Annotated in this window: 76 protein-coding genes and 6 pseudogenes (1 of these 82 running past the window's edge); 47 read left to right on the top strand and 35 right to left on the bottom strand. The window is 69.8% G+C overall.

Annotated elements, in window-relative coordinates:
• Window positions 1-55 precede the first annotated feature (55 nt).
• The gene (locus GR130_RS21530; RefSeq protein WP_236573323.1) at window positions 56-1,273 is read left to right on the top strand and encodes a PP2C family protein-serine/threonine phosphatase; all 1,218 of its coding nucleotides are present in this window, start codon (window positions 56-58) and stop codon (window positions 1,271-1,273) included.
• A gap of 337 nt (window positions 1,274-1,610) precedes the next feature.
• On the opposite strand, the gene GR130_RS21525 is transcribed toward GR130_RS21530, so the two are convergent.
• The 3 genes and pseudogenes from GR130_RS21525 to GR130_RS21520 form a co-directional block, all read right to left on the bottom strand.
• Window positions 1,611-2,174, bottom strand: coding sequence for a DUF4142 domain-containing protein (locus GR130_RS21525; protein ID WP_159506210.1), 564 nt, complete (start codon window positions 2,172-2,174; stop codon window positions 1,611-1,613).
• A 256-nt stretch (window positions 2,175-2,430) separates the two neighbouring features.
• Window positions 2,431-2,526, bottom strand: a pseudogene (locus GR130_RS41995) (transposase); the annotation flags it as partial.
• Window positions 2,527-2,866: 340 nt separating this feature from the next.
• Window positions 2,867-10,432, bottom strand: a complete 7,566-nt coding sequence (locus GR130_RS21520; protein ID WP_159506209.1) for a type I polyketide synthase — start codon at window positions 10,430-10,432, stop codon at window positions 2,867-2,869.
• Between the two features lie 256 nt (window positions 10,433-10,688).
• Between GR130_RS21520 and GR130_RS21515 the strand changes: the two genes are divergently transcribed.
• Window positions 10,689-11,831, top strand: coding sequence for an SDR family oxidoreductase (locus GR130_RS21515; RefSeq protein ID WP_159506208.1), 1,143 nt, complete (start codon window positions 10,689-10,691; stop codon window positions 11,829-11,831).
• 2,406 nt (window positions 11,832-14,237) lie between these two features.
• Here the strand turns inward: GR130_RS21515 and GR130_RS21510 are convergent.
• Complete coding sequence (locus GR130_RS21510; RefSeq protein WP_159506207.1) at window positions 14,238-14,375, bottom strand: hypothetical protein; 138 nt, start codon at window positions 14,373-14,375, stop codon at window positions 14,238-14,240.
• Between the two features lie 350 nt (window positions 14,376-14,725).
• On the opposite strand from GR130_RS21510, the gene GR130_RS21505 reads away from it, so the two are divergent.
• The 4 genes from GR130_RS21505 (at window position 14,726) to GR130_RS21490 (ending at window position 19,245) form a co-directional block, all read left to right on the top strand.
• On the top strand, window positions 14,726-16,672 hold the full coding sequence (locus tag GR130_RS21505; protein ID WP_236574009.1) for an asparagine synthase-related protein: 1,947 nt from the start codon (window positions 14,726-14,728) through the stop codon (window positions 16,670-16,672).
• Window positions 16,669-17,106: a lasso peptide biosynthesis B2 protein gene (locus GR130_RS21500; protein WP_159506205.1), complete on the top strand. Its 438-nt coding sequence runs from the start codon at window positions 16,669-16,671 to the stop codon at window positions 17,104-17,106. Before GR130_RS21505 ends, GR130_RS21500 begins: the two co-directional genes overlap by 4 nt.
• A gap of 62 nt (window positions 17,107-17,168) precedes the next feature.
• Window positions 17,169-17,429, top strand: a complete 261-nt coding sequence (locus GR130_RS21495) for a lasso peptide biosynthesis PqqD family chaperone (RefSeq protein ID WP_159506204.1) — start codon at window positions 17,169-17,171, stop codon at window positions 17,427-17,429.
• 34 nt (window positions 17,430-17,463) lie between these two features.
• Window positions 17,464-19,245 (top strand): ABC transporter ATP-binding protein, encoded by a 1,782-nt coding sequence (locus GR130_RS21490; protein WP_159506203.1) that lies wholly within the window; start codon window positions 17,464-17,466, stop codon window positions 19,243-19,245.
• Window positions 19,246-19,472: 227 nt separating this feature from the next.
• On the opposite strand, the gene GR130_RS21485 is transcribed toward GR130_RS21490, so the two are convergent.
• A complete protein-coding gene (locus tag GR130_RS21485) occupies window positions 19,473-20,228 on the bottom strand; it encodes a class I SAM-dependent methyltransferase (RefSeq protein ID WP_159506202.1) in 756 nt (251 codons plus the stop codon).
• Between the two features lie 85 nt (window positions 20,229-20,313).
• Between GR130_RS21485 and GR130_RS21480 the strand changes: the two genes are divergently transcribed.
• The 9 genes and pseudogenes from GR130_RS21480 (at window position 20,314) to GR130_RS21440 (ending at window position 37,215) form a co-directional block, all read left to right on the top strand.
• Complete coding sequence (locus GR130_RS21480) at window positions 20,314-20,895, top strand: TetR/AcrR family transcriptional regulator (RefSeq protein WP_159506201.1); 582 nt, start codon at window positions 20,314-20,316, stop codon at window positions 20,893-20,895.
• A gap of 487 nt (window positions 20,896-21,382) precedes the next feature.
• On the top strand, window positions 21,383-22,162 hold the full coding sequence (locus tag GR130_RS21475; RefSeq protein WP_159506200.1) for a phosphotransferase: 780 nt from the start codon (window positions 21,383-21,385) through the stop codon (window positions 22,160-22,162).
• A 128-nt stretch (window positions 22,163-22,290) separates the two neighbouring features.
• Window positions 22,291-22,576 (top strand): annotated as a pseudogene (locus tag GR130_RS21470) (transposase family protein); the annotation flags it as partial.
• A 76-nt stretch (window positions 22,577-22,652) separates the two neighbouring features.
• Window positions 22,653-23,774, top strand: a complete 1,122-nt coding sequence (locus GR130_RS21465) for a lipid II:glycine glycyltransferase FemX (RefSeq protein WP_159506199.1) — start codon at window positions 22,653-22,655, stop codon at window positions 23,772-23,774.
• Between the two features lie 348 nt (window positions 23,775-24,122).
• Window positions 24,123-25,019: a hypothetical protein gene (locus GR130_RS21460; protein WP_159506198.1), complete on the top strand. Its 897-nt coding sequence runs from the start codon at window positions 24,123-24,125 to the stop codon at window positions 25,017-25,019.
• A gap of 458 nt (window positions 25,020-25,477) precedes the next feature.
• Complete coding sequence (locus tag GR130_RS21455) at window positions 25,478-32,725, top strand: amino acid adenylation domain-containing protein (RefSeq protein ID WP_159506197.1); 7,248 nt, start codon at window positions 25,478-25,480, stop codon at window positions 32,723-32,725.
• Window positions 32,726-32,729: 4 nt separating this feature from the next.
• Window positions 32,730-35,291 carry an FAD-dependent monooxygenase gene (locus tag GR130_RS21450; RefSeq protein ID WP_159506196.1) on the top strand — a complete coding sequence of 854 codons (2,562 nt, stop codon included), beginning with the start codon at window positions 32,730-32,732 and terminating at the stop codon, window positions 35,289-35,291.
• Window positions 35,292-35,334: 43 nt separating this feature from the next.
• Window positions 35,335-36,234, top strand: a complete 900-nt coding sequence (locus tag GR130_RS21445; RefSeq protein ID WP_236573321.1) for an SDR family oxidoreductase — start codon at window positions 35,335-35,337, stop codon at window positions 36,232-36,234.
• Between the two features lie 351 nt (window positions 36,235-36,585).
• Window positions 36,586-37,215, top strand: coding sequence for a Pr6Pr family membrane protein (locus tag GR130_RS21440; protein WP_236573319.1), 630 nt, complete (start codon window positions 36,586-36,588; stop codon window positions 37,213-37,215).
• Between the two features lie 329 nt (window positions 37,216-37,544).
• On the opposite strand, the gene GR130_RS21435 is transcribed toward GR130_RS21440, so the two are convergent.
• The 3 genes from GR130_RS21435 to GR130_RS21425 all read right to left on the bottom strand — a co-directional run bounded on the left by GR130_RS21435 (window position 37,545) and on the right by GR130_RS21425 (window position 40,321).
• Window positions 37,545-38,102, bottom strand: coding sequence for a hypothetical protein (locus GR130_RS21435; RefSeq protein WP_159506194.1), 558 nt, complete (start codon window positions 38,100-38,102; stop codon window positions 37,545-37,547).
• A gap of 571 nt (window positions 38,103-38,673) precedes the next feature.
• Complete coding sequence (locus tag GR130_RS21430; RefSeq protein WP_159506193.1) at window positions 38,674-38,979, bottom strand: hypothetical protein; 306 nt, start codon at window positions 38,977-38,979, stop codon at window positions 38,674-38,676.
• Between the two features lie 643 nt (window positions 38,980-39,622).
• Window positions 39,623-40,321, bottom strand: a complete 699-nt coding sequence (locus GR130_RS21425) for an SDR family NAD(P)-dependent oxidoreductase (protein ID WP_236573317.1) — start codon at window positions 40,319-40,321, stop codon at window positions 39,623-39,625.
• An 82-nt stretch (window positions 40,322-40,403) separates the two neighbouring features.
• On the opposite strand from GR130_RS21425, the gene GR130_RS21420 reads away from it, so the two are divergent.
• The 9 genes from GR130_RS21420 (at window position 40,404) to GR130_RS21380 (ending at window position 51,690) form a co-directional block, all read left to right on the top strand.
• Window positions 40,404-40,949: a MarR family winged helix-turn-helix transcriptional regulator gene (locus GR130_RS21420; protein WP_236573315.1), complete on the top strand. Its 546-nt coding sequence runs from the start codon at window positions 40,404-40,406 to the stop codon at window positions 40,947-40,949.
• A gap of 298 nt (window positions 40,950-41,247) precedes the next feature.
• Window positions 41,248-41,394, top strand: a complete 147-nt coding sequence (locus GR130_RS21415; protein ID WP_159506191.1) for a hypothetical protein — start codon at window positions 41,248-41,250, stop codon at window positions 41,392-41,394.
• Window positions 41,395-41,644: 250 nt separating this feature from the next.
• Window positions 41,645-42,163, top strand: a complete 519-nt coding sequence (locus GR130_RS21410) for a CGNR zinc finger domain-containing protein (protein WP_159506190.1) — start codon at window positions 41,645-41,647, stop codon at window positions 42,161-42,163.
• Window positions 42,164-42,789: 626 nt separating this feature from the next.
• Complete coding sequence (locus tag GR130_RS21405; protein ID WP_236573309.1) at window positions 42,790-44,169, top strand: M64 family metallopeptidase; 1,380 nt, start codon at window positions 42,790-42,792, stop codon at window positions 44,167-44,169.
• 307 nt (window positions 44,170-44,476) lie between these two features.
• The gene (locus GR130_RS21400; RefSeq protein ID WP_159506189.1) at window positions 44,477-46,192 is read left to right on the top strand and encodes a sensor histidine kinase; all 1,716 of its coding nucleotides are present in this window, start codon (window positions 44,477-44,479) and stop codon (window positions 46,190-46,192) included.
• The gene (locus GR130_RS21395; RefSeq protein WP_159506188.1) at window positions 46,185-46,871 is read left to right on the top strand and encodes a response regulator; all 687 of its coding nucleotides are present in this window, start codon (window positions 46,185-46,187) and stop codon (window positions 46,869-46,871) included. The genes GR130_RS21400 and GR130_RS21395 overlap by 8 nt, the downstream gene beginning before the upstream one ends.
• Window positions 46,872-47,101: 230 nt before the next feature.
• Window positions 47,102-47,881 carry an ABC transporter ATP-binding protein gene (locus tag GR130_RS21390; RefSeq protein ID WP_159506187.1) on the top strand — a complete coding sequence of 260 codons (780 nt, stop codon included), beginning with the start codon at window positions 47,102-47,104 and terminating at the stop codon, window positions 47,879-47,881.
• Between the two features lie 78 nt (window positions 47,882-47,959).
• Window positions 47,960-50,548: an ABC transporter permease gene (locus GR130_RS21385; RefSeq protein WP_159506186.1), complete on the top strand. Its 2,589-nt coding sequence runs from the start codon at window positions 47,960-47,962 to the stop codon at window positions 50,546-50,548.
• A 248-nt stretch (window positions 50,549-50,796) separates the two neighbouring features.
• Entirely contained in the window at window positions 50,797-51,690 is an 894-nt protein-coding gene (locus GR130_RS21380) for a hypothetical protein (protein ID WP_159506185.1), read from the top strand.
• A 92-nt stretch (window positions 51,691-51,782) separates the two neighbouring features.
• Here GR130_RS21380 and GR130_RS21375 read toward each other — a convergent pair whose 3' ends face one another.
• Window positions 51,783-53,102 (bottom strand): MFS transporter, encoded by a 1,320-nt coding sequence (locus GR130_RS21375; protein WP_159506184.1) that lies wholly within the window; start codon window positions 53,100-53,102, stop codon window positions 51,783-51,785.
• A 100-nt stretch (window positions 53,103-53,202) separates the two neighbouring features.
• Entirely contained in the window at window positions 53,203-54,663 is a 1,461-nt protein-coding gene (locus tag GR130_RS21370; RefSeq protein ID WP_159506183.1) for a M20 family metallopeptidase, read from the bottom strand.
• Window positions 54,664-54,830: 167 nt separating this feature from the next.
• On the opposite strand from GR130_RS21370, the gene GR130_RS21365 reads away from it, so the two are divergent.
• Window positions 54,831-55,739 carry a LysR family transcriptional regulator gene (locus tag GR130_RS21365; protein WP_159506182.1) on the top strand — a complete coding sequence of 303 codons (909 nt, stop codon included), beginning with the start codon at window positions 54,831-54,833 and terminating at the stop codon, window positions 55,737-55,739.
• A 348-nt stretch (window positions 55,740-56,087) separates the two neighbouring features.
• Here the strand turns inward: GR130_RS21365 and GR130_RS21355 are convergent, their stop codons facing one another.
• Window positions 56,088-57,260, bottom strand: coding sequence for an epoxide hydrolase family protein (locus GR130_RS21355; RefSeq protein ID WP_159506180.1), 1,173 nt, complete (start codon window positions 57,258-57,260; stop codon window positions 56,088-56,090).
• Between the two features lie 103 nt (window positions 57,261-57,363).
• On the opposite strand from GR130_RS21355, the gene GR130_RS21350 reads away from it, so the two are divergent.
• From GR130_RS21350 to GR130_RS21335, 3 genes are all read left to right on the top strand, one after another.
• Entirely contained in the window at window positions 57,364-57,939 is a 576-nt protein-coding gene (locus GR130_RS21350) for a CGNR zinc finger domain-containing protein (protein WP_159506179.1), read from the top strand.
• A 594-nt stretch (window positions 57,940-58,533) separates the two neighbouring features.
• Entirely contained in the window at window positions 58,534-58,776 is a 243-nt protein-coding gene (locus tag GR130_RS40825) for a hypothetical protein (RefSeq protein ID WP_159506178.1), read from the top strand.
• Window positions 58,777-58,790: 14 nt separating this feature from the next.
• The gene (locus tag GR130_RS21335; protein ID WP_159506177.1) at window positions 58,791-59,933 is read left to right on the top strand and encodes an SPFH domain-containing protein; all 1,143 of its coding nucleotides are present in this window, start codon (window positions 58,791-58,793) and stop codon (window positions 59,931-59,933) included.
• Window positions 59,934-60,346: 413 nt separating this feature from the next.
• On the opposite strand, the pseudogene GR130_RS40820 reads toward GR130_RS21335, so the two are convergent.
• The 5 genes and pseudogenes from GR130_RS40820 to GR130_RS21310 all read right to left on the bottom strand — a co-directional run.
• Window positions 60,347-60,563, bottom strand: a pseudogene (locus GR130_RS40820) (RNA-guided endonuclease TnpB family protein); the annotation flags it as partial.
• A gap of 183 nt (window positions 60,564-60,746) precedes the next feature.
• Entirely contained in the window at window positions 60,747-61,223 is a 477-nt protein-coding gene (locus tag GR130_RS21325; RefSeq protein ID WP_201304962.1) for an SRPBCC family protein, read from the bottom strand.
• Window positions 61,224-61,458: 235 nt separating this feature from the next.
• The gene (locus GR130_RS21320; RefSeq protein ID WP_159506175.1) at window positions 61,459-61,767 is read right to left on the bottom strand and encodes a hypothetical protein; all 309 of its coding nucleotides are present in this window, start codon (window positions 61,765-61,767) and stop codon (window positions 61,459-61,461) included.
• A gap of 36 nt (window positions 61,768-61,803) precedes the next feature.
• Complete coding sequence (locus GR130_RS21315; protein WP_159506174.1) at window positions 61,804-62,496, bottom strand: DJ-1/PfpI family protein; 693 nt, start codon at window positions 62,494-62,496, stop codon at window positions 61,804-61,806.
• A gap of 308 nt (window positions 62,497-62,804) precedes the next feature.
• The gene (locus tag GR130_RS21310; protein ID WP_159506173.1) at window positions 62,805-63,758 is read right to left on the bottom strand and encodes a GlxA family transcriptional regulator; all 954 of its coding nucleotides are present in this window, start codon (window positions 63,756-63,758) and stop codon (window positions 62,805-62,807) included.
• A gap of 282 nt (window positions 63,759-64,040) precedes the next feature.
• On the opposite strand from GR130_RS21310, the gene GR130_RS21305 reads away from it, so the two are divergent.
• From GR130_RS21305 to GR130_RS21290, 4 genes are all read left to right on the top strand, one after another.
• Window positions 64,041-64,511, top strand: a complete 471-nt coding sequence (locus GR130_RS21305) for a hypothetical protein (RefSeq protein ID WP_159506172.1) — start codon at window positions 64,041-64,043, stop codon at window positions 64,509-64,511.
• Between the two features lie 5 nt (window positions 64,512-64,516).
• Entirely contained in the window at window positions 64,517-64,792 is a 276-nt protein-coding gene (locus tag GR130_RS21300) for a DUF3817 domain-containing protein (protein ID WP_236573308.1), read from the top strand.
• Window positions 64,793-66,293: 1,501 nt separating this feature from the next.
• Window positions 66,294-66,749: a hypothetical protein gene (locus GR130_RS21295; protein ID WP_159506171.1), complete on the top strand. Its 456-nt coding sequence runs from the start codon at window positions 66,294-66,296 to the stop codon at window positions 66,747-66,749.
• A gap of 195 nt (window positions 66,750-66,944) precedes the next feature.
• Complete coding sequence (locus GR130_RS21290) at window positions 66,945-68,852, top strand: YncE family protein (RefSeq protein ID WP_159506170.1); 1,908 nt, start codon at window positions 66,945-66,947, stop codon at window positions 68,850-68,852.
• 224 nt (window positions 68,853-69,076) lie between these two features.
• Here the strand turns inward: GR130_RS21290 and GR130_RS21285 are convergent, their stop codons facing one another.
• The 6 genes and pseudogenes from GR130_RS21285 to GR130_RS21260 form a co-directional block, all read right to left on the bottom strand.
• Complete coding sequence (locus tag GR130_RS21285) at window positions 69,077-70,525, bottom strand: NAD(P)/FAD-dependent oxidoreductase (protein ID WP_159506169.1); 1,449 nt, start codon at window positions 70,523-70,525, stop codon at window positions 69,077-69,079.
• A 437-nt stretch (window positions 70,526-70,962) separates the two neighbouring features.
• Entirely contained in the window at window positions 70,963-71,151 is a 189-nt protein-coding gene (locus GR130_RS21280; RefSeq protein ID WP_159506168.1) for a hypothetical protein, read from the bottom strand.
• Window positions 71,152-71,530: 379 nt separating this feature from the next.
• On the bottom strand, window positions 71,531-72,544 hold the full coding sequence (locus GR130_RS21275; RefSeq protein ID WP_159506167.1) for a carbohydrate-binding protein: 1,014 nt from the start codon (window positions 72,542-72,544) through the stop codon (window positions 71,531-71,533).
• Between the two features lie 818 nt (window positions 72,545-73,362).
• A pseudogene (locus tag GR130_RS21270) lies at window positions 73,363-74,021 on the bottom strand (UDP-N-acetylglucosamine--N-acetylmuramyl-(pentapeptide) pyrophosphoryl-undecaprenol N-acetylglucosamine transferase); the annotation flags it as partial.
• Window positions 74,022-74,117: 96 nt separating this feature from the next.
• A complete protein-coding gene (locus GR130_RS21265; protein WP_159506166.1) occupies window positions 74,118-74,720 on the bottom strand; it encodes a hypothetical protein in 603 nt (200 codons plus the stop codon).
• On the bottom strand, window positions 74,717-76,972 hold the full coding sequence (locus GR130_RS21260) for an MMPL family transporter (RefSeq protein WP_159506165.1): 2,256 nt from the start codon (window positions 76,970-76,972) through the stop codon (window positions 74,717-74,719). Before GR130_RS21260 ends, GR130_RS21265 begins: the two co-directional genes overlap by 4 nt.
• A 267-nt stretch (window positions 76,973-77,239) precedes the next feature.
• On the opposite strand from GR130_RS21260, the gene GR130_RS21255 reads away from it, so the two are divergent.
• Window positions 77,240-84,568 carry a type I polyketide synthase gene (locus tag GR130_RS21255; protein ID WP_159506164.1) on the top strand — a complete coding sequence of 2,443 codons (7,329 nt, stop codon included), beginning with the start codon at window positions 77,240-77,242 and terminating at the stop codon, window positions 84,566-84,568.
• A 22-nt stretch (window positions 84,569-84,590) separates the two neighbouring features.
• On the top strand, window positions 84,591-86,294 hold the full coding sequence (locus tag GR130_RS21250; RefSeq protein ID WP_201304961.1) for a CocE/NonD family hydrolase: 1,704 nt from the start codon (window positions 84,591-84,593) through the stop codon (window positions 86,292-86,294).
• 29 nt (window positions 86,295-86,323) lie between these two features.
• Here the strand turns inward: GR130_RS21250 and GR130_RS21245 are convergent, their stop codons facing one another.
• Window positions 86,324-93,814: a type I polyketide synthase gene (locus GR130_RS21245; RefSeq protein WP_159506163.1), complete on the bottom strand. Its 7,491-nt coding sequence runs from the start codon at window positions 93,812-93,814 to the stop codon at window positions 86,324-86,326.
• Window positions 93,815-94,049: 235 nt separating this feature from the next.
• Window positions 94,050-94,363: pseudogene (locus GR130_RS40815) on the bottom strand (transposase family protein); the annotation flags it as partial.
• Window positions 94,364-94,391: 28 nt separating this feature from the next.
• Between GR130_RS40815 and GR130_RS41990 the strand changes: the two are divergent.
• Window positions 94,392-94,607 (top strand): annotated as a pseudogene (locus GR130_RS41990) (IS256 family transposase); the annotation flags it as partial.
• A 784-nt stretch (window positions 94,608-95,391) separates the two neighbouring features.
• The gene (locus GR130_RS21230) at window positions 95,392-96,645 is read left to right on the top strand and encodes an MFS transporter (RefSeq protein WP_159506162.1); all 1,254 of its coding nucleotides are present in this window, start codon (window positions 95,392-95,394) and stop codon (window positions 96,643-96,645) included.
• Window positions 96,646-97,622: 977 nt separating this feature from the next.
• Here GR130_RS21230 and GR130_RS21225 read toward each other — a convergent pair.
• Entirely contained in the window at window positions 97,623-98,267 is a 645-nt protein-coding gene (locus tag GR130_RS21225) for a TetR/AcrR family transcriptional regulator (RefSeq protein ID WP_159506161.1), read from the bottom strand.
• A gap of 71 nt (window positions 98,268-98,338) precedes the next feature.
• Between GR130_RS21225 and GR130_RS21220 the strand changes: the two genes are divergently transcribed.
• The 7 genes from GR130_RS21220 to GR130_RS21195 all read left to right on the top strand — a co-directional run bounded on the left by GR130_RS21220 (window position 98,339) and on the right by GR130_RS21195 (window position 101,955).
• Window positions 98,339-98,575 carry a hypothetical protein gene (locus GR130_RS21220; RefSeq protein WP_201304960.1) on the top strand — a complete coding sequence of 79 codons (237 nt, stop codon included), beginning with the start codon at window positions 98,339-98,341 and terminating at the stop codon, window positions 98,573-98,575.
• Window positions 98,576-98,586: 11 nt separating this feature from the next.
• Window positions 98,587-98,730, top strand: coding sequence for a hypothetical protein (locus GR130_RS39950; protein ID WP_201305278.1), 144 nt, complete (start codon window positions 98,587-98,589; stop codon window positions 98,728-98,730).
• 607 nt (window positions 98,731-99,337) lie between these two features.
• Complete coding sequence (locus GR130_RS21215) at window positions 99,338-99,652, top strand: YciI family protein (protein WP_159506159.1); 315 nt, start codon at window positions 99,338-99,340, stop codon at window positions 99,650-99,652.
• Window positions 99,653-99,858: 206 nt separating this feature from the next.
• Window positions 99,859-100,482: a TetR/AcrR family transcriptional regulator gene (locus GR130_RS21210; protein WP_159506158.1), complete on the top strand. Its 624-nt coding sequence runs from the start codon at window positions 99,859-99,861 to the stop codon at window positions 100,480-100,482.
• Window positions 100,479-100,742 (top strand): hypothetical protein, encoded by a 264-nt coding sequence (locus GR130_RS21205; protein ID WP_159506157.1) that lies wholly within the window; start codon window positions 100,479-100,481, stop codon window positions 100,740-100,742. Before GR130_RS21210 ends, GR130_RS21205 begins: the two co-directional genes overlap by 4 nt.
• Complete coding sequence (locus tag GR130_RS21200) at window positions 100,739-101,230, top strand: MaoC family dehydratase (protein ID WP_159506156.1); 492 nt, start codon at window positions 100,739-100,741, stop codon at window positions 101,228-101,230. The genes GR130_RS21205 and GR130_RS21200 overlap by 4 nt, the downstream gene beginning before the upstream one ends.
• Window positions 101,227-101,955, top strand: a complete 729-nt coding sequence (locus GR130_RS21195) for a sulfite exporter TauE/SafE family protein (RefSeq protein WP_159506155.1) — start codon at window positions 101,227-101,229, stop codon at window positions 101,953-101,955. Before GR130_RS21200 ends, GR130_RS21195 begins: the two co-directional genes overlap by 4 nt.
• Before the next feature lie 72 nt (window positions 101,956-102,027).
• On the opposite strand, the gene GR130_RS21190 is transcribed toward GR130_RS21195, so the two are convergent.
• Window positions 102,028-102,630 carry an O-methyltransferase gene (locus GR130_RS21190; RefSeq protein WP_159506154.1) on the bottom strand — a complete coding sequence of 201 codons (603 nt, stop codon included), beginning with the start codon at window positions 102,628-102,630 and terminating at the stop codon, window positions 102,028-102,030.
• A 176-nt stretch (window positions 102,631-102,806) separates the two neighbouring features.
• Here GR130_RS21190 and GR130_RS21185 point away from each other — a divergent pair, with 176 nt between their 5' ends.
• The gene (locus GR130_RS21185; RefSeq protein ID WP_159506153.1) at window positions 102,807-103,505 is read left to right on the top strand and encodes a TetR/AcrR family transcriptional regulator; all 699 of its coding nucleotides are present in this window, start codon (window positions 102,807-102,809) and stop codon (window positions 103,503-103,505) included.
• 308 nt (window positions 103,506-103,813) lie between these two features.
• On the opposite strand, the gene GR130_RS21180 is transcribed toward GR130_RS21185, so the two are convergent.
• From GR130_RS21180 to GR130_RS21155, 6 genes are all read right to left on the bottom strand, one after another.
• Entirely contained in the window at window positions 103,814-104,320 is a 507-nt protein-coding gene (locus GR130_RS21180) for a DUF302 domain-containing protein (RefSeq protein WP_159506152.1), read from the bottom strand.
• Window positions 104,317-105,075: a hypothetical protein gene (locus GR130_RS21175; protein ID WP_159506151.1), complete on the bottom strand. Its 759-nt coding sequence runs from the start codon at window positions 105,073-105,075 to the stop codon at window positions 104,317-104,319. Before GR130_RS21175 ends, GR130_RS21180 begins: the two co-directional genes overlap by 4 nt.
• Window positions 105,076-105,109: 34 nt before the next feature.
• The gene (locus GR130_RS21170) at window positions 105,110-105,247 is read right to left on the bottom strand and encodes a hypothetical protein (RefSeq protein WP_443043641.1); all 138 of its coding nucleotides are present in this window, start codon (window positions 105,245-105,247) and stop codon (window positions 105,110-105,112) included.
• Window positions 105,248-105,326: 79 nt separating this feature from the next.
• Window positions 105,327-105,761, bottom strand: a complete 435-nt coding sequence (locus GR130_RS21165; RefSeq protein WP_236573307.1) for a hypothetical protein — start codon at window positions 105,759-105,761, stop codon at window positions 105,327-105,329.
• 15 nt (window positions 105,762-105,776) lie between these two features.
• Window positions 105,777-106,706 (bottom strand): NAD(P)H-binding protein, encoded by a 930-nt coding sequence (locus GR130_RS21160; protein WP_159506150.1) that lies wholly within the window; start codon window positions 106,704-106,706, stop codon window positions 105,777-105,779.
• Window positions 106,707-107,151: 445 nt separating this feature from the next.
• A complete protein-coding gene (locus tag GR130_RS21155) occupies window positions 107,152-107,715 on the bottom strand; it encodes a histidine phosphatase family protein (RefSeq protein ID WP_159506149.1) in 564 nt (187 codons plus the stop codon).
• A 228-nt stretch (window positions 107,716-107,943) separates the two neighbouring features.
• Here GR130_RS21155 and GR130_RS39945 point away from each other — a divergent pair, with 228 nt between their 5' ends.
• Together GR130_RS39945 and GR130_RS39940 are read left to right on the top strand one after the other, a co-directional pair.
• Window positions 107,944-108,411 carry an AsnC family transcriptional regulator gene (locus tag GR130_RS39945; protein WP_201304959.1) on the top strand — a complete coding sequence of 156 codons (468 nt, stop codon included), beginning with the start codon at window positions 107,944-107,946 and terminating at the stop codon, window positions 108,409-108,411.
• Window positions 108,412-108,692: 281 nt separating this feature from the next.
• Window positions 108,693-109,808 (top strand): LPXTG cell wall anchor domain-containing protein, encoded by a 1,116-nt coding sequence (locus GR130_RS39940; RefSeq protein ID WP_201304958.1) that lies wholly within the window; start codon window positions 108,693-108,695, stop codon window positions 109,806-109,808.
• A gap of 487 nt (window positions 109,809-110,295) precedes the next feature.
• Here the strand turns inward: GR130_RS39940 and GR130_RS21145 are convergent, their stop codons facing one another.
• Both GR130_RS21145 and GR130_RS21140 read right to left on the bottom strand, forming a co-directional pair.
• Window positions 110,296-110,952 carry a hypothetical protein gene (locus tag GR130_RS21145; RefSeq protein ID WP_159506148.1) on the bottom strand — a complete coding sequence of 219 codons (657 nt, stop codon included), beginning with the start codon at window positions 110,950-110,952 and terminating at the stop codon, window positions 110,296-110,298.
• Window positions 110,953-112,591: 1,639 nt separating this feature from the next.
• The gene (locus GR130_RS21140) at window positions 112,592-113,086 is read right to left on the bottom strand and encodes a DUF1269 domain-containing protein (protein ID WP_159506147.1); all 495 of its coding nucleotides are present in this window, start codon (window positions 113,084-113,086) and stop codon (window positions 112,592-112,594) included.
• Window positions 113,087-113,498: 412 nt separating this feature from the next.
• Between GR130_RS21140 and GR130_RS21135 the strand changes: the two genes are divergently transcribed.
• Entirely contained in the window at window positions 113,499-114,911 is a 1,413-nt protein-coding gene (locus GR130_RS21135) for a DEAD/DEAH box helicase (protein WP_159506146.1), read from the top strand.
• 184 nt (window positions 114,912-115,095) lie between these two features.
• On the opposite strand, the gene GR130_RS21130 is transcribed toward GR130_RS21135, so the two are convergent.
• Window positions 115,096-115,343, bottom strand: partial view of an Lrp/AsnC family transcriptional regulator gene (locus GR130_RS21130; protein ID WP_159506145.1) — the end only. It continues 250 nt past the right edge of the window; the window shows 248 of its 498 coding nt (coding positions 251-498); its start codon lies off the right edge, out of view; it ends in the stop codon at window positions 115,096-115,098.

Below are 115,343 nucleotides of genomic sequence, written 5' to 3'. Positions count from 1 at the left end.
GATCATGCCTGACGAGAGAGTGGTTGGGATCGGTGTGAGACTGGGCACGGAAGGGGTGATCCCCGTGTCGGACCTACCGCCCGCGTCCGCCGGCCGCGGCACTGCCGTCGATGAGAATCGGCTGGACGAGCTGATCATCGAGGCACAGACGGCCCTGCCGTTCGAACTGCCCCCCCTGGCGAACCGGTGCGCCGCGGCCCTCGGCCTGGACGCCGCGCTGATCTACCTCGTCGACCTGCAACAACGGCTGCTCATCCCGCTCGACGAGGTATCGGAGCCGCTGCGGGTGGACCGCTCGACGGCCGGCTGGGCGTACCGCACGCTCGCCCCGCGGGTGGCCGAGGCCGACGGCGGCGTGGTCGTCTGGCTGCCGTTGGTCGACGGTGCGGAGCGGCTGGGCGTGCTGGCGGTGCGGACCGCCTCGCTCGACGGGGTGCGGATGCGCCGCAGCAGGATGCTGGCCTATCTGTTCGCCATGCTGATCACCTCCAAGCGCGCCTACAGCGACTGGCTCGCCGGCCTCGCCCGCACCGCCACCATGCGGTTGCCCACCGAGATGCTGCGGGCCTTCCTGCCGCCCCACAGCGTCGGCAGCAGCAGGTGCGTCTCGACCGCGGTCCTGGAACCGGCGTACGACGTCGCCGGCGACGCCTACGACCACTCGGTGGTCAAGGACGTGCTGCACACCATGATCCTCGACTCCATGGGGCACGATCTGGTCTCCGGCCTGACCACCTCGGTCGCCATGGCGGCGGCACGGAACGCCCGCCGCAGCGGTGGCGAACTGACCGACGTCGTCGGCTCCGTCGACCAGGCGCTCGCCCAGTGGCTGCCCGACCACTTCTGCACCGGCGTGCTGTGCCGGCTCGACGCGGTCACCGGGGTGCTGCAATGGGTCAACTGCGGTCACCCGCCGCCGCTGCTGATCCGTGCCGAGCGGGTGCTCAACGGCGTGCTGGACAGCCCCCCGCAGCCGCCGATCGGCCTGGCCGGCCAACTCGCCCCGGCAGCCCGGCAGGTCCACGAGACAACACTGGAACCGGGTGACTGCGTCCTGCTCTACACCGACGGTGTCGTGGAGGCACGCGACGAAGACGGTGCGGAGTTCGGCCTCGACCGGTTCACCGACTTCATCATCCGTTCCTCCGCCGCCGGCCAGCTCCCGGCCGAGGTGCTGCGGCTGCTCATCCACGCCATCCTCGATTATCAGCGCAACCAACTGCGGGACGACGCGACCATCCTGCTCTTCGAATGGCGCCCGCAGTACCGGTGACGCGGTATCGCGCCGAGCCTCGCTCTGCTCGTACGCCGTCTTCGGCCGGGTCGGGTACCGGGCCGGCACGGTGTGCACGACTCCAGGCCCTCCGTGCGGGCGCGCATTGCCTTGAGGATGATCTGCAGCGCTGCCTCCAGCAACGCGGAGGCTCACATCCGACAAAAAGCGTTCGCGCGTTCGATTCTGGCCGGCGTGAACGCCGACGTGGTGACCAGGCGCGTTGTCCTGTCGCACCGGAGGTTGTGCGTTCTCGCCGGGGTGTGGCTGCCTGGCCTGAGAGCGGCGGCAGGCGATGCTGCCGCCGCTCTCCGACTGCCGCCTGCGGTACCGGCGGTCAGGATCGGGTGCCTGTCGTTGCCTTGCCGGTGTGGCAGATTCCGCCACTGACCGCCTGGAGGTGCTTGGCCACCGTGGGACGGGCGGCCCGGGCGGTCGCGCGGATCTTGGTGTCCTTGCCGGAGGACACTTCCTTGTCGATCAGCGCGAGGACCTGCTGGTGGCTCGTGTACTGGCCCTGCAACCACACCCGGTTGTAGTCCCGCTTACCGTGCAGGGACTTCAGCGTGGTGAGCTGTTTCTGCTGGGCGGCTGGTGTCGCGGAGGGTAGGGTGATGCCCTTGCTGTGGGCCAGCGCCACAACCTGCGCATCGAACTTGGTGTGGTCGCGCACGAACATGGCCGCCACCAGTTTCACACAGGTGCTGGTGGTGTGCTTCTGGGCATCCTTGGAGGTGGCGATCTCGGCGAGGTTGCCCTGGTGGATCGTCTTGAGGAAGGTGGCGTCGGGTCCGGTGACCGGGGCTGCCGCCGTGGCTGGAACGGTGAGTCCGGCCATGGCGAGTGCCATGGTTGCGACGGCTGTGCCGCACGGGCGGTTCATTCGCATGGTGTCCTCCACGTGTCCGTGGAACCGGATGATGAGCCGGCCGATGGACCGGGCGCCCCGTGCAGCGGACGCGCCGGACCCGCCGTCTCCCGGGCCATGCTGACTGGCTTCGCCACCCGCCCGCTCGCCGAGCCACCCGACGGAAGTGACACGTCTTCCGTGGAATCCGGGCCTGGCCTGAGCAACGTGACCGTGCGCGGTCGCACGACCAGGTACGCCCGAACGGGTGAAGCGGGAGTCGCCGCCACCGTCAGGCCACTGCCCCAAGCCGCTGCTGCTGCCGCAGCCTGCCCTGCCCCGTGTTCTTCGGCAGGTACGGCTCAAGACGAGCCCACTCCCGATCCGACAGATCACCTTGCCCCACACAGCCCACCGACGTCGGCGAGCCTTGAGGGTGCCCCGGGCCCGGCAGAGGTTCCGCCTTACCGCGTCCTCGCCTGTCCGTGGTTCATCGGCGATCTCCGGCACTACTGGGTAGCGGTCGTAGGACCAGACGTCAGCCGGTGGGTGGGGATCCGCGGTCACTACAGCGAAGGCGGACCGGCAGGGGCGGCGGGCAGTGTGCCGCAGTTGCCCGAGTGCGCATGAGCGTGCTCCCTCTGGGCAGCGGCGCGGTCATCCGGGTGGGGGCGGTTGCCGTCATGCCTTGTGCGGCAGGGGGTGTGGGAAACCGGTCGGCTGCCGGCCAAGGTGCGGGTGTCCGGTCAGGTGGCGACCGGAGGGCTGTCCGTCTTGGGGACTGGCTGGTCGGGGTGCGGAGCCGGGAGCTGCGCCTGGGCATCGGCCGCTCGGGGTGGCGGCAGTGCGGGGGCCTCGGTGCTGCGGGCCAGTCCCAGCCGGAGGTACACCATCTGCGCGATGTCGGCGATGGAGCTGTTGGCGTTGCGCAGCAACTCCATCGGCGGGATCTGCACTTCGTAGTGCTGCTGGAGCTGGACCAGGAGTTCGGCACCCATGAGCGAGTCCAGGCCGTAGGCGTCGACCCTGTGGTGCGGGTCGATCTGGGTGGCGTCCATCTGCAGGACGCCGGCGAGCATCCTGGCCAAGGTGTCGGTGATGTACTCCAGCGCCTCTGCCTGTGTCATCTGGCCGAGCTTGCGGAGCAGGTCCTCCCTGCTGGGCGCACCGCTCGCGGTCCCGGGCGGTACGAGTCCCGCCAGTCGGGGGCTCGCCATCATCGGGAGCAGGACGGCGGCGCGCCCGCAGTCGAAGCGGCCGACACCCGCCACGTCGGCGTCGGCCTGCAGCAGGTGTTCAGCCTGGGCGAACGCCTCGGCCGGGCGGATCGTCTGCAGGCCGACGCTCGCCAGGGAGGAGACCAGCTCGTTGCGCGCGACATAGCCGGTCTCGGCGAGTGCACCCCATGCGATCGCAAGGCCGGGCAGGCCCTTTCTGCGGCGGCTGCGGACGAGGGCTTGCAGGTAGAGGTTCCCGGCGGCATAGGGGGCCTGCTTGACGTTGCCGATCACGGCCGTGCCGGAGGAGTACAGCAGGAACAGGTCGCAACTCCGGTCCCGTGTGAGAGCGTCGAGCACCGCTGCTCCGCCGATCTTCGGGGCCATGACCGCGGTCATCCGCTCGGCATCGAGGTCGACGAGCAGTTCGTCGTCAAGGTGCATCGCGCTGTGGACGACACCGCGCAGCGGGTGTCCGGTGGCGTCGAGCCTCGCCACCACTTCCTCCATGGCTGCCAGGTCGGTGACATCAGCCGCGTATGCCGTGGCGCTGATCCCGCGCTCCCGTAGCGCCGCGAGGCAGGCTTCGCACTCCGGTGCGTCCCTACCGCGGCGGCTGACGAGTGTCAGGTGCCGGGCTCCGAGGTCGGCGAGCCAGTGTGCGGTCGCCGCTCCGAAGCCGCCCGTGCCGCCGCTGATGAGGTAGGTGCCGTCCGGATCCAGGCGCGGGGCACGGGGCCGGCGTTCGACGAGCGGTGGCTCGTCGAGCGGGTCGAAGGCGACGACCACCTTGCCGATGTGACGGGAGTGCTGCAGGAGCGCGAAGGCGTCGGCGACCCGTGCGGCGGGGAAGACGCTGTGCGGCAGTGGCCGCCATGCCTCGCGCAGGGTCGCGGACTTCAGGTCACGGCGGAGACTCTCCAGGTGGGCGGGGCTGTCGAGGGCCTTGGTGAGGTCCACTCCGAAGAAGGCGATGTTGTTGCGGAAGGGGCGCAGCAACAGCGGCTTGTTTTCGTAGATGTCCCGTTTGCCGAGTTCCAGGAACCGGCCGCCGGGCCGGAGCAGTTCGAGGCTGCGGGTGATGGCCTCGCCCGCCAGGGAGTTGAGCACGACGTCGACCCCCCGACCGTGCGTGATCTCCTCGACCTGCTCGACGAAGTCGAGGGAGCGGGAGTCGAGGACGTGGGGGATGCCGAGCTGGCGCAGGAAGTCCCGCTTGAGGCTGCTGCCGGCGGTGGCGATGACGTGCGCTCCACATGCGGTGGCGTACTGCAGGGCCGCCAGTCCGACGCCACCGGCCGCCCCGTGTACGAGGAGCGTTTCGCCTGCTTGGATCCGTGCCAGGGTGACGAGGCTGTAGTGGACGGTGGCGAACGCCACCGGCATGGTGGCCGCCTCGGTACAGGTCATGTCGTCCGGTACCGGCCACAGGGCGTCGGCGCGCGCCACGGTGTGCGAGGCGAGGGACGCGGCTGCCAGGCCGGCGACGCGGTCTCCGGCCTTCAGGGCCGTCACGCCCGGGCCACACGCCACGACGGTGCCGGCGCACTCCAGTCCGGGGCCGTCCTCGGAGGTCGTTTCTTCCGTGGCTTCGGCCGGTAGCAGGCCGACACTCTGCATGATGTCGCGGTAGTTGAGGGCGGCGGCCCGCACCTCGACGAGCACCTCACCGGGACCGGGCTCGCGGGGCTCGATCTCCTGCCAGGCGAGGCGGTAGGACAGCCCGGCGTCGCGGACCTTCAAGGCGAAGGCAAGGTCTTCCCTGGTGGGTACAGCTGCCGGCCGGTTCTGCTCGCGCAGGACGAACCCGCCCTGTGGGGTGAGGACGACCTCGTCCTCATCGGAGGGACGGAAAAGCTCCTGTGCCAGGCGTCTTGCGTCGTCACCGGTGACGCCGGTGCGGTGGAGGGCCAGCCGTCGGCAGTGGAGGCCGGGCAGCTCGTTGGCCAGGCAGCGGCCCAGACCCCACAGCACCGCGTCCGCGGGCTGGGGGACTTCCGCCTTCAGGGGGGCGACGCCGCTGGGGTGGGTCACCAGCCACAGTTCAGGCCGGAGGCCCTCGCGCAGGCGGTCGCACACCACGGCGCAGGTGCGTATCGTCTCCGCCCGCCGGGCGGCACGTGCCAGCACGGCGTCCGGGGCGTCTTCGGCCGCCTCACCGAAGACGAGCACCACGGCGAGGGTTCCCGAGCCCTCGCTCTGGCGGGCTGTGGCCAGGTGGGCATCCCAGCCGGCTGCGGTCTCGGTCATGGGGAACGGTTCCGTGGCCGTAGCGCCGGCGGCGGTGACAGTGCTGACGAGAGCATCGGCCAGCGCCTGGGCGTCCGGTGACTCCGCGGCGACCAGGAACGTCGTGTTCGACCGGTCCTCGGGCAGGCGCAGCGTGAGGGGAGCGGTGTTCGGGTCGGAGCCGGTGGCGGCGACCCGGGCGAGCAGGACGGAACCGTAGTCCCGGGCGGGCACCTGGTCGTAGCCTGCCTGGACGACGTCCTCGAAGCCGCACTCTTCCAGCAGCGCGGGCCACTGATCGCGCGGCAGCAGGAGCGAGTGCGGCCGCAGCTCCGTGTCACGGTGACTGTAGAAGCTCTCCAACGTACCGAAGAACGGGGCCAGTACCTCGGGGTCGTGCACCTCGACGGCGAGCAGGGCGCCGCGCGGTGCCAGAAGGTTGGCGACCCGGTGGAGGGCGGCGCCGAGGTCCCTGGCCGTGTGGAGGGAGTTGGCCGCGATCACGATGTCGAAGCCCTGCAGGGTGAATGCCTGTTCTGCGGGGTCCGCGTCCAGGTCGAGGGTGCGGTAGTCGACGAAGTCGTAGGCGCCGAACCGGGCTTTCGCGCGGGGGAAGAAGCCCGGCGAGACGTCGGTGAAGCAGTAGTGGGTGCGGTCCGCGGGCAGCAGCGGCAGCAGGGCCGCGGTGGTGCCGCCGGTGCCCGCTCCGACTTCCAGGACGCGCAGCGGCCGGTCGGCCGGCCAGGCTTGGACGATTTCGCGCAGCAGGGCCTGGGCGAGCCGGTTGTGGAACCGGCAGTACGGCGCGGTGTCGTAGAACTGCTCCAGGGTCCGGACCGCGGCGTCGTCGGCCAGCAGTTCCATCGGATCCTGGTGCCCTAGCAGCACCTCCGGCAGGCGCTGGATCTGCTGCGAGGCGAGCGCCTGCTCGACGACGCAGGCGGGGGCGGGCTCCCCGGCCCCGCGAGAGGAAGGGACCGCCGTGTCGAGCGGTGCCGCGAGGCGGTGGCGCCCGTCCTCGTCGGTGACAAGGATGCCGCGGCGCCGCAGCGACGGCTTCAGCAGCGCCCACAGGTGCCGGTGTCGGTCATCCAGGCCCCAGGACACCAGGTCGTGTTCGGTGAAGGCAGCCATCGGATCGGGCAGGAGATCGCAGACGGTGCGGGCCAGCGCCGCGAGGAATCTCTCGGTGAGGAGGGGCACGGACTTCTCGTAGCCCAAGGCCCGCATGTCCGTGCACAGTTCGGCCATGGTGCCTGCGCAGGCGGAGGCGATCCGTTGCGGCGAGGGCAGGGGCACCGGGGCGCAGGGCTGGTCGTCGTGCGGGGCCGCGCGGAGCACCGTGTGCTGCACGGTGAGCGGGGTGCGGTGCGCGGCGGTGAACCGCCGCAGGCGGCAGCCCTGCATCTGCACCGTGACGGTGCCGTCGGGATCCGTGACGGTGATGTCCCAGCACACCTCGTCGGCGGTGCGGGACCGTTCCTTCACCACGAAGGTGCCGGACGGGGCGGGCGTGGCCCACACGCGTACGGAGCCGATCACGGCCGGCAGGTATGCCTGTCCCTCCGCCAGCCGCTCGGCCAGTAGGGGAACGCCCGCCTGCAGCGCGCCGTCGAGGAGCGCGGGATGGACGGTCCACGGAGCTCCCGGGGTGTCGTGGGTGTAGTGGGCCAGGACTTCGCGGTCGCCGACGGCCAGGTCGGTCAGGACCTGGAAAGCCGGACCGTATCCGAGGCCGGCGTCCGCGCAGCGGGTGTAGTGCTGCTCAGCTGTCACGGGCTGCCGGCACCGGCCGCGAGTGGCGTCCAGATCGACGGGGGCCGGGCGGGACGCGACGAGTCGCCGGACGCGGGCGCGGGCGTGGCGGCGTGGTTCGCCGTCGTGCTCGTCGCTGCTGGAGACCGACAGCGTGCCGTCGTCGAGGTTCAGCGACACCTGTACATGAGTGCGGGAGGGGTTGTCCCAAGGGATCACCAGCGCGCTGGTGATGTCCAAGTGCTCCGTCTCGACCGGTGCGTCGAGCGCGAGACGGCCGGCCGCGAGGGCCATCTCCACGTAGCCGGTGGCGGGCATGACGACGGAGCCGGCCACCCGGTGATCGGTGAGCCACGGCACCAGGACCGGTTCGACGGCCCCGGACCACAGGGGCATGGGGGCGGCAACCTTGGCACCGAGCAGCGGGTGATCCAACGGCCCGTTGCGGGTCCACAGGTCTTTGCCGCCGCCCCAGTGCCGTTCCCGTTGCCATGGATAGGCGGGCAGGCCGACGACCCGGCCCGGGCGGGGGAAGTACCGGTTCCAGTCGGTGGCCGCCCCGGCGGCGAGCAGGGTGGCGCGGGTGGTCGCCAGGTCTCCCGGCCCGTCGGCTTCGCGGTGCAGCGTCGGCAGTACGGCGGTGGTCGTCCGCGGCCGGCCGGCCGCGATGCGGCGTAGAGAGGAACGCAGGACGGGGTGTGGGCCGATCTCCACGAAGATGTCCGCGCCGTCGTCCAGGGCATCCTCGACGGCCGCGGCGAACAGGACCGGCTCGCGGACGTTGCGCCACCAGTAGGCGGCGTCCAGGTCCATGCCGGCGATGCGTGCGCCGGTCACCGTGGAGTACAACGGCACCGCGGCGAGGCCGGGTTCCAGTGCGGTGAGGGCGTCGGTGATGGCCGCGCGCCGGTTGTCCATGGCCCGGCTGTGGAAGGCGTAGTCGAGTCCGAGGTCGCGGCAGAAGACCTCGCGCCTGGCCAGGTCGTCGCCGAGTTCTGCGATGGCCTCGGCCGATCCGGCGACCGTCACGTCCCTGCCGCTGTTGATGCCTGCGATCTCAAGCCTGCCCGCGTAAGGCCTCAGCGCCTCCTCCGCCTGCTCGGCGCCCAGGCCCAATGCCGCCATCCGGCCGGATCCCGCGGTGGCCGCCTGGGCGCGGCTGCGCACCGCGATGACCTCGGCGGCCTGGGCCAGGGTGAGGGCGCCGGCCGTGTGGGCGGCTGCCACCTCACCCACGCTGTGGCCGAGCACCATCGCCGGTTCCACCCCCTGGGACCGCAGCACGGCGACGACGCCCAACTGCACGGCGAGCAACAGCGGTTGTGCCACCTCGGTCGCCGCAAGCCGCCAGTCTTCGCGCGGTCGGGCCATTTCCTCGGCCACCGACCAGCCCAGCCGGGGCACCAGTTCGTCGTCCACCGACGCGACGGCCGCGCGGAAGACCGGGTCGTCGGTGAGCAGATCCGCGCCCATGCCGGGCCACTGCGAACCGTTGCCGGAGAACACGAACACCACCCGGCCGCTGTGCACCGCCTCGGCGGTCGGACCGGAGCCGTGCTCGGCGATCCGGGTGAGCCTGTTCGCGGCCTCCTGCGGAGTGTGAGCGAGGACGGCCGTGCGGTGCTCGTGCCTGCCCCGGCGCAGGCAGGATGTGTAGGCGAGGTCGTAGAGGCCCTCCGGATCCACCGTCCTGAGGTGATGCGCCATGCGGGAAGTCGCCTCGGCCAGCGCCTGAGGGGTGCGGGCCGTCACCAGGATGGGCAAGCCTTCGGGGGGTGGCGCGCACGGTCGTGGAACGGCCGGGGGAGGGGCATCGGTCAGGATGGTGTGCGCGTTGGCGCCCCCGAAGCCGAAGGAGTTGACGCCGACGACCGGACGTGCCGCCTCCTTGAGGGCACGGTTCTCGGTGACCAGCTCGATGCCCAGTCCCGTGAAGTCGATGTGCGGATTCGGAACGGGGGCGTGCAGGGAGGCGGGGATGGTGCGGTGCTGCAGAACCAGCAGGGCTTTGCACAGCCCCGCCATACCGGAGGCGGGTTCGAGGTGGCCCACGTTCGTCTTGACCGAACCGATCGGCAGCGGGCCGGTGATGCGCCGGATGCCGAGGGCCTGGCCGATGGCCTGGGCCTCCATCGGGTCGCCCGCGAGGGTTCCGGTGCCGTGTGCTTCGAAGTAGACCAGTTCGTCCGGGTGCACCCCGAAGTCCGCGTACACCCGGCGCAGCAGGTCCTCCTGTGCCTGCGGGTTGGGCAGCGACAGGCCCAGCGTGCGTCCGTCGCTGTTGCTGCCGCTGCCCAGGACCACTCCGTGCACGCGGTCTCCGTCGGCCAGCGCGTCGGCCAGGCGCTTGAGCAGCACCATGCCGCCGCCCTCCGCGCGGACGAAACCGTCGGAGTCCGCGGAGAACGCGGCGCATCTGCCGCGTTCGGAGAGCATCGACGCCTGGGAGAAGCCGACGTAGTGGTACGGCGAGAGCAGGATGTTCGCTCCGCCGCACAGCGCCATGCGGCTCGTTCCCTCCCACAGCGTGTGGCAGGCACGGTCCAGAGCCACCAGCGACGACGAGCACGCGGTGTCCACCGCCATGCTCGGGCCGTGCAGGTCGAAGGCGTGGGAGAGCCGGTTGGCCGCGATGGAGGAAGCCGCCCCCGACATCGTGTACGGGCTGATGGCCCATGGTTGGAGCATCTGCAGGGCGCCGTAGGAGGCGTCGGAGATGCCGATGTAGACGGCTGTGTCGGAGCCTGCCAGCAGCGCCGGGGCGATCGCCGCGTCGTCCAGCGCCTCCGCGGTCAGCTCCAGCAGCAGTCGGTGCTGCGGGTCCATGTGCGCCGCTTCCTTCGGGGAGATCCCGAAGTACCCGGCGTCGAAGCCCGCGATGTCGTCCAGGAAGCCTCCGGCGGCGGTGTAGCTCTTGCCGGCCCGCGGCATCGAGGTGTCCACGAAGCGGTCCGCGTCGAACCGGTCCGCGGGCATCTCGGTGACGAGATCCTTCCCCTCGCACAGAGCGGCCCACAGGCTCGCCATTCCTGCGATACCACCAGGTAGACGACAGGACACGCCGACGATCGCGAGGGCACCTTCGAGGTAGGGGCCTGGGCGCTGGCTCATGGGTACGGCCTTCCTGGAAAGGCGGTTCACCGAGCACGACGATCCGCCACGACGATCCGCACGGAAAGCGATGCGCCCCAATTTACTGCGAATATCCACGCGCCCTCCCCCTGATCACCATTAGGCATATTTACCTACAACGGTGGCCCTCTCGGTTGATGAGTACGTTGGCGCTTCCATCGGGCACAGCTGCGGTAAGTACCCGTCATGCCCCAGTCGTTGGCCGCCCTGTCACCCTCCCAGCGAAGGAGACGCCGTGCCCGTCCTGTTCACCGGAGCCACCGGATTCCTCGGCTGCCGCATCGTGCGTGAACTCCTTTCCGAGGGCGGTGACGAACCGATCACCGTCATCGGCCGCCACAGTGGGCCGGAGCTTCGGGCCCGGATGACAGCGGCCCTGACCTGGCTCCAGGGTCCGCCGCTGCCGGTCGGCGCGCTGGACCGGCTGCACTACCTGAGCGGGGACATCACACTGCCGGGACTCGGCCTGACGACCGAGGAGCGCGCACGGGCAACGGACGGTCTCCACCAGTTGTGGCACAACGCCGCCCAGATCAGGCTGGAGGGTGATCCGGCCCCCCTTCACCTCTCCAACGTCGTGGGAACCCGGCACGTCCTGGAACTCGCGGACCACGCCCCCGATGCCCATCTGATGCACGTCAGCACGGCGTACGTCGCGGGACGCCGACTCACCGGCCACGTCCTCGAAGAGGACCTTCGTGAGGAGCACGGCTTCCAGACCTATTACGAGGAGAGCAAGTACACCGCCGAACGCCTGGTCCGCGCCTGGGCGTCCCGCACCGGCCGTCCGGTGACCGTGTTCCGCCCCGGCCTTCTCGTCACGGACCGGCCCGTCCCTGACGGGCTTCCCGACCAACCGCTGGGCACCCTGCTGCGGCTCGTCGACGCGGGCATGCGCAACAGGGCCGTACGCAACGCAAGCCTGATCGCATACGTCAAGGGGGGTTGGCACGGCGGGGAGGCCGTGCGCGTCCGCGTCGCCGCGGATGCTGAAGGAACAGCGAACCTGGTGCAGGTGGAGTATGCCGCCCGGGCCATGGCCCGGGTGGCGAAGGCACACACCGGCCGGCGCGCGGCCGTACGCACCGTGCATGTCACCCACCCGCACAACGCGTCGGTCGACATCGTGCCGAAGGCAATGAAGATCCGGTACCCCCGCCTTGCCTTGAGCGTCGTGCCACACATCCCCGACCCCACGCCGCTGGAGACGCTGATCGCCCAACAGGGCGCGCGAATGATCGAGTTCAGCGCTCACCGCCGCACCTATGACCGGACCGGCCTGTTGGAGGCCGTCGGAGACCTGCCCGATCCCGAACCCATCGACGAGACCTACCTCACCCGGGCATGCGGCGACCCGGATGCCCCCGCCTCCGTATGACACCCACCCGTCACAGACCGGCACCGGGCCGAGCAGGCCGCGAGCCCCCGCGACAGCCCCGACCGGCCTTGGCCGCAGGCTGCCGCCGACGTCATCTCGTGACGCGCCGGACAGCCTCCTGGCGCCGTGGCGCCAGGAGGCAAGAGGTCTCGGCTGGAACTGGGCACCGTCGCTCAGCTTGTTGGCAACGGCCGACCGGGGCCAGGGAGACCGCCAGGGGCGGCGCCCGCTACGGCTCTTGCGGGCATGCCCTTGGCGGCATCGCTCGCCACCTGCAGCCCGCCGAGCAGGCCACCGCCCTAGCCCTCACCACCGGCAGCCATGGCGGCGAGGGTCGTGTCGACTGTTACGGGCGCTGTGGCCAGGCCGGACCTCAGCGCGTTCTGACCCACGGCCAAGGATTCGGGGCCACCTGTCGGAAGTCCTCTCCCCGCGGCTTCCAGAGGAAGGCTTGACACTTCGCCGGCAACCGTCTCCGTAGCCCTGCCGAGTGGCGAGTCAGCAGCGGCCACCCCTGCTGTGCCCAGCACGGCAGTACCGGCCAGCAGCGTGGCGGCAATGGTCTTGGAGTACATCGTCCCACCTTCCAAAGTCCCCGTGTGCAAAGGGTGTTCAGTGAACCTCCGCCAAGCTTGACCGACCACCCCTCGAAAAATCCCCTCCCCACAGCTTGAGGACCCTTCCTTCACTCCATCGGCGGAGTGGCGCGCCCCCACCGACCCACAAGCCCCGAACGATTAGCAGCCCGGCTCGTCGCCGCCGACCTCCAGGAAGCCGACGGCACCCCCCAAGCCGAGTCCGCATCCGGATGACTTGGTGACGGCCGAGGAAGCCGACCTTCATCACCGGCTCCAGGCCCGGCCCACCCGAACTCGCAGGCCCCACAACCAGCGAGAGCAACCGCAGTGACAACGGCCGCACCGATGCCCTTATGACATCGGTCTCCCGTCGGGGGTATCGCCGTCACGACATGGGACGTCGACTCTGCCTCTCCCCTCATGGGACGCAGCTCAGCCCTCCCTGTGGTCATGTCGCTTCGAGGCCCGCACACCCCGCACTGTCGTGGCTGCTCGGGCCGAAGCATGCAGCGCGCACGCCGTTGGCGGCCTCCTGGGGGAGTTCGGATCGTCAGGCGCCATCTCGTCAGCCGTAGGCGTGACTTGTCCTTCGACGGTCAGCGCCGTGCGAACGGGGCGGTGTCGGCTCGGCTGTGGCGGTGCAAGGACGAGGCTCGGACTCTGCTCGGCGGTTGCCAGGGACGTTTACGGCACGCCGTCCACTCCGAACGCACCCTCCATCGCCTCGGCGACGTCCAACCGTTCGAGCGCGTCGAAAACGTCGGCGCGGTCATGCGGTCGGGCCAGGTAGATCCTCGCCGCCGGAGCGATTTAGGTGAATCGATCGAGCGGTAATATTCAGTTCCGAAATGACCGTTCGCGCTTGTGTGCGATCCGAGGGGTGGGATAACGGTCGAGCGTCAGGGGAAATTCGTGTCGCGTAGTGCCACGTCTTGGTGAACTCCCGGCCAGATCCGGACCTTTTGATGTGGGCGCCGCTGAGCGAGGTTGAGGGGATGGTTGGTCGCCCACGGGGTTGTTCAAGTGGCCCTTGGTCCAGGAGATCGTTGCGTTTCGGTGAATTCTGCGCGCCGTTCAGGGGATCGCGAACTGCCCTTGACCGAGGCGGGTCGGGCGGAGCAGTGGAAAGAAATCCGACCTGTCGGTTCAGGTGACGCTTCGATGATGGTATTTGGCCCTGGAGGTCGAACCGTGAGGCCAGCTGTAGAAGTTGACGAAGACCCGGGCGGATGGCCAACCGATACGGGGAGCCCGAAAGTCGAAATGGTCCAGGAGTTCGGTGTGCGGGGCGCTCCCGTTGACGAGGCTCTCTTGTTGCGGCCGGCAGTTGACGGTCGGCACCGAGGCGGTGGGGGCGGAGCCGTCATGTACGTGGATCGTGACGACGGGGAGAGCGGGCGCGACGAGCCGGTTAATGCGCCGTTGGGCGGCCGGATGGGGTCCATGGCTCACGGGTCGGTGCGCTCTGGTCCTGAGCCGGCGCCGGCGGTGCCGTTTTGCGTCACGGTTGGGCGGTGACGTGGGCCGGGTCGCGGGATTCGGGGCGGACGGTGGCGTATGGGGCTCACGCTGTCCGCGCACGGAAAGGCGGCCTCCAACTCCCTGGTGTGGCAGGGGTCGTCACCCGTGCCGTCCATGTTCGGGAGTTGAAGGCCGCTTTTACTTCCGCCCCATGGGAATCAGGGGGAAGGAGTTGCCGAGCGATCCCCGGCCCTGCGCCGGAAGGTTCGGATGTCCTGTGCAGTCGCACAAGAATGCGAGGGCATGGTCTGGTGCAGGGGCGGGTATGGTTTGTTCTCCGTTAGTTAGCCGGAGCTCGCTGTCGGGACTACTGGGACTTCTTGAAGCCGATGGTCGTGGCGTCCTTCTTGGTGTGGATGGTGCCGTCGGTGTCCTTGTTGAAGTGACCGACCTTGGCGGCGGTCGGCGGCATGTAACGCTCCGGAAGCTGCTTGGTCTTGGGCATGGCCTTCTCCTGTCCCTCTCGGTGGAAGCTGAAGTGGCGCCGATTCATGTAATCGGCTTCCGCCCCGGGTGTCTACTCGGGTATCGCAACTCCAGCCAATTCCAGCTGCTTACTTACCTGCGGTAAGGATCAACCGGGGGTCGCTGGTGACCCGTTCGTGTGGGCGTGGATCGCGGTCGAAGGCGCGGCCCGGCAAATCCCAGCGCGTGGTGCGGACTTGACTTGTAAGTATGCGTTGTCGCCGCCGACGGGCCTTTGCGTGGGTATCGAGGCGACCGTCCGCCGATTCGCTCTGCCGTGCGGTGGTGGCGCGATATCAACTGTGTGCAGTTGCACGATCTTCTCCGGTGATGGACGGTTCTGCCGGCCGTGCCAACGGTGCGGATGTCGCCCTGATATCTGGTGGTGAGGCATTGCAGTCCCTGAACGACAACAACCTCATGGTCTTCCCGGACTCCCCGGGCGGCGCTCGGGTCCACCGCCAAGTCGGGGCAATGGCACCACAGATGGTGCCGCACGCCTCCGGTCGGCCGTGGCTGGCCGGCTCGTGGGATCCGGAGGATCTGGTGGTGGCCGACGCCGGGCCCGTGCGCGTCGTGGTCTACGGCTCGGTCTCCCTCACGCAGGAACGTCTGTCAGCGCTGGTTCCCACGGTGCGCGCCCTGCCTGACCTGGACCGGCTGGTCCGCCGGCTTCCCGGCAGTGCGCATGTGCTGGCGTCGGCCCATGGCCAGGTGCGGTTCCAGGGCACCGTCACCGGAACCCGTTGCGTGTTCACCGCATGCGTGGACGATGTGCCGATCGCCGGCGACAGGGCCGACGTACTGGCCGGGATCACCGGTGCGGAGGTGGACGAGGAGCTGCTCGCGGCGAGCGTGACGTCCGGCATGTTCTTCGCGCCGCTGAGCGAACGCAGTTGGTGGCGAGGCGTTCAGCAGGTACCCGCGGACTCCTACGCGGTCCTCCCCGGCAACGGTGCGGCGCGCATGGTGCGTTGGTGGTTGCCGCCGGAGCCGCACCTTTCCGTGGCGGAGGGGGCGGGCCAGGTGCGCGAGAGACTGCGGGAGGCCGTGGCCCTGCGGCAGCCCCGGCAGGGCAGGCTGTCGGCGGACCTGTCGGGCGGCATGGACTCCACCTCGCTGTGCTTCCTGGCTGCCGAGCACCGCCCCGACCTGCTGACCTTTCGGTGGACCGGCGGCAGCGTCATCAACGACGACCCGCAGTACGCGGAACAGGCCGCGCGCTCGCTGCGGCGCGCCGAGCATCTGACCATGCCGGAGAGCAGCGCGCCGCCGGTGTTCTCCCCACCGTACTGGGCCTCGGACACGGAAGCCCCCAGGGCCACCACCCGCGGGATGAACGCGATCCGCACCGGTATCCGGCTGCTGGTCGAACACGGTGCCACGTGGCACCTGGCCGGGCACGGAGCCGACGAGTTGTTCACCGGCAGCGCCGCCTATCTGCACACGCTGCTACGTCGCCGCCCGGTGACCGCCCTGCGTCAGCTGCAGGCCCACCGGGCGCTGTCCCGCTGGCCGTTGGCGACCAGCCTGTCGGAGCTGTTGCGCGGGGAAGACCTCGGCACGTGGTGGCGACGGTGCGCCGACGCACTCGTCCGTCCCGCGCCGGCCGGCCCGGCACCCGCCCTGGGCTGGGGGGCACTGCTGCCCGCGACGCCGTGGGCCACCGGAGAGGCGGTGCAGACCACGCGGCGGCTCTTCCACGGCCTGGCGGAGGAGATCGCCCCCCTGGCGCCGGACCGCGGGCAGCACGAGGCTCTCACCGCACTGCGCAGCGCAGGACCCGTGTTGCGGTTGCTCCGTCGTGAGTTCGCGGTCGAGGGGCTGCGCCTGGAGCTGCCTTACCTGGACGACCGTGTGGTGGAGGCGGTGCTGGCGATCCATCCCCACGAGCGCTGCACCCCTTGGCGGTACAAGCCGGTGCTGGCCGCGGCGATGCGTGGTCTGGTGCCCGATGTGATCCTCGACCGGTCCACCAAGGGTGACTGCGAGGAGTCCGTCGACCGTGCGTTGCAGCAGCACGTTCCGGACCTGCTGGAGCTGTTCGCGGACTCGCTGCTGGCGCACCGCGGCCTGATCGACGTGGCGAAGTTGCGGACCACCTTGCGCACGCCGCCGCGCAGCGCCGACGTCTGGTCCGCGCAGCTGGAGGCGACGCTGGGCGCCGAGCTGTGGTTGCGGGAGATCGCTGCCCGCCCCGGCGGCCCGCCGACCGCATCCGCCGGCCTCGCCGCCGCCCACCCACACCGCATGCCCGATCCCGAGGAGGCCCTGTGACCAGTCCCCCGTGTGCCCTGCCGCCGCGCGTCCGGCTGCCCCTGCGCCGGCGCGTGGTGCCGCTGGCCGCCGTGGCCCTTGCCCGGCCGCTGGCCGCGCTGCCGCCCCGGTATCTGCGTGCCGTACTCCAGGTGCTGCGTGTCGGGGCCCGTCCGAGTACCGCCGCGCAGGCTTCCGCGGCCCGGACCGCGGTGGTCGCGGTGAGTCTGCGCTGTGCCGTGCACCACTGCCTGCAGCGGTCGGTCGCCGCGGCCGTGGTGTGCCGGCTCAAGGGGACGTGGCCCACCTGGCAGACCGGCGTGCGCACCACTCCGTTCGCCGCCCATGCCTGGATCGAGGCCGACGGCCAGGTGATCGACGAGCCGTATCCCGACGGCTACTACCGGCCGCTGCTCACCGTCGCCCCCGTACCACCCAGGCAAGGGGCCCGTTAGGGCCTGACCCCTCGGACAGGTCCCAGCCGCCCCGCGCCGCACCCACGCCCGGAGGAACCCCCATGAAGCTCAGCCTGACCGCCCACACGCTCACCACCGACACCGACGACGGTGCGGTACTGCTGAGCCAGCGCACCGGGCACTACTGGCAGCTCAATTCGACCGGCGCCTACGCGCTGCAGCGACTGCTCGCCGGCCGCACCACGGACCAAGTGGCCAAGGAGTTCGCGGAGCGGTTCGGCATCGCACTGGACCAGGCGCGCGAGGACCTCGCGGCGATGACCGATCAACTCCGGGCGTCCGGAATGGTGGAGGCGTGCTGAGACCGGTCGGGCCTGAGAGCGAGCGGCGTACGCGATGCTTCGACAGCTATGGACGCTGACCCGGGGGCAGCGCCGCTCCTTGAGCGCCGCCCTGCTCCTCACCTTGGTCGCGGCTGCTGTCGGGGTCGCCCAGCCCCTGGCCGCCAAGGAGGTGGTCGACGCCCTCACCGCGCGCCGGCCGTTGTTCCTGCCCGTGGCGGCCCTGGTCCTGCTGCTGCTGACCCAGGCACTGATCGGTTCCTGCGCCGCCTTCCTGCTGGAGCGCGCGGGCGAACGGTTCGTGCTGGACACGCGCACCAGGCTGTTCTCGCACCTGTTGCGGATCCGGATGCATGCCTTCGACCGCCTGCGCGTGGGCGACCTCATGGCGCGCGCCTCAACGGACGTGGCCGTCCTGCGTGAAGCGCTGACGCATCTCTCCGTCCAGCTCGCCACCAACCTGTGCATCGCGCTGGGCAGTGTCAGTGCCATGTTCGTGATCGACCCGGTCCTGATGCTGCTCATCCTGAGCGTGCTGCTCGTCGGCAGCGTCGTGATCAAGGTCCTGTCGGTGCGCATCGGTCGCGTGTCGATGCGGCTGCAGACCGCCGTCGGAGCGATCTCGGCAGGGCTGGAGCGCGCCCTGTCGGGCTTGCGCACCGTCCGTGCCAACCGTGCCGAACAGCGGGAGTTCGACCACCTCACCACGCTGGCCCACCGCGCCTACGAGGCCGCGGTGCGCAGTGCCAGGCTCACCGCGACGATCGCCCCCGTGGCCCAGATGGCCATCAACGCCGCCTTCGTCCTGGTCCTGTTGGTCGGTGCGTTCCGCGTGGACCAGGGGGCGCTCTCGCTCGGTGCCTTGGTGGCGATCCTGCTGTACGCCAATCAACTCGGCGGACCCATCACCGAGTTGATCGAGGGCCTCGCCTCGATGAGCAGAGCCAAGGGCGCCACCGAACGCATCCAGGAGGTCTACTCGCTCCCCACCGAAGAGCGCACCACCGCCACGCCGGGCCGCGGCACACCGCAACGGCGACCGGCCCGTCGCGGGGCGGATACGGCGGCGCTGGAGGTCCGTGATCTGCGGTTCGGGTACGTCCCCGACACCCCGGTGCTCCGGGGACTGTCGCTGACGGTCCCTCCCCACGCGCTTGTCGCCCTGGTCGGCCCGTCCGGGGCCGGCAAGTCCACGGCCTTCGCGTTGATCAACCGCTTCTACGAGCCGTGGAGCGGCAGCATCCGCATCGACGGACGCTCCACCACGGATCTGGGCCTCGACGCATGGCGTTCGCACATCGGCTGGGTCGAGCAGGACTGCCCGATGCTGCACGGCACGTTGCGGGAGAACCTCCGCTACGCCGCCCCGGACGCCGACGACGACAGCCTGTGGCGGATCCTCGACCTGGTCAACCTCACCCAGAAGGTCCGCAGCCTCTCCGCCGGGCTGGACACCGAGGTGGGCGAGCGGGGCGCGCACCTGTCGAGCGGCGAACGGCAGAGGCTCGCGATCGGCCGGGCGATCCTGGCCCGTCCCCGACTGCTGCTGATGGACGAGCCCACCGCCCACCTCGACCCCGCCAACGAGGCCGCCCTGACGGTCACCCTGCACAACCTGCGGAAGGAATGTGCCCTGCTCGTCATCGCCCATCGGATGACCACCATCGAGGCGGCGGACTCCGTGGTCATGCTCGACAACGGAACGGCTCACGCCACCGGAACGTACGCCGAACTCCTCCGCACCGACTCGGGGTTCCAACGGCACGTCGCCGCACGGGCGTACGCATCCCCAACACCCACCCAGGAACCGGTAGTTGTCACCGACCCTACCGCCTGAGAAGCGCCTCCGAGGCGGCCGCCCTCCGCCGGTGGCGACCGGGCCGTCCCGCACCGCGGCGGTGAGCGCCCGGTCGCGCGTACCGACTTCCGGGCTGCCTGGGCGTGCAGGGCAGCACGATCATCCGCTGGCAGCCGGCCCGGACATCGACGGCGCCGCGGAGGACTGCCCCCCGGGAGGCTTCCGCGGGCGTGCCGGGAAAGCCCCCTGAGCCCGGCCGTGGTCGATCACGTAAGTTCTGCGGTGACCTGCCAGAACGGCAGGAGAACCCTGTCGTTCTCGTCGACGGCCACGAGGTCGTCCTGCTCCGAGGCGCCCGGGACGGCGGGCGCCAACTTCCGCCATTCCTGGTGGGTCAAACCGGTGGTGTAGTGGCGGGGCTCCATGCGCCGGATCGTCCAGTCGTCGCGGAGAGCCTCGCGCAGGCTGCGCTCGTCCGTGGCGGCCGGCATCTGGAGGTGAGCGGCCAACTCGCCGCTGAAGCACAGGACATGAAGCCTTGCGCCGGGTGCACACACCTGACGCAGTCCAGCCAGGTACGCCCGTCGTTGATCGGCATCCAGGCAGTGCAGCATGGCACTGTCGACAACCGTGCGGAAGCCACCAGGGACACCACTGGCGTGCAGTTCCGTCGCGTCGGCGACCATGAAGGTCACCGGACTGCCGGCGGCGACCGCCTTGGCCCGGCTGCGCTCGATCGCTGAGGGGGCGGCGTCGAAGGCGGTCACCTCATGGCCGCGGCCGGCCAGGAACAAGGCGTTGTCCCCAAGACCGCAGCCGCATTCCAGAACCGGCCCGGTGATTTCGCCCGCCGCCTCCAGCTCGACGACCAGCGGCTGGGGGGCGTCCAGTTGCCACGGGATCAGGTCCGCCCGGCGATCGTCCGCTCCGAAGGCGACCTCACGCCCCTGGTACATCGCCTCGAAGTCCCATGCCGGCTCCTGGCCGCCTTGGCGGTCATCAGCGGTGTGCGGATCGGTCATTCAACCCTCACCTCTTCTAGTAGACGAGGTTGTTCACTAAAGCGAGTGTAGGCAGAAGGGAACGCCAGCGTCTACTGTCGAACCCATGGCAGAGAGTGCGACACCCGGCCGCCGCCGGGGTACGGAACTGGAGCACGCGATATACGTCGCGACGCTCGACGAGCTGGCCGCGAACGGCTACGGCCGACTCACCATGGACGGCATCGCCACCCGCGCCGGCACAGGCAAGGCCGCGCTCTACCGGCGCTGGCCCGGCAAACAGCCCCTGGTTCTGGACGCCCTGCACTACGCCCTGCCCCCGCTGCCCGAACCGAACCCGGGGCACTCCGCCCGGGACAACCTCGCCGGCGCGCTGGGCGCCTTCAACGACGTACTGTCGGGCAGAACCCTCGTGCCAGGCATCGAGTTCATCGTCGACATGCTGCACGAGCCGGAACTGCGTGCCATGTTCGCCGAAAGGATCATCACGCCACGCCTGGAGCGCATCGAAGCCATCCTGCGCGCGGGCGTGCACAGCGGCGAGTTCGGCCCCGAGGCGGTGCACCCACTGGCCGCCCGCACCGGTCCCGCTCTGATACTGCAGACCTTTCTGCTCACCGGCGAGCCACCGAGCCCCCGGGAGATCGACCTCGTCATCGACACCGTGCTCCGCCGGACGGCCATGTGACGGGGAGGCGGTATCTGCTCCCTCGTGTGTGATTTCGGTGCCGGGGGACGGTCATGACCATGGGACGGCCGCGACCGCGGGACCCCAGCGGACCAACCGACCACCTCGCCACCGGGAGCGGCGCGGCCATGGGGGCCACCACGAAAACCGGTCCGCTCCGGGACCGGCGGCTCCGGGACCGGCGGCTCATTGCGGTACTCAGCAGGCTCCGCATGGTTGTCGTTCACCTCCCAACCCCGCGGCAACGACCCCACGAACTCCGGAAGATGCCGCACCTGGCTGGACTCCTTCCAGCTCGGACAACCCGGCGCCATGAACTCGCCCGGATTGGAGGAAGCCCTGCCGAAGGCTGCTCCGTGACTGGCAGCACCCACGGTGAGATCACAGCCCAGAAGGTCTGGTTGGTGGTGGCGTTGGGCGCGTCGCGCCGACCGTACTGGAGTTGATATCAGGGACACTGACGTCGGGGCAGGGCTACGCTGACCCGGTGATCGAGGACGGCGCCACTGATACAGGCAGCGTTACCACGGTGCGGCGGATCGGCGAGACGATCCGCCGGCCGGTCGGCGAATGGACACCTGCGGTGCACGCCTTGTTGACCCACCTGGAATCGGTGGGCTTCACGCGGGCTCCGCGAGTCCTCGGCACCGACGGCACCGATGAGGTGCTGTCACTGCTGCACGGCGAACCGGCGTTCACACCCTGGCCGTCGACCCTGCGGTCGACCGTCGGAATCAGCGAACTGGGGGCCTGGCTCCGCGGCTACCACGACGCTGTCCGCGAATTCCAGCCGCCGGCCGACGCCCGATGGCAGGGCCAAGAGAGCGAGTGGAGACCCGGCATGGTCATTCGGCACGGCGACCTCGGCCCGTGGAACTCCATCTGGAGCGGCGACCGACTGGCCGGCTTCATCGACTGGGACTTCGCGGCGCCCGGCCATGCCCTCGACGACCTCGCGCAGCTCGCCTGGTACGCCGTGCCGCTGCGTCCCATCGAGCAGCAGCGAAGAGCACCGATCGCCGGGGAGCACACCCTGCGGAGCCGCCTCAACGCCCTCTGCGCCGCCTACGGGGCACGCCCGGTAGCAGTTCTCGATGCGCTGGATGCCGTCCAGTCCCGCGAGGCCGAACGCATCCAACGGCTCGGCCAGCGAGGCCACGAGCCATGGGTGACGTTTCTCGCCCGCGGCGATGTGGCCGAGATGGTGGCCGAGCGATCCTGGCTCCGATCGGAACGCGCGGTTCTCCTCGGAGGTTCGGGCGGCTGAGCACGGCCCGTCCCGGCTGCCCCCCGCTGGAACCATCTGGCAATGGCTGTCGTCGTCTCGGTGTCCGAGCCGTGTTGAAGTCGAAGGGGGTGTCCCGTGCTGCTGCTCGCAGGCGAGATGATTTCGGTGTGGCTGGTGAAATCAAGGCGTCGGAGTCGTCATGGACGGCCCCGTTCACCGGGTTGAGCCCGCGCTGTTCCGGGAAGCCGGTGACCCTGCTGCGGCGCGAGCGTGGAGGCGGTTCGCAAGGACCGGCCATGGAGTCTTTCTTTGGATGACCCGGCCTTGCTGGTCGCGGCGTACAGGTGCGCTGACTTGACGCTACGCCAGCTCGCCCCGCTGTTCGGAGTGTCGAAAACGGCAGCGGATCGCGTCATCGACCACCTCGCGCCGTTGCTCTCGCTCCAACCCCGCGACAGCGTGGGTACGAAGCGCCTCGACGCGCGGCACGCATGAGTAGGCTTGCGCGTCGAACAAAGGAGTTCCGCATATGAGTTGTCGCCTGAAGGCGATCACCCGCGAGGAACATCTCGCTTTCGTCGGCGCCCGGCCCTCGGTGAGTCACATGCAGGTTCCGTCGTGGGGGGACGTGAAGCCGGACTGGCGGGCGGAGAGCTTGGGCTGGTTCAACAAGGACGGCTGCCTCGTCGGGGCCGGGCTGGTGCTGATGCGGCCCTTGCCGAAGCTGAAGCGGTATCTCGCCTATCTGCCTGAGGGGCCAGTCATCGACTGGGGCGCCCCGGACCTGGACCGGTGGTTGAAGCCGATGCTCGCGTACCTCAAGGAGCGGGGCGCGTTCTCGGTGAAGATGGGGCCGCCCGTCGTCGCCCGCCGCTGGAGTGCCGAGGCGGTCAAGGCCGCGATCGCCGCCCCACAGGCCAGGCGGCTGCGGGATGTGGAGGCCACCGCGCACGAGCCGGGAGCCTGCGACATCGCCGACCGGCTGCGCCGAATGGGCTGGCGGCAGACCGAGCCGGGCGTCGAGGAGGGTTTCGCTGCGGGGCAGCCACGCCACGTGTTCCAGGTTCCCTTCGCCGGGCGGTCGTTGGAGGAGGTCCAGCGGGGTTTCAACCAGCAGTGGCGGCGCAACATCAAGAAGGCCGAGAAGGCCGGCGTCAAGGTTCTCCAGGGCAGCTACGAGGACTTGCCCGACTTCTACAAGCTCTATGTCGAGACCGCTGAGCGGGACCGGTTCATCGCGCGCCCGCTGTCCTACTTCCAGCGGATGTGGACCGCGCTGAGGGCCGAGGACCCGGATCGCATGCGCCTCTATCTCGCCCACCACGAGGGCGAGGCGCTCGCGGCGGCCACGATGCTGACCGTCGGCGACCACGTCTGGTACTCCTACGGCGCCTCGACCATCCGCAAGCGTGAGGTCCAGCCGAACAACGCCATCCAGTGGCGGATGATGTCCGACGCCCACCAACTCGGGGCGCGCGTCTACGATCTGCGCGGCATCACCGACACCTTGGAGGAGAGCAACCACCTGCTGGGACTGCTCCGGTTCAAGGCCGGCACCGGCGGCGAGGCCGTCGAATACCTCGGCGAGTGGGACTACCCGCTCAACAAGATCCTCCACAAGGCCCTCGGCTTCTACATGTCACGGCGCTGAGGCCGCGGCCGCCTCGTACTGATCATCGACGCCGATGTGGTGCGTGTGGAACGCCTATTACCCATGGCAGGACGGAGAGTTGACGTGTCCGTCATGCGGGACCGTTCTCGCGCCTTGCGGGCACGGGCTGCACTACGGGCGAGAGCCTCGACGCCGGGGGCCTGGGCAGGCGGTTCCCCGTCCGGCTCAACGCCGCCGGGGGAGGGGGGAGGTGGCGCCCGATCCCATGCGGCGCCGCGTCTGTGTCACACCGTCATGACCGTCGACACCCGGGCTTCGGGCTCATATGGGTTTGATCCGTTGGGTTTGATCCGTGTCCATGTCAGAGGTGCCTGCAAGAATGCAGGCGTGACCGGCACCACGCAGACTCCCGACGAGGGCGAGGACGACCTGGCCCGTCTTCTGGCCGCCATGCCTGGACTGGCCTCGCTCGCCCGCACGGTCGTCGGGCTCCGCCCGCGCCGCGGCGAGCCCGGCATCCGGGACAGCCATGTCGGCGGGCCGATGCTCTGGCCGTTGGGTGAGCCCTGGCCGCACTGCGCGGACGCGGACCACGGAAGCGGACGATCGGCGCCTATGGTGTCCGTGGCCCAGTTGTACGCCACCGACGTCCCCGAGATCGCCTTTCCCGAGGACACCGACCTGGTGCAGATCGTGTGGTGTCCCGACACGCACGCCCTGCCAGAACCGCAGTTCACGGGCAAGCACTGCCGCGTCATCTGGCGGCGCTCCGGCGAGGTCGTGCACGGGCCGGGGGCGCAGCCTGACCCATGGGAGCACTGGGACGCTGAGTGGGACGAGGTCCCCCGGCCGTGCACCGTGCATCCCGAGCTGGTCGTCGAGTACCCCTGGCGGGAGGAACTGCCCGCCGGGCTACGCAAGCAGCTGGAGAACTCGGAGGAGCTCAACGACCTCTACTGGCAGGAGAGTGTCACCGGCGGCTGGAAGGTCGGCGGCAGCAAGTCCTGGGCCTCCAGCGACATGCCCGAGAGCCTGGACTGCCCCGAGTGCGGCGCGCCTCTCGTCCTCCTGCTCCAGGTGGACTCCTACGAGGACCTGCCGCTCGTGTCGGAGAACCCGCATACGTACCTGTGCACCGTGACGGGACGGCATGTGGTGTGGGGGACGGAGGAGTGCACGCTCGCCCGGGAGGCAACCGGTTTCCGCGTCGACGATGTCGCGGACGCCGGGATCTACGTCTGTTCCGCCGACCCGCGGCACCGGGCTCTGTACTTCACCCAATGAGGGCCGTGACCGAGCCCCGACGGCACGATGGCGCCACGGGCCGTTCGATTGCCGCTCAGGTCCCGAAGCGCGGGGATCGGGAGCCGGCGGTGAGCTGCCTCGGATCCGCTGGGGACCGGTCCGTGGCACACGAGGCGCGGTATCCGGCTGGCCACGCATCGGCGCCCGAGGTTGGGCTCGTTCGGTGAGGTGCGGCGGTGCCGGTAGCAAGGCGCCTTTTTCCACCATGTCACCGGTCTGTGTGCTTCCCCCTCGGATTCGGACAACTTCCGGCCGATGCGGCCGGCGAGCCGAGTGGGCCGATCTCAACCGGCGGGTGGAAGGGATCACTCCTGTTGCACCGCCGCATTCCCGGCTCTGGTATGTGCGGGGGATGGACGGGTGCGGTCTTGGCGCGATTTCGTCTGACTTCGCCTGCTGCCGTAAGGGCCTACTCGCGGGTAGGCATGATGTTGATCATGACGAGGACCGCGGCTGCCGGAGCAGCCACCCGTGAAACCCAGGCGCAGGCGGACGACGGCGCACCGCGCCCGCTGACGGCCTATCAACAGGACATCTGGGCGGCCGCGGCTCAAGCTCCGGGGTCACCGCAGTTCAACTGCGTCCTCCACGAACGGCTGAGAGGCGATGTCGACCTCGATGCGCTCGCCGACTGCGTCGCGAGCGCACTGCACCGCCACGAGACCTTCCGGCTGCGCTTCGGCGAGGACGACGCGGGGACACCTTTCCAGTGGGTGGCGGGTGAAGGCATCCGGGTCGGCAGGGTCGACCTGGCCGGGCAGCCCGTACCGAACGGAGCCTGTGCCGCGTGGATGCGGCGCTCGATGGGGACCGCGCTGTCGCTGACGGACGGCGGCCCCCTGGTCGAAGCCACGCTGCTCCGGGAGGGGCCGGACACCGCGCACCTGCACATCAAGGCACACCACATCGTCGCCGATGGCTGGACCATCAACCGGTTGAGCCACGAGATCCTTGAGGACTACGCGCGGGCCGCGGCCGCCGACCCGCAGCCCGGCGGCCGTCATGAGCCGCCCTCCTACCTGGCGTTCGTCGACGAGGAGGCCGCCTACCGGGCCGGTGCCGCGGGCGAGGCCGACCGGGCCTTCCACCGGGAGGCCCTCGCCGGCGTGGCACCCGTGCTCTTCACCCGCACAGTGGGCGGCAGCGGGCGCGGCCGGCACTCGTTCGCCGTCGACCGCCGGGTCGCCGACCGCGTCCGCGCCGCCGGCCTCTCGCCGTTCGCCTACCTCGCCGCCATGTTCGGCACCTGGCTGACGCGGCTGCACCGCAGTGAGGAGGTGGTGCTCGGCGTCCCGTTCCTCAACCGGCCCGGCGAACACCACCGCGACGTGCTCGGCCAGTTCGCCAACACCCTGCCTCTGCGGGTCGCCGCATCGTGCGGGCGGACCGTGCGGGAGTTGGTCGCCGAGACCCAGGCCGCGACCCGCGCACTGCAGCGCCACGAGCGGCTGTCGCTGGGCGACGTCCTGCGCGAACTGCCCGCACCGGCCGAGGGCCCCCGCCAACTCTTCGACGTGACGCTGTCCTACCTGCACTGGTCGCGGCCGGCACCGATACCCGGAGTCGAACGGCAAACGGCCATGGCGGCCCCCTCGCACGAACAGGACGCCCTGGGCGTGGTGGTGTCCGCCTTCGACGACACCGCCGACCTCCGCGTCGACCTGGACTACGCCCTCGACGTCTTCGACGGGGACCTGCCCATCACCGCGGTCGCCGGCCACTTGAGGACGCTGATCTCACACGGTGTGGACGCGCTGGACCGGCCCGCGTCGACCGTCCCGATGCTGCCGCCCGCCGAGCACGAGGACCTCACCGCGGTGCGCAGCCACGGTCCTCAGGTGCCCTACGCGGACCGGGCCACACTCCACGGCCTGTTCGAGGAGCAGGCCGCCCGCCATCCCGACCGAACCGCCGTCGTCGGCGCCACCGGCGAGACTCTCAGCTACGCCGAACTGGACGAGCGGGCCAACCGGGTCGCCCGGGCGCTGCGCGCGCAGGGCGTCGGGTCGGACGACCGGGTCGCGGTGATGATGGAGCGAAGCCCGCAGCTGCTGGTGGCTCTCCTCGGCACCCTGAAGTCCGGGGGCGCCTATGTTCCGGTGGACCGTGGCTACCCGGCCGAACGCGTGCGGTTCCTGCTGGCGGACAGCCGCGCCAAAGTGGTGATCGTCGACGGCGACGGCCCACTGCCCGAGGTGGCCGAAGGGACGACGGTGCGGCACGTCGAGGAGCTGCTGCACCACAGTGGCGCACCGCTCGCTCCGTGTGCCGGCCCCCGCGATCTGGCCTACGTCATCTACACCTCCGGCTCCACCGGCCGGCCCAAGGGCGTGATGGTGGAGCACCACAGCGTGGTCAACCGCCTGGCCTGGATGCAGCGCCGCCATCCACTCGGTGACGGCGACATCCTGCTGCAGAAGACGCCGGTCTCCTTCGACGTCTCGGTGTGGGAGCTGTTCTGGTGGGCAGCCGAGGGCGCCGCGGTGGCCCTGCTGCCGCCCGGCGGTCAGCAGGATCCGCGGGAGATCCTGCGGACCGTCCGGGAACGGCGGGTCAGCGTCGTGCACTTCGTGCCCTCGATGCTCGGCCCCTTCCTCGACCTGCTCCAGGCGTCCCCCGAGGCCCGGGAGGACTTACGCTCCCTGCGGTACGTCTTCTGCAGCGGCGAGGCACTGCCGCCGGCGCGGGTCGAGCAGTTCAACCAGGTCTTCGGCACATCCGGTGCCATGCCCACCGTGCGGATGGTGAACCTCTACGGGCCGACCGAGGCCACCGTCGACGTCACGTACTACGACTGCCCGGGCGACCCCACCCGGAGCGTCGCACGGGTCCCGATCGGCCGCCCGATCGACAACACCCGGCTGTACGTCCTCGGCCCCGACGACCTTCCGCAGCCGGTGGGTGTCGCCGGTGAGTTGTGCATCGGCGGTGTCGGTGTCGCCCGCGGCTACCTGGACCGCCCGGAACTGACAGCCGAGAAGTTCGTCCCCGATCCCTTCGTACCGGGAAGCCGGCTCTACCGCACCGGTGACCTCGCCCGATGGCTGGCGGACGGCACCCTGGAGTACCTCGGGCGGATCGACGACCAGGTCAAGATCCGCGGCAACCGCGTGGAGCTCGGCGAGGTGGCGGGCGCCCTGCGCGCGGTCCCCGGCGTCCGGGACGCCCTGGTCATCGATCACACCACCGGCGCCCGTGGCACCCAACTCGTCGGCTACTACGTCGCCGATGCGACCGTCGACCCCGCGCGGCTGCGCGAACTGCTCGCCCGGACACTGCCGGCATTCATGGTCCCGGCCCACTACGTACGGATCGACGCCGTTCCGCTGACCCCCAACGGGAAGGCCGACCGCCGCGCCCTGCCCCCGCTCCAGGACACCGCGCACCGGGCCCCCGGCCAACGGCCGCGCAACCGCACCGAGTCCGTCCTGGCCGAGATCTGGGCCAGGGTGCTGGGCCGGGAGACCGTCGGCGTCCACGATGACTACTTCACGCTCGGCGGCGACTCGATCCTCATGCTCACGGTGCGCGCCGAGGCCGAGGCACGAGGTCTGCGGTTCTCCCTCACCGACCTGCTCCGCAACCCGACGGTCGCCGGGCTGGCCACCTGCGTCGAACCCCTGACGGCGCCCCCGAGCGGCGGCGCCCCCACCCCGTTCGCCCTGGTGTCCGGTGTGGACCGGGCCGGGCTGGCAGGCGCCGAGGACGCCTGGCCGCTCACCCGGCTCCAGCTCGGCCTGCTCTACCACAGCCGCAGGCACGAGGACTCCGCCACCTACAAGGACGTCTTCCAGTACACCCTCGAACTGCCCTGGGACGAGGAGGCGTTCCGCCGGTCGTTCGACGGGCTGGTGGCGCGCCACCCGGTGCTGCGCTCCGCCTTCGACCTGGCCGGCTTCTCCGAGCCGCTGCAGATCGTCCGCCCGCAGGCGCCCGGCGGCCTGGAGGTCGTCGATCTGCGCGGGCTCGACGACGCCGCGGCCGACGTCGAGGTCCGCGCGCACGTCGAGGAACGCCGCTGGCACGCCTACGACGTCGCACGGGCGCCGCTCCACCTCTTCCGGGCACACGTCCGGTCCGGCACCGTCGACCTGGTCCTCAGCTTCCACCACGCGCTGCTCGACGGCGGCAGCGTGGCGAACCTCCTGCGGGACCTCCTCCAGGACTACGCGTACCGCCTGGGACTGGGCACCGGGCCGGTCGACGGCGCGCAGCCGCCCTCGGCCGCGTCCGGCGTGCGCGAGGAGCGGGCCGCCCTGGAGTCCGCGGAGGCGCGGAAGTACTGGAAGGGGCAGCTGGCCGACTGCGCACCCCTGCAGATCCCGGGCTTCCGGTCGCACCTGCTCGGCACCGGTCACGGGCCGGCCGCGCACCGCGCCGACCTGCCGGACGATCTGGTCGCCCAGGTACGGCGGTTCGCCTCCGAGTACCGCCTGCCCGTCAAGTCCGTGCTCTTCGCCGCGCACTGCCTCACGCTGGGGATGTTCGCCGGCACCGATGACGTGACCACCGGAATGGTCACCCACGGCCGGCCCGAGCTCGCCGGCGCCGAACACACCGCCGGGCTCTTCCTGAACACCGTGCCGTTGCGCCTGGCCACCGCGCAGGCCGCCTGGGTGGAAGTGGTGCGCACGGCCTTCCGGCGGGAGCAGGACTGCCACCCCCATCGCCGCTATCCGCTGAGCGCCATCCAGGAGGACCACGGCGGCCCCGTCCTGGACACCGCCTTCAACTACGTGCACTTCCACCAGCTGAACGAGGTCCTGCACCTGCCGGGCATGCGGCTGCGGGACTTCCGCACCTGGGAGGAGACGGACTTCCGGCTCCTGGTGAACGCGGTCACCGAACCGGACGGCGGACGCGTCTGGCTGCGGATCGACCACGACGGCGACGGGTTCGGTGCCGACCAGGCCCGCCTCTTCGCGCACGCGTACCGGGAGATCCTGCGGAGGATGGTGCAGGAGCCATACGCGGAGCCCGACTTCGCCTTCCTCGCCGAACGGCCGGCCCTCGCCGACGTCACGCCCGGTCCCACCGTCGTCGAGCGCTTCGCGTGCCAGGCCGTCCGCACCCCGTCGGCGACGGCCCTGGTGCAGGGGGAGGAGCGGTGGAGCTACGCGCGGCTGGCCGCCACCGCCGACCGGGTGGCCCGGAGCCTGTGCGCCCTCGGCGCCCCGCCGGGGGCCCGCGTCGGTCTCGCCATGGACCGCTCACCGCAGACCATCGCCGTGCTCCTCGGCGTCCTGCAGGCAGGGTGCGCGGTGCTGCCGCTGGACGTCGGCTACCCCGCCCAGCGGCTCGCCACGATGCTGGAGCAGGCCCGTCCCTTCCGTGTCATCGCCCACGCCGCCCACGCCCACCTCGTCGGCGACCCCGCTCTCGTGCTGCCCGCCGCGTCGGTGACCGAACCGGCCACGGGGCCCGGGGCGGAGCCGCCGGCGGAGATCCCCGCCGACAGCACCGCCTACGTGCTGTTCACCTCCGGCTCCACCGGCCGGCCCAAGGGCGTGGCCATGCCGCACCGTTCGCTGGCCGGCCTGGTCGCCTGGCAGACGCGCGCCACCAGCGGCGCACCGGGCTGCGCCACCCTGCAGTACGCGCCGCTGAGTTTCGACGTCTCCTTCCAGGAGATCTTCTCCACGCTGTGCTCCGGCGGCACACTGCACCTGGTGGGCGACTCGGAGCGGCGCGACATCCCGGAGCTGCTGCGGACGATCGACCGCGAGGGCATCGAAAGGGTCTTCCTCCCGTACGTGGCGCTCCAGCAACTGGCGGAGACCTCAGGGGCGTTGGGCATCGTTCCCCGCGCCCTGCGGGTGCTGGTCTCCTCCGGCGAACAGCTGCGCGTCACCCAGGAGATCCGCGGGCTGTGCGCCGCGCTGCCGGGGGCCGTCCTGGAGAACCAGTACGGGCCGACCGAGACCCACGTCGCCACCGCCTTCACCCTGACCGGGGACCCGGCCGGGTTCCCCACGCTGCCCCCGATCGGACGGCCCATCGACGGCGCCGAGGCCCACGTGCTGGACGACCGGATGCGCCCGGTACCCGTAGGCGTGCGCGGCACCATCCACCTCGGCGGCGGCTGCCTGGCCGACGGCTACGAGGGCCGCCCGGACCTCACCAAGGAGCGCTTCGTCCCGCACCCCTTCGCGGGCGGGGAGCGCTCGCTCTACGACACCGGGGACCTCGGCCTGGTGCTGCCCGACGGGACCATCGCGTACGCCGGCCGGGCCGACACCCAGGTCAAGGTGCGCGGTTTCCGCATCGAACTCGCCGAGGTGGAGCTGGCCGTGACCACCCTCTCCGGGCACTACCCCGGCCTGCGCGACGCCGCGGTGGTGGCCCGGGACGACGAGCACGGCGACCGCTTCCTCGCGGCCTTCCTCTTGGGCGAGGGCACCGGCGCGGACCTGGCCGGCATCCGCGAGCGACTGCGCACCACGCTGCCCGACCACATGGTGCCCTCCCACCTGCAGTGGGTGACGCAACTGCCGCTGACGCCCAGCGGGAAGCGGGACGACGCCGCCCTGCGCCGGGCACCGCTCGTCGCCACCGCCGCAGCCACCGGTGCCGCACCGCGCGACGGCTACGAACGCGCGCTGTCCGAGATGCTGGCGGACCTCCTGCACCTCCCCGAAGTCGGCGTGCACGACGGCCTCTTCGACCTGGGCGGTACCTCGCTCACCGCCATGCGGCTGGTGGTTCGGATAGAGCAGCGCTACGGGGTGCACATCCCGCTGTCAGAGTTCATCGCGGCCCCCACGGCGGCAGGGCTCGCGGCGCGACTGCGCGCGGGCGGCGCGGTCGCCGCGTACGACCCGCTGGTGCCGATCCGCCCGGAAGGCACCCGCCCGCCGCTGTTCATGGTCCACCCCATGGGCGGCAATGTGCTGTGCTACGTACGCTTCGCCCGTCACCTCCCCGACGGCCAGCCGCTGTACGCGCTCCAGGCGGCCGGGGCGGACCCCGGCACCACGCCGCTGCGCACCGTCGAGGAGCTCGCGGACAGCTACCTCGCCGCGCTGCGGACAGTGCAGCCGCACGGTCCGTACACCCTCGGCGGGTGGTCCTTCGGCGGCTTCGTCGCCTTCGAGATGGCCCGCCGGCTGCGGGCGGCGGGCGAGGAAGTGACCCATCCGCTGCTCCTGGACACCACCGCGCTCAGCCAGGGGCAGCGCCCCCGCCACGACGACGAGGCGCTGTTGGGATGGTTCTTCTGGGAACTGCTCTGGCTGGAACGCGGCGGCGACGCGCCGACGGAGTGCATACCGGACGAACTGACCACACTGGAGGAGAAGTTCGACTTCATCGCCCGACTCGCGACCGAAGCGGGCGTGCTGCCCGCCGGCAGTTCAGGGGCCCTGATACGCCGGCTCTTCCGCGTCTACCGGGCGAACTGGCAAGCCGCACTGGACTACCGGCCCGAAGCCGGGGACCTGGGCCTCACTCTGATCCGCGCCGAGGAACCACTGCCGGACGTCCTCGCCGCGATGCACGGCGCGGCCGGAAGCCGCCACGAGGACCGGACCAACGGCTGGAGCGACATGACCGACGGCCCGCTCCAGGTCGTCCCGGTGCCCGGTGACCACCTCTCGATCATGGAAGAACCGTACGTGGAGCACGTCGCCCGTACCGTCGCCGACCTCATCGGCGCCTGCCCGGCCGGAACCCCCGAGGAGAACTGACGCCATGTCAAGCAATCGACCCTTGAAGGCAATCGTCGTCGGAGCCGGAATCGGCGGACTGACCTGCGCCCTCGCCCTCCGCAAGGTCGGCATCGACGTGACGGTGTACGAGCGCGCCACCGAGCTGCGGACCGCAGGCTCCGGCCTGTCGGTCATGAGCAACGCCGTCACCGCACTCGCCACCCTGGACATCGACCTCGGCCTGGACAAGCGCGGCCAGGTCGTGGAGTCCTTCACGATCATGGACCACCGCGGCCGACAGATCAGGGACCTGCCCTTCAAGGAAGTCTGCCGGCAGCTCGGCGCGCCCAGCGTCTGCCTGAGCCGCGCCGACCTCCAAGAGGCCCTGCTGGACGCCGTCGCGGACTGCCCGATCCACCTGGGCGCCACCGCGACCGACTTCGACACCGACGCCACCGGTGTCCACGTCCGCTTCGAGGACGGACGTTCGGCACACGGCGACCTGCTGATCGGTGCCGACGGGTTCCACTCGGCCGTGCGCAGCCGACTCGTCGGGCCGGAGGACTCCGCGGACAGCGGTTACGTCTGCTGGCTCGGCATCGTCCCGATCCGCCTCCCCGGCATCGCCCCCGGAAGCGTGCGCCACTACTGGGGCAGCGGGCAGCGCTTCGGCCTCGTCGACATCGGCCACGGCCGCTTCTACTGGTGGGGCACCAAGAACATGCCGGCCGCCCGCTCGCACGCCTGGGACGGCACCAAGGACGAGATCGCCCGGGCCTACGCAGGCTGGGCCGACGAGGTGCGGGCGGTGATCGACGCCACCCCGCCCGCGGACATCCTCGCCGTGCCCTCCCGCGACCGCGCCTTCCTGGAACGGTGGGGAGAAGGACCGGTCACCCTGCTCGGCGACGCCGCGCACCCCATGCTGACCACCCTGGGCCAGGGCTCGGCCATGGCGATCGAGGACGCAGTGGTCCTGGCGCACACCCTGGCCGAGCCCGGGGCGCGCGACGACCTGCCGCTCGCCCTGCGGACATACGAAGACCGGCGCCGTGACCGGACCCGGGCCATGGTCGCCGCATCCCGGTCCATGAGCGACCTCGAACAGGCCGACACCCCCGAACGGATACAGGCCCGCGACGACCACTTCCGGCTGACGCCCCGACAGGAACTCGCCCGCCAGAACGCACAAGCCCTCACCTTCCCGGGCGTCCCCGAACCCCAGCCCCGGATCCGGCGCAACCTCAGCCCCCTGGAACGCTGGTACTGGATCGCGGACCGCACCACACCACTCAACGGTGTCATCCGGACCCGGCTCCACGGCCGCCTGGACATGTCGCTGCTGCGCCAAGCCCTGGACGTCCTCCAGTCCCGGCACCCCTTGCTGCGCACCGCGATCAGCAGCGACGAGAACGGAGCGGCCCCCAGGTTCCGCCCGGTGGGCGGGCGGCCGATCCCGCTGCGGCACATCCGGGTGCCGGCCACCGACCCCGAGGCCGACACGCGATGGGAGCACGAGGTCGACGAGCACGAACTCGCCGAGGGCGTCGACTGGCACGCCGGGCCGCTGCTACGGGCCGTGGTGATCACACAGGAGAGCGCCCAGCGCGAACAGGACGTCCACGACCTGCTGCTCACCGCGACGCACTGCATAGCCGACGGCAAGACGGGACTGTCCCTGCTCCGGCAGTGGATCGACATCGCCGCCGAACTCACCCGCGGTGAGCAGCCGTCACGTACCTCGCGCAGGGCGCTGCCCGCGGCGGAGGACCTGCTCCCGGACGAGCACCGGGGCGAGGCGGGTGCTGCCGGTCTCACCGCCCTGCTGGCGCGCGACGAGGAGGAAGCCGCCCGGCTGCGGCCGCGCCGTCTCCTCCCCAGCAGTCCGGTCCCCTTCCACCAGCGGCGTACCCGGATGGTGCACCGGTCCCTGGCCGCCGGAGAAGTGGAGCTGCTCGTCGGCGCCTGCACCCGGCACGGGGCCACGGTGCACGGAGCACTCGCCGCCGCCATGGTGACCGCCGTCGCCCAGGAGGCGGGCACGTCGGACCCCGCCCACTTCGCGATCGGCTCCCCGCTCGACTTCCGCGCCGAACTGGACCCCGCCGTCTCCTCCGACGAGGCCGGCACCTACGCGGCCACCCTTCCCTCCCGCGTCCTGTACCAGCCCGGTGCACCGCTGTGGCCCATGGCCCGTGCCATCAGCCAGGACCTGGCACACCGCCGGGCGCGCGGGGAACACCTGTCCCTGGTCAACCTGCTGGACCGAGCGGGGCCCACCACGCCCGCCGACGCCGGGACGTTCATGCGCCACCTGGACGAACAGGGGCCGCTCAACCTGTGCCTTTCCAACCTCGGCCGTTCCGACGTCCCTGACCGGATAGGCCCCTGGCGCCTTTCCGGTACCCAGCTCGTCGCGGGCATCTCGGTAACCGGGGCAGTCGTGGCCACCGCCCTCACCAGCCACGGCCACCTCGCCTGGAACTTCAGCTACGTCGAGGGCATCGTGCCGGCCCCACGCGCCCGCCACCTCGCCGACGCGTCCGTACGCACCCTGCTGACCGCCGTCTCGGCCGCTTCCGACGCCTCCCCGGCCACCGGCTGACCGGCCGCTGCCCCCCGTACCCACCACCCACAGGAGCTCCTCCTTGTTCAACCGCCGACCCACACCCCTGCCACCTGCCGGACGTGCCGTCGTCATCACCGGCGCCTCCACCGGACTCGGACAGGAATGCGCGCTCCAACTGGCGCGGCGCGGCTTCCGCGTCTTCGCCGGAGTGCGCGCGGCGGCGGACGGTGAGCGGCTGCGCGCCGCGGCTCACCCCGCGCGGCTGCGGCCGGTCCTGATGGACGTGACAGACGAGGAATCCCTCCGGGCCGCGGCCGCCGAGGTCGCCGGCATCATGGGGGAGCAGGGCGTGTGGGGGCTGCTCAACAACGCCGGTACCTGTCTCGCGGCGCCGCTGGAGTGCGTGCCGCCCGAGCGGCTCCGGCAGCAGCTGGACACCAACGTCGTCGGAACGGTAGCCACCACCCAGGCATTCCTGCCGCAGCTACGCCGGAGCCGGGGGCGGATCGTCACCGTCTCCTCGGGCCTCGGCAGCCTGGCGGTCCCCTACCTCGGCGCCTATGCGGCAGGGCAGTTCGCGAAGGAGGGGATGAGTGACGTGCTCCGCCGCGAGCTGCGGCCCTTCGGCGTCTCCGTCTCCGTTGTGAAGCCGGGCGCCATCGCGACCCCGATCTGGGACAAGGTGCGGCAGGCCGGTGAGGAGGCGCTCGACGGGACCGCCGCCGATATCGCCGACCAGTACCGGGCGCCGTTCGAACGGTTCCTGCGGCGGAACGAGGAACGGGCGCGGTCCAGCACCACGCGCCCGGAGGACTTCGCACGCGCCGTCTTCCGGGCGCTGACCGCCCACCGCCCGCAGACCCGCTACTGCGTCGGCCCGGACGCGCGGGCGGCCGCCGTGCTGTCGAGGCTGCTCCCGGACACCGTCCTGGACCGCGGCCTCGGCGCGGCCACCGGCGATCAGCGGCGGAGTGCCTGACACGGATGCGGGGACGGGCCGGAGCGGCCCGTGGCTTCCCAAGCGGGCTGCTGGGGCTCGTCGTTGTGCACGATGATGTCGGCGTGATCGGTCGGGCGGACCGTGGCGAAGTGGCACCGTTGGGAGGAGCGGTAGCCAGTTCCGGCAGTCAGGGGAGCTCGCCTCAGAGCCGGGCCGTACGGTGGACTAATGCCTGATCCGACACCCCCCACCAACTCCACCACTTTCGCTGCTTCCACGGAGTCCACGACGCCGTGTGGCCGGCCGGCCGCAGCGGCCACTCTCACACTTTCCTCCAGAAGCCGCCGCCCCGTCGCGGCGGCTTTCCGTGCGCTCGCGGCCCTGACCGCGGTGACCGGCATCGTCCTGGACACGATCGCCTCCCACGACCCGGGCCGGCTCTTCAGTTACTTCACGATCCAGTCCAACATCCTGCTGGCCGTCGTCTTCGCCTGGTCCGCCCACCGCTCCTGGACCGGGCGTCCCGCCCTCTCCCCGCGGATCACCGGCGCAGCGCTGCTCTACATCTGCATCACAGGGCTCGTCTTCCACTTCGTACTGTCGAACGACTCCAGTGGCTTCTCCATGACCAGCCACCGAACCCCCCTCGAAACGGTCGCCAGCCAACTCCTCCACACCGCGACACCCCTCGCCGCCGTCCTCGACTGGCTCGTCCTCACCGCCCCCGGCGCCTTCCTGCTCCGCTACGCCTGGCAGTGGCTCGCCTACCCCTTCCTCTACCTTCCCTTCGCCCTCATCCGCGGCGCCCTCCTCGCCACCGGCACCAACGGCCGCTACCCGTACCCCTTCCTCGACGTCGACCTCCACGGCTATGCCGGCATCGCCACCAACGCCCTCGTCTTCGGCCTGGCCTTCTACGTCCTGGCCCTCGCGCTCGTTCTCCTCGACCGCATACGCCCCCACCTTCGCGGCCCCCGGCGCCAGAATTCGTCGACGGGCGCAGGTCCGCTGGATGCCTGACGTCAAGGACGTGGGCATCACACATGTCATGAGCGGGGGAGCCCGAGGAGTGAGACGTCAGCAGTTCCCTTGAGGCGTGATCCCGAGTCGGCTGCCCCTCGGTCGACTTGGGACTTCGGGGTGCGCGCACCCCGGTCGGCCGGAGGGGAGCGGACGGCCACCGCTCGGCATGACGGCTCCACCGGCATGGTGGCGGGGCGCGGTTGCCAAGAGGTTGGCGAAACGCTGGTGTGAGTGTCCAGGCGTGTGCCGAGGATGTCCGACGTCGCCGGCGGCACCGCCCTGTGAGGCGGGACCTGCCGGCGTCCGTACGGTCTGACTCGCCTGGCTCAGGGGTGCCAGATCTCCTTGATGCTGTTGATTTTGCCCTCGGAGTCCAGGGTGATGTCGTAGATGTTCCCGGAGCAGCTGTAGGGCGCCTTCACGGTGCTGGAGTTCGTCATGCAGTCACCGGCATGCACCCACAGCTCGCCGACCGGAACTGACTTCGTGCTGCCGGACCCGGTGGCCAGTGCCGCCTTGACGTCCCGGGCGAAGAGGTAGTACTTGGCCTTGCCCTGTCCGTGGTAGATCCAGTCGTTGGGCGTGCAGACCGGCTTGGCGTCCTTGGCCGACAAGGAGCCCTTCGTCGGGGGCACGGCGGGCTCGACCATCTTGTGCCCGGCCGGCAGCTTCGGCGGCGTCCCGCAGTCACCGGGGCCTTCGGCTTGGTTCGTGGCCTTGTCGCTCGGGGCCGACGGGGCCGGCTTGTTCGACGGCCGGGCCGAGGCGCTGGAGCCGCCGGAGCCGTCGCCGTAGGGGCCGTCCTCCGGGCCGCAGGCGGAGAGGCTGCCGCCGAGGGCGGCAACGAGAGCAAGTGTGATGGTGAGCCGCTGAGTTGGCTTCATGTCGAAAGGTCCCCCGTGGAGTGATGAATGACGTGATCATGATGGATCGGGAGAGTTCTACACCAGGGAGCCGTGCGCGAGCCAATCGCAGTGCCGGCGCCCGCCTGCTGGCCCTGTTCGGTCGGTACCTCGACGAGCACCACGGCCTCCCGTGGCTGCCCGTGCCACCGGCGGGGCGGGCGCCTGCCGACACCTCGTGCATCTCGCCCGGGCCCACCGTGACCTCGACACAGCCGACGGCCGGTTCCCCTGTGCCGTCGAGCACGCGCAGTACCTCGCCGTGGGCCTCGCACTCAGGGGGGAGTTCGCCGTTGCGGAGTACTTCGACGGTGGCGTTCACATGCCGGTCAGCGGGTGGGAGTTCCAGGCACTCGGCAATAGCCGACCTGCCGTGACATGGAAATGTGGGCGACCGATTCGGCAAAGCTTCATGTTCCGCTGCTCTGCCGTGATGCCGCCGCTCGGTCGCTGATCAGTGCGGCGAGTACAGGGTGCAGGTCTCGCCGGACAGCGGACGCAGGGGACGCGACAGGCAGTCGGAGTGGTAGCGCCGCGTGGGGAGGCATGACGGTCAGCGTCGGTCGTCGACTGTCCAGCCGTCGCCGAGTTCCCGCCGCAGCGTTTCCAGTGCAGCGTCCGCCTGCTGGTCGAACAGCCTCTCCTGCTCCCTGGTCCACGGAGACGGGTCGGGTGGGTAGTCCCAGTCGATGGACGACTGGTACTGCTCACACAGCCTTGTCAGTTCGGCCCGGGTAGTCGGGCTGATCGGCAGTCGTTTCAGCTCGCAGGGGTAGCCGTACGGACTGTCCACGCTGTGAGGCCACAGTGGGGTGTCCGTGACGCCGGCTTCGAAGAAGAACCGCAGGTGATAGGGCATGGTGCACCCTCTCACGACATCGCCTGACACCCCAGGGGATCTCCGTCGATGCGCCGTGGCCTGGTGCCCACCTTGGGGTGGGCGGGTCGCTGGTAGGGCCGGCGGGCGGCGAGGACTCCGCCCACGTCGTGGCGGGGGGCGTCGATGCTTCGAGCCCGGCGGACGGCCGGGTCCGGGCCGGGGTGAGCCGCTCGGGCGGGCCGGCCTCTCCCAGGGGTGACGCAGGTCCCTCACGAGGGGCTGGGCGAGCTGGAGTTGGATGTGGGCGGCGATCACGAGACAGGTCCATCGATCTGTGGCCTCGGGCTGCGGAGCCTGGGGGCGGTCCAGCCCGGGATCTCGACGGGCAGGCCGGCCAACAGATGGGCCAGGCGCGGGGTGTTGTAGCCGGCGTCGAAGAAGACGTAGATGCCGGCGTCGCCGTCCTTCCGTTGCCCGCCCGTTGCGGGGTCCTCGACGACGCGGCGGACCTGGCGGGCAGCGACCTCGGTGACGTCGTGCTCGGGACCGAGCCGGCGGTCTTGGGGCAGGTGAATCTCGCGCTCTGCTCAGCACGAAGGACCACGCCAAGACCGCCGTCGGCGTACCTCGAACCACCTGGTGAGTGAACCGGTTCGGGGCGCTGTTCGGAGTGCGGCAAGACTCACCGCGTGGTGAAGGCACCTCCGTTGACATGGATGGTCTGGCCTGTGATGTGCCGGGCTCCCGGAGAGGCGAGGAAGCACGCCGTCCGGGCGATGTCGTCGACCGCTCCCGGACGCTTGTTGTGGGTCTCTTCCACGAGTGCCCGGTGGCGCTCTTCGGGCAGCTGGCCCCCGAAGAAATTGGTGTCGGCGACGAAGCCCGCCGAGATCACGTTGCAGGTGACGCCCTTGGGTGCGAGTTCGGCAGACAGGGACGCGTTCCAGGCAGCCAGAGCGGCTTTTGCCGCACCGTACGAGCCGCCACGGCGTTCGGCACCGATCGAGCCGATGCTGATGACGCAGCTGCTGCTGCTGAGCTTGTCCTGGACCGCGACGGTGGTCAGCACCGCGGTGAGAAGATTCTGGGCCAAACTGCTCTGCCACTGGGTCAGTTGCGCTTCCAGCGTCGACGGGTCACCCGATGCGGGCGCGGGCAGCCCGCCGGCGGCATTGACCAGGACGTCCACAGTGTCCAGCCGGGCGGCGAGCGCCCCAACCTGCTCGGTTGAGGTGGCATCGCAGACGACGCCGTGAGCCTTGATCTCTTTGGCGGTCTGTTCGACGGTGTTGGGGTTTCGTCCGGTGATGAAGACCTCTGCCTGGTCGGCGGCGAACCGTTGGGCAATCGCGCGGCCGATGCCGCTGGTGCCACCGGTCACGAGCACAGTGCGAGTCAAGCGTCCTCCTGCTCTCTACTATGTTTAGACCTAAACGTAGCTGATGATGACGGGGATCCACACCATGACCAACATCAAGACAGGGTCGGAGGACCCCGAGTCCCGTCCTTCCGCCTCCGACATCGCCACCGCCTGGCAGCGGGAACGACCGGGAACCCCCACAGCATCAATCGAGATCGTCACGCCTGTCTGGTGGCTGGCAAAGCTCTTCACCGACGACCGAAATCGCGCCCTCCGAGAGGCTGGGATCGATGCGGCCACCCTCGATCTGCTGTCAGTCATCCGCCGCTCCGGCCCGCCCTACACCCTCAGCACCCGTGAGATCGCCCGGCGGACGTTGGTGACTGCCGGCGCGATCTCACAGCGCGTTGCCCGTGCGGAACGAGACGGCCTCGTCCGACGAACCCCCGGACCCATGGGCAGCCGCACCGTCCTGGTGGAGCTGACAGCCGGAGGCCACGCACTCATCGAGCGATCCGTTGACACCGTCCTTGGCCGCGAGGCCACACTCGTCAATGGCCTCTCCGAGCACGAGCGCCGGGTGCTGATCGCGCTCCTGGACAAACTGATGGCCGACGTCCGGCAACGCACCACCCGTGAAGAGGGCTGATCATCCCGGTTCTCCCTCCAGGGCAGACCGCAAAGAACAAGCTCGGAAGCTGTTTCCGATCCCGGCTTCTCGTCCACCTGACCGCCTGCGCTTGCAGTGTGGTCGGCAGGGCTGACAGAACCGCTCCGGCGACCGGATGGAGAGTCCAACGTGTCACCCGTCCGGCCTAACGTGCCTCGCAGGTGCCGCGGATGGGTGGCACGGTGGTGCTGTTCTCGCGTACGACCGAGCCGAGGAGGAGTCATGGGCCGCAGAGACTGGGCCTGAGGTCCCTCTGCCCGACCAGGGCAGGAAGCTCATGCGGATCGAGGTTCAGGTGTCCAACCACATCGACCTCACCTTGACGGTCGCCCTGCGTCTCTCCCGCAGGGCCACCATCTGGCTCGGCACTCTTGTCGCGAGTGTTGGCGGCAGCGGGGTGGGTTGGCTGATCCTGCGCCGCTGAGGTTGAGCCCCCGTTGACGGCCCCTGGGCATTGCCCAGGGGCCGCTTCGCGGCCGGCGCGCTCACCGGCCTCACATCACCCCCGCATTGAGGTTGTCGGCCGTGCTGGGGAGTGCCACCGTCACCGATCGTCGAGTGGACGAGCGGCATGGACGTGCCCAGACGGGTGGCCATCGAGGGCAGCCGCTTCCGCATGACCGGGGTTCCTTCCCGAGGGGGGCCGTTTCGATCAAGGGTGCTGTAATAGCGTTATGCAGCAAAACCCTTACGGGGAGGATCCCGTGCGGTTCATGGTCCAGCTCGCGGCCAGGCCACCGCGCACTCCCGAGGAATTCGCCGAGCGCAGCCTGGCGGCGGGCATGGCCATCGACCGCCCGGTGGGTGCGAGGGACCTGGCGGAGATCCTGGAGTTCATCCCGCGCTGGCTGGCCGTGGCCGACGCCGACACGCACGAGGAACGAGCCACCCTGGTCAACGCGTTGCTGGCCTCCTCCGCCGCCCACCCGCGCGTGACCGACCACGCCGACGGGGGCTGGCACATCCACTACCGCGACGACGGCCTCGGCCTGGGCGCCGTGGTCCGGGCGGTGGTCAGCGTGGGCACGGCTCTGCACCTGACCGGGCGCGGCATGGACCGCCTCGGTCGCTGCGCACTGGCCGAATGCGACCGCGTATACGGCGACTTCACCCGGGGCGGACGGCAGCGATACTGCTCCCACGCCTGCGCCAACCGCGATGCGGTGCGGCGGCATCGGGCTCGACGCGGGTAGGGAGCCAGAACCCTTTGGTGGATCTTGGTCAGTGCATCGGAGGCCCGCTTGCCGGTCCCAGTCCCGTAGGTGGCCGGGGGACTGCTGTGCGCGTTGCTCTCACAGGATCGTGCCGCCGCCCTGGCCGGCATCGCCAACGCGCAATCGGTTGCCCTGCCCAGGAGTGACGACGACCTGGAGGTCGGGTTGCGCGTGGCCCCCTGTCGGCCGCCAGATTCGACAGGAGACAGTCTCAACTCGCCGCATTCTGCGCATGGTTGTTCACTGTGTGACGCTACTGGGGTTGTCGCTCGACGGCCTTTGCGGCCCTCCCGGCGCGGTGTGAAATTTCATAGGCCGGCTCGCTCCTCGACGAACCGGCGGCCGGTTGGCGCTCCATTCCAGCCTTGTGTTTTCACACCGGGTTCGCGGATTCACTTCTCGTGCTCCTTCGCGGCAACCACGTCGAGGGACGCGACGTTCCATGCGATCGTTTCCCGACGTCCCGGTTCGCCGGGGTCTGTGCGCCGCCGATGCGGAAGCGCAGGCAACTCGTCTGACGTCTGGTCAACATCGTTCAACTTACCTTTCTTCGGGAGGACTTCGTGCACAGAACCTTCCGCCGTTTCCGACGGATATCAGCCTGCGTGGGGGCTTGCGCTCTCGCCATCGCGGGCTTTGCCATGGGACCGGCCGCGGCCACCGCCCCCGACCCCCACGTCCGCGTGGAAGTCCCCGGCCCCGCAGGCGGCCCGGCTGGAGCCGGCTACCGCGACGTCCCGCGCAGTTTCTCCCATACTTCGGGGGCTGCCCTGACGGGACCTGCCCGCGCCGCCGACGGCCAGGTCACCAAGGTGATCGACAACGGCGACACCAAGGACCGCCTCGACGTCGTCGTCATCGGTGACGGATACACCGTCGACCAACTGGACCAGTTCCACACCGACCTCAAGGAGAAGTGGAACGAATTCCTCAATGTCGAGCCGTACGGCACGTACCAGAAGCTCTTCAACGTCTGGTCCGTCGACGCCGTCTCCGCGGAAAGCGGGGTGAGCGGCGACCCGGGCAAGGACGTCTCCCGCAACACCGCGCTCGGCGCGCATTTCTGGTGCGACGGCGTTGAGCGGCTGCTCTGCATCGACCAGCAGAAGGTCGACGCCTACGTCGCCAAGGCCCCGCAAGCCGACCTGGTGCTGGTGCTCGCCAACAGCACCAAGTACGGCGGCGCCGGATACAACGAGGCCAGTCCGACACTGGGCTACGAGGGCATCTCCACCGCCTCCGCGCACGGCAAGAACGCCGACCAGGTCGCCATCCACGAGACCGGCCACTCCCTCGGCAAGCTCGCCGACGAATACTCCTACCCCGGCGTACCGGGATACGAGCAGTACACCGGGCCCGAGATGCCGCAGCCCAACTCGTCCATCCTGAACGCTGATGCCATGGCCGCCGGCCGCACCAAGTGGTTCCGATGGCTGGGTGCGGCGTCACCGGACGGCGGGGCGGTCGGGACCTACGAGGGCGGCAACTTCTACGTCAAAGGGCTGTACCGCCCCACCGAGGACTCCCTCATGCGCAGCCTTGGCAAGCCCTTCAACCTGCCTGGCCGCGAAGCCATGATCGCCGGGTTCTACCGGCACGCTTCCCCCGCCGCCCCGGCTGACCGTACGCAGAGATGGAGCAGCACGGCACGCCTCTCCCTGCCCCGGGCGAATGACGTGGCTCACGGCAAGGTCGCGGTGCGCTGGTATCTCGACGGGCGCGAGCTGCGCCGCTACCGTGACCATGACCGCGTGGCGGTGCGCGAACTCGGGCTCGGCCGCGGCACCCACCGGCTGACGGCCACGGTCACCGATGCCACCTCAGCGGTGCGTGACCCCGTGATCCGCGCCTCGCTGACCGGCTCGACCAGCTGGACCGTGCGACGCGGCAGCGGATCCGCCTCCATTCCGGACCTCACAGCCCGGGCCGAAGCGAAGCCGGATGCCGCGCCGTCGCCTGGCGCCCGCAAGGACACCACCGGGTGAGACCAGTGGCGAATCCGAACAGGGCGCCGTGCGAAAGAGACGGGGGCACGTGAGACGGGACGGCATCGACCAGCAGGCCGTGTAGGCCAACGTGGGCGCTGAGGGCTGCCTCGGAATCGACCGATTGCGAGGCGACCTCCGGCAACCAGTGCGGCACCACGGGCGCCCGGCGCCCGGGACAGCGCTCGGTCGGCGGCAGGAGCCGCACCGCCGTGAACCACCGGTGGAGGGCTCTGCCTGTCGATAGAGGCGGGGTCGTCCGTAAGGCGCAGGAGATCGCCGTACGAAGCCGCCGATAATCGACGCCATGACGTCCAGCGCACCACCGGCTGCCGCGAGTCGCCTGGCCCGCAGTCCCTTCGCGGGGCCCGACGAGCGGGGGCGGCAGCTATGGCGGGCGGGGGGTGAGGCGGTTCTGGCCGTGGTGGTGGTGCTGCTCACCTACCTGGGCGAGTCGGGTATCGAGGCCAGGCTGGTGGGCCGGGTACCGGCTCTGGCAGCGGTCGGCATCGCGTTGGTGCTGGTGCGGCGCCGATTTCCGGTGGTCGGTGTGGCCGGGCTTGCGGCGCTGATGGGGGTGGCGCCCGCGGTGGCGTTGCTGACCGCGGTGGCGGCCTATACCGCGGCCCGGCAGCGGGAGACGCCGCGGCGGCGGGTGGGGCTGCTGCTCGGGGCGGCCGGAGTGGCGATGGTGACGTGTGCGGTGTCCGCGCCCGTGCTGGAGGTGGGCAGTTGGGTGTTCGGCCTGGCGCTGGGCGCGGTGCTCGCGGTGACCACGGTCGTGGTGCCCGGGCTGGTGGGCACCGCCGCGGGACAGCAGGACCGGCTGTTGCGGGCGTTGCGGGAGCGTACGGCCGCCGCGGAGGAGGCGCGGCGACTGGCGGAGAGCGAGGCGCGGGTGCGCGAGCGGACGCGGATCGCCGCGGAGATGCACGATCTGGTCGGGCACCGGCTGAGCGTGGTCGCGCTGCACTCGGACGGGCTGGAGCTGGCGCTGCGCAAGGAGGCGCCCGGGCTGCGGGACGAGGCCGCCGTGGTGGGCCGGGCCGCCCGTGAGGCGATGCGGGAGCTGCGGGAGGTGCTGGGGGTCCTGGGCCCGCTGGCGCAGGACACCGGCACTGATGCGCTGACGGACGCGACGGGTACGCGCGGGGACATCGAGGCGCTGGTCGAGGAGTCCCGCGGCGCGGGCATCCCTGTTGAGCTGTCCTGGGAGGGGCCCGATCTCGATGCGCGGCCGGCCAGGGTGCGGCGGGCGGTGCACCGCGTGGTGCGCGAGGCGCTGACCAATGTCCACCGGTACGCGGTCGGGGCCCATGTGACCGTCTCCGTCCGCCACGCAGGCGAGCGGGTGGAGGTGCGGGTGCGCAACGGCGTGCCGCCCGTGGCGCATACCGCGGTGACCGGGCTGGGCACCGGACGCGGGCTGATCGGGCTGCGGGAGCGGGTGGCGCTGCTCGGCGGTTATCTGGAGGCGGGGCGGACGCCCGGTGGCGGCTTCGCCGTGACCGCCGGCATCCCCGCCGAGCCCGGGCCCGGTGCGGAGCCGCCGGCGGCCGAGCCGTACGAGGAGGGGCCGGGCGCCGCTGTCGAGGAGCCCGGCCGCGGCCTCTCCGCCTTCCAACGGCGCCTGGGCGGTGCCGTCATCGGGCTGGTCGGCCTGGCGGGGGTGGGTGTGATGATGCTGTTCGGGCTCGTTCTGGTGCACGGTGCGCAGTTCGGTGCCCAGTATCGGAGCGACGAAGAGCCACGGGTGGGTATGTCGCGGGAGCGGGTCGAGCGGGCCGTGTCCTTCGACTCCGATACGGTGCGCGCGGCCGCCGCCGGGCGTGAGCCGGCGCGGCCGGTGTCCGCCACGGACTGCCTGTATCCGTACGTGGAGAAGAGGGCCGAGGACGGGCGGCTGGGTATCGTCCGCTACTGCTTCCGGGCCGACACGCTGATCGCGATCGACCGGTTCACGGTTCCGATGGTCACGGAGAAGGTGACCGAACCGCCGCATGGGAGAAGGACACATGACTGACCAGGCCAACTCCGTGTACTCCGGGGCGGGTTCCGCGATCCGGGTGCTGCTCGCCGATGACGAGGAGATGATCCGGCACGGTATCCGGCTGATCCTCCGGCACACCGACGGCATCGACGTGGTGGGCGAGGCGGTCAACGGTGCCGAGACGGTCCGGCTCGCCGCCGAGCACCGGCCCGATGTGGTCCTCCTCGACATCCGTATGCCCGTCCTCGACGGGCTGGCGGCCATCGAACCGCTGATCGCGCTCGACCCCAGGCCGCAGGTCGTCATGCTCACCACCTTCGGCGACGAGGAGAACGTCACCCGGGCGCTACGGGCGGGTGCCACCGGCTTCCTGCTGAAGGACGAGGGGGCGCAGGAGCTGATCCGCGCGGTCCGGGCGGCGGCCGCGGGGGATGCGGTGCTCTCGCCGGGCGTTACCGGGACGGTGATCCGGCGGATGCTGAGCGGCGGCGGGACCGCTGCCCCGGAGGGCCGGGTGGCGGGGCTGACCGGCAGGGAGCGGGAAGTGCTGGTCATGCTGGGGGAGGGGATCTCGAACCCGGAGATCGGCAGGCGGCTCGGCATCGGGGTGGGGACGGTCAAGAGCCACGTCCGGTCGATCCTGGAGAAGACGGGCTGCGGCAGCCGGGTGCAGGCCGGGCTGCTGGCGCACCAGGCCGGGCTCATGGGCTGAAGCATCCTGCCGGGGCCGCCTGCTTGCCTTCGGGAGGGCAGGCGGCCCTGTCCGTTGGCAGAGGGGCAGCGCCTGTCTGTTGGTAGAGGGGGCGTGGTCCGTGAGGGCGACGCGGCAGCGGCGGGTCCACCCTGTTGGCAGGCGGCGTATTCGCGACCTGAGGGCGACGGATTCGAGGGTGCGTCGCGGCCACGATGGTCGGGAGTTTCGCCCCCCTTCCAGGAGCACTTATGCCGCCGCATGCCACTGCCACCGCCCGCCTCCGCGCCCCCTCCGCCGCCGCCCGTGCGACGGGGCTGACCAAGGTCTACGGCGAGGGTGAGACCCGCGTCGTGGCCCTCGACTCGGTGACGGTTGAGTTCGGGCGCGGCCGGTTCACCGCGATCATGGGCCCGTCCGGCTCGGGCAAGTCGACGCTGATGCACTGCATGGCGGGGCTCGACGCCATCTCCGGCGGGTCTGCTCGGATCGGTGACACCGAGCTGTCCGGGCTGAAGGACCGTCAACTCACCAGGCTGCGGCGGGAGAAGATCGGCTTCGTCTTCCAGTCCTTCAACCTGCTGCCCACGCTGGATGCCCTGGAGAACATCACGCTGCCGCTGGATATCGCCGGCCGTAAGCCCGACCAGGAGTGGTTGGAGCTGATCGTGGGGACGCTGGGCCTGGCCGAGCGGTTGCGGCACCGTCCGTCGCAGCTGTCCGGTGGTCAGCAGCAGAGGGTTGCCGTGGCCCGTGCGCTGGCCGGGCGTCCGGAGATCATCTTCGCGGACGAGCCGACCGGCAACCTCGACTCCCGTTCCGGCGCGGAGGTCCTGGGCTTCCTGCGGGATTCCGTACGGGAGCTGGGGCAGACGGTGGTGATGGTCACCCACGATCCGGTCGCCGCCTCCTCCGCGGACCGGGTGGTCTTCCTCACCGACGGACGTGTCACCGACGAGCTGTCCGCCCCCACCGCCGAGGCCGTGCTGGACCGTATGCGGCTCTTCGACGCCAAGGGACGGACGAGCTGACGCGGCCCGCAACCGCCCCCGGCCCCGCACTCCGCACCCGCGCTCTGCCACTTCGCACCCAGGACTGAACCGACCACCATGCTGCGTACCGCCCTGCGCAACGTCCTTGCGCACAAAGCCCGATTGATCATGACCGCGCTCGCGGTCCTGCTCGGCGTCGCCTTCGTCTCCGGCACCCTCGTCTTCGCCGACACCACCGCGAACGCCTTCCGCAACGCCTCGGCCCAGAGCCTCAAGGGCGTGGCCGTCTCCGTGCGCACGGATGAGGCCACCACCGGTCCCGATATGGCAGGCGGCGCGCCCGGTAAGGCCACCGGCGCCCTCGACACCGCGCTGGCGCGGAAGATCCGCCGACTGCCCGGCGTCGACTCGGTGCGCCCCACCGTCCACGGCCAGGCCACTCTGGCCGGTAAGGACGGCCGCCCGGTCAACGCCGACACCGATGGGCGGAACCTGGCCACCAACTACCTGCCGGGCAAGGACGGCAAGGACCGCCACTTCCCGCTGAAGGAAGGGCGCGGCCCCGCCGCCGAGGGCGAGTTGGCGCTGGACGCACAGACCGCCGCGAAGGCCGGCTACCGCATCGGCGACACCGTCCGCCTCGCCACCGACGGCCCCGCCCTGACCAAGAAACTGGTCGGCATCGTCTCCACCGACGACCCCCAGGTCACCGCTGGGGGTACCCTCACCCTCTTCGACACCCGAACCGCGCAGGAACTGTTCCACCACCCTGGACAGTTCGACGAGATCGCGGTCGCGGCCAACCCCGGTACCGACGAGCACGCGCTGACCGAACAGGTGCGGGCGCTGCTCCCCAGGGAGGGCGCCAGGGCCACCAGCGGGGCCCGACTGGCCGCCGAACAGTCCGCCCAGATCGCCGAGAACACCGGATACCTCACCAAGACGCTGCTGGTCTTCGCCGGCATCGCGCTGTTCGTCGGCGTGTTCCTCATCGCCAACACCTTCACCATGCTCATCGCCCAGCGCAGCCGGGAGATCGCGCTGCTGCGGGCCGTGGGCGCCGCACGCCGCCAGGTGGTCCGCTCTGTCCTCATCGAGGCGGGTCTGCTCGGCCTCGTAGCCTCCGCCGGCGGATTCGCGCTCGGCATCGGCATCGCCACCGCCATGCGCCCACTGCTCAACACCACCGGCGCCGGGCTGCCCGACGGCCCGCTGGTCATCACGCCGGCGGCCCCGCTGGCCTCGCTCGCGGTCGGCGTCGTCATCACCGTTCTGGCGGCCTGGCTGCCGTCCCGCAAGGCCGCGAGGATCGCCCCCGTGACGGCGCTCAGCAGCGTCGACCAGGCTCCGCCCGCCCGCGCCCTGAGGACCCGCAACGTGCTCGGCATCCTGCTCACCGGGGCCGGGACGCTGGTGATGCTGTACGTCTCCACGCTCCGGAACAGCAAGGAGCCGAACCTGATGGCCGCGATGCTCGGCGGCGTACTGACCCTCGGCGGCGTGATCGTGCTGGCCCCGCTGCTCTCCCGGCCACTGATCACGCTGGCCGGGAAGGCCACCACCCGCTTCTTCGGCGTCACCGGCAAGCTGGCCAAGGAGAACGCCCTGCGCAACCCGCGCCGCACCGCCGCCACCGCATCCGCCCTGATGATCGGTCTCGCGCTGATCACGGGTCTGACCGTCGGCGCCCACTCCGCCCAGCACGCCATGGCCAAAGAGGCCACCCAGGGCCTGACCGCCGACTACAAGGTCAACTACAGCACCGCCCGGGGGCTCGACGCGGACGCCGTCGGCAGGATCGCCCGGGTACCCGGGGTCGCCGCGGCCGCCCCCCTCACCGTGGCGCAGCTCGCCACTCACGGCCGGTCCGCCGTCATCACCGGCACGGATCCGAAGGCGTTCGGCAAGGTTGCACGGCTCGACTTCAGCGCCGGGTCGCTGCACGACATCGCCCCCGGCCGGATCGCGGTCTCCGAGGGGTTCGCCAAGCGGGCCGGGTTGAGCGTCGGCGCCACCCTCGACGCCGAGATGGGGGGCGGGCCGGCCGGCGGCAAGGCCGCGAAGCGGAAGCTGACGGTCGTCGGCATCTACGCCACGACCCGCACCGTCGACGACGCCCTGGGCACGCGCGCCGACGTGCTCCCGTACTCCGTGACGAAGCAGTTCGACAACCTGCTGGTCACGGCCGAGCCCGGCAAGGCCGCCGGTCTTGAGCGCACGATCCGCGCCGCGCTCGGCGACAGCCCGCTGCTGAAGGTCCGAACGCAGGAGCAACTGGTCAAGGACAGCAACGAGTCGGTCACCACGGTGCTCAGCATGCTGTACGGGCTGCTCGGCATGGCCGTCGTCATCGCGATCCTCGGCGTCGTCAACACCCTGGCCATGTCCGTCGTCGAACGCACCCGCGAGATCGGGATGCTGCGCACCATCGGCCTCGACCGCTCCGGCATCCGGCAGATGGTCCGGCTGGAGTCGGTGGTCATCTCACTGTTCGGCGCGGTCCTCGGGATCGCTACGGGCATCTTCCTGGCCTGGGCCGCAGGTGGACTGACCACGACCTCGATGCACGCATACGAGACGGCCCTGCCGTGGGACAGGCTGGGCACCTTCCTGGTGCTGGCGCTGGTGATCGGCGTCCTGGCAGCCATCTGGCCGGCTCGCCGAGCCGCCCGCCTGAACATGCTGCGGTCGATCCAGGCGAGTTGAGCCCTTCAGCCCGGGGACGCACCCCGCCCGTGCGCCTGGTGGCCGGGGGACCGGCCTCGGCGCACGCCCTCACCACCCTCACAAGCCATCTGAAGAGCGGCGCGGCCGATCGTCGGCCGACGCCCGAGAAGTTCCGAGCAAGTTCCCGACAGGTCAAGGAGATTCACGTGTCAACCACACCGTGCACCACCCCTGCTGGTCGAGGCCGACGGAGGAGTGCTCTGACAGCGGCCGCACTCGCCACCACCATGCTCACCGGCATATCGCTGGTCGGCTCGTCCACCCCTGCCCACGCCGAGGCCGGCAACACCTACTTCAAGACCGAACAGGAAGTCATCAACTTCCTCGGCCAGAGCGCGCCCCTGAACCAGAAGGAAGCCGTCAAGGGCTACCCCGTCAACGGTCTGGACTCGCAGCAGGTCAAGCTCGACGACGTCGAGAAGGTCTACCCGCACGACCAGGCGCTGAAGGACGTCCCGTCCAAGCTGGGCAGTGGATTCGCCCTCGCACGGTCCGCACCGACCGAGGGCGGTCCGTCCATCACCACCGAGGGTCCCGACATCCGCAAGAGCAGCAGCGACGACAAGGAGCCGTGGCTGGGCAACTGGGACGCCAAGTCGGTGTGCGGCCAGCCCAGTCACAACCCCGACGGCAAGCCGATGCCTTGCGGCTTCGTCGGCGTCCTCGACACGAAGTACCCCACCATGCAGACGTCGGCGGCGGTGATGGGCAAGGCGCAGTTCTCCTACAAGACCCAGGCCACGGTCGGCCAGGACACCAGCCAGACCAGTGGCTGGTCCGTCGGCGGCAAGGTCAGCTCGGAATTGACGACTCCCGGCGGGCCGGGCGGCGGCAAGGCCGGCACGGAGCTGAACTTCACCTACAGCGAGTCGACCACGACCACCAACAAGTGGACGACCATGACCGAGCAGAACAACACCTATGACGTCCCGGACGGCGTGTCCGGGTGGGTCGAGGGGCGCGCCAACGGCGGTAGGTACCTCGGGTACATCGTCTACAAGCTCGACTTCGTCGACGGCAGCGGCAAAGAGAAGCAGAAGCTGGTCCTCATCCCGGCCCGTGTCCTGATCCAGGCGCCCGGCAATTCGGTTCCGATGACGTTCGTCAAGCGTCGGGGATAGCAGGGGTCGGTGTCTCTCCCGGCTTCAGCCGGGAGAGACACCAGGTGGTCACCACTTGTAGGTCCACACCGAGTCGCCTTCGTACGCCCTTGTCAGCGGATGCCGCGGATGCGGGATCCGCTGACAAGGGCGGCGATGCTCAGGGCTGAGACGGCCAGCAGGTAGTAGCTCGGGGAGATCTGGGAGCCGGTCGCGGTGACCAGTGTCGCGGCGATGGTGGGGGTGAAGCCGCCGAAGAGGGCAGTGGTGGCGTTGTAACTGAACGCGAGCCCGGTGGCGCGGGCTTCGACGGGGAAGGCGTCGGACATCACCGACGGCAGCGCGCCGAAGTACGTCGCCTTCAGCAGGCCGAGGACCGTCATGCAGAGCACGAGGGACAGGAAGGACGGTGCCTTGGTGATCCAGAAGAACAGTGGGACGGCGCTCAGTCCGATCAGGGCCGCGGCGGGGACCATGATCCTGAGCCGGCCGAAGCGGTCGGCGAGCAGGCCGACCACCGGGGTGCCGAAGGTGAGGACGACGCCGGTGACGAGCAGGGCGGTGAAGGACAGCGACTTGTCCAGGCCGAGTTCCCTGATGGCGAAGGCGGGCATGTACTGAAGGGCGTAGTTGAGCGCGGTGGAGACCACCAGCGCTCCGCCGGCGATCAGCAGGCCGCCCCAGTGGTGGCGGAAGACCGAGCGGATCGGCGAAGGCGCCTTCCCGCCGTTCCGTGCCGCCGGTGTCCGCGCCATCGCGGGCGACTCCTCGACGTAGCGGCGTACGAGGTAGCCGACCGGGCCGACCAGCAGCCCGAAGGCGAACGGAACCCGCCAGCCCCAGGCCGTCATCTGGGCGTCGGACAGCGTCGTGGTCAGGGCCGCGGCGAACCCGGAGGCGATGAGGGTGGCGAGCCCCTGGCCGGCGAACTGGAAGCTGCCGAAGAAGCCCTTGCGCTGGTTGTTCTGCTCGACCAGGAAGGAGGTGGCGGCGCCGAACTCACCGCCGGCCGCGAAACCCTGGATGAGCCGGGCGAGCACGATGCCCAGCGGCGCGGCGACCCCGAGCGTCGGGTAGCCGGGCATGAACGCCATCAGCAGGGTGCCGAGGACCATCAGCCGGATCGACAGCATCAGCGCCTTCTTGCGCCCCTGTCGGTCGGCGTACGCGCCGAGCAGCAGGCCGCCGATCGGGCGGACCAGGTAGGTCACGCCGAACACCGCGTAGGTCTGGACGAGTTGGACGCCCGGGTCGGCATCGGGGAAGAAGTTCCTGCCGATGTACGTCGCCATCAGGGCGTACAGGGCGAGGTCGAAGAATTCGAGGGCGTTGCCGATGGTCGCCGCCGCTATCGCGCGCGTGGCCGACGGCCGTCTCGGGGGTGCGGCCGGGGATGTCCCCGGCCGGGCGGGGTGCGGGGAGACTCCGGTCATGGCGGATCCTTCCGGCGTGCGCTCGGCTGCGTCGTCAGGCCGAACGGGGCATGGGTGGCGGGAAGTCGGCCGAGCAGGTGTGGGGGAGTCGGTGGTCTGCTCAGTCGCGGGCGGAGAACGGGGCGTCGGCGCCGGCGCGGACGGCGCGCGGTCGGTGGGTTTCGGCACGGGCGGGGAGCGGGTGCTCGGCCGAGGGATGGCCGAGGGAGTGGAAGAGCGCGGTGGCCAGCACGAGGCCCTCGCGGGCGATCGTGCCGAGCAGGTGCTCGTCGGGTGCGTGCTGGAGGCAGCCGGGGTAGGAGTGCGGCAGCCACAGAGTGGGCAGGCCGAGGATGTCGGTGAAGACGTGGTTGGGCAGCGAGCCGCCGATGTTGGGCAGGACGGCGACGGCCTTGCCGGTGACCTGCTCCAGCGCCGTCCTGGCCCAGTCCACCCACGGGTCGTCCAACGGCGTACGGCTGGCGGGGAAGCTGCTGCGGACGGTCACGTCCACCATCGGGTAGCCGCGGGCGGCCAGGTGCTCGGCGACGATCTCCCGTATCCGGCTCACGTCGGTGCCGGCGACGTACCGCAGCTGCAGGACGGCGCGGGCCCGGCCGGGGATCGCGTTGACCGGGTGGTCGATGTCGGCTGAGCCGAGCGACAGGACCTCAAGGGTGTTCCAGCCGTAGAGCCGCTCGGCGGCGGTCAGGCCGGGCGCGCCCCACCCCTCGTCCGGGGCGGGGTCGCCGGGGTTGCCGGCGACCGTGACGCCGGCCAGCGCCTCGCGTACGGGGGCCGGAATCGGGGGCGGCAGCAGCGCGGGGACCTGGAGGCGGCCGTGGCCGTCGACCAGGCTCGCGATGGCACCGGCCAGGGTGGTGGCGGGGTTGCGCAGGATGCCGCCCCAGTTGCCGGAATGGTACGACTCGGGGCGCAGGTCGACATCGAGCAGGAGCCTGACGCCGCCGCGCGCCCCGAGGAACAGCGTCGGCGTCGCCGCGTCCAGGCGCGGCCCGTCCGAGGCGACCAGGACGTCGGCCCGCAGCTGTTCGCGGTGCGTGGCGGCGAAGTCGGCCAGGCCCGGCGAGCCGACCTCCTCGCCGGTCTCGAACAGGAAGGTCAGGTTGAAGCCGAGTGATCCCTGCTCGGCCAGCAGCAGCCGCAGCGCCGCGAGGTTGACCAGGTGCTGCCCCTTGTTGTCGGCCGCCCCACGGCCGTACCACCGGTCGCCGTCGGCGGTCAGGGTCCACGGGTCGCGGCCCTCGCTCCACCGGCCGGCGTGACCGTCCACCACGTCGGCGTGGCCGTAGCAGAGCAGGGTGGGGAACTCGGGGGACTCGACGCGGGTGCCGACGAGGAACGGGCCGCCGGAGGAGTCCGGGTTCGGGTACGCGACCACGGAGCACCCGAGGCCGTGCAACGCGGGTACGAGAACCTCGTCGAGGTATGCCTTGACAGCAATGTAGCCTCCGGGGCGGGCGCTCTCCGTCGGGTAGCGGACCATCGCGCTCAGGTCGGCGAAGAACGCCCCCGAGTCGACGTAATCTTCGGCCTGCTGGACCAGATTCTCGGAAATCACAGGGCTACTCCTACAAGTCGCGCAGATGCGGCGGCACGTGCCTGTGCGGGGTTGGCTCAGCAGCGTAGGACGGTTTCCAGCCGCCTGACTATTGCCGTTTGCGCGCGGTCGCGTTCTAATCTCGGCAAACCGATGCGTCGGTGGCACGCTCGCCCCACGGAGGTCCGATGCAGCTCATGCCGGTGAGCCTGGCGTACTTTCTCGAAGTCGCCCGGACAGGGGCGGTGAGTGAGGCCGCCCAGCGGCTGCGGGTCGCCCCCTCGGCGATCAGCAGGCAGATCGCCAAGCTCGAATCCGGGATCGGCGTCCCCCTGTTCGTCCGGCATCCGCGCGGGATGACCCTGACCGATGCCGGGTCGCGGCTGCTGGCCCACGTCCGCCGCAGCGAGGCCGAGTCCTCCGCGCTCGTCACCGAGCTGCGCACCGGCAGCGGCGCCGACGTCCGCAACGTCACCGTTGCCTGCTCGGAAGGTTTCGCACGCCGCCTCGTCCCCCGTGCCATGGCGACCTTCCGGCGCGACCACGCGGACGTGACGTTCAGGCTCGACCGCGTACCCCACCAAGAGGCGACCCGCCGCGTGGCCGAGGGCATCGCCGACATCGCCGTCACGTACGCGATGGGCCCGCAGCACGACGTACGGGTGGAGTGCGCCGTCGTGGTGCCGATGGCCGCCATCGTGCCGCCCGGACACGAACTCGCCGACCGCGAGCGGGTCGGCCTGGCCGAGCTGTGCGCGCATCCCCTCGCCATGGCCCCGGCCGGAACCACCCAGCGCGACCTCTTCGACATCGGCGTACAACTGGAGGGACTGGCCGTCCGGCCGGCGCTGGTCTGCGACGCCATGGCCTCGAAGTACGAGTTCGTCCGCTCCGGCGGTGGCATCGCGCTCGTCGGAGACCTGGGCGACCTGCACCCGGACCCGGCGGCCGAAGGCGTCGTCTACGTACCGCTCGACCACCCGGTCTTCCGCGGTCGCGAGGCCCAGGTGCAGACGATGCTCGGCCGTCGACTGCCGTGGGCGGCAACACAGTTCGTCGGGTTGCTGGTGTCACTGCTGCGACGGTCACAGGCGTGACGACTCGACTCCGGCACCGATACGCCTCCGTCCTGCGTACCTGCGCCCTTGCCCACCGTTCCCGACCAGACCGGGGGCACGGATGAGGCACAGTGGCGTTCGCGCCACCATGTCCCTGCTCACCACTCACCGGGGCCGATTGACGGCTACCCGTGCAACCCATCCGCCGTCGCTTGGCGATCGCACGGGCCTTGCCGGCGTACCAGGTGGGCTGGGCTGCGGCCGATGCCATCTTCGCCGCGCCCTGTCCGACCACGATCTGCCGACTCGATGAACTCGGTCCGGAAGCCGTCGGACAACGCCTTGAGCCGGATCAGGCGGTGATCGAGTGCCGGCACCCGGCCGCGTTCACCGATGAGCGGCCAGCACTGCCGCGAGGCCCTCTTGCAGATCTTTGACGAAATACTCGGGAACCTCCAGCGACGGGAAATGCCCCCCGATTTCGGGCTCCCTCCATCGGACGATCTGTCGGTACCGCTCCTGTGCCCAGGGGCGCGGATACTTCTCGATGTCGCGGGGATACATAGTGATTGCTGACGGGACGTCGACCCGAAGTTCGGGGTCGAGCGAGTTGTGGCTTTCGTAGTAAATGCGGGCCGCCGATGCGCCGGTCCGCGTCAGCCAGTACAGGGTGACGTCGTCAAGAACGCGGTCTCTGGAAATCGTCTCGAACGGGCTGTCATCGGTATCTGTCCACTCGGCGAACTTGTCGAGGATCCAGGCAAGAAGCCCGACCGGTGAGTCGACGAGGGAGTAGCCGATGGTCTGCGGTCGGGTCGCCTGCTGCTTCGCGTACGCCGCGCGGTGGCGCCAGAAATCGCGGGTTTCCTCGGTCCACTTGCGCTCGACCGCCGTCAGCCCGTCCGTTGTCAACCCGGGCGGTCCCTCCGCGAACGTTGTGTGGATGCCGAGAACGTGCGCCGGGAACCTGCCGCCGAGAACCGTGGTGATATTGCCTCCCCAGTCGCCGCCGTGGGCTGCGAACTTGCTGTAGCCGAGCCTTCCCATCAGTTCCACCCAGGCGGCCGCGATCTTTTCGGTTCCCCACCCGGTGGTGGCCGGCTTGTCGCTGTAACCAAAGCCTGGTAGCGATGGAACCACGACGTGGAACGCCGGCGCGTCTCCCTCTTTCGGATCTGCCAGCTCGTCTACTGCATCGATGAACTCGGCAATGCTGCCTGGCCAGCCGTGCGTCAAGATCAGAGGAGTGGCGTCTGCGCGCGCGGATCGGCGGTGCAGGAAGTGGATTCCCAGATCATCAATGGTCGTGCGGAACTGGCCGATACGGTTGAGGCGCTCTTCGAACGACCGCCAGTTGTACCCGGTGCGCCAGTAGTTCACGACATCGACGAGGTCGGCCAGAGGAACGCCCTGTTCCCATCGTTGAGGGTCGGGCGCGGCGCGATGGACCGTCTCGGCCTCCGGCAGTCGCGCCGCGGCTAGTCGCGCGCGCAGATCGTCGAGGTCAGCGTCAGCTGCGTGGGCTTCGAATGCTTGCACGTCGCTGGTGAGACGGGGCATGAGACCTCCTGACCATCGTGGAACCGGCCACGATCCATCGCGAACCGGCTAAGGCGGTTCTAGCAGTTCTCCGAGCCACGCTGCAACCGGCTAAGGTGGTTCCATGCGTGCTGCGTTCCCTGACTTCCGCCTCGGCAATGTGCTGGCGACCAGCTTCACGGGCACTCTGTCGGAGCGTCATGGCAACGCCGTGGAGCGCATTCCCACGCCGAACCGACTCGTCGACTGGCTGGCAGTGAACGGCCTCGCCGTGGACTCCTGCACCGCTGCCCAGCTCGACCTCGCTCGGGAACTGCGGGAGTCGATTCACGCCGCCGCGACAGCGGCCGCGATCCAGGACGCTCTCCCCGCATCTGCTGTCCAAGTCATCAATGACTGCAGCGCTCAGGGTCGGGCCGCGGCTGTCCTGACGCCCGAGGGCAAGCGGCGATGGCGGCTCAGCTCGGCTTCCTGCGTGGAAGATGCCCTCAGCGTGATCGCCGCCGACGCGATCAGCATCATCGCGGGCGAACGAGACGGAAAATTGGCCTTGTGTGCCTCACCAACCTGCCAAGCCGCCTTCTTCGACACCAGTCAAAGTCGCACCCGCAAATGGTGCGACATGAACACGTGCGGGAATCGTCAGAAGAAAGCGCGCTTCAATGCCAACCGGCGGAAGAACCCGGAATCGGGGGAGTGATCGTTACCTCGGTACATCCAAGCAGGCCCCACGTCTGCGACACATCTGTCGCGTTGGGTGCACCCCAACGGCACCACTAAGAGCCAACCGTCGCCTTCGAACAACGTCCTCAATCAGTACGTCTACGGTTACTGATCGGCGACGTTCATCGGCTCTTCGCAGTCGGGAGTGTTGGCGGGCAGGCGTGGAGGCCTTCCAGGATGGAAGTTCTTCCTCCACTGCCCATCCGAAAGACCTCGACAGGCTCCACGCTATGTCCGCCGCGCTCTGTCTGACCGCGTTCTGCCGTCTCGATGGACTCGGTCACCTCTCCGTAAGTCGCGTCGTCGCAGGGGGGCTGGCGGTGTCCTGGTATACCGCGAACAGCGAGATCCTCGCCGAAGGCAAGCGACGTCTGATCGATGACCCTCACCGGTTCGACGGCGTCCTCACATGCGATGAGCCCGTTAAGGGCGCGTCAAATTCGCCCTGTTCAAAGCATGCCCGGCCGGCGTTCCCTCACCAGCCCTATCGGACACATCCCGACAGAGCGCGGTCAGATCCGGTGAGTTAGGGTCGGGCACCACGAACGCAACGGGGGAAAGGCGGCGGTAAATGGTCCGGGACGACGCCGTATTCGGCTGTACCGGAGTGCTGCTGATCGGCACTCGTGGGGCTGCCGGACCCGGTGAGGTTCTGGTGCGGGTCCGCGGGGGTTCCGAAGCTTTTCTCGCGTGGTCCGCCGAGCCCCTTCCGGCACGAACGACGGTGCTCGTGATCGAGTCCCGTGGCAATCGCCAGGTCGACGTCATGGAGTGGGCTGATCCGTTGGACGCGTCGCCCGGCGACGCCGATTAAGGAGAGAACAAGCAATGTTCGGATACCGCGTTCCCGCCCCTGATCAAGCCATGCTGATCTCAGGAGGCAAGCGTGGCCAGGGCGGCGCTCCGTTCCGAGTGGTCACCGGCCACGGCAAGTTCGTGCTGCCGGTCATCCGCAAGGTGCGCTTCCTGACCCTGGCCATGTGTGAGGCCGAGGTCGCCGAAAAGTGCGTCACCCGGCAGGGCATCACCCTCACCGTCCGCGCCGTGATCGCGTTCAAGGTCGGCAACGACACCGAGAGCATCGTCAACGCCGGTCAGCGGTTCCTGTCCGACCAGGACCAGATGGCAATACTGACCGGCCGGATCTTCGCCGGTCATCTGCGGTCCATCATCGGCTCGATGACGGTCGAGGAGATCGTCACCGAGCGGCAGAAGCTGGCCACCGAGGTCCTGGAGACCTCCAAGACCGAGATGGCCAAGATCGGCCTGATCGTCGACTCGCTCCAGATCCAGTCCATCGACGACGGCGACACCGGCTACATCGAGGCGATGTCCGCGCCGCACAAGGCCGCCATCCAGCAGCAGGCCCAGGTCGCCCAGGCCCAGGCCACCCAGGCGTCGGTCGAGGCCCAGCAGGAGGCGGCACGCAACCAGGCCGAGTACCAGCGGCAGACCGCCGTCGTGCAGGCCGAGTACAACGCCGAGGTCGACCGCGCCCAGGCCCGAGCCGCCCAGGCCGGCCCACTCGCCCAGGCACACGCCCAGCAGGAGGTACTGGCCGCGCAGACCGAACTCGCCGAGCGCGCCGCCAAACTGCGCCAGCAGGAACTGGTCGCCGAGGTCGTCAAGCCCGCCGAGGCGGAGGCCGAGCGCATCCGGCTACTGGCCCTGGCCGAAGCCGAGCGCATGAAGATCCAGGCCGAGGCCGCCGCCTCACACGACCGGGTCGCACTGGACCGGATGCTCATCGACCAGCTCCCGCAGATCGTCAAGGAAGCCTCCGCCGGCCTCGCAGGCGCCAACGTCAACGTCCTCAACGGCACCGACGGCCTCGGCGAGATCGCCGCCGGCCTGGTCGGCCAGGGCCTCACCATCCTCGACTCGGTACGCCGCAACCTCGGCACCCCCGACGCCTCCGGCCACACCAACAACAACGGCACCGCCCCCGGCGGCCGGGTTGAAATCGAATAGCCAATGCGAGACATAGTCCTGGAGGCCACTGACTTGCCGTAGAGCACGCCGCTGACCTGCAACTATCCGGGTGTCCCATCGTTTTGTCGGCGCGAGTGCCCGACAAGACGATGGGACGTGTGACCCGCGGTGTCTTCGTGCGGACGACGGACCTTCGACAGACCGTTGGGACAACCGACAGGTGTGAGGGGAACCCCATCCGTTGTTGGTAGCGGTTTCCGATGCTGGGAAGTTCCGGAGACCGTTCGAGCGCTGGATCGCGACACCGTCGTCGCGTGCGTGGTCCCTGTGTCCGGTTCCGAGGCTTGAGATCCGTCGCTGCTGCGGGGTACTGATGGACGTGGCTGTAACCTCCCCTTCCCAGAGGAAGGGCATTCCTCACCCTCCAGGGCTGAGCGGGGATTTCTGGCGCAGGCTGCCATCTGAGCCGGCGGCTCAGATGGTCTTACGCCCTCAGCACGAGCTGGGTTGAGACCAGCCCGGACCAGCATCACGCGCGCGGAGTTCTTGTCCTGGGGGACAGGGCTCCGTACACGGTGCAGGCATAGGTACGTTCCGAAAGAGGCAGTGCGTGTTTGGTCCCGCTCCGCACTGCGCACAGTCCAACGTGGTGTGCGCGGGGTGCACGAGGTCTCACCCCGTCGACCAAGCGCCAAGCCGCCGCGGGCGATCCGGCTGCCGGCCCGGCCCCGCCCCGCCCGGCAGCCGCGGTTCGAGTGCCACCCACTGGACGTCGGTCAGGTCACAGCGGGCGCCGACCGGCATCGTCTGCATGCGAGGTCTCCGTGCTCATGGTTGTTCTGGTCGAGGGCATCACCTGCCGGAGGCAAGCTCGGCCAGGTGGTGCAGGGAGTTGGTGAGATGCTCAGGGTCGAACGGTGGGAACTGGATGTACTCCCGGATGAACTGCGGCACCGCCGACCAGTCGTAGGTGAGTGTGACCTCGGTCTCGGACGGACCGAGCGGCGCAAGGTCGTATCGCCAGAACCAGCCGCCGAACTCCAGGTGACCGTCGCTCTTCTCCTGCCCCGTCAGCCAGCCAATGGCGCGCGGCGGGTCGAGCATCTGGACCTTGCTGGCCACCTGGTAGCCACCGTCTGGGTGGTTGGCGTGGTACATGTCCATCCGGAAAATCTGCCCCACCTCGGTCAGCGGCGCCCGGTCGACAGCTTCCCGAACCCAGCCGGTGCCATCGATCGCAGAATGGGCCGTCGGGTCCGCCAGCACCGCGAACACCCTCGCGGCGGGCACGGCGACAGTCAGGCTGGCGCTCACGTTCTCCTGGTCCACGGTGTGCACGCTCCTTGTCATCTCATCTCGGGTCTCTCGCGGGCGCGGAAGGGGGATGTTCCCCACACGCAGACGACGCGACACGGTGGAACTCATCGGTCGTGCGGGCGGAACCCGCTCCTGTGCCACCAATGGCGGGCTCGTACGGGTCACGTTTCGCGTGCCGGGGAGGCAGTCTCACGCATGCGCATCCTGCGACACGCCAGGCGGTGCGCGAGGGCATCACGGGAAGGACTCAGCCCTGGTGCGCGCGGCGCTGGCCGGTGACGTTGGAGGAGGGGAGACGTCCGGCTCTGGACGTACCGGCGAGGGTGTCGCCGTCGATGGTGACGGTGAACGTGAGGTTCAGGCGCATGGGCTTGGTGACGGCCTGCCTCCAGGTGAGTGTGTCGCCATCGAGGGCGATGTCCTGGAGGGGGACGTCTTCGTCCAGGCCGTGTGCGATCCCGGTCAGCTGCCCGTCACGGCGGCTCAGCTCTATGACGGGCCGGATGCGTCCGATGGGGGTGGCGATGGTCAGGTCCCAGGTGCCTTCAACGGACATGTCTCGGCTGCTCCTTGCTGTCGGCGGTGGTGGGCGTCAGAGGGCGACGGGGGCGGGGCCCTGGGCGCACCAGGTCGTGCCGCGGCGCTCGTGGGCGAAGAGTTCCTCGACGGCATGGGCGATCTGCGGGCCGATCTCGCGTTCGAGCAGGTACAGGCCGAGGTCCAGGCCGGAGGTGACGCCAGAGCCGGTGATCAGGTCGCCGTCGTCGACGACGCGGGCGCGCAGGGCGTGGACGCCGGTGGCCTCCAGCATGTCCAGGCCCATGTGGTGGGTGGTGGCGTGTCGGCCCTCGATCAGCCCGGCCATCGCCAGTACCAGGGAGCCGCCGCAGACGGCGGTCATGGTGATCTGCGGGTTGTCCATGGCCGCCTTGAGGAGGGCGGGCAGTTCCGTGGTGAGGGTACGGCCGAGGAGGACGGAGATGAACTCGTCCTGGCGCCACTCGCCTTCCTCGCACGCTTCCTGGTCGGGCATCTCCCCGGGATCGCCGACGCGGCCGGAGGCCCCGGGGACCAGCACCAGGCCGGGGCGGTCCGGGTCCAGGGAGGCGGTGGCGCGCAACGCCAGGGCTCCGGTGCCGCTGACGACCTCCCGGGGGCCCTCGGCGGACACCAGTTCCACGGTCACGGCGCCGTCGCCGGCGGTGCCTCCGGCGTAGAGGACTTCGTAGGGGGCGATCACGTCGAGCGGGTCGAAGCCGTCGAACAAGACGATCTGAACGTGCATCCGCAGGTCCCTCAGGGTGAAGGTTTTGTCGGCAAGGGCCGATTTCCTGGTTCACGCTAGGCAGGGGAGGCGCCCGATCCCAGTGGCGTTCGTGACACCCTTCAACGGGTTCTCGCCAGCCGGCGAGGAGTCCGATCCGGTCAGCTGACCGGTCGGGCCAGGTGTTGGCCGTCCCGGCGACCTCACAGGACGCTGCGGTCGGTTTCCCGTTCCGGGCAATGGGTCTGTGTCGCAGCCATGGGGGGAACGGCTGTGTGCACCTGCCCGCCGACGGCCTCGGTGCCGACGTGGCACCCGGCCCCTGGCTTTCATGTCTGTTCTCGACCGCGGAAGGCGGCCCGGTAGCTCTGCGGGGAGGTTCCGACGACCCGTTTGAAGCGTTCCCGGAAGGCTGTCGGGGACCCGAAGCCGGCCTGGTCCGCGATGCGGTCGACGGTGTGATCGGTGCTCTCCAGCAGGAGTTGCGCGCGACGGACCCGGGCTCGCAGCAGCCACTGCAGCGGCGTCGCGCCGGTCTGCTCACGGAATCGCCTGCTGAAGGTGCGCGGGCTCATCCCGGCGCACCGGGCCAGCAGTTCGAGGGTCAGCTCCTCGCTCAGGTGCTCCTCCATCCAGGAGAGCACCGGCTCCAGGGCCGACCCGCGGGGGACCGGTGGTTGGGCGTGAACGATGAACTGGGCCTGGCCGCCTTCCCGTTCGAGAGGGGTGACGGCCAGGCGCGCTGCGCTTGCCGCCACGGCCGAGCCCCAGTCACGGCGGATCATGTGGAGGCACAGGTCAATGCCTGCGGAGGCTCCGGCTGAGGTGAGGAACTGGCCGTTGTCGACGTAGAGGACGTCGGGGCGTACCTCGATCTGGGGGTGCCTGCGGGCCAGTTCGGGCGCCGCGGCCCAGTGGGTGGTGGCGGGCAGCCCGTCGAGTAGGCCGGTCGCGGCCAGGTCCAGCGCGCCGACGCAGAGGGAGGCGATCCTCGCGCCCCGGGCCGCCGCTTGCCGCAGCGCCTCCAGTGCCTCCTCGGCGGGCGGGGGCGCCCCTTCCGCACGCCCGGGGACGATCACGGTGTCGGCGTCGGCCAGGCCCTCCAGTCCCCAGGGCGCGGTGATCACGAAGCCTCGCGCCTGGACCTGCGGAGATATGGCGCATACCCGCACTTGGTAGGGGCGTCGCCCGTCGGGCAGCCGCACCCGGTCGAACACCTCCAGGGGCGTGGACAGGTCGAAGGGGATGACCCGGTCGAGTGCCAGGACCGCGACGGTGTGCACCTAGGACTCCTCAGTTATCGGCCACAGCTCTGACCACGCCCTTTCTTCCTATGGTGCACAAGCGCGCAGGTCAAAGGGATGGCGAGATCCCGTTGCTTTCTGTCGTTCCAGCCGCTGGGAGTCGCGGGGGCGGGTTTCTAGGGTCGATCTCGGCGGCGGCCCGCCTCTGGGCCGCGCCTCCTACTGCTGCCCCGCACCTGAGAAGGCGTACTCACACATGCCCGCACCATCCACGCGTCACCTTTCCGCCGGCACCCGGAGCAGCGTGGGGAGTACGGTCCGGTGACCAAACTCCTGCTCGCCCTGCACGTCCTCGCCGCCATCATCGCGGTCGGCCCGGTGACCGTGGCCGCCAGCATGTTCCCCACGGCCTTGCGCCGCGCCGCCGCGGACGGCGACGTCGGCGGCACCGTCACCGTCGCTTTGCTGCACCGGATCTGCCGGGTCTACGCCCACATCGGGATTGCCGTGCCGGTGTTCGGCTTCGCCGTTGCCAGCGAGCTGCACGTTCTCGGCAGCCCCTGGTTGATCACCTCCATCGCGCTGACCGCGGCGGCGGCGGTCGTCCTCGGCCTGTTGGTGTTGCCGCGCCAGCAGGCCGCACTCGCCGCCCTGGAGGATCGCCTCGGTGAAGCGGTGGTGGAGGGATCCGCCGCCGCTCGACTCGCCGTGTTCACCGGGATCTTCAATCTGCTGTGGGCGACGGTCACCGTCTTGATGATCGTCCGCCCCGGCTCGACGACGGGGGTGTGAAGACGATGGCCACTCGCATGCCGCTGAGGATCTCCGCGACGATCGAGTTCGTCACCCTCGCCGTGCTGTTCACGAACATGGCGACGCTCAACGCGCACACGGTTGCCGCGCTGACCGGCCCGGTCCACGGCTTCGCCTGGCTCTACGGCGTGATCGCCACCTGGCGCGATCCGCGTTCGACGGGGCGACGCGTGCTGCTGGCGGCTGTCCCGGGCATCGGCGGGCTGCTCGCCCTGCGCAGCCTGGACCGCGCGCCCGCCGACCGCCCGAAGGCTGCCTAGGCTTCGCGTCGATCACAGCCGCGATGGGTGTCGGACGTGTCGGGGAGGGCGAGAAGCGTCTTGCGGGTGATCCGCAGGAGCACCGCCCCCGCGTGCCCCGCCGGCCTCTTCCCGTCAGCCACCACGGACAGCCGACGGGCCCACCCTTGTACTTTCGACCACCAGAAAGGTGCCTTGCTCGCTGCAGCGGATACGACGTAGCCACTCGCACCCCCGCAGGTCAACGGCATCTCTCTGCTCTCGGCACATCAGGTCACCCCATTCCGCTGAATGCCCGGGGGTGATCTTCCCCGCCTTGGCCGGCGAGTCCGTCCGCGCGGCGTGCCCTACGACAGTGCTCCCATCCCAGTGGCCGGAGAGCGAGGCCCTTCCACACCGACGACGCTTTCGACGGCTGTCCTTGCTGCGGGACATCTGGCCCTTGACCGCGAGTGGGACGTCGCCTCTGCTCATCTGCTTCACCAGCCGAAGGCCCACCGCTCGCGGCGGCACCCGCCTCGCACCTCACCGGTCGACTGGGCGCGTCACCTCCCAGCAGGCCGTCCCACAGCCGCATGTCATATCCACAGTCGCCGTCCGAGCGACGTGCACCCCTCGGGCGGGCTGGACAGAGACCTCCAACCCCTGCCCCTCATGGCGGTGTCGCCGTCAAGTCCCGGTAGCAGGCCTTGACTTGAGGCAGGTGGGGCGAGGGTAAGACGTCCAGGAGACGCCACACGGTGAGTGCGGGCGCGGCCCGGGTCAGGCCGGCGGGCTCGGTGGGGCCGGGCGAGCAAGGCCGGCGCGCTCACGTCGTCGTGGTGGACGACGGGCCAGCGCGCGGTGGTGAAGCGGAGGGCGGTACGCGCGACCTGCCAGGACCGGTTGGGGGACTCGGCGGCGCCGATGCTCGCGTACACGCCGTCCGGGAACCGAGCCCTGGCGACGGTGGCGGCCTCGCCCGACTCCAGTGCCGCGACGCCCCGCAGCGGCAGATCCTCCCGCCCCGCGGGCACCAGCCGACGCATGTCTCCGACTTCGGCACCCATCCCCGAACAACAGACCGAAGACTTGCCGGTTTCGGCTCGATAATGAGGACCGCCGATTTGGCCAGGACTCGACGCAATCTGCAGTTCGATAACGTGCTGAAGCGCCCCCTCCAAGCTGGTAGTTGCAGGTCACAGGCGGGGTCATTTCAGGGAATCGTTCACATGGAAACCGACCGGGATCATTTCCAGCCGCCATGGTGGTCTGAGTAACAACGTTACAGCCGGTCCGCCAGGCGAATGGCGAGAAACTGCAGGGCCGGGCTGGATAGATAGATCACCGGAGGGGTAGGAAGGCACGCGATGATCCTGGTGCACACAGCGGGTGACACGGAACCCGGAAATATTGCTACCGCGCCGGGACGCGCGAGGTCTTCGAATGCGAAGAACTTAGTCATGGTTGATCGTGGCGAGAAAGATCCCCCTCTTTGCAGGGGGTGATTCTGCGCCCACCGAGAGGATCCGGAGGGAAGTTCATGTCTTTCAAGAACATCTTCGACAGCGGCGGAAGTGGAGCCAAGTCCGCCGAAGAGTCCGCTCAAAAGGTCTATGAAAAAATTCCTGGAGCCCGGCCCGAACGGGAAGGGATCGATCCGGAGCTATACGACGGTATTCCTGAAGTTGCGCGCGACCCGAAGATCATGCGCGAGACGTCGCCTGAGGCGCTCAGCATCATGAACAACTTCCTCGCCCCTCTGTTCAAGAACACACAGACAGTAGCCGACAAGCAGCGGGAAGCCAGTGAAAACCCCGAATCGACATCCGGTATGGCGTCTTCGGTCAAGGATGAGGCTTTCAAGAAGGTGAAGGTGGAGATCAGGGACGAAGACCGGCCGAAGGTCGGCGACGAACGGCTGGAAGAATTCAGAAAGGATAACTACGAATCGGTCAAGAACGTCAAGAGGGCTGACGGCGGGCCGGCCAAGGAGTGAGGGTCGATCAGGAATTCGACTCAAGGGTCGAAGGGTGGTCCAGAAGTCCCGGTTTCAGGATCCTGCCCTTGCGCAGAAGAAGCATCCCCGCTTGGCAGCCTGACGAGTTCTCATTCGGTCACGCCAGGCCGGAACCAGCGCACAAATAGTAACTGACGCATCGTTGAATTCTACTACGCGAGGAGACTGAAGGGCATGGGCGGCGCCACCAAGAACAACGTGAGTACAGCCTATCTTGGCGAACGATTTATGCGTCACCCACTGACGGGGCGCAACCTGAAGGAGCTGCACATCGCCGACAGGGCCGATGTCATCCTGGAGCGGGACCAGGGCAAACTGAAGAGGAAGGCCGAGAGGAAATCGGCAGACGGAACGGACCGGTATGTCTCCCCTACCGGGTTTTCTTTGAACAAGGAGCGATTCAGCGAATTTCCCGTCGGGGAGGCCACGGCACACGAGCGCGGGTGGCGTGCCTATATGACGGTGGGGGTACCACTCGTTGAAGAGCGAGGCGACATCGTACAGCCTCCTCCTGACGTGATTTCCAAGCAGACGTACGTCAATCGAACCGACCCCGTCCCCACCAAATGGTCACATACTGTCGAATTCTCGATTTCGAACACAATCAGCTGGTCGCTCCAGGGGCAGGTGCAGCTCACTTTTGGGGCAAAAGTCATCGCATCGCTGCAGCAGCAGTTACAGAAGAGCATGGCGATGAACCAGTCCGAGAAGATTACCCTGAAGAACAGCAAAGACAATCAGGGTGTTGACGTAGAGTCCCAGTCGCAAATGACAAGTACCACAACGGCCACGAGTACCGCCACGGGCACCGGGGAATTGTCGGCACAGCTGATGCTCGGGATCACTGCTTCTGTCAGTGGTTCGTTGACCACTGCGTTCAAGACGTCGTCCACACTGAGCGGGGAAGTTGCCAGCCGGGTAGATGTCCTGGCCACGCAGCGACGTCAGGTGAGGAGGTTCGACTACGAATATCCCATCTCCTTCGGCGGGTGGGTTGCTCTGTATTACCCCGAGCCAGTAGAGGTCAAGGAAACCCGTCCGGACGGCCCGCAGGCCAAGGAGCCGAAATACTCCAGGGTGATTGCCTGGAAGCTCGGCGAGACTGGAACGGTCACGGAGGCTTTCGACCTGACCGATGAAGGAAAGCCGTTCATGCAGAAAGGGGAAGCCGAAGTCGTATCCACCCTCGCCGGGGTGCACGAGGTTTTCGAGCTTGAAACGCTCAATTTCGACATGAAAAATCACCCTCTTTACAAGGGCGGTAGCGGAGAGCGAGAGATCCCGAGAGAGGCTCCCGTCGAGCTCGCCACCGGGTTGGGGACGGCCGATGGCCTCGCGCTGGACCTGACGAACCAAAAGGCGTACGTCACCGACCGGTACAACGACGGCAAGCTGTACAAGGTCGATCTCGCCGGCGGCGGCACAGACTGGGTCCTGGAGAAGCTGGGACAAGTCAACGACGTGGCGCTGGACCTGCCGGGCAACAAGGCCTATGTCACCGACTACAGCGGCAAGCGCCTGTTCACGGTGAACCTGTCCGACCGCTCCGCCTCCCCGGTCACGGTCGCCGAGGGTATGCGCGCGTACGGCGTCGCGCTGGACCTGCCGGGCAACAAGGCCTATGTCACCGACGTCGATGGCGGAAAGCTGATCGAGTTCGACCTGACCAGCGCCCCGGCGGCGCGGCAGCGCACCTGGGACGTGCCGAGGGCCGCCGGCGTAGCGCTGAACGGGGGCAAGGCGTACATCGGGCAGTACGACCTCGGCGGCCTGTACGAGGTCGACCTGAACGCGGATGGCGGCGCCCCGCGGAACGTCGCCACCAACCTCGGGTACAGCGTCCGTGTAGCGCTGGACGGCGCGGTCAACGCATACGTCTCCGACTCGAGCGGCGGCAAGCTGCATGAGGTCGCCGTGGCCTACGGCGACGCCAAGGGCCTTCGGCGCGTGGTGGCCGACGGTCTCGGCACGGTGTGCGGCGTCGGGCTCGACCGCGACAACGGCTGGATCTACGTCAGCAACCGGCAGGGCAAGCTGTTGCGGCTCTCCGGCGTGCTGCCCCTCGCCTCGGCGAAGTCGTAGCGCGGGACGTTCTTTCGCGGTGGGTGGGCGGGCATGGATGCCTTGATCATGTGGGTTGCCGAGGCTCACGTGATCGACGGGGTGTTCATGCCCGCCTGTGCCATGGCGTCGCAGGGCGAACCGATCGACATCCCCGCCGGCCGTCGGGTACAGAACGAAGGTCGACCGGCCGGCGTGGGAAGGGCGAGCCGATTCAAGCGGGAGCGGAGTGGGGAGAAGCGCGGTCAGGGACGGGCGGCCACAGCGTTGAGATAGTCGGCCACGTGCCGGATTCGGTTCGTGTCGGCTTCGGACACGGCGCCGAGGATCTCCGGTGCCAGTGCAACCGGGACGCCCAGCCGCTCCACGCATGCGAGCGCCTTTTGTCGGCACGCCGCGGCGATCGGTTCCGTGCCGAAGATGTACGGCAGCCTCATGCCGCGTTCGACGGCGATCAGGAGTGCCATCTGCGCGAAGCGCTCCGCTGCGTCGTTTGCCGTCATCGTCTCGATGGGCTTTCGGCCGGGTGCGAAGACCGCGTACGGATCGTGCTCCGGCGCGGCGCCGTCTGTGAGGAGCCCGGCCAGGTGGCGGGCGATCGCCGGGGCGCTGTGGAAGCCGTCCCGGTAGGTCCCCGTTGCGAAGAACAGACGCGGCATCGGCGCGCGGCCCAGGAGCGGGAAGGTGTCGAGCGGGACGGGCCGCAGGCCGTAATGCCAGCGCCGCACGGCCGAGAACGCGATGTTCCGGTCGAACTGCGCGATGTAGCCGGACAGCAGCGCCTGGACGATGCCCAGCCGCGGTCCGGCAGGCGCGTCGAAGTAGACGTGGTTGGTCGCGCCCAGGTACTCGACGCCGTCCCCGAGCGGCACCGCGTGCAGCCCGCATCCGCCGACGAGGGTGGGTGTGCGCACGACGTACGGCACGGCCTCGCCCCGCACGCGCTGGGTCTCCAGTGCCACACCCGTTCCGTTCAGCATCGGCTGCACCGTGCCCCGGGGCAGTTGCTCGATCAGGCGCCCACTGGCCGCACCCGCCGCGAGGACGACGGCTCCCGCGGGGAGCGTCGCTCCCGAGGACAGCCGCACTCCGGTGACCGCTTCCTTGGCCGTCACCAGGGACGTCACCTCGCCGGCGACGCGCCTGACGCCGAGCCCTGACGCAGCGGCCTCCAGGGACGCGAGCACACGGCGCGCGTCGACGGCCCCTTCGTTCTCCAAGTACAAGGCGTCCACGGGCTGGTCACCCGCCTCCGCCTCCAAAGCGGCGATGCCGTGGGGATCCACGTCCTGGAAGGGCTCGCCGTGCTCCTCGGCGGCTGCGCGGATCGCCCGCATGCTGCCCAGGCCGTCCCCCGTGGAGCGCGCCCCCAGCACGACCAGCGTCCCCCGGATGCTCCCGACCGGAACCGCCACGGGTCGCGCGGCGTCGGCGAGCCGGTCCAGCCAGCCCGGCCACAGGCGAGCCGCTTCGCGCGCCAGCGCGAACTTCGCCCGGGACGCGGGATGTTCACCGGTACGCGCCGTGACCTCGGCAAAGCAGTTGAGCATCGCCCCCGCCGCCACGGAAGCGGAACCGGGGCGCGCCTCCGGGCCCACCACGGCAATCCGCAGGGAGCGGTCCCGCAGCGCCGTCTCCACGGCGATCGACAGGCCCAGCGCGCCGTTCCCCACGATCACCACGTCGGCTGTCACGATCCTCACCATTCCCGAAAGACAACAGGATGGTCCTGCCGAGCGGAAGGCCACGAACAAGACACGGCCGACCGTCCTGTCGATCGCCTGCGGTCAGTCAGGTCGGTCGCGCAGTTCCCCGCGCATCCTCCCGAACGCGACATGCGTCAGCTCAGCCCCGCCGGCCTGGGGCCTGGGGCACGAAGCCCCAGGAATCCTCCACCCGGCAAGGCAGACGCCTGCCTCTGGGTCGTGACACCGAGCGCCGCGGATGCCCGCTCGGTGAACAGATCCGCAAGGGCCTTCGGCACGGCTTCAGCGGCGGCATGCCGGCACCTGGAACGGTCGCTTCCGGCCACGCTCCGGACGGGGCGGCAGAGAAGTCACGAATTCCCGTTCGGCGTCGGACAGTTCATGGTGATGGGCCACCCGACGGTGATCCACCGTCCGAGATCATTTCAAGATGCGACCGAGGAGCTGGGCGCCGTGCGTCGACTGCGGAGTAGCCAGAGTCCTCCGGCCGCTGCCAGGCAGATCAGGCCGGAGCCGACACTCGTCAGGGCCTGAAGTGAACCGCCCCAGAGGAAATACGAGACGAGGTTGAAGAGGAAGGCGGCCAGGACCAGCAGTCGGAGCAGGACCTTCATCGTGGGGCTCCCTGGGGACGGAGGAGTGAGAGATCGTCACAACGCCTGTACGGGAGTCCTTCGTTGCACCGTACGACGGTCCCGGCCATCGTGACATTGCCGAGGTGCCTCGGAAGAAACCGGCCGGCACCGGCCGCCACGGCAGTGGTGAGGTCACCGTTGTCGCACCCCGTCTTGGTGTCTCGCCCAGTCCCGCCCCGTCGCCGGTCCGGCACCTACCGCGGGGCCCGCCCATCGGGAGGACGTGGGAGATTGCCGACAGACCCGAGGGCCTGTCGGCCCCCCGATGTCTGGGCCAACGGCCGTGGGGCGGCGCACTGTTGGGTGCGCCGCCCTTTTCCTCATGGTGTGGGGAGGCTGTGCGCCGGGGGCTACCGAGTCACTGGTGGACGGTCCAGTGATCATTGGCGCCTGCCTGGACGAACTTCAGCGGCGGGCACAGGAACGCGTTCGGATCGGGGTTGGTGTCGGTCCACGGCGAGTCGGACGGGCTCGTGGGCTTCCAGGCCCCGTTGCTGCGCAGCTGCACGGCGCTGCTGTCGAAGGTGGTGTTCCGTGCCTCCGTGCAGTAATACCCCTCTCCCGTAGCGGGGTTGGGGCTCGCATAGATCTCGAACATGTCCCAGCCGTGGTTGAGCCCGCTCTGGTCCGTCCCCGACTGCTGGAACAGCAGGTCCCAGGCAGCGGTCCGGTAGTTGTAGAGATAGGCCGACCAGCGGTTGGTGGCGGCGTCGTCCTGCACCATCTGCACGCTGTACGCGGCCGGCCCGCCGTTGCCGGGGGTGTAGTTCTTCAGGAAGTTGTCGTCGATGGGGACGGTCTTGGCCGGGCCGACGGTCCCGCACCAGTCCCACGCCCAGATCTCGTTGCCGGTGTTGGTGTACGCGGTCACCACTTCCATGCAGGAGTTCTGGGCCTTGGTGGTGGGCGCGTAGGTGACGTTGTCCGCGTCGGTGACTGTGTAGGACGGGTCGACGGTATGGGTGGCCATGATGCCGTCATGTGTACCGGGCTGGGGGAAGACGCCCCACCAGTTGTGGGTGATCTGGCCCGCCCGGGGAGCCGATGTGGTCGGCCGGCCGCCGGGGATCCGGGGGTGGTGCGTCCACGCGGGGCCGGATACGGTCCGGCGCCCTGCCAGGAACGTACGGACGGCGTGGGCGCGCCCCGGTGTGCGGGCCGGTGTGCGTGCTCCGACGACGACGCCGGTGTGCGGGGCCGTGGGGGAGGGCGGCGGAGTGGTCCGGGCGGCGGCCGGCTGGGTGGTGGCGGTGGCGGGGGCGGCCAGGGTCACGGTCACCAGGGCGGTGAGGGCGGAGGCGGTGAGGGCCAGGGCTGCGAGGGGTGAACGAGATCTTGCTCTGGAACCGGTTCTGAGTCCGGGGCTGTTCACGGTTGACCTCCAGGGCGTGTGGGGGGTTTCCCTGAGCTGGTCCGAGCGTGCTTGTACTTGTCTGCGCCGGCCTGAGCGAGCCCGTATCTGCCTGTACTTGCATGAGCGCGCCTGTGGCGGCCTGCTCTGGCCTGGACCAACTAGGGTCTAGGGAAATGTCCATGACATGACATCGGGTGTCAAGGGATCCGGCGGAGCGGCAGCGCAAGGCTGTCCGGCTCGTGCGGGCCAGAACGCCCGTACCCCCGCCCTCAGTTGAGGAGCGCGGGCCCGGCGCCGGGGGTGATGGGTGCGTGGTGAAGGGCGTCACTGCGCGCTGATGGACTCCAGCGTTTCGGCGGGCTGCTGATGCTGTTACACGAGCGCATTTCAGCCTTGAAGCGAGCACGCCGGGCCGGTCGTGGGAGTCTGTCGGCTCGTGAGCTGGGCCGGGCATGGTGATGCGTGAAGCAGACCGCGGCCCGAAGCGGGCGTGCCCCTTCGCAACTCCCGGTGTCCTGACAAGTCGCATGTCGTGCACACGTGACCACGGGTGGCATCCACGCCGCGGTGAGCGCCGGGACCGATGCGACCGATGAGCTGCTGGTCGAATTCCGCAGCCGCTACCGGACCAGTTCCTGCCAGGTACCCCCGACAAGCCGTGGCAACCTCAGGGCTCTCCATGGCCTGGTCGACGAGTACACCGCACCGAACCCCCCCGAACCTCGGCGACCTGAATGTCCCCCGACCCGTGGGGAAAGGACGCGCACGCATTCGCCGCCGCCGTCGTCTTGTGCGAGGAGGGTGCCGCCCGACGCCTCCCGTAGGGTCCGCGCCGGTCAGTCGGAAGCGGCGGACAGGATCACGTCCACGGGCCTGTCCGCGGCGTCCGGCCGTCCGTGCGTCCGAGCCCGCTGTGCCATCGCGCCCCGCCGGGCTGAGTCCGTCAGCAGAGGCTCGACCGCGTGCCGCAGAGCATCGGCGGTGACATCGCCGAGGAGGGCGACGGCGGCACCGGCCTCTTCGAGGTGCCTGGCGTTGTGAGCCTGCTCGTTACCGGCCGAGGAGGCGAGCGGGATGAACACCGCCGGTTTGCCGAGGGTGGTGGTTCCGCCAGGGTGCCGGCGCCGCTGCGGGAGGTCACGACGTCGGCGACCGCCAGGACGTCGGGGAGTTCCGGGCTGACGAACCCGGTCGGGTAGTACCGGCCGGCGAGTTCGGCGGGCAGGGTGGCGGCGTGCTGTTGCAGTGCCTCGGCATGGGCCGGCCCGCACTGGTGCACCATGTTCGCGCGCTCCAGCAGCCACGGCAGCGCGCCGCGGATCACATCGTTGATGCGGGCCTGGGCGACACCCAGCGGCACGCGCGCCATATCGCGCACGTTCGCCGGCGATACGAGCTTGAGCGGGTTGCCGGAGCGGCGGATCTTCCCCGTGGCGACCGTGGTGAACGCGATGCCTTCGGCCGGGGCGACGCGGGCCTCCAGACCACGGGCGGAGTGTGTATGGGCGTTAGGCCGCTGAGGTAGGCCGCGTCGTACCGCGTGTCGGCCGTCTGAAGGTGCGTCTGTAACGGTGCGTCGACCAGTGCTGCGTCAGCGCAGGAAGGCCACCTTTCCCCTGCCGCTGATGGTGCTCAGCCCGCCCAGTACGCAACCGCTGACGTCACTGGTGGGGGTGGCGCTGCCGGAGACACGGGCGCCGTAGAGGAAGCCCCGGGTGACGGTGCCCGCCAGCAGGGCGTCCCCTGGATTGTAGGTGTCGAGCTGGTGGAGATTGGGGCGCAGGGTCGAGCTGCCGACGGGGCGGCCGTTCGCGTCGTGCCATGTGATGGTCCCCTCGCCGTGGATGGCCTCTGCGGAGGTGCAGCTGGCTTCACTGTTCCCATCGAAGGTGAGCGTGCCGGACCGGAGGTCCGCCGAAGTCCCGTCCGGCGAAGCGCAGTTGGTGAGGTACAGGGTTCCGTGCACGGTGGTCGTGCGCGGAACTTGGCCGAGCGGAGGCGTGAAGGACAGGGGCTGATCCGGGACGGTGCTGACCGCGCAGGTCAGCAGGGTACTTTCGTCCGATTGCTGCGGGTGGCGCGTGGCCGGGGTGCCGATTGCGGGCTGGACGGCCGCCGCGATGGAGGCCAGGGCGGCGATGGCGACGGTGAGCCGGGGGGCCCACGCGGGGCGAAAGGGAGCCGAGGCGGTCATGGTTGTTCTCCTGTCGGTGTCGGCGTCGGTGACGTGCAGTCGGTCTGATGCGCGGTGTGGTGGCTCGCCGGCCGACCCGCCTCCTGCCGGGCGATCCCCGGCCCGGGGAGCAGACGTGCCAGCGGCCGTGGCAGCCACCAGTTGCGGTGGTCCAGGAGCCGCATGAGCGAGGGCACCAGAACAATGCGGACGACGGTGATGTCGATGGCGATGGCCGCGGCGACTGCCAGGCCCATCTGCTGGAAGTCCTGGCGGTGCGTGGCGAGCAGACCCGCAAACGTGACGATCATGACGCTCGCGGCGAGGGTGATGGTCTGGGCGGTGTGCTGCAAACTGTGCGCGACGGCCGCGGTGTTGTCACCGCAGCGCCTGTAGTGCTCGGCGATGCGGTGGACCAGGAACACCTCGTAGTCCATGGAGAGGCCGAAGATCAGCGCAAAGGCGAGCAGCGGGATCAGAACATTGATCTGACCCGCCGATGACGTTCCCCTGGCGACCACGGTGAGCACACCGAAGGCCGCCCCGACGGCGAGAATGTTCATCGCGATCGCTTTGAGAGGGATCAGCACGCTGCGGAAGAGCACCAGCAGCAGTGCGAAGGATCCGGTCAGCACGATCGCCGCCACCTGCCACAGGCCTGTGACGGCGGTATGCGTCAGGTCCTTGAGCGCAGCCGCCGGTCCCGCGATGAGAACAGGCTGCCCGGCGGGCAGGACTCGCGACGCGACCTGACGGATGCGGGTGAGGAGGGCGGCTGAGGCCGCGCTGTCGGGAGCGTTTCGCTCGCCGACGGCCAGCATGGTGAGATCGGTGCCGTTGTCCAGTGAGCCGGTCAGAGCCACGCGTGGGTCGTTACGCAGAGCCGTCGCCAGGGCTGTGGTGTCCACGGGCGGAGCGCCGGGCGCATGTGGCAGGGCGAGGAGGGTCACGCTGGCGAGCCGGTCGTTCTCCATCTGGATCAGCCCTCGGCCGGTCTCCGTGCGTGCGATGGCGGTACGGTCGTAGTGCAGCCCCAGGCGGATGCCCAGGACCGGGACGGCGGCCAGGACCAGCACCGCGAGCGCCCCCAGACAGTACGGCCAGGGGCGGCGCATGAGATGAAGCGTCCAGCGGGTCCACCACCGGTGGGTCCTGGATACTCCCGGCCCCGTCCTCCGCCGGCGGAGGCGGCCAAGGTCCAGCAACCGGTCGATGCGGGGCAGCAGAGCGGGCAACAAGGTGAGTGCGGCGCCGAGCGTGATGCAGGTGGTGGTCATGGCCGCCAACGCCAGCATGCGCACGTTCCGGACCGGAATGATCAGCAGGGCCGCGCTGGTGGCCACGACCACGAGCGCGCACCAGGAGACCGTGGTACCCGCCGTCGCCGTTGCCTGGGCGGTGGCCTCGTACGGTGTGTCACCACGGGCACGGGCCTGTCGGTAGCGCAGGAGGATCAGCAGCGCGTAGTCCAGACCGAGCCCGAGGCCGATACTCGTGGTCACGGTGAGCATCGTGGTGTCCACCCGGGTCATGAGGCTTATGGCCATCAAAGTGCCTGTGCTGACGAGGATCGCCGATGCGGCGACCACCACGGGGACGGCGGCAGCCCCCAACGCACCGAGGCCGAGGGCCAGCAGCAGGAAGGCGGCGGGCACGGTGACGCTCTCGACGAGCCGCAAGTCGTTCACGTCGGCATGGACCAGTTCGGCCAGCACGGGCGTAAGACCCACGACCGCCACTCTGACGTGCCCACCGGATGTCCCATGTGCCGTGCGGTAGGCGACCATCTGCAGGGAACGCAGGCGCCGTTGACGCGCGGCTTCATCACCCATGACACCGATGGACACATAGGAATGACGGGGGTTCTGCCCGGTCACTTTGGGCACCGGCAGTACCGTGCCGGCACCCGCCTGGGAAATCAGGGCCCGCGCGGTCGATGAAACGGCTTTCTGATAGGCGGGATCGGTGGCCGGCAGATCCGGCGAGTCGAAGGCGAGAATCATCTGTTCGGAGCCCAGCCGGGGAAATCCCCTGCTGATGAGCGCGGCGGCCTGACGGGCTGGGGAGTCCGCCATATCGGTGGTGGGAATGCTCAACCTGCCCAACTGAAAGGGAAGGAGAATCGAAGAGAGGACAGCGAGCAGGACCCAGGTCGCCACCACGAAGCGCCAACGTCTGGCGGCGCCGACTCCCAGACGACCTGTCCAGCTCATCTGGCCGGCGGCTGCCGCCGCGTCGCTTCCCCGGCTTTCCACGCAGGCATCGGGCGGCACAGTGAATCTCGTCTCCTCATACGCTTTGCGGTCACCGGATGCGCAATCCCGGATTTCCCTCTCGGGCACAGAGTGGCATGCGACATTGCGAAGGGTGGTCAGAACCAAATGCGGGCTCACCATACGGAGTAGGAATTGCCACCCGTAGCGAAGTGATCTCCGTCCCCGGTGAATCGGTCCGAAACGTTGATGCCGCCAGCTCGTTACACGCCTGTGTGCGGCCGCTGTGTAGCCAATGCCGCGACTCTCTCCAATAAAGGAATTATCATGATGCACGACGATTCCGACGCCATTGCCGTGGTGGGGGTGGCCTGTCGGCTTCCAGGCGGAATCAATGACCTGGACGGACTGTGGACCGCACTCGTCGAAGGGCGGGACCTGATCGGTGAATTCCCCCCGGAACGGTTCGACCCGGGCCAATGGCTCGACCCGGTGTCCTGGAGACCGGCGAAGTCCTACACGCTCGCAGGCGGTTACCTCGACGACATTCACCACTTCGACGCCGGCTACTTCGGCATGTCGCCGCGCGAGGCGGGACGCACGGATCCCCAGCAACGACTCTTCCTGGAAATGGCGGTGGAAGCCCTGGACGACGCCGGTATCGCGGCCGCGTCGCTCGCCGGGTCCGACACCGCCGTCTACGCGGGCGTCTCCAGCCCGGCGTTCGGAGTGCTGCAGGGACTGGAGGGGAAGTCGACCGACGCCTACACGATGACGGGCGCCGCCATGTCGAATGTCGCCAACCGGGCCTCGCACTTCCTGGACCTGCGAGGCCCCAGCCTCGCCGTGGACACCGCGTGCTCCTCGGCCCTGGTCGCGCTGCACCACGCCTGCGAGGCGCTGCGCACAGGGCGTTGCGGGGCCGCGCTGGCGGGCGGTGTCCATGTGCTGCTCAGTCCTTTCGAGTTCGTCGGGTTCGCCAAGGCGTCGATGCTCTCCCCGACCGGGCGCTGCCGCACGTTCTCGGCGGAGGCCGACGGCTACGTGCGGGCGGAGGGCGGCGGCCTGGTGGTCCTCAAACCTCTGGCGCGCGCTCTGGCGGACGGCGACCGGATCCATGCCGTGATCCTCGGCAACGGCGTCAACTCCGACGGCCGTACCCCGGGGCTGGCACAGCCGAGCCACGAAGCCCAAGAGGCGCTGTTGCGCGAGGTCTACCGGACGGCGGGCATCGACGCGGACGAGGTCGCCTATCTGGAACTGCACGGCACCGGCACCCCCATCGGGGACCCGACGGAATGCCGGGCCGTCGGAGCGGCTCTGGGCACCCGGCGGGCCTCGGGCCGACCGCTGCCGGTGGGGTCCGTCAAGAGTCAACTGGGCCACCTGGAACCGGGGTCGGGCATGGCGGGACTGTTCAAGGCCATGCTGGTGCTGCGCCATGGCCTGGTACCGGCCAATCTGCACGCCCTTCCGCTCAACCCCGCCATCGACTTCGAGGGTCTGCGGCTCGCTCCCGCGACCGAGGCCCGTGCACTGCGGCAGCCATCGGACGCGCGGGCCGTGGCCGGGGTGAATTCCTTCGGGTTCGGCGGTGCCAACGCCCACATCATCCTCACCACGGCGCCCGAACCGGTCCGCGAGGAGCCGCCGTCGGGCCCCCTGCCGGTCGTCGTCTCGGCCCGTACCGCCGAAGCGGCCGCCGGCGCGGCCGGTCGCATGGCGCGGCGACTCGAAAGCTGCGCCGAGGAGGAGTTCTACGACCTGGCGTACACCTCCTGCCTCCGGCGAGGCCACCACCTCCACCGGGGAGCGGTGCTGGCCGACACCCCGGGTGAGGCCGCCGCACTCCTGCGACAACTGGCCGCCGGAGAGCGGGACATCGCCGCCGGTTCCCTGGCAGCCGCCGCCGAACGAGGGAGCGTGGCTTTTGCGTTCTCCGGCAACGGCTCCCAGTGGGCCGGAATGGGAGCCGGCCTGCTCACCGCCGACCCGGTCTTCCGGACGGCCGTCGAAGAGGCGGACGAGGCGCTGCGTCCGCTCCTCGGCTGGTCCGTGCTGGAGGAGTTGACCGAGTGCCGGCGGGGCGACTCCACCGATGTCGTCCAACCGCTCCTGTTCGCCGTGCAGACCGGGCTGGTCGAAATGCTGAGGGCGCATGGTGTCCGTCCGGCCGGGGTGGTCGGTCACAGTGCCGGTGAGATGGCTGCCGCATGGGCCGCCGGGGCGCTCGACCTGGAAGCCGCGGCACGGGTCGTGGTGGAACGGTCCCAGGCGCAGGCGTCGACTGCCGGGGACTGGGGCATGGCGGCCGTCGGCACGGACGAGCGACAGGCCAGGCTGCTGCTGGAGCCGTACGAGGGGCGGCTGGAGATCGCCGGGATCAACAGCGCGCGGGACGTGACGGTCAGCGGGGATGCGGCGGCCCTGGCCCGACTGGGCCATGAACTGCAGCAGCAGGGGATCTTCTTCCAGGACCTGGGCCTGCGGTACGCCTTCCACAGCCACGCCATGGACGGCCTCGAGAGCCGGCTCTTCCCGGCCCTGACCGATCTCAAGCCGCAGCGGGCACACACCGCGTACGCCTCGGCCACCACGGGCACGGTGCTCAACGGCCCCGAGATGGACGCCGCCTACTGGTGGAGAAATCTGCGCGACACGGTGCTGTTCGCACCGGCCGTCGCCGAACTCCGCGACCGGGGCTGCGACATCTTCGTCGAGGTCGGACCGCACCCCGTGCTCTGCAGCTACCTGCGGCGACCGGCCCCCGGCCGGCCGCTCACCGTCGTACCCACCCTGAGCCGGGACACCTGCGAGGCCACGGCGGTGCGCACTGCCGTCGCCCACCTGGTGGCGGCGGGCGACACGGGGGCTTCCTTCTTCCCGCGCCCAGGCCGTGTGGTGGACCTGCCCGCCTATCCGTGGGAGCGCGAGCGCCACTGGAACGGCGACCCGGGCGCCTGGGCGCGCCGCTGCGGAGACGGCACGGTCGACCACCCGCTGCTGGGTGAGCGGGCGGCCCTGGCCGACCCCTCCTGGCACGGCTCCTTCGATCCCGCGCGCGCTCCCTGGCTCGAGGGCCACCGGATCGCTGACGCGGTGCTCATGCCGGCCGCCGGCTTCACCGAGATGGCACTGGCGGCAGGCCGGCGCGCCTGGGACCACGCCGTGGAGATCAGCGACCTCGCCATCCCCCGCGCGCTGGTGCTGCCGTTCGACAACGACCGGCAGGTACAGGTCCAGACGACGCTTTCGGCGGACGACGGCCTGCTGCGCATCGCCAGCCGTGGTGACGGCGGGGACGCCTGGCAGGAGCACGCCCGGGGGCGGGTCCGCAGACTGCTCGAGCCACAGCCCCAACGCGTCGACATCGGACACCTCGCCGCCGGACTGCCCGACCACTGGACGGCGGAGGAGTTCTACGAGCTGATGAAGCAGGTCGGAGTCGCGTACGGTCCCGACTTCCTGGTGCTGACCGAGGATCTCCGTACCGATGGGACACAGTCCCTGACCCGCTACACCGCCAAGGCCGATCTCTCGGGCTACGAGGCACACCCCGCGCTGCTGGACGGCGCGGTTCAGACCGGTCTCATCCTGCTGGAGGAGCTGGCCGTCCAGGGAAAGCCCTGCCTGCCCGCGTCCATCGACCGGGTACGTGCCTGGCGGCCACTGCCCGCCGAGGGCCATTTCCACGCCCGGCTGCGGGCCCGGTCCGCCCGGGAGTCGCTCTTGGACCTCATGGTCCTCGACGCCGACGGCATGGTCTGCCTGGCCCTGGAAGGCGTAAGGCTGCGCCAGTTCACCAGATCGTCCGCCACCGGCGCCATCCGCCACGTCACCGTGTTGCGGGCCGACTGCCGGCCCGGCCAGGATCCCGTCGGCCCCAGCCCGCTGCCCGACCCTGCTGCCATCGCGGACAAGTGCCGGGAGGCGGTGCACGAGCCGGAAGGCGGGGCGCATGCGGTCGACGCGTCCCGGGAGCTGGGCGCGCACTTCGTGACGGCCGCAGTCGCGGAACTGCTCCCCGGCTCCGAGGCGGGCGCCTTCACCACCGCCGACCTGATCGACGCCGGCGCCGCGGCCCCGTACGTCCCCCTGCTCGAAGTGCTGCTCGACGTGGCGCGGGACCACGGGCTGGTCGTGTCGGACGACCGGGGGTGGCGGATCGTGCGGCACGGGGCACCGGGGGAACGCGTCCGCGAACTCACCCGGCGGCATCCTGACCTTGCCGTGGAACTCACCTTGCTCGGCACCTGCGGTTCGCGTCTGCCGGAGGTGTTGCGGGGGCGCGTCGAACCGGCGGATGTCCTCCTCTCGGCGACCAACCGCCCTCTGCTGGAGGAGCTCTACGCCGGGGGCGGCATGGCACGGTTCGGCACCCGCGCCCTCCGTGCCGCGGTCGAGACCGTCGTCGCGAACTGGCCCCTCGACCGGCCGTTGCGTGTGCTGGAGGTCGGTGCCGGTAGTGGCGGCACCACCGCCGCTGTCCTTCCCGCCCTGCCGCCCGAGCGCACCCGGTACCTGTGCACCGACCTCTCCGACAGCTTCTTCCCCCGGCTCAGGCGTCAGTTCGGCGAGTACGACTTCGTCGATTACGAGGTACTGGACCTCGATGCGGACCCCATCGAGCAGGGACTGCCAGAGGCCGGCTTCGACCTCGTGATCGCCGGGCACGCGCTGCACACCGCCAAGGACCTGCGCGGCTCGCTCGACCACATCCGGCGGCTTCTCGCGGACGGCGGAGGGCTGTTCGCGACCGAGCCCCACGACCCGGCGGCATGGGCCCTGCTGTCCGGTCTGCTCCCCGGCTTCTGGGACCGGCACGACACCGGTCTGCGCCCAGCAGGGCCGCTGCTGTCGGCCGAGGCATGGGCAACAGTCCTGTCCGACAGCGGATTTGACGCCCCTGCCACCTGGGGACACCCAGGGTCCTCGCTGCTGCTCGCCCGGCGGCCCCACCGCACCGAGCCCGCCACCCGGGCCGCGCCCACCGAGGAGACGGGAACCTGGATCGTCGCGTCGGAATCTCCGCAGGACCCGCTCGCCGAGGCAACCGTCCGACACCTCGGCGCGCGCCGCGCCACGCCCGGCACCGACCCCGGGGCATGGTCGGGCCTGCTCGACGCACACTCCGGCGACGTAGGGGTCGTGCTGTTCCTCGGCGGGGAGGACGAGCACTCCCGGCACCTGGACACCGACCGTGCGGTGCGCCGCCTGGCCGCGCTGCGGGCCGTGGTCACTGCGGCCGCCCAACGCAGCGATGTTTCCCTGTGGCTCGTCACACCGCCGACCGGGGCGCTGCCGGCTCCCGAACGTCCTCTGGCGTCGGAGGCCGCGACCCTCTGGGGAGCGGCGCGCTGCCTGGGCGCCGAGCATCCTCAACTAGCCGTCCGCCGCATCGCGCTGGAGCGCGGTGACAGCCCGGACACCGATGCCGGCCGGCTGGCCGCGGAGCTCGTCGGTCCCACCACCGAGGACGAAATTCTCCTCACCCCCTCCGGACGCTTCGTGCCCCGGATCCATGCGCGACCCACGCTCACCACCGGCGCGCCCGCCCCCGAAGGCAGCTGCTTCGCCCTGCGGCTGCACTCTCCCGGACGGACCTACCGGGTGGTGTGGGAGCCCGCCGAGCCCCCGGCCCCGGCACCGGACGAGGTACTCGTCTCCGTACGGGCCGCCGCGCTCAACTACCGGGACGTCCTGCAGGCCCTCGACCTCATCCCGCTGAGCACCGCGCGGCGTGGCGGCGCACCCGGCACGGGCCACGGCCTCGGGCTCGAGTGCGCCGGCGTGGTGATCGCCGTCGGCTCCCGCGTCACCCGATTCGCGGTCGGGGATCGCGTCTTCGGCTTCGGCGCCGACATGCTGGGCTCGCACGCCACCGTCCAGGAGACGCTGACCGGCCACATCCCCGACGGGATGGACTTCTGCCAGGCCACCACCCTGCCGGGCGTCTACCTCACCGTCCACCACAGCCTGCACCGGCTGGCCCGCCTCGCACCCGGCGAAAGCATTCTGGTGCACGGAGCCGCCGGCGGTGTGGGCCTGGCCACGCTGCAGTACGCCGCACACGTCGGTGCCCAGGTCATCGCCACCGCGGGGACCCCCGCCAAACGCGACCTGCTGCGGCTGCTGGGCGTGCGGCACGTACTGGATTCCCGCTCCTTGGACTTCGCCCACCAGGTCAAGGAGATCACCGGCGGCCAGGGCGTGGACGTCGTCCTCAACTCCCTTGCCGGCGAGGCGATCAGCCGGGGCCTTGAGTCACTGCGAAGCGGCGGCCGCTTCATCGAGCTGGGCAAGCGAGACCTGTACCACAACAGCCGGTTGCCGATGCGCCCGTTCCTCAACAACCTCACGCTGTCGGCGGTGGGGGACATCCACGAACTCCTCACCCACCACCCGGACATCGCGGGCGTCGAGGGCCCGGAGATCGCCAGACGGGTGCGGAACGGCATCTACGGTCCCATCCTGCACCACGTCTACCCGGCCGACCGGATCACCGATGCGTTCGAGGCACTCCAGCACTCACGGCACATCGGCAAGGTCGTGGTCTCCCTGGAGTCGCCGCCGCACGTTCCGGACCCGCTCCCGCCGGTGGTGCTGGACCGTGAGGCGACGTACCTCGTCACCGGCGGCCTCGGCGGCTTCGGTGCCGCCACCGCCCAGTGGCTGGTCCGACAAGGAGCACGCCGGCTGGCCCTGACCGGCCGCCGCGGAGCGGACCACCCCGAAGCGCCGGCGTTGCTCGACGCGTTGCACGGACGGGGCGTCCACGTCACCGTGCATGCCGCGGACGCGGGGGACGCCGCCGCCATGCGCGCGGTCCTGGACCACGTCGACACCCGCCAACACCCCCTGCGCGGCATCGTCCACGCTGCCGCGACGTTCGACGACGGCCCCTTGATGGATCTCACCGAAGAACGCCTCCGGTCCGTTCTGGCCCCCAAGGCAGGGGGCGCGGCCGTACTGGACGAGCTGACCCGCGACCGCGACCTCGCCTTCTTCGTGCTCGCCTCCTCGGTAACCGGGATGACCGGAAACCTCCACCAAAGCAGCTACGTTGCGGCCAACGTGTTCCTGGAGGCGCTTGCCAGGTCCCGCCGCCGCGACGGCCTGCCCGCGCTGGCCGTGGGCTGGGGCGCGGTCGCCGACGTCGGTCACGCCGCCCGCAACGACATGACCGCCTACCTGCGGACCATCGGCATGCCACCGGTCCCCGCCGATGAACTCCTGCGGCTTTTCGGCTCCCTGCCGGCCGAGGACGACGTGGCCGTCCTGGCCGACATCGACTGGCACCGGATCCAGCAGATCGTCCCGGCCGCAGCCCGCTTCTCCACCGTGCTGGCGAAAGGCCACGGCGCCCGCGACGGCGACGAGAACCTGGCGAGCCAACTCGCCTCCGCCACACCGGAGTCCGCCCTCGCGCTGATCACCGACGTCCTCACCCGTGCGCTGGCGGGAGTGCTCCAGACGACCCCGGACCGGCTGCCGCCCGACCGCTCCCTGTCGGATCTCGGTGTCGACTCCCTCATGGGGGCCGAGCTCATGGGCGCTCTTCAGCAGCGACTCGGGTGCAATCTCCCCATGCTGGAGATCGTCAACAGCACGTCCATCGGCGACCTGGCCCGCCGGTGCCTCCACTGGCTGAAATGACCTTGTATGCGAGGAGCAGGCGATGCGCACTCATCGCGGCATCCCCGTCCCCATGGCGGACGGCACCGTACTCCCGACCGACCACTATCCCTCCTCCGCCGGAGGAACGGGCCCTACCGTGCTCGTACGTTCCCCCGTCGGACGCATCCCCATGGGGCTCGTCTACGGAAAGTACTTCACACGTCATGGATTCCATGTGGTGGTCCAGGAGACACGGGATGTGGTGCTGGGCACAGGTTCCATCCAGGACCCCGGGAACGAACGCGAGGACGGCCTGTCCACCGTGGCCTGGCTGCGGACACAGCCCTGGTTCGACGGCACCCTCGTCATGTACGGACCCAGCGCCACGGGCTGCGTGCAGTGGGCACTCGCCCGCGACGTCCCCGAATGCCGGGCCATGTCGGTGCAGATCGCCGCTTCCGCGCTGTCCGAGGCCATCTATCCCGGCGGGGCGTTCGCGCTGGAATCCAGTCTCTACTGGTGCGCCAGCCGCGACCGTTCACGGCTGGCGACGCTTCCCCACAGGGTGCGGCGTGCCCTGGCTTCCGGGCGCCCGCTCCATGAACTCGACACCGTGGCCGGCGGCATGCCCATCCCCATCTTCCAGGAGCTGCTGTCGAGCCAGAGCCCGGGCAGCCCGCTGCGCACCCGGATGGACGCCTCCCACCTCGTCGGCTCCACCACCGTTCCGGTCCATTTGGTGGCCGGCTGGTACGACGTCTTCCTCCCGGGGCAGCTCCGCGACTACCAGGCCCTGCGCACCGCAGGGCACCGGCCCTACCTGACCATCGGCCCCTGGTACCACTGCGACCGGCGCCTTCTCCCGGTGGCGCTGCGCGAGGCCATGGAGTTCTTCCGGTCCCACCTGACCGGCTCCGGTGTCCTGCGGCGCTCCGCGGTACGGCTCTACGTCACCGGCGCCGGAGAATGGCGGGAATACTCCGACTGGCCGCCGCCCGGGACCGTGCGCCAGCAGTGGTACCCGCAATCCGACGGCGGCCTGAGCCTGTCGCCGCCCGCGTACGGGGAGCCGCGCCGCTATCGCTACGACCCGGCCGACCCCACGCCCGTCCCCCGCGGCCCGGTGATCTTCGGTGACTCCCGACCCGAGGACTGCCGTCCGCTGGAGAACCGCACCGACGTCCTCGTCTACACCAGCCGACCGCTGACCGGCCCGATGGAGATCATCGGACCGGTCACGGCGGACGTCTTCATGCGCTCCTCAAGGACGCACACCGACTGCGGGGTCCGGATCTGCGACGTGCACCCCGACGGCTCCTCGATCAACGTGTGCGAGGGGGTCCGCCGGATCACTCCGGGCAACCGCGGCCCCGCCGACGCCGACGGGGTGTACCGGGTCTCCGTGGAACTGTGGCCGGTGGCCCACCGCTTCCGGGCCGGCCACCGACTGCGGGTGCACCTCTGCAGTGGCGGCCACCCGCGCATCGCGCGACACACCGGCAGCGCGGATCTCGTGGACACCGGCGGCGCCCCGCTCGCCGCGGACCAGGAAGTCTTCCATGACGCCGAACGGCGCTCCGTGATCCACCTCCCCCTCGCTTCCCGCTCCCACGACGGGACCTCTCCTCCCGACGCGGACTGCCGAAGCCTGCCGGACGGTGCCGAGGACGACCCCCAGCGGTGGCTCGCGGACCTCATGCCACCGGCCGCCCTGATGTACCCCGGGAACGGTGAAACTCCCTGGCAGGGACCGGAGGCGTGGTGAGCGCCGGACAACGGGGATGACCGCGGCGGTCAACCCCGCGGGTGGGGAGGGCCGGGGGAACGGTCCGTCAGTGAGGCCGTCATCCGGGGCAGCAGGACCGTGGAGATGCCCCTCACGGAGCCGTCGCTGTGCAACAGGTCCATCACCGCGAGCTCGCAGCCGGAGCGGCGCCGCAGCTCGACGAGGAGCTCCATGTGCATCAGCGAGTCCAGACCGTACTCCTGGAGGGGCCGGACCCGGTCGAGGCTGTCCACCGGCATCTGAAGCACGTCCGCGGTCGCGGAGGCGATGACCTCTTCCAGGCGGTCCACGGCTTTCCCGGGCGAGGAATCGAGCCAGGCCCGCAGGTCCTCCTGGCAGCGGTCCGCGCTCTCGGCGGGCGGCGGAACGAGGTGCACCAGGCGCCGCGCGTTCAGGGGTGACGCGGTCATCGCCAGACGAGCCCAGTCACAGCGGCCGAACGCCACGACGTCCGCACCACGGACGTGGAACCGGTCGAGCGCCGCGCCCACCTCGCCGGGCGTGACGGACCGCAAACCGCCCTTGGCCAGCACCTCGTTCAGCCCGTTGCGGGCCGCGTACCCCGTCTCGGCGATGGCGCCCCACGCCACGCAAAGGGCGGGCTCCCGGTCCTGGAGGCGCTGTCGGGCCAGCGCCTCCAGGAAGAGGTTTCCCGCCGAGTAGGCGACCTGTTTGACGTTGCCGACCATGGCACTGACAGAGGAGTACATGAGGAAGCCGGTGTCCCGGCCGCGGGTGAGATCGTCCAGGACGAGGCCACCGCCCAGCTTCGGCGCCAGAACGGCCCGGATGCGTCCGTCCTCGAGCGCGGTCAGCTTCTCGTCCTCCAGGTGCATGGCCGCATGGATCACCCCGCGCAGCGGGTGGCCGCCGGAGTCGATGCTGCGGACGAGCGCGCGCATGGCCTCGGCGTCGGTGACGTCGACGGCATACGCCTGGGCCGTGGCACCCAGGGCGGCCAGACGCGAGAGCAGCGCCGCGGCGCCCGGCGTCCCGGCGCCACGGCGGCCGACCAGCGCCAGGCGACGGGCGCCGCGTGCGGCGAGCCACTCGGCGGTCACGGCCCCCAGACCGCTGAGTCCACCGGTGACAAGGTAGGTCCCTTCCTCGTCCATGCGGGGGCGCACCCGGGCCGGACGTACGGGAACCGGCCCGTCGAGGGAGACGACGACCTTGCCGATGTGCCGTGAGCGTTGCATCAGCCGGAAGGCATCGGCGATGCGGTGGGCCGGGAAGACCTGGTGCGGCAGCGGGCGGTACTCGCCGTTCCCCACGTGCTCCAACACCGTGTCGAGCACCTCCGACGCGTACTCGGTGCGCGCCGCGGTCATCTCGGCGACGTCCACGACGAACAGAGCGGTGTTGCCGGCCAGCGGACGCAACAGGACCCGGTGGTTGGCGTACACGTCCTGCTTGCCGAGCTCCACGAACCGGCCCCCCGGCGCGAGAACCTCCATGCTGCGCGCCATCGCCTCCCCGCTGAGCGAGTTGAGAACGACATCGACCCCGCGGCCGCCGGTCAGGGTCCGGATCCGGTCGGCGAAGTCCAGTCCGCGCGAGTCCAGCACATGGTCGGCGCCCAGAAGGTGCAGCAGATCCCTCTTGGCGGGCGTCCCCGCGGTCGCGATGACGGTCGCGCCGATGCGTTGCGCGTACTGGAGTGCCGCCAGTCCCACCCCTCCGGCACCGCCGTGTACGAGCACTGTTTCACCGGCACGCAGCCGGGCCAGGAGGTCCAGACTGTGCTGGACCGTGAGGAAGACGGTGGGCATGGTGGCCGCTTCCGTGAAAGACAGGTGGCCGGGGATCTTTCTCACCATCGCGGCCCGGGTCCGCACGCTGGTGGCGAATGCTCCGGGCACCATACCGAAGACACGGTCTCCGACGGCCAGTTGGTCCACGCCCGGCCCGACAGCGGTGACCACTCCGGCACATTCCAGGCCGAGGAGGCGCTCGGAGGGAACGCCGTCCTCGGCCACGGGCGGGAGCAGCCCGGTGACCACCATGACGTCCCGGTAGTTGAGCGCGGCCGCACGGACCTCGACGACCACGTCGCCCGCTTCCGGCCGGGGCGCCGGAGCCTCGTCCCACTGAAGCCGGTAGCCGAGTCCGATGTCGTCCACCACAAGAGAGCAGTCCCGGTGGCCCGATCCCTCGCGTCCGCAGGACGGAACGACAGCCTCCGGCGCCCGCACCACGCGGGGCACGAACCGGCCGCCACGTGTGAGAACGACCTCCTCCTCGCCCGGCACCGCCTGCAACTCGTCCGTCAGCCGGCGGGCGTCGTCCCACGGTTGTGCGCCGCGTTCCAGAGAGACGCGCTTGACGTGCAGGTACGTGAGCTCGTTGGCGAGGGTCCGTGCGGCACCCCACGCTGCGGCCTGGCCGGGGCAGGCCGGGCGCTCGGGGGCCGGAAGGGACCCGGTGGGGTGGGTGACCAGGCACAGGGACCGCACGGCCTCGCCACCGTCCTGGCAGGCGCGGGCGAGTTCACGCAAGGTGGCCACCCTGCGCACCGCGAGATCGACCGCCGCCGCGGGGAGACCGGAGACCGCCAGGTCCTCCTGCTCACTCAACACGTACGCGATGCGGATGCCCGCGGGTGTCCCGTCGAAGAGGCACTCCCGGTGGGCGCGCACATCCTTTGCCGTGACGGTGCGTGCGCCGCCGGTCCCCATGGCGAGCCGTTCGACCAGCGCGGCGAACAGGGCCGGTTCGGAGTCGTCCTCGGTGATCACGAGCCATGGGACGGGGCCGGCCGCGTCGGATGGTTCGGCATGTCGGCTTCGGCCAGGTGCCACGTCCTGATCCCGGCGGGCCAGAACAACGGAGAACTGCTCCGGCAGCGGCGTGGCGGCGGCCTCGTGCACGCGAAAGCCGTTCCCCGCGAGCACACTCCGCCACTGGTCGTACGCCGGCAGCGCGGAGCCGGCCCGCAGGCCGCGGTCCTGGACCTGCCAGAAGCCCGGCAGCATCGCTGTACTGAGGGCGAAGAGCTCGGGGTCGTGAGCCTCCACGGCGAGCAGATTCCCCCCTGGAGCCAGGAGGCGCGCCAGCATCCGTACGCAGGCCGCCACGTCCTGGGCGGCGTGGAGCGCCTGCCCGGCGACGACCAGGTCGAAGCTGCCTGCGGTGAGTCCCTGCTCGGTGGGATCGCGGTCGACGTCGAAGGTGCGGTACCGCACGAAGTCGTAGCCGCCGAAGCGGGCCTGAGCCGCGGGGAAGCACGCCGCGGTTGCGTCGGAGAAGACGTATTCCGTGCGTTCCGGTGGAAGCAGCGGCAGCACACAGGCGGTGAGTCCACCACTCCCTGCCCCGACTTCCAGCACCCGCAGCGGCCGGTCGCCGGGGGCCGCACGGACCAGGGACCTGACGACGGCGGCTGCGATCCGGTCGTGCAGGGCGCAGACCGGCTCGATGTCGTGGATGTGCCGCAGCCGGGCAGGCCCCTTCTCCTGGAGCGGCGTGTGCGACGGATCGCGACGACCCCGCAGGACGTCGGCGAGGTGCAAGCCCCCCGGACCGTGTAGGGCGGCCAGGGCCGGATACCCCGGGTTCTCCCGCAACCCTTCCCGGACGGTCCTCCCGAAGTCCCCGGCGGCCCGGCGGATCCAGCCATGCTCGCCGGCCCCGTCCAGCAGCGCCTGTCGGCACGCCATGCGCGCCAGCATGGCCGCATAGGAGCGGTATTCGGAGCGGACGCCTGCGGCGACGAGGTCGTCAAGGGTGAACGAATCCTGCCCCGGCAGGATTTCTGCGAATGCCTCGGCGGCGCTGTGGGCCGCCGAGCGTGCGAGGGCCTCCGTGTACCGTGCGTACCGCTGCTCGTCCCAGCTCTCCAGGATGGTGCTGATCTCCGGCCGGGCCTCCTCGAGCACCGCTTCCGGATGCGGCAGTTCAACAGGCGGGATGCGCTGTCCGGGCGGGGTCGCGGCCCGCAACACCGTGATGTACTCGTCCGGGACGTCGTCGTGGAGCGCCGAGCGGTGCATACGGCACCGCTCCAGCTCGACGGAGACCCGGCCGTCGTCATCGGTGACGGTGATGTCGCAGACGAACTCGCGATGAGTTCTCGAACGTTCACGGACATGGACCAGACCGGTGGGGGAGGGCGCACGCCACACCCGCACGCGTCCCACGGCCGCGGGCAGATAGGTGTCCGTTCCTTCGGGCAGCAAGTGAACCCCGGCCTGAAAGGCGACGTCGAGGATCGCCGGGTGCGTGACGTAGGACCCGCCGTCGTCCCGAGACCCGTGATGGTAGGAGGCCAGCACCTCGCCACTGCCCATACGCAGTTCGCGCACCACCCGGAAGGCCGGGCCGTACCGCAGCCGTCTCTTGCCCATCGCCGCGTAGTGTTCCTCGCCAGTGACGAGTCGCGGGGTGAGCTCACGCACCTGTGCGGCGTTCAGCGGCCGTGGGGCGGATCCGGCAAGGCGGCGGCAACGACCCCGTGCGTGCAGTCGCCAGCCGGCCGTTTCCGACGTTCTGCTGGCCACACGGAAGATGCCGTCCTCGTCCGACAACGAGGTCTGCAGCTGGATTCCGGACGCGCCGTCGGGTAGGGGCAGCAGCCGGGTGACGTCCACACAGTCGAGCTCCACGGCGTCGCCGAAGACCTCACGGCCCGCGGCGAGCGCCATCTCCAGATAGGCGGTGGCAGGCATTACCGCGCCGTCGTCGAGACGATGGTCGGACAGCCAGGGGCAACGGGTGCGCTCGACCTTCGCCTGCCAGGTGGGTTCAAGGACCGGTGCGCGCTCGCCCAGAAGGGGATGGACGAGAATTCCGTCGCCACTGGTGCGGATCCAGTGCTCCGGGGTACCGAACCAGTGCCGTTCGCGTTGCCATGCGTATGCGGGCAGGTCCCTGACCTGCCCGGTCGTGGGGAACCACCTGTCCCAGTCCATTCCGGCGTCGGCGGCCGCGAGCCGCGCTACGGCCCGGCGGACCGCTTCGGCGCTGTCCGGGCCGCGGCTGAGCGTCGGCACGACGGTGAAGGCCCCGCCGTCGCATGCGGCGGCGATCCGTGTCAGGGCACCGCGCAGGCTCGGCTGCGGGCCGATCTCAACCAGAGCGTCGAACGGTCCACCTTCCCCGGTCAGTTGGCGCACCGCACGCTCGAACAGCACGGGGCGGCGCACGTTCTCCCACCAGTAGCCGGCGTCGAGCTGTCCCGCCCGTACCGGTTCCGCGGTGACGGTGGAGTACATGGGGAGCCGGGGCTCGGCAGACACCAATCCGGCCAGTGCCCGGCGCAGCGGCTCTTCGATACCGTCCATGGCGGCACTGTGGAACGCGTGGTCCAACTCCAGGGTACGGAAGGGAATGCCGCGTGTGGCGAGATCGTCGCCCAGTTGCTGCAGCGCCTCCCGATCGCCGGAGATCGTCACATCCCGGCTGCTGTTGACAGCTGCGATCTCCAACAAGCCCGCGTACGGGGCGATTTCCTTCTCTGCCTCCCGCGGCGTAAGGGCGACCGCGGCCATGCGCCCCTTCCCGGCGGTGGATGCCTGGGCCAGACTGCGCTCGGCGATGACCCGCGCGGCGGTGGGCAGATCCAGAGCACCGCACACATAAGCCGCTGCGACTTCTCCGACACTGTGGCCCATGACAGCGTGCGCGCGCACCCCGTAGTGGGCCAGAAGGGCCGACAGGCCGATCTGGACGGCGAACAGGGCCGGCTGGGCATACCGGGTGTCGGACATGACGTGCGAGCCCTGCACGGAGTCGCGCCCGCCAGCCGTCAGAAGTTCGCCGACCGACCAGCCCAGCCGTGGGGTCAGGTAGACGTCCGCTTCTTCGACGGCTGCACGGAAGACGGGCTCGGAGGTCATGAGATCGGCGGCCATGCCGTGCCACTGTCCACCGTTTCCGGAGAACACGAAGGCCACCCGGCCCTGACGCGGCGCTCCCGCCTCACTCTCGTACAGTTCGCCGTCGTCGCCGGACAACCGGGAGAGTTGACGGGCCGCGTCCAGGGAGCCATCGGCCAGAACGGCGACCCGATACGGGTGACGGGTCCGTCGCCTGTTCAGGGTCCAGCACAGGTCGTAGAACTCCTCGTGGCGGCCACCCGCCAGGAACCCTGCCATCTCGCGGGCCGTCTGCGCGAGTGCCGGCCGGCTGCGAGCGCTGATCACCAAGGGCAGTGCCCCCTGCCGCCGGTTGCTCGGAGCGGCTCGCGAAGGCGGCTCCGCCAGAACGACATGCGCATTGGCGCCGCCGAACCCGAAACTGTTCACCCCCACGAAACCCCCGCTCCTTGCCACCGGACACATCGAGGTGACCGGTTCCAAGTTCAGGCCCCGAAAGTCGATCGCCGGGTTGGCCGGGGTGCTGTGCAGGGTGGCGGGAATGCGTCCGTGCCGGAGTACCAACATGGCCTTGAACAGACCGGCCATTCCGGAAGCGGGCTCGGAGTGCCCCAAGTTGGACTTCACCGAACCGATCGGCAGCGCACCGCAGCTGCGGCGCGTGGCAACGGCCTGCCCGATGGCCAGACACTCCAGGGGGTCGCCGACCGGTGTACCCGTACCGTGCGCCTCGAAGTACACCACGTCGTCGGCACCGATCCCGGCCCGGGCGTGCACATCGAGCAGCAGTTGCCGCTGCACGTCCGCACTCGGCACCGACAGGTTCGCGGTGCGTCCCGCGGTGTTCGTGCCGCTGGCCGCGATGACGGCGTGCACGCGGTCGCCGTCGGCCAGCGCGTCGGCCAGCCGTTTCAGCAGGACCACGCCGCCGCCTTCGGCGCGTACATATCCGTCCGCCCTGGCGGAGAACGCCGCACAGCGCCCGTGGGGCGACAGCATCGTTGCGCGGGAAAAGCCGACATAGGGCTGCGGACTGAGCAGCACGTTGATTCCGCCTGCCAGCGCGACGCGGCTGCGGCCGGTACGCAGCGCCTCACATGCCTGGTGCACTGCCACCAGGGACGAGGAACAGGCGGTGTCGACCGCCATGCTCGCGCCGCGCAGGTCAAAGGTGTGCGACAACCGGTTCGCAACGATCGACGCCGATCCGCCGGACATGGTGTGCGGATCGATGTCCTCGTACCGGAGCATCTGCAGCACCCCGTAGGAGGTGTCAGAGACGCCTACGAAGACGGCCGTGTCGGAGCCGGCCAACGATTGGGGGGCGATACCCGCGTCGTCGAAGACCTCGGCCGCCATCTCCAGCAAAAGGCGCTGCTGTGGGTCCATTCGTTTCGCTTCGCGCGGCGAGATCCCGAAGTACTGCGCGTCAAAATCCGCCAAGTTATGAAGATATCCGCCCGCGAAGGTGTAGCTCTTCCCGGGGCTTGCCGGGTCCGGATCGAAGAAACGCGACGTATCGAAACGTCCGTCGGGCGGGCCGTTGGTGATCAGATCCCGTTCGCCGGCCAGCGTGTCCCACAGACCGCCCAAGTCACTGATGCCACCGGGCAGGCGACATGCGACTCCCACCACGGCAATGGCATCCGCAGCTACCGACTTCCTTACGTCATGAGCGCCCATAGGACTTCTTTCCTGCGTACTTCCTGTGAAGCGATGCGGCACGTGCAATACGCCGCCAGTACAGGTGCGATGGGGGAGGGGGAATGCTGACAGTTGCCCATCGTGGCAGAGCGCAACCGTGGGAAACCCTTCTTTCCCCGACCGGGACACCGTGACCCCCCAAAGGGGCGAAAGAGCGGGTGCGAGCTGACGGAGGAGAGCCGATGCGCTCGGCATCGCGGGCGTCTCGTGAAGGCTCTACGCCGGGGTGTTCGCGCAGCCATCTCCCGAGCGCGTCGGCGGTGCGGCCTGGCAGTACGTCGATCCGCTCGCCGGTCTCGGCGTTGTTGAGGACGGCAGACCAGGGACCTGCTCAACGAAAGTCCGCCTCGGACAGCCCAGCGCCAGGCAGACCAGGCGCCGTACCTGCACCGACACCACCACCCGTCGGCCGTCCACCGGCACGTCAGCCACCGTGCGCCTGTGGAGGCCATGCACCTTCTTGGTCGGCGTCCCGCGCATCGGGCACGGCACCGACTCCTGACGGTCCGCCGACACGCGGATCACCTGATCAAGGAGACGCCTGACGAGCGAGACCATCACCGAGCAGTCGGCCGTGGAGGAACCGGCCGTCGATTCGACTACGGAGTCGGTGTCAGACGAGCAGTTGATCGCGATGCTGGTCGACCGTGCCCGCACCGACGGGCTGCAGTTGACCGGCGAGGGCGGGCTGTTGCAGCAGCTGACCAAGCAGGTGCTGGAGTCCGCCCTGGAGGGCGAGATCACCGATCACGTCGGCTATGACAAGCACGACGTGACGGCCGAGGCTGACCACTACCGTGCGGTGCAGCCCACTGCGGAAGCCCGGCGCGGACTCGCCGCGATGCCCAAGGAAATTCGTGCCGCGCGGCCGCTGCTGGACCAGCTTGCACGAGAGGTGCCCGCCCGGCTCGGCGACAAGCCGACCCTGTTGGTGTGGGGGATGCAGGACATGGTGTTCCGTCCGAACACCTCCATCCCGCGGATGCGTGCCGCCTTCACCGATCTGGACTTGGTCGAGCTGCCCCACGCGCGGCACTTCGGGCCGGCACCATCTCGGCGGAGCAATCCGCAGACGCTCCCCACCGCAGCCCACGAACAGGCAAAGCTGTTCTGAAGCAGCACATCACACAGCGCGCGGCTCACGGGTGCAAGGAACGATCGACGTGTCTGGCCAACCCCCTGTGACGGGAAGTTCGCCCGGCTGGGATGGCGATGGGTTCGAGTCGGTGAGAATGAACTGTCGCAAGGGGCGGGAGTGAGCCTCAAGTCGAGAGGCAATCGCGCAGATGCTGGATGGCCCCGATTGCTGCGCAGAGGCTATCCGTAGAAGACAGGCAAAGGCGCTTCGGTGATCCGAAGCGCCTTTCCGTCGTCGTGAGTGCCCGCACGGCCTGCCGGAGATGGATCCCGGGCCACGTCCTGTCGTGGCAGGCCACGCCATTCGGGTGTGAAACGGAGAAATGCTGCGTGGCGTGCCCTTCGTTCGTCCGGCGTGAGCGACAGTCCGGTCCGGAGTCGGGAATCCTCGTCCGGCTGCGTTCCGGGTGGGAGAGCACGTGGGATACCTGTTGCTGTTGCGGCGACGGCCTGTCGCGGTGCTGTGGGCGGCCCGCAGCCTGTCCGTACTCGGTGACCGGGTCTACACCATGGCGCTGATGTGGAGCGTGTACACGAGCACCGGCTCGGCTTCGGCCATGGGCCTGATCGCGGTCGCCGAGTCGGGTCCCTACGCCGTCCTCGGGTTCCTCGGCCCGCGTCTGCTGGCACGGTTCTCCTCGTACCGCGCCCTGGCCTGGGTGGACGCGGCGCGGGCGCTCGTCGCGGTGACCCTGCCGTACCTGTGGTCGCCCGACCAACGCGGCCTGGTCGTCCTGCTCGCTGGGGTGCTGCTCCTGGGCGTGCTGGGCGCTCTCTTCGATCCCAATCTGGCCGCACTGGTGCCCGGTCTCGTCGAGCCCGAGCGCGTCCAACAGGTGACCGGACTCTTCGACCTGACCGCCCGCATTGCCCACATCGCGGGCCGGGCCAGCGGCGGCCTGTTGCTTCTGGCCCTCCCCAAAATGCAGCTCTTCACGATCGACGGCATGACCTTCGCGGTCTCGGCCGCCGCACTGGGAGCGCTGTCCCGCCACCGCACCCGACCGGCCCCCGCCGCGGTAGGGCAACGACGCTGCGGCACATCGAAGCCAGCCCGCGCATGGCCTCTGGTGCAGGCGTGCCCTCAAGTCGGACTGGCGATCGCGGTACAGAGTTTGGTACCCCTGTGCGTTGCCGCAATGACGATCGGCCTTCCTGTACTTCTCGCCGCCCACAACCGTTCCGGACCCGCCGTCTACGGTGTGGTCACCGCAGCCGTCGGCGTCGGCACGCTGATCGGCAACCCCTTGGTCAGCAACCGGCGCCCGGCCAACTGGGCGATCCTCTGCTGCGGGGCATGGGCGGTGGACGGTGCGGCCACGGCATGCATGGGACTCTCCGGCCAGTTGACGCCGCTGGTGTCGCTGGCCGTGCTGACCGGAATCGCGGCCCCCACGGCGAGCGTGACCCTGCGCGCCTACATCGGCACCTTCCCGCCCAGTCAATGTCTGCGGCTCATGACGGTCGAGAACACCGTGGTGCGAGTGGGCAGTTCAGCCGGGATACTGCTCCTCCCGTTCCTCGTCGACGCCTCACCCCAGGGCGCCTTCCTCGCGGCGGGAGGAGCAGTCGCGGTGGCCGCCACCGGCTCGCTGCTGGCGTCCGCTCACATCCCGCACTCGGGCACTGCCCCGACTTTCACCGAGCAAGTCGAGGCCATGGCCACGGAGTAACGCCAGGAAGAGCGAAGCGAACGAACTGCCTGGAGATCCTCCGGGCTTTGGCTTGGCTTTTATGTTGCGCGATTGTTCGTGACGCCCTCGGCGATGGCTGGTTTGCCGTGTTTCCCGACGGGGTGTTCGCGCGCACGGTGTCTGTTCTTCGAGCCTGTTGGTCGGCCGGGACCTGCCGTGCCGGTTTTCGGTGCGCTGGTCAGCCGACCTTCGGGGTGGTCGGCCCAGGCCGAGCGCCGGACCAGCAGCGGGTGCAGCCGGTCCCAGGCAGCGGCTTCGGCCCGTCCGTAGTGCGTGGGTCGGTCACCGTGGCGACGGCCGGCGCGGGCCAGATAGTGGGATCCTCGAACGTGAACTCCGGCCCGCGCTTGGGCTTGCGCCCTCGCTTGCCTGCCGGCTGCGGCGGGGCGGGAAGTGCCGGACCCGCCCGCTCTGCGCAGGTGTAGAGCGCACTGGGGGCTGTTCGCGGTGATGGCGCTCGGCGTTTTCTGTGGTGCAGTAGTGGTCGCCGTGGTCGCTTCGACCGTCTGGCGCCTGCCTCATCGGGGGTGGGAGGCGGGCCGGGCTGTAGATTTCGCCGCACCGCGGGGGTGCGGCGATGCATCAGATTCCGCCTGTGGCCGGCGTCATCGCCATGTCGCGCCAGATCCCATCCGGGCCTCATTCAGGTGATTCCTCAAAGGCGATCAGGGGGACCGCTACGCTCTGGGCATCGCCACCGACCAGCCCGCATTGCGCACCGGGGAACGAGAACCTTCCCTGGCCACCCTGCTGATATCCCGGTTCTCGATCGGACCGGCCGTCATGGACACCGACTTGCGCTACGTGGCGATCAGCCGGCGTTGGTGCGGATAAACCGGGGCCCGGAGGCGCCGAGTGCCCACTCAACTCACCGGTAGATCCTGGTAGTTGCTCAACCTGATTCCTGAAGAGCGCACCTGGCGGGAGCACACGGCAACACGGCTGAGGTAATGGGGTCAGTGCGCTGAACCTGGAGTCGCTGCAGGCAGCGATAGATCGCCCAGGTGCGCGACCAGCACGTCGACGCACACCCGCGGGGCGAGGATCTCGGGGTGGAGGACGGCGCGGAGGCTGAGTCCGTCCAGCAGTGCCGCCAGCCGCTCGGCCTCGATGTCGAGATCGAGGTCATGGCGCAGGGTGCCTGATTCGTCAAGCCGGGTGAGCACGCGGCGCATCAACCTTCTTGTGCCTTCGGCCGCTTGGCGCGACAGATCGGCGAAGGCCGGGTCGGTGCGGGCAGCCGTGTTGAAGTCGAGGAAGACGGTGACCTCCGCACGGCGGCGTTCGTCGAGGGGGAGAAACTCGGCCAGGAGCCCGGCTGTGAGCCGGAGTTGTTTCGGGCGGGGATATCGGCCCAGGTCTCCGATCTGCTCTACGTGTTCGAGTAGTCGAGCGCTGACCTGGCCAAGCATCGACTGCATCGCAAAATGCATCAGGTCCTGCTGACTGGCGAAGTAGTGGCGCAGGGAGCCGATGTTGAGGTCCGCCTCGGCGGCGACGGCTCGCAGCGAGGTGCGCTGCAGGCCCTCACGGACGACGACTCGGAACAACGCGTCAACGACGAGGCGGCGACGCGCGTCCGGATCCACATGCTTTGGCATGAAGCCTTTCTATCACGCCTGTGATACAACGGATTTATCACACGCGTGATAGAATAGATGGAGGCTTGATCGTGGAGCAGTACCTCAATTTCATGCTCATCAGGTTCGGCCTGATAGCGGGCGGTGTCGTGGTGCTGGCGCCGCTGGTCTTCGCCATCGCCCTGGCCTTCAAGCGCAGGGGCAGGCTCGACGAGGTACGCCGGTATGCGGACCCCGTGGTGAAGGCTGGGCTGCGCGCCGCCGCCCGACGGCTGGGCGATGGGCGGAGCCGGACGTCCCGATCACGGCGGCAGGATGACTGGCGATGACAGGACTCGGAATGGAGTCGTCCGAGCTCCTTTACCACCTGCTGCTGGACCGCGTGATCAAGGTCGTCATCGTGGTCGCGGCTCTGAGCATCCTGGGGCTCGGAATGACGGTGATCTGGCGAAGGGCTGGGCGTACAAAGGATCGGCACGACTGAGCCCGAGCCACTCCCTCCGCTCCCGCCCTGCCCGCTCCTGCGAGGTGAGGCTCCGTCGGGATACCGCAACAGCCCGGTGGGGGGCTGCAGGGTTCGGCCATCGCGGTCGCCATCTCCCCGAACCTGCCCGCGCACGTCCAGGCGGTCGCCTTCCACGCGGAGCCCGGGGAGCTGGACCTGTGCCCGGACTAGCCCGCGTACGGCACCCAGCTCTCATCCCGCTGATGCGCTGAAGGCCGTGCTTGCCACCCGGTCTCGTTTCTGCGCTGTTCAACGGATTGCGATCCAAGAACCGCCCGAAACAACCGTGTTGTGTCTGCCGGGGGCAGCACTCTCGCAGGGCCTGACGGATCCGGGAGGGTGCTCTGGGAGAGGCGGCGGGTGGGTGATGGCGGCTACCTGCGAGGCAGGCTGCGTGAATGATCCGGAGGGCATCGGTTCTCGCGCTGCCCGTCGTCGGGTCCTGTCTCGCAACCTGGCCGCACGTCAATGGGCGCATTCGGAAGCGGGGTTGGCCCGGATCGTAGACAATGTCTACTAGTGTGTTGTGTCAGTGTCGATCGCCGGGTGTGGTCGGCGGCGGCGGAACCATCCACGGAGGAGTGGGATGCGCTACCTGGTCATCGCATACGACCGCCCGGGCGCAGAGGGACGTCGACGTCGCGCCCGTGCCCGGGAACGGCATCTGGCCCAGGCGGCGTCGATGAAGCAGGTCAAAGCCGTCTTCGGTACTGCGATCCTGGGCGATGAGGGCGAGATGATCGGTTCGATGCTGGTCATGGCCGCGGACTCCCGCGAGGATCTGGACGCATGGCTGCGCGTGGAGCCGTACGTGATCGATGATGTCTGGCGCGAAGTACGAGTCCATCCATGCCAGGTGGGGCTGTCTTTCCTGGCGACTGGCTGCCGAACGCTCAAGTAACCGGCTCGGACTGCATCGCCGGCCCGGCAATCCGCCCGCGGCATCATGCCGGCCGCCAGCATGAGAAGCCCTGACGCCGAGCCGAGCAACTGATCAGAGTGGACGGAGCTGTCCCGCGCTCGGCATGTCGCCATGGCCCGATCCTCGTCTGCAAGCCGCCTCCTGAGGCATAGACGGCGTCTACGGCCCTCTGATAGACACTGTCTATGGACGTCGAGGGGGCTTTGCGGGAGCGGCTGGTGGATGCCGGCGTGGAGCTGGTGCTGTCCGAGGGCGCCGCTTCGGCCGGTCTGCGGGAGATCGCCCGGCGTGCGGGTGTGTCGCACGGCGCACCCCGGCGCTACTTTCCGACGCACCGGGCGCTACTGTCGGCCATTGCCCGCCGGGGCTTCGAGGAGCTGGGCGTGGGGTCCGCCGCAGCCATCGCCGAAACAGCCGCGCTGCGGGAGGAGTTGGCGGCGCCGGCGCGGGTGTATGTCGCCTATGCGTTGGAACGGCGCGGCATGTTCGAGTTGATGTTCCGTCACGACCTCCTCGACAGCGGGCCGCGGCAGGGGGCTGCGGACGGGCCTCGGCTGCGCGAGGCGATGCTCCCGATGTTTGCGCGCATCGTCGAGCTCGTCGTCCGGTGCCGGGGGGAGGCGATGGAGCCTTCCGCGGCCGTCACCGCGGCGGCCCTGTGGTCGAATCTGCATGGCATCGCCCAACTGTGGTCCTGGGCCAGTCTGCAACTCGCCCTCGGCGGCAGCCCCGGCGGCGACGGTCCGGACGGTCCCGGCCGGCTTGTCGAAGCGGCTCTGAAGGCTCATCTCGGCCCAGCAGTCGCATGACCGGGCGGTTGCGGCGCGGCGTCCCGCTGCTGTTCAGCTGGACGGTCGCCGGCGACGCCTTACCCGCGTGCGCCGGAGCCGTCGGCGGCGTCGAGCAGACGGCGACGAACATCGGCCCCACCCTCGGCATCGCCGTCGCCACCAGCGCAGGCGCCGCCGCCTGCAGGGGAACCACGTCATGGTTTCTGGCCGCCGTCGCGGTCCTCGGCCCGCTCCCCGCAGCACTACTGCCCAGCAATCAGAAGAACAAGGGAATATGAACGACCATCAGAGGACGGACGGATTCACCGCTCCCATCGACGACCGGTACTTCGAGGACTACACGGCGGGCGCGGTGTACGAGCTCGGCACCGCCGCGGTCACCGAGGAGGAGATCATCGGCTTCGCCTCCCAGTACGACCCCCAGTCCTTCCACGTCGATCCCGTCGCGGCAAGGCAGGGGCCGTTCGGCGGGCTGGTCGCCAGTGGGTGGCACACAGTCGCCCTCATGATGCAGCTGTTCGCACGGCACTACCTGTCCGCGGTCGCCAGTCTCGGCAGCCCCGGCGTGGACGAACTGCGCTGGCTCAAGCCCGTGCGCCCCGGCGACCGGCTCCGCCTGCGCCTGCACACCCTCGACACCCGGCTCTCGCGCTCCGACCCGCGGCGCGGCATCGTACGCACGCTCGCCGAACTCATCGACCAGAACGGCGAGCCGGTGCTGCGTGTGACCGTCGTGAACCTGCTGCGCACCCGCGGCAGCGCATGACCAGCGGGACGTCGCAGCTGCTCCTCGGGGGTGTCGTCATGGTGGGCGCCTGCGTGCAGTGGCTGACCGGGATGGGCTTCGCACTCGTAGCCGTGCCCGCGCTCGTGCTGCTGCTCGGTCCGTTCCAGGGCGTCGCCCTGGCCAACTGCGCGGCCGGGGCCATCAGCGCCGTCGGGCTCGTCGGCGGCTGGCGGCGGGTGCGACTCACGGCGATGGTGCCGCTGGTCGTCGCGTCCGCGTGCGCCGTCCCGGCCGGGACATGGGTGGCCGCCCAACTGCCGCGCCCCGTCCTGCTCGTCGGGATGGGCCTCCTGGTCACCCTCGCAGTGCTACTGGTGATGCGCGGCCTGCGGGTGTCCGCCCTGACCGGTCCCAAAGGGGCCGTGGCCGCGGGCGCGGCGGGCGGGTTCATGAACGCCTCCGCCGGACTGGGCGGTCCGCCGCTCTCCCTCTATGCGATGAACGCCGACTGGACCGTCCATGAGTTCGTGCCGAACGCGCAGTTCTACGGCATCGTCGTGAACGCCTTCTCCATTGCGGCCAACGGCGTCCCGCAGCTGGGCGCGGCGGGGTGGGCGGTAGCAGTCGCCGCGGCGGTGCTGGGCGCGGTCGTTGGCAAGGTGCTCGCCGCATGCGTCCCGGAAAGCCGGGCCCGGCAGCTCGTCCTGCTGCTCGCGCTGGCCGGCGGGCTGTCGACCCTGGCCAAGGGGGTGGGAGTGCTGTGATCCGAGACGCCGCTACGACCCGCCCCGCACAGCGGCGGCCGGCGGCCTCCCCCGCCATCCACCCGACGACTGTCAGAGCCGGCAGCTGATCTCCATGCCGTCCTCGACGGGGAAGGCGACGCTGCGGTAGCCGTTCGCCGGGTCGCGTACGTGGTCGAGGTACGGCCGCATGCTGGCGAAGGAGGTGTCGTCGGCCACGACGAGGGTACCGGGTGCCAGCCGCGGTTCCAGGAGCTTCAGCACGGGCAGGCAGAGGTCCTTCCAGCCGTCGAGGAGGACGAAACCGGCCGGGGCGTCGAGGTCGCCGAGGCGGTCCAGGGCGTCGCCCTCCAGCACGGTGATCAGGTTGTCCAGGCCGGTGTCGGCGAAGGTGCGGCGCGCGGCAGCGATCTTCTCCTTGCTGAGCTCCGTGGTGACGACCCGCCCGGCACCGTTGTCCCGTACCGCGGCCGCCAGATACAGCGTGGAGATCCCGTACGACATCCCGAACTCGACCACCGTGTCCGGGCGGACGGCGCGGACCAGGTTGTAGAGGAGCTCACCGCCCGCCGCCGAGATCGGCATGTAGATCTCCGCGGCGGCGTCGGCGTGTTCCTGGGGTGACATGGACGCCGACCCGGATCCCCAGTCGACCCGGGACGCGACGGCGTCGTCCTGCTCGGCCTGCTCGAACATCCTGCGGAGGGCGGCCTAGACCCGGGGGTCGGTGAGTGCGTCTGTGTGAGTCATGGGCGCTAGAGTAGACGCGACGTTGCGTCAGGTCTAGAGATTTCCTGGCGCACTCCAGAGGCGACCCTCCTCGGCGAACTCGGCGAACCTCCTCGGTGAACCTCCTTACGGAAAGAGGCGACATGACTTCCGGTGCGGGACGACGGCATCACGGCAACCGGCACGGCCGCAGCGAAGAGGCCCGGCTGGCCGTGCTGGAGGCGGCCGACGACCTGCTCGTCGAGAAGGGCTTCGCGGGCGTCACCATGGAGGGCATCGCCGCGCGGGCGGGGGTGGCCAAGCAGACCATCTATCGCTGGTGGAGCACGAAGACCGACGTCCTGGTGGACGCCTTTCTCCAGGACGCGGACGAGGACCTGACCCCGTCCGACTCCGGGGACCTCGCCGCCGATCTGCGGGCCTATCTGCGTCAACTGGCCCTGTTCCTCGGCGAGTCCGATCCGGGCGCCGTCTTCCGGGCCCTGCTCGCCCAGGCCGAGCACGACCCGGCGTTCGCCCAGGAGTTCCGCTCCCGCTGCCTGGACCCGCAGCGCCACCGCGACCGCCTGCTGCTGGAACGAGCCGTGGCCGGGGGCCGACTGCCCGCCGACCTCGACCTGGACGCCGAGACGGACCAGTTGGTGGGCCCGCTCTATTACCGCGCAGTGGTGTCGGCCGAACCGGTCGGCGAGGACTTCACCGACACCCTCGTCGAGGCGTTCCTGCTCCGGCACGTCGGCCAGGGCGGCCGTGCCGTACGGCACGAGGGTCCGGTTGGCCGTAGCGGGGCCCCGGATCCGACTCGAGCGCTCGCGAGAGACCGCTCCTCAGCGGCTCCCTGATGCCGTTTCACGGACAGCGTGCGCACGTGGGCGGATGAGGCGTTCCTGCGGAAGTTCCTGTTTCCTCCGACGGTTCTCGGCTGGGTTCTCGACGTTGCGGTGCAGTTGTGCACGCTGGGTTGGCCGGGCTTCGTGACGGACGAGGTGTTGCGCGGCAACGGGGTGTTCCGGGAGCAGACGCGTACGGATCGTCTGCGGCAGGTGGAGACGTGTCTGGGGTGGCTTTCGGCGGCGTCGCTGGAGCTGAAGGAGCGGGATGAGGCCGGGCCGCCGGCCGCGCCGTGCCGGTCGGCCGCCGCCACATGGAGTCACAGGTGGGGAGGTGCGTCGCCGCCGAGGAGGGTGATCAGCTGGGCGAGGAGGGTGTCGAGTTCGCGGCCGACGTCGGCGACGTGCGGGTTGCCGTAGCTGGCGAACAGCAGGCTGGGCTGGTCGACGGCGAGTTTGGTGTCGCCGTCGGGGTCGGCGTAGAGCAGGGTCCGCAGTGGTGCGTGCAGCATGACCGACGGGTCGTGGCGGAACATGCGTTCGGCGATGGTGTGGTTGCCCATCAGGTACTGCGTGGCCTTCCAGGTGGACGGTGAGCCGGCCATGACGGCGGTGATGTCGCTGCGGTAGTAGCGCATGAACCCGTGCGGGGCGTTGATCTCGGCGAGTTCGAGCGTGGCCCGCCAGGAGGCCATCTGGAAGAAGCGGTGGAGATCGATCTCCGGGACGAGGGCTTCGTAGTGCTCGCGCGCTGCATCGTAGGGACGGGGGAGTGTCACAACCAGCCGCCGGGCGGGGTGGTCGATGACGGCGGTGTCCGTGCTCATGGCCGTGCCTGTTCGTCGTCGGAGTGGACGATCTCGACATCGTGGATGTCGAGCGTGATGGAAGGGAGGTTGAGGTTGACGCTGTTGTCGGGGTTGCGGCGGAAGACTCGTCGGCGCGTCGCCACGAGCAGCCCGTCGAAGCTCTGGTGGCGGCTGGTGTAGTGGCCCACGAGGGTGCTGCCGTTGACTTCGGCGATGTAGTCCATGCGGCGTTGCATTCCGAGGGCGTCGAAGTAGAACACCTGGTCGGGGCTGTGCGTGGCGATCTCGGGTGGGAAGTGCACCTGCAGGCGTCGCCAGGTCTGCCCGGCTTCGCGCCACGGTTCGATCTCGTGGACCCGCACGTCGGGATGGGCGAAGAGGAACGGGGTGGTGAAGTAGTTCCAGCACGCATAGCCCAGGAAGTAGCCGAGGTGGAGAGCGTCCCAGGTGCTGTTGCGCAGCATTCCCTTGAAGCTGGCGCGTGCCGGGGCGAGGGTCTCGACCGGTTCGCCGTCGAGGGTCTGCATGGTGACGCTGTCGGCGGCGGCGTCGAAGACCATCCGCTGGTCGGGACGGGTGAACGGGCTGAAGACGATGTGCTCTCTGACCGTGTCGAGCGTCAGGATCTGGTGGAACGTCTTCTCTGGAGGCCAGCCCTTCGTCGCCCAGATCGGGCCACCGATGGAGATGTCGACTTTCAGGCCCCGCAGGGTGCCCCAGAGTGCTTGGCCGCCGGCGGTGGCGATTGCGAGATCGAGGAGTTCCTCACTCATGGCCGGGTGCTTTCCGTCGCGATGCGTCTGGCGGTCAGCGTGCCGGGAGCGGGAAGAGCGTGCAACCGCTGGCGGCGTGGGCCAGCAGCCGGGCGTCGGAATCGCGGAGCCCTGCCTGGGCGAGGGCGGTGCGGCGGCCGCTGTGGAGGACCGTGCCGACGGTGCGGGCCACGGCGGTTCGTGGACCTCCTCCGCATCGACATCCCCTGACGGTCACCGAACCGGTGGGCCCCCAGGCCTTCCGACGGCTGTCAGGGGCGGACAAGAACGAGGCCGACCCTGCCCTGCCGTACCGCGTGCTCCACGGCGTCGGCCAGCTCACCAAGGCCGTAGGTGGCGGCCACTTCGAACTGGTCCTTGAGCCCCAGCGCGATCTGCTTCGCGGTGGCACCATCGGATCCCCGCCTCTCGGCGGAGGCCTCGGACAGCCACCGGCCGATGTTCTTGCGCCGCAACGTCAGCGACCTGTTCAGCCGCGTCGACGCGTGCACCGAGATCGGCTCCTCCGCGATCAGCCCGTAACCGACCAGTCTCCCGCCCGGCGTCAACAGGTCCAGAAGGCTCTCCGCCGGCTTCCCGCCGATCGGGTCGATGGCCACGCTCACCGGGCGGCTGCCAGCTGCCTTGCGGACCTCGTCGGCCCAGCCCGGATGTGCCGTCAGCCCGTAACCGGCTGGACGACCCACGACGAGGACGCGGCTTCAGGCGCTGAACAGGCCGGGGTTCTGACGGACGTAGTCGGCCACCCCCGAAGGAGGTCGCCCGATGACCTGCTCGACCCCGTCCGCCATGCGGTCGTAGCGATCCTCCGCATGAAGGCGAGCCATGGTGGAGATGTGCTGGAAGACGTGGTCCGGCAGCCCCAACGGCCTGAGATCGTCGTCGATCCATTCCTGCAGGGGGACGTCGGTGTAGCCGACCGGTCGCCCCAGAGCTGCGGAAACCTCCGCCGCCACAGCGGCGATGTCCTCCGCGCGCGGGCCGGTCAGCTCATGGATCCTGCCGATGTGCGGGGCAGGATCGGCCAGGATCTCCGCCACGACCGCGGCGACGTCCCCGGCCGCCACAGGGGAGGTCTTCGCCCGGCCGAAGGGCAGCCTGATGCTGCCGTACTTCGCGATCGAGGAGAAGCCGACACGGAACAGCGGGTTCTCCAGGAACACGGTGGGCCTGACCTCGACGACGGGCAGGCCCGACCAGCCCAGGACCTGCTCCACCAGCCAATGCTGCCGCTGCTGAACCGACTCGGAGGTGCTGGTGAGGTCCATCTCGGAGACGGTCAACTGCGACATGTTCACGAACGCCTCCAGGCGCCCGTACGCGCGCGCGACGGCCACCGTCGTCACGGCAGCCTCCAGATACTGCGCCGACACGCTCATGCCGAAGTACATGCGTCCACAACCGGCCAGGGCTGCGGCGACGTCGCCCGCGCGCGTCAGATCGCCGACGACGACCTCGGCACCCGTCGCGCGCAGCGCCTCCGCCCGCTCGTCATCGCGACGCACCATGGCTCGGACGGGCAGGCCCCGTTGCCGAAGGCGTTCGACCACGGATCGTCCGACGGCACCGACGCTGCCCGCCGCCCCCGTCACCAGAATGGGCAAGACACGGGCCTCCGGGGTGCGATCCATAGGAGCATCGTGGGGGTGCACACCGCCGGGGCGCAACTGGGACCCGGCGAGCCGTCGGCGCCGCGACAACAGACAGGTGACCGGATACGGTCACGGTCGGCGCGACGGCCGCTCTCAGGGGAACCGCCGCACCACGATTGCATCGGCGGCACCGCCAACCGTCGCTCACGAAACAGCCCGCCGGGCGGAGGCCGTCCTGCGGAATCGGTGTTCCATGAGTTGTTGCAAACGACTCGATGCCTGAAACACCCCCATGAAACGCGAGTACATCCGCGTCCTGGTCCTGGTTGTGGGGTGCTGTGCCGTGATGCTGCTTGGCGGCGGTGGTGCCCGCGGCGGCGCGGGGTGGCCACGCTGGCCCCGGTCGCATCGCGGCAGTAGTTGCTGAGGGGTGAACTCGTCTTTTTGGAGCGGTTGTTCACAGTTGGGGCGTGGCGGGCGGGCTTTACAGGCTGAGGGTCCAGCGGGTCGCGCGCCCGGTGAGTGCGATGGTCGACAGGGGGTGTGGGTCGATGTTCCAGTACGTTGTCGGGGGTGCTTTGAGGGCGTAGACGACCGCGGCGCGTACGACCGCTGGTTCGGCGACCGCGACGATCTTGCCGCCGTCGTCGACGGGCCGGGTGTCGAGCCAGCGGCCCACGCGCGAGATGAAGGTGAGCAGGGATTCGCCGCCGTGCGGGGCCGAGCGCGGGTCGGCGAGCCAGGTGTCGACGGCGTCCGGTTCGCGGGCCGTGACCTCGGCGAGGGTGGACCCGCTCCAGCGGCCCATGTCGCAGTCGCGCAGCGCGGGCTGCGCCAGCGGCGTCAGGCCGAGCGCTTCGCCGGTGTCCCGGCTGCGCGGGGTCGGCGAGCAGTAGCGCAACTCCGCGGCCGCGAGCGGCCGCAGGGTGGGGGCGGCGCGTTGCACCTCGTACCAGCCGGCCTGGTCGAGCGGCCGGTCCTCGTGGAAACGCTCGGCCAACAGCGGGGCACTGCGCGCGGCCGTGAGAAGTATGAGCCGAACATGCATGCGGCGATCGTACGGGTCGTGCTCCTGCGTCGTGCACGCGAAAGGGGGCAGGGCGGGCGGGTTGCGCATGTGCTTCAGGGGAACGTGGGCACATTCGACCTGGACAACGGGCTGCATCCCAGCTCCACGCCACCGGCTCCGCACGGTGGCAGACCTCAGCGTGGTTGTCGGTATCGGTAGTCCTGCCTCCTGAGGTTGGTGGTCGACGGCTCGGTAGAAGGTAGATCCATGTTGGATGGCATGGAGCGCGGACTGCTCCAGACGCTGCAGATTGCTGGGCGGGTCGCGTTCTCGCTGGTCGGTGAGGTGTTGGGGGTGTCGGACCGGACGATCGCACGGCGGTATGCGCGGCTGCGGGCCGAGTCGGGGGTGCGGGTGTCGGGTGTGGTGTGGCCGGAGGCGGTCGGGCGGCAGTTGTGGCGGGTGCGGGTGCGGGTGCGGTGCGTGCCGGAGGCTGCGGTGGGCCCGTCCATGGACGGGCGGGTGGGGTTTCGTTCGCTCTCAGCGGCGACGGGCTGGTCGGAGGCGACGGTACGCCGTCGGCTGGCGGAACTGCGCGCGAGTGGGGTGGTGTACTTCGACGTTGATTTCGATCCGGTGTTGCTGGGCCTGCGGGCGTCGGCGGCGTTGTGGCTGAGCGTCGCACCGGGTGAGTCGGCTGCCGCGGGCAGGGCTCTGGCGGAGACCCGCAGGTGAGCTTCGCCGCAGCCACGACTGGGGTGTCCAACCTTTACGCGGGTGTGCACTGCGGCGGCAGTGCGGCGTTGTACGCGTACCTGACGGGGTCGGTGGCGGCGTTGCCTGGTTGGAGGGGCGCGGTTCGGCTTCGCGTGGAGCCGCGGACGCCGCCAGGAGAGTGTGTCGCGCCGTGCAAAGAATCTCAAAAACACAGTTCCCGGGCACAGACCGTCATCCAATGGTCAAACGCACGACCTACCGTGGGCCGCCGTCGTCAACTCACGGAGGCCCCACCACTCATGTACCTGTCTCGTCGTCGCACGCCCGCTCCCGGCCGCCGGGCCAAGTGGTCGGCCTCTCTCGCAGCCGGCGGCCTCGCTCTGACACTTCTCTCCGGTGTCGTCGCGGAGCCCGCCGCTGCCGCACCAGGTACCTCCCAGGCGGGCCCCGGCACGGCAACAGCGTCAGCCGGGCGATTCGTCGTCTACGACAACACCGCTTACCGCGACGTCGGCCTGGCCCGCTACGGCGCGATCCCGTCAAACGTCGTCTACGAGGGGTACGTTGCGGCCCTGAACGGGAGGAAGCGGCCCGGGACGGAGCTGGACCTGCCGCCCGAGGCCGCCTACAAAGACCTGGTCCGCAAGCATGCGAGCAAGCCGGGCCCCGTCGTCCTCGACTTCGAGTCCCTCTACCTCACCGGCACTCCCGACACGGCCCAACGGCGTCTGGAGAAGCTGGAGAAGTTCGCCCAGTGGGCGCACGAAGCCCTCCCCGGCAAGGTGATCGGCTTCTACGGCGTACTCGGCAACACCGCACCGCGGTACTACCCGCTCGCCCGGCAACTCGCCCGGTATGTGGGCGCGTTCTTCCCCACCCTGTACACGTTCGACGACAACCGCGCGGCCTGGCGGGCGAAGCTCGTCAAAGACCTTGAGGAGGCCAAGGCCGTCGACCCCGGCAAGCCCGTCTACCCCTACCTGTGGCCGCAGTACCACGACGGGACGCCCAAGAGCCCTCAGTTCCTGTCGGCCGGCCACTGGAGCTACGAGCTCGACACGGCGCGCCGGCTCGTCCCCGGGGTGGTGATCTGGAGCGGCGCGTGGCCCGTCACCGACAAGGGTTGGATCACCGCGACCGAGCGGTTCATGGCGACCATCGCCAAGTCGCCGACGGCAACCCCGTCGGCTCCCGGCGCCACGCCCACGCCACACGGCGCCCTCACGCAGGCAACCGGTGTCAGCCTGGTCGCCGACTCCACGGCGACGCCCGACACGGACGACGACGGCAGCCCCAGGGTGACCCGCCTTGCCTCCACGGGCGGTGCCGCCCTCCCGATCGTGCTGGTCGCAGGCGGGCTCCTACTGGCCGGAGCCGCGGTGTTCGCCACCACACGTCGCCGCCACCGCCACTGAGCGCTGTCCTTCGTCGATCGTGCTCGAAGGCCCGGATCGCCATCGCGCGAGCCGGGCCCCGGTGCCCGGGCCACCGCTCCGGGTCTCGGCGGACTTCAGGGAGTGCCTGAGGGCGGCCGTTGACGACCCGTTCTTCCCTCGCCGGGAGTTCCACACCCGCATGGGCACCGGCGCGCTGCCCACACACGGCTCAGCCCACTCCGGGCCGGCCCGACGAGGCATCGTCCTGGTCGTCACCGACCCGCAACGCTGGCACGGGTAGCCTGCCCGTGGCTCGTCCTCAAGCCCTGAAGGCTGGTGGCGCAGTCGGGCTCGTTCCGCCGGACCAGCTGCTGTTTCGCGGCATCTGCCGTGTGGGACGCAGGCGAAGCGAGCCCCGGACCGACCGGTCCAGGGCTCGCGTGTTGTGCGGGGCGGACGTTATCCACGCCGTCGGCATGCTCAACGCCGCGTTGTTGCGTCTTTCTGGCCGCGGGAAGTTGTAGGGCTAGAAGTTTTGTCCCTCGTGTTCGCTGGCCCATGCACCGCAGTAGCTGACGACGGTTCCGGCGACTGCGGGGCCTGCGGCTGCAGCCAGAACGCAGCCGAGGCCGTCTGATGCGACACAGGCCACGCCGACTGCGGCTTCGATCCCGACGATGGCCCAGGCTGGAACTCCCTGGGCTGACAGACACGAGTTGAACGAGTGCCACCAGTCCGGGCTGAGGATTCCCTTGGTGGAGACGCCCCCGGTGTTTTGGGACGTCTCGTCGTTTTGGGTCACGTCCCTGGTGAGGTCCGTCTTCCCGTTGAGCCAGGTCTGGACCGTTCCGACCCCTGGGCTTTTTTCCGTGAGGTGCACTTCTCGGTACCCGGCGATTGTGCCGTCCTGAATTGCTACGGTGATCGCACCGTAGCTGGCTGGGGGGCCTTCGGTCAGCGGAGCGGTGAAAATGTCCATCCCGTTACCCGAATGTACCGCCGCCGCGTCGTAGTTCACCGTCCACCCTAGGTCGAGGTGGGTGACTATCGAGCCGGACTCCATGGCTGCGACGACTAATTCCGTTGCGGGTTTGATTTTTCCCGGAGCTTCCGGGTGGTTTTTGATGAAGTCATCCACCCGGCTGGTCAGTTCGGGTAGTGCCCTTTGAGCCTCCGACTCCATGACTGAACCTCCTTCTTGTGGGTGCCAGCCCGAAAATCAGCAATAAGACGAGTGCCGCAATCCAGCAAAGTGCTGGATGGAATCGGGCGATGGTCGCCAGCAAAACAAGTCCGGATGACAGCGCGGGCAGAATCGCCCAGGCTATTCGCCAAGAAATCTTTGCCATGCGCCGCCCTTCCAGATGCTCACCGCTGATCGTTTCCATTTAAGCCTTCCATGTCGCGCTATCGACGGTACACGCCTGATCAAGCCAAACCTTGAACTCGGCTGCTAATTCCATATGCGATGGAAACTCGACCAGGTTCTGGAGGAAGTGTGAATTGGTCTCGCTTCTGGGAGGATGTGCACTGCGTATCAGCCGTAGAGGCGCACGCAAGTCCGATTTATCGAAACTCCCTTCGATGTCATCCCGGTTCAGTGGCGCTGCGCGCACCCGCCAGAACGCGCGGTACGACGCCAGTCATGAACGAGGCGGCCGCGACAGTTCCGACGACCGCCTTCAGTAATCCGCCGCACCTGATGTCGGCGGCGTCAGCTGAGCTGCCGCGTCTGGTGACAGGGGATCAGAGAACGGTCGGGCTGGCCCTCCTGGCCCGGATGGAATGCAGCGGCCGGCCTACGCCTCCGGTGCCGATCCAGGACTCGTGGGCGGGAGGGTGAGGGTGACTTCACCAGCGGAGGTCTTGAGGTTCGGCGTCTTCTCCCGGCGGCCGACAGACCTGTCGATCTTCTTGATCCTCGACCAAGTGAAGCCGGGGCGACGGTACTTGTTCCGCCGTTTCGGCCGCATGCGCTTGATGTCTTCCTTGGAAGCCGTGGCCATCCCCGGATGTGGGAACCGGGCCGAGCCACCTGTCATCTGTGGGCACGAGCCTCTCCTTGCGGTCTGCGTAGCGCGCATTCCCCTTGCCGGCGGGTGGCCGCGCCGGTCCACCCCCATGCTGCCAGCGCGCTCCTGCGCCCTGCAGAGGAAGGTTCTCGACAGCCTTCACCAACCCGCCGCACGCGCTACCGGCGCCGGATGAACTGCCGCCTCCGGTGAGCGCGGATCAGCGAGCGGTCGGGCTGGACCGTTCTTCCGCGACCGACTGGGCGTCCTACGCGAACTGACCGGGCTGTCACCGGCCACGGGTAGCCGGGCTCCTGCCACTGTCGGAGGCCGCCCTCGTCCTGGTTCTCCTCGCCGTCCTCGGGATCAGTTACCGCTGGTGGACTGAACGTGCCTGTGACCGCGAAGCAGCACGTCGCTGCGGCCGGGACGTCGCGGTCGCAGCCTGGAGCATGACCTTGCTGAAGCCCGCCAAGTTCTGCTTGTGCAGCGGATACTGCCCGCCATCCTCGAGCTACGCAGCCACCCCGCCCCGCTGGCACTACGCCTGTGGTGCGCGCGGCGTGCCCGGCCGTGAGCTGTGCCGGGCCGCCAACTGCCCGTTCGCTGACTGAAGTCGGCGCCGTGATCGGCGCGCTGGTCACCGAGCGAGCCTGGGAACTCCCGGCCGGCGGCGCGAGCCTGCGTGAGTGCTAAGCGGGCCGCTCCGTGCTGTGGCGCTCTGCTCGGTGGCGTCGGTGGCACCACTCAAGAGGCGGGGCTGTCGGTGGATTCTGCCATCGGCCAAAGCCCTGCAGAGCCGAGCCCGGCCTAATGCCGCTGTGCGATCGCCTCCTCCACTTCCTTGCGGATCTCCCTCGCGGGATAGCGCGCGGCCGTCCCGTAAGGGGCGAGCAGTCCGTCGGCGAGTGATGAATCGTCCTCCACCAGTTCGGCTACCAGCACGGTGCTTCCCGGCGGAACTTCCGCCGCCAGCATCTCCAGCGCCGCGTTGGCAGCGGTCGCCTCGCGCGCGTCATGGGCACCGCCGATCAGCCCGCCCGCGCCGAAGCCGATCATGACGCCGAGCGGGCCGCCAAGGATGCCCAGGAGCCCGCCGATCAGGCCGCCGACGGCGAAGGCCCGGGCGGTGCCGGTGGTGTCGACGGCGTCGGGGAAGTCGAGGACGCCGTCGGCGTCGCGCGCGACGACCGCTGCCTCGCGCAGTTTCACCTCGCCGTTGGCGTGCGCCTGCCGCAGCGCGTCGAGCGCCTGGTGGCCGGCCTGCGGGTCGTCGACGTTCAGGAAAAGGATGTTGTCGTTCATGATTTCCACTGTTGGGGCTCCCGGCCCTTGGCGCACCCCAGCGGGGCCTGTCATGCCGAGTGGGCCGGTGCGTTCAGCGGGCGGTGCGCGGGTACTGGCGTCGAGTGGCGACCAGCGCACGCCAGCGGGTGCGTGTCTGCTGCCCGCTGTCGAGCCATCGCACCACGGAGGAGTCGTTGTGAGCGGGAGTTCGGCCAGGCACGTCGAAGACGGCTCTCAGCCTGTGTGGCGTCACCGGCGTAGGCGGAGCGATCAGCACCACGGCGCCGGGCCGAAATGTCACTTTGTGTTAGCCTCAAATGTTTGGACGGCTGTGACGGCTGGCGACTCCGTCCGTGCGGTTCCCCGTGTTCGTCGGCTGCTCATTCCTGCCGGGCCTTCCTCGGTACGTTCCCTATGCGGAAGGCTCTTCATGAACCACCCGGACCGCCTCGGCACCTCGCACGGCGACCTCGCCCGGCCAGTGACCCTCACCCCAACGGTGTCCCCGGTCGCCTTCGCCGACATGGAACTGCCGGCCGAGGTTCTGCGAACGCTCACGGAGCTGGGCGTGCGCGAGCCTTTCCCGATCCAGGCAGCCACGCTGCCCAACGCCCTTGCGGGACGCGACGTCCTGGGGCGCGGGCGCACGGGATCGGGCAAGACACTCGCCTTCGGCCTGCCGTTGCTCGCACGGACGGCCGGGCGGCGCGCGGAGCCGAAGCAGCCCCTCGCCCTGATCCTGGTGCCTACCCGGGAGCTGGCCCAACAGGTGACCGAGGCGCTCGCGCCGTATGCCGACGCGCTCCGGCTGAGGATGGCCACGGTCGTCGGCGGCATGTCGATCGCCCGGCAGGTCGCTGTGCTGCGCGACGGGGCCGAGGTCGTTGTCGCCACGCCCGGCCGCCTGCACGACCTCATCGAGCGCAGGGCCTGCCGCCTGGGAAGGGTACGGATCACCGTCCTCGACGAGGCCGATCAGATGTGTGACATGGGCTTCCTGCCGCAAGTCACCGAGGTGCTCGACCAGGTGCACCACGAGGGCCAGCGGATGCTGTTCTCGGCCACCCTGGACCGCGACGTCGACCAGCTCGTCCGCCGCTACCTCCACGACCCGGTCGTCCACTCGGTCGACCCGTCCGCGGGCGCCGTCACGACGATGGATCACCATGTGCTGGTGGTCCACGGCCCCGACCGGTACGCCGTCACCACGGAGATCGCCGCCCGCGACGGCCGCGTACTGCTGTTCCTGGACACCAAGCACGCGGTCGACCAGCTCACCCGGCATCTGCGGGCCAGTGGAGTGCACGCCGCTGCCCTGCACAGTGGAAAGTCCCAGCCGCAGCGCACCCGGACCCTTGCACAGTTCAAGAACGGCCAGGTCACCGTCCTCGTGGCGACCAATGTCGCGGCCCGTGGTCTGCACGTCGACGACCTCGATCTCGTGGTGAACGTCGACCCGCCCACCGACCCCAAGGACTATGTGCACCGTGCGGGCCGCACCGCCCGGGCCGGTGATTCCGGCAGCGTCGTCACGCTGGTGCTGCCGGGCCAGCGCCGGGAGATGAGCCGGCTGATGGCCGGGGCAGGCATCGAGCCGACGATCACCAAGGTGCGCTCGGGCGAGGCGGAGCTGAGCCGGATCACCGGGGCCAAGGCCCCCTCAGGCATCCCGCTCGACGGCGGGCCCGCCGCACCCCGGCCCAAGAACTCCAACGCCCCCTTCCGCGGCCTGGGCACCAGCAAGGACGCCTCCCGCGGCACCGGTGGCAAGTCCCGCAAGGCCAGCGAGGCCCGCAAGCTCGCCGAGGCCCGCAAGGCGGCCCGGGTGCGGCGCGGCGACTAGAGCCACTGCCCTGATAGCCGCAGATTCCTGTTCACAGGCTTGAGAGCCTCCGGCCCGCGCGCCGCGGGCGACGGCCTCGTCTTCAGAGCAGGTCGGGACCTCGACGCGTCGCTTCCGTCGCTACGGCGCCTCGACAAGCGCGGCTCCGGGCAGTGAGCTGCGCAAACCTGTCGCCCGCGAGGATTCAGCGGTCCAGCACGCCGCGGCCGTCTCGAACCTCGAACACCAACTGGGTCTCCGTCTGCCGCACCATCGGGTGGACGGTCACGTGCTCCAGGATGAGGTCTCGTAGTTCTTCCGGGCTTGCCACGGCCACATGCAGAAGAAAGTCATCGATGCCACCGACGTGAAGAACCGTCAAGGCGCCCGGAACATCGACCAGTCTGTCGTACAGGGTGCCGACGTGCTCGCGGCTGTGGCTTCCCAGACGAA

The organism is Streptomyces sp. GS7, assembly GCF_009834125.1.
Taxonomy (GTDB): Bacteria; Actinomycetota; Actinomycetes; order Streptomycetales; family Streptomycetaceae; genus Streptomyces.
Note: the sequence above shows the minus strand (reverse complement) of the source record. Positions and strands in the feature narration are given on the sequence as shown.

Coding starts and splice junctions, on each gene's coding strand:
- GR130_RS21315 (WP_159506174.1), bottom strand. CDS start 62,496: ATGCACGTTCAGATCGTCTTGTTCGACGGCTTCGACCCGCTCGACGTG.
- GR130_RS21210 (WP_159506158.1), top strand. CDS start 99,859: ATGGACGTCGAGGGGGCTTTGCGGGAGCGGCTGGTGGATGCCGGCGTG.
- GR130_RS39950 (WP_201305278.1), top strand. CDS start 98,587: ATGGAGTCGTCCGAGCTCCTTTACCACCTGCTGCTGGACCGCGTGATC.
- GR130_RS21145 (WP_159506148.1), bottom strand. CDS start 110,952: ATGGAGTCGGAGGCTCAAAGGGCACTACCCGAACTGACCAGCCGGGTG.
- GR130_RS21465 (WP_159506199.1), top strand. CDS start 22,653: ATGAGTTGTCGCCTGAAGGCGATCACCCGCGAGGAACATCTCGCTTTC.
- GR130_RS40825 (WP_159506178.1), top strand. CDS start 58,534: ATGGTCCGGGACGACGCCGTATTCGGCTGTACCGGAGTGCTGCTGATC.
- GR130_RS21265 (WP_159506166.1), bottom strand. CDS start 74,720: ATGACCGCCTCGGCTCCCTTTCGCCCCGCGTGGGCCCCCCGGCTCACC.
- GR130_RS39940 (WP_201304958.1), top strand. CDS start 108,693: ATGTACCTGTCTCGTCGTCGCACGCCCGCTCCCGGCCGCCGGGCCAAG.
- GR130_RS21290 (WP_159506170.1), top strand. CDS start 66,945: ATGGGCGGCGCCACCAAGAACAACGTGAGTACAGCCTATCTTGGCGAA.
- GR130_RS21435 (WP_159506194.1), bottom strand. CDS start 38,102: ATGAAGCCAACTCAGCGGCTCACCATCACACTTGCTCTCGTTGCCGCC.
- GR130_RS21215 (WP_159506159.1), top strand. CDS start 99,338: ATGCGCTACCTGGTCATCGCATACGACCGCCCGGGCGCAGAGGGACGT.
- GR130_RS21520 (WP_159506209.1), bottom strand. CDS start 10,432: ATGAGCCAGCGCCCAGGCCCCTACCTCGAAGGTGCCCTCGCGATCGTC.
- GR130_RS21485 (WP_159506202.1), bottom strand. CDS start 20,228: ATGACCGATCCGCACACCGCTGATGACCGCCAAGGCGGCCAGGAGCCG.
- GR130_RS21510 (WP_159506207.1), bottom strand. CDS start 14,375: ATGCCCAAGACCAAGCAGCTTCCGGAGCGTTACATGCCGCCGACCGCC.
- GR130_RS21420 (WP_236573315.1), top strand. CDS start 40,404: ATGACCAACATCAAGACAGGGTCGGAGGACCCCGAGTCCCGTCCTTCC.
- GR130_RS21205 (WP_159506157.1), top strand. CDS start 100,479: ATGACCGGGCGGTTGCGGCGCGGCGTCCCGCTGCTGTTCAGCTGGACG.
- GR130_RS21385 (WP_159506186.1), top strand. CDS start 47,960: ATGCTGCGTACCGCCCTGCGCAACGTCCTTGCGCACAAAGCCCGATTG.
- GR130_RS21280 (WP_159506168.1), bottom strand. CDS start 71,151: ATGAAGGTCCTGCTCCGACTGCTGGTCCTGGCCGCCTTCCTCTTCAAC.
- GR130_RS21160 (WP_159506150.1), bottom strand. CDS start 106,706: ATGGATCGCACCCCGGAGGCCCGTGTCTTGCCCATTCTGGTGACGGGG.
- GR130_RS21480 (WP_159506201.1), top strand. CDS start 20,314: ATGGCAGAGAGTGCGACACCCGGCCGCCGCCGGGGTACGGAACTGGAG.
- GR130_RS21135 (WP_159506146.1), top strand. CDS start 113,499: ATGAACCACCCGGACCGCCTCGGCACCTCGCACGGCGACCTCGCCCGG.
- GR130_RS21225 (WP_159506161.1), bottom strand. CDS start 98,267: ATGCCAAAGCATGTGGATCCGGACGCGCGTCGCCGCCTCGTCGTTGAC.
- GR130_RS21195 (WP_159506155.1), top strand. CDS start 101,227: ATGACCAGCGGGACGTCGCAGCTGCTCCTCGGGGGTGTCGTCATGGTG.
- GR130_RS21450 (WP_159506196.1), top strand. CDS start 32,730: ATGTCAAGCAATCGACCCTTGAAGGCAATCGTCGTCGGAGCCGGAATC.
- GR130_RS21180 (WP_159506152.1), bottom strand. CDS start 104,320: ATGAGCACGGACACCGCCGTCATCGACCACCCCGCCCGGCGGCTGGTT.
- GR130_RS21200 (WP_159506156.1), top strand. CDS start 100,739: ATGAACGACCATCAGAGGACGGACGGATTCACCGCTCCCATCGACGAC.
- GR130_RS21505 (WP_236574009.1), top strand. CDS start 14,726: ATGGACGGTTCTGCCGGCCGTGCCAACGGTGCGGATGTCGCCCTGATA.
- GR130_RS21395 (WP_159506188.1), top strand. CDS start 46,185: ATGACTGACCAGGCCAACTCCGTGTACTCCGGGGCGGGTTCCGCGATC.
- GR130_RS21350 (WP_159506179.1), top strand. CDS start 57,364: ATGCGTGCTGCGTTCCCTGACTTCCGCCTCGGCAATGTGCTGGCGACC.
- GR130_RS21185 (WP_159506153.1), top strand. CDS start 102,807: ATGACTTCCGGTGCGGGACGACGGCATCACGGCAACCGGCACGGCCGC.
- GR130_RS21455 (WP_159506197.1), top strand. CDS start 25,478: ATGACGAGGACCGCGGCTGCCGGAGCAGCCACCCGTGAAACCCAGGCG.
- GR130_RS21335 (WP_159506177.1), top strand. CDS start 58,791: ATGTTCGGATACCGCGTTCCCGCCCCTGATCAAGCCATGCTGATCTCA.
- GR130_RS21140 (WP_159506147.1), bottom strand. CDS start 113,086: ATGAACGACAACATCCTTTTCCTGAACGTCGACGACCCGCAGGCCGGC.
- GR130_RS21495 (WP_159506204.1), top strand. CDS start 17,169: ATGAAGCTCAGCCTGACCGCCCACACGCTCACCACCGACACCGACGAC.
- GR130_RS21175 (WP_159506151.1), bottom strand. CDS start 105,075: ATGAGTGAGGAACTCCTCGATCTCGCAATCGCCACCGCCGGCGGCCAA.
- GR130_RS21190 (WP_159506154.1), bottom strand. CDS start 102,630: ATGTTCGAGCAGGCCGAGCAGGACGACGCCGTCGCGTCCCGGGTCGAC.
- GR130_RS21155 (WP_159506149.1), bottom strand. CDS start 107,715: ATGCATGTTCGGCTCATACTTCTCACGGCCGCGCGCAGTGCCCCGCTG.
- GR130_RS21295 (WP_159506171.1), top strand. CDS start 66,294: ATGTCTTTCAAGAACATCTTCGACAGCGGCGGAAGTGGAGCCAAGTCC.
- GR130_RS21390 (WP_159506187.1), top strand. CDS start 47,102: ATGCCGCCGCATGCCACTGCCACCGCCCGCCTCCGCGCCCCCTCCGCC.
- GR130_RS21400 (WP_159506189.1), top strand. CDS start 44,477: ATGACGTCCAGCGCACCACCGGCTGCCGCGAGTCGCCTGGCCCGCAGT.
- GR130_RS21250 (WP_201304961.1), top strand. CDS start 84,591: ATGCGCACTCATCGCGGCATCCCCGTCCCCATGGCGGACGGCACCGTA.
- GR130_RS21245 (WP_159506163.1), bottom strand. CDS start 93,814: ATGGGCGCTCATGACGTAAGGAAGTCGGTAGCTGCGGATGCCATTGCC.
- GR130_RS21415 (WP_159506191.1), top strand. CDS start 41,248: ATGCGGATCGAGGTTCAGGTGTCCAACCACATCGACCTCACCTTGACG.
- GR130_RS21380 (WP_159506185.1), top strand. CDS start 50,797: ATGCTCACCGGCATATCGCTGGTCGGCTCGTCCACCCCTGCCCACGCC.
- GR130_RS21490 (WP_159506203.1), top strand. CDS start 17,464: ATGCTTCGACAGCTATGGACGCTGACCCGGGGGCAGCGCCGCTCCTTG.
- GR130_RS39945 (WP_201304959.1), top strand. CDS start 107,944: ATGTTGGATGGCATGGAGCGCGGACTGCTCCAGACGCTGCAGATTGCT.
- GR130_RS21410 (WP_159506190.1), top strand. CDS start 41,645: ATGCAGCAAAACCCTTACGGGGAGGATCCCGTGCGGTTCATGGTCCAG.
- GR130_RS21300 (WP_236573308.1), top strand. CDS start 64,517: ATGGCCACTCGCATGCCGCTGAGGATCTCCGCGACGATCGAGTTCGTC.
- GR130_RS21255 (WP_159506164.1), top strand. CDS start 77,240: ATGATGCACGACGATTCCGACGCCATTGCCGTGGTGGGGGTGGCCTGT.
- GR130_RS21355 (WP_159506180.1), bottom strand. CDS start 57,260: ATGCCCCGTCTCACCAGCGACGTGCAAGCATTCGAAGCCCACGCAGCT.
- GR130_RS21430 (WP_159506193.1), bottom strand. CDS start 38,979: ATGCCCTATCACCTGCGGTTCTTCTTCGAAGCCGGCGTCACGGACACC.
- GR130_RS21320 (WP_159506175.1), bottom strand. CDS start 61,767: ATGTCCGTTGAAGGCACCTGGGACCTGACCATCGCCACCCCCATCGGA.
- GR130_RS21375 (WP_159506184.1), bottom strand. CDS start 53,102: ATGACCGGAGTCTCCCCGCACCCCGCCCGGCCGGGGACATCCCCGGCC.
- GR130_RS21365 (WP_159506182.1), top strand. CDS start 54,831: ATGCAGCTCATGCCGGTGAGCCTGGCGTACTTTCTCGAAGTCGCCCGG.